62 protein-coding genes and 3 pseudogenes are annotated in these 105,044 nt (G+C 71.7%); 24 read left to right on the top strand and 41 right to left on the bottom strand.

What is annotated here, in order from left to right:
• Positions 1-482: 482 nt before the first annotated feature.
• The 4 genes from ABD52_RS02570 to ABD52_RS02555 are packed head-to-tail and all read left to right on the top strand — an operon-like array spanning position 483 to position 4,723.
• The gene (locus ABD52_RS02570) at positions 483-1,187 is read left to right on the top strand and encodes a tryptophan 2,3-dioxygenase family protein (protein WP_030274719.1); all 705 of its coding nucleotides are present in this window, start codon (positions 483-485) and stop codon (positions 1,185-1,187) included.
• 57 nt (positions 1,188-1,244) lie between these two features.
• The gene (locus ABD52_RS02565; protein ID WP_047890636.1) at positions 1,245-2,516 is read left to right on the top strand and encodes a tryptophan 2,3-dioxygenase family protein; all 1,272 of its coding nucleotides are present in this window, start codon (positions 1,245-1,247) and stop codon (positions 2,514-2,516) included.
• Positions 2,517-3,695 carry an aminotransferase class V-fold PLP-dependent enzyme gene (locus ABD52_RS02560; protein WP_047890635.1) on the top strand — a complete coding sequence of 393 codons (1,179 nt, stop codon included), beginning with the start codon at positions 2,517-2,519 and terminating at the stop codon, positions 3,693-3,695.
• Positions 3,692-4,723 (top strand): methyltransferase, encoded by a 1,032-nt coding sequence (locus ABD52_RS02555; RefSeq protein ID WP_030274725.1) that lies wholly within the window; start codon positions 3,692-3,694, stop codon positions 4,721-4,723. Before ABD52_RS02560 ends, ABD52_RS02555 begins: the two co-directional genes overlap by 4 nt.
• A 214-nt stretch (positions 4,724-4,937) precedes the next feature.
• Here the strand turns inward: ABD52_RS02555 and ABD52_RS02550 are convergent, their stop codons facing one another.
• A complete protein-coding gene (locus tag ABD52_RS02550) occupies positions 4,938-5,468 on the bottom strand; it encodes a hypothetical protein (RefSeq protein WP_047890634.1) in 531 nt (176 codons plus the stop codon).
• 358 nt (positions 5,469-5,826) lie between these two features.
• On the opposite strand from ABD52_RS02550, the gene ABD52_RS02545 reads away from it, so the two are divergent.
• Positions 5,827-7,365: a ricin-type beta-trefoil lectin domain protein gene (locus ABD52_RS02545; RefSeq protein WP_047890633.1), complete on the top strand. Its 1,539-nt coding sequence runs from the start codon at positions 5,827-5,829 to the stop codon at positions 7,363-7,365.
• 127 nt (positions 7,366-7,492) lie between these two features.
• Positions 7,493-7,843 carry a hypothetical protein gene (locus ABD52_RS02540; protein WP_047890632.1) on the top strand — a complete coding sequence of 117 codons (351 nt, stop codon included), beginning with the start codon at positions 7,493-7,495 and terminating at the stop codon, positions 7,841-7,843.
• Between the two features lie 44 nt (positions 7,844-7,887).
• Here the strand turns inward: ABD52_RS02540 and ABD52_RS02535 are convergent, their stop codons facing one another.
• The 5 genes from ABD52_RS02535 to ABD52_RS02515 form a co-directional block, all read right to left on the bottom strand.
• A complete protein-coding gene (locus ABD52_RS02535; protein WP_152748173.1) occupies positions 7,888-8,940 on the bottom strand; it encodes a glycoside hydrolase family 43 protein in 1,053 nt (350 codons plus the stop codon).
• Between the two features lie 196 nt (positions 8,941-9,136).
• Entirely contained in the window at positions 9,137-10,288 is a 1,152-nt protein-coding gene (locus tag ABD52_RS02530) for an RICIN domain-containing protein (RefSeq protein WP_047890630.1), read from the bottom strand.
• A gap of 399 nt (positions 10,289-10,687) precedes the next feature.
• On the bottom strand, positions 10,688-11,917 hold the full coding sequence (locus ABD52_RS02525; protein ID WP_047890653.1) for a serine protease: 1,230 nt from the start codon (positions 11,915-11,917) through the stop codon (positions 10,688-10,690).
• A 139-nt stretch (positions 11,918-12,056) separates the two neighbouring features.
• Positions 12,057-13,040, bottom strand: coding sequence for a DMT family transporter (locus tag ABD52_RS02520; RefSeq protein WP_082171180.1), 984 nt, complete (start codon positions 13,038-13,040; stop codon positions 12,057-12,059).
• Positions 13,037-13,843, bottom strand: coding sequence for an SDR family oxidoreductase (locus ABD52_RS02515; protein ID WP_047890629.1), 807 nt, complete (start codon positions 13,841-13,843; stop codon positions 13,037-13,039). The genes ABD52_RS02520 and ABD52_RS02515 overlap by 4 nt, the downstream gene beginning before the upstream one ends.
• Positions 13,844-14,032: 189 nt before the next feature.
• On the opposite strand from ABD52_RS02515, the gene ABD52_RS02510 reads away from it, so the two are divergent.
• Together ABD52_RS02510 and ABD52_RS02505 are read left to right on the top strand one after the other, a co-directional pair.
• A complete protein-coding gene (locus ABD52_RS02510) occupies positions 14,033-14,560 on the top strand; it encodes a TetR/AcrR family transcriptional regulator (RefSeq protein WP_200905153.1) in 528 nt (175 codons plus the stop codon).
• Positions 14,561-14,656: 96 nt separating this feature from the next.
• The gene (locus tag ABD52_RS02505; protein ID WP_047890627.1) at positions 14,657-15,112 is read left to right on the top strand and encodes a MerR family transcriptional regulator; all 456 of its coding nucleotides are present in this window, start codon (positions 14,657-14,659) and stop codon (positions 15,110-15,112) included.
• A 264-nt stretch (positions 15,113-15,376) separates the two neighbouring features.
• On the opposite strand, the gene ABD52_RS40055 is transcribed toward ABD52_RS02505, so the two are convergent.
• Positions 15,377-15,571, bottom strand: coding sequence for a hypothetical protein (locus ABD52_RS40055; protein WP_047890626.1), 195 nt, complete (start codon positions 15,569-15,571; stop codon positions 15,377-15,379).
• A 410-nt stretch (positions 15,572-15,981) separates the two neighbouring features.
• Here ABD52_RS40055 and ABD52_RS02495 point away from each other — a divergent pair, with 410 nt between their 5' ends.
• The 4 genes from ABD52_RS02495 to ABD52_RS02480 all read left to right on the top strand — a co-directional run bounded on the left by ABD52_RS02495 (position 15,982) and on the right by ABD52_RS02480 (position 21,810).
• Positions 15,982-16,809 carry a peptidoglycan-binding protein gene (locus ABD52_RS02495; protein ID WP_047890625.1) on the top strand — a complete coding sequence of 276 codons (828 nt, stop codon included), beginning with the start codon at positions 15,982-15,984 and terminating at the stop codon, positions 16,807-16,809.
• 78 nt (positions 16,810-16,887) lie between these two features.
• Positions 16,888-17,844 carry a hypothetical protein gene (locus ABD52_RS02490; RefSeq protein ID WP_047890624.1) on the top strand — a complete coding sequence of 319 codons (957 nt, stop codon included), beginning with the start codon at positions 16,888-16,890 and terminating at the stop codon, positions 17,842-17,844.
• Positions 17,845-18,219: 375 nt separating this feature from the next.
• On the top strand, positions 18,220-20,556 hold the full coding sequence (locus ABD52_RS37330) for a low temperature requirement protein A (RefSeq protein ID WP_053065277.1): 2,337 nt from the start codon (positions 18,220-18,222) through the stop codon (positions 20,554-20,556).
• Positions 20,557-20,649: 93 nt separating this feature from the next.
• On the top strand, positions 20,650-21,810 hold the full coding sequence (locus tag ABD52_RS02480) for an FUSC family protein (RefSeq protein ID WP_053065276.1): 1,161 nt from the start codon (positions 20,650-20,652) through the stop codon (positions 21,808-21,810).
• A 308-nt stretch (positions 21,811-22,118) separates the two neighbouring features.
• Here the strand turns inward: ABD52_RS02480 and ABD52_RS37325 are convergent, their stop codons facing one another.
• The 4 genes from ABD52_RS37325 to ABD52_RS02470 all read right to left on the bottom strand — a co-directional run bounded on the left by ABD52_RS37325 (position 22,119) and on the right by ABD52_RS02470 (position 31,087).
• The gene (locus tag ABD52_RS37325) at positions 22,119-25,022 is read right to left on the bottom strand and encodes a PA domain-containing protein (protein WP_053065275.1); all 2,904 of its coding nucleotides are present in this window, start codon (positions 25,020-25,022) and stop codon (positions 22,119-22,121) included.
• A gap of 60 nt (positions 25,023-25,082) precedes the next feature.
• Positions 25,083-27,812: a S8 family serine peptidase gene (locus tag ABD52_RS02475; RefSeq protein WP_053065274.1), complete on the bottom strand. Its 2,730-nt coding sequence runs from the start codon at positions 27,810-27,812 to the stop codon at positions 25,083-25,085.
• An 80-nt stretch (positions 27,813-27,892) separates the two neighbouring features.
• On the bottom strand, positions 27,893-28,039 hold the full coding sequence (locus ABD52_RS39670; protein WP_161801598.1) for a hypothetical protein: 147 nt from the start codon (positions 28,037-28,039) through the stop codon (positions 27,893-27,895).
• Positions 28,040-28,114: 75 nt separating this feature from the next.
• Positions 28,115-31,087: a helix-turn-helix transcriptional regulator gene (locus tag ABD52_RS02470; protein ID WP_161801597.1), complete on the bottom strand. Its 2,973-nt coding sequence runs from the start codon at positions 31,085-31,087 to the stop codon at positions 28,115-28,117.
• Between the two features lie 232 nt (positions 31,088-31,319).
• On the opposite strand from ABD52_RS02470, the gene ABD52_RS41550 reads away from it, so the two are divergent.
• Positions 31,320-32,126, top strand: a complete 807-nt coding sequence (locus ABD52_RS41550) for a M23 family metallopeptidase (RefSeq protein WP_053065272.1) — start codon at positions 31,320-31,322, stop codon at positions 32,124-32,126.
• Between the two features lie 118 nt (positions 32,127-32,244).
• Entirely contained in the window at positions 32,245-32,925 is a 681-nt protein-coding gene (locus tag ABD52_RS02460) for a hemerythrin domain-containing protein (RefSeq protein ID WP_047890623.1), read from the top strand.
• A 26-nt stretch (positions 32,926-32,951) separates the two neighbouring features.
• On the opposite strand, the gene ABD52_RS02455 is transcribed toward ABD52_RS02460, so the two are convergent.
• The gene (locus ABD52_RS02455) at positions 32,952-36,374 is read right to left on the bottom strand and encodes a BTAD domain-containing putative transcriptional regulator (RefSeq protein ID WP_047890622.1); all 3,423 of its coding nucleotides are present in this window, start codon (positions 36,372-36,374) and stop codon (positions 32,952-32,954) included.
• A gap of 208 nt (positions 36,375-36,582) precedes the next feature.
• Between ABD52_RS02455 and ABD52_RS02450 the strand changes: the two genes are divergently transcribed.
• A complete protein-coding gene (locus ABD52_RS02450; RefSeq protein ID WP_152748171.1) occupies positions 36,583-39,720 on the top strand; it encodes a hypothetical protein in 3,138 nt (1,045 codons plus the stop codon).
• A 122-nt stretch (positions 39,721-39,842) separates the two neighbouring features.
• On the opposite strand, the gene ABD52_RS02445 is transcribed toward ABD52_RS02450, so the two are convergent.
• The 4 genes from ABD52_RS02445 to ABD52_RS02430 all read right to left on the bottom strand — a co-directional run bounded on the left by ABD52_RS02445 (position 39,843) and on the right by ABD52_RS02430 (position 43,797).
• Positions 39,843-40,022 carry a hypothetical protein gene (locus ABD52_RS02445; protein ID WP_047890620.1) on the bottom strand — a complete coding sequence of 60 codons (180 nt, stop codon included), beginning with the start codon at positions 40,020-40,022 and terminating at the stop codon, positions 39,843-39,845.
• 259 nt (positions 40,023-40,281) lie between these two features.
• Entirely contained in the window at positions 40,282-41,181 is a 900-nt protein-coding gene (locus ABD52_RS02440) for a 2-hydroxyacid dehydrogenase (protein ID WP_235437308.1), read from the bottom strand.
• Positions 41,182-41,314: 133 nt separating this feature from the next.
• Positions 41,315-42,874 carry an ABC transporter permease gene (locus tag ABD52_RS02435; protein WP_047890618.1) on the bottom strand — a complete coding sequence of 520 codons (1,560 nt, stop codon included), beginning with the start codon at positions 42,872-42,874 and terminating at the stop codon, positions 41,315-41,317.
• Positions 42,871-43,797: an ABC transporter ATP-binding protein gene (locus ABD52_RS02430; RefSeq protein ID WP_047890617.1), complete on the bottom strand. Its 927-nt coding sequence runs from the start codon at positions 43,795-43,797 to the stop codon at positions 42,871-42,873. The genes ABD52_RS02435 and ABD52_RS02430 overlap by 4 nt, the downstream gene beginning before the upstream one ends.
• 90 nt (positions 43,798-43,887) lie before the next feature.
• Here ABD52_RS02430 and ABD52_RS02425 point away from each other — a divergent pair, with 90 nt between their 5' ends.
• Positions 43,888-44,475 carry a TetR/AcrR family transcriptional regulator gene (locus ABD52_RS02425; protein WP_047890616.1) on the top strand — a complete coding sequence of 196 codons (588 nt, stop codon included), beginning with the start codon at positions 43,888-43,890 and terminating at the stop codon, positions 44,473-44,475.
• Positions 44,476-44,526: 51 nt separating this feature from the next.
• On the opposite strand, the gene ABD52_RS02420 is transcribed toward ABD52_RS02425, so the two are convergent.
• Genes ABD52_RS02420 through ABD52_RS37315 form a run of 8 tightly spaced genes read right to left on the bottom strand, consistent with a single transcriptional unit; the run spans position 44,527 to position 73,573 of the window.
• Positions 44,527-45,276 carry a thioesterase II family protein gene (locus ABD52_RS02420; RefSeq protein ID WP_047890615.1) on the bottom strand — a complete coding sequence of 250 codons (750 nt, stop codon included), beginning with the start codon at positions 45,274-45,276 and terminating at the stop codon, positions 44,527-44,529.
• Positions 45,273-50,945 (bottom strand): non-ribosomal peptide synthetase, encoded by a 5,673-nt coding sequence (locus ABD52_RS02415; protein WP_053065270.1) that lies wholly within the window; start codon positions 50,943-50,945, stop codon positions 45,273-45,275. The genes ABD52_RS02420 and ABD52_RS02415 overlap by 4 nt, the downstream gene beginning before the upstream one ends.
• Positions 50,942-56,407: a type I polyketide synthase gene (locus ABD52_RS02410; RefSeq protein WP_047890614.1), complete on the bottom strand. Its 5,466-nt coding sequence runs from the start codon at positions 56,405-56,407 to the stop codon at positions 50,942-50,944. Before ABD52_RS02410 ends, ABD52_RS02415 begins: the two co-directional genes overlap by 4 nt.
• Positions 56,408-56,409: 2 nt before the next feature.
• On the bottom strand, positions 56,410-62,841 hold the full coding sequence (locus tag ABD52_RS02405) for a non-ribosomal peptide synthetase (RefSeq protein WP_053065269.1): 6,432 nt from the start codon (positions 62,839-62,841) through the stop codon (positions 56,410-56,412).
• The gene (locus ABD52_RS02400; protein WP_053065268.1) at positions 62,838-65,831 is read right to left on the bottom strand and encodes a type I polyketide synthase; all 2,994 of its coding nucleotides are present in this window, start codon (positions 65,829-65,831) and stop codon (positions 62,838-62,840) included. The genes ABD52_RS02405 and ABD52_RS02400 overlap by 4 nt, the downstream gene beginning before the upstream one ends.
• Position 65,832: 1 nt before the next feature.
• The gene (locus tag ABD52_RS02395) at positions 65,833-72,570 is read right to left on the bottom strand and encodes a type I polyketide synthase (protein ID WP_053065267.1); all 6,738 of its coding nucleotides are present in this window, start codon (positions 72,568-72,570) and stop codon (positions 65,833-65,835) included.
• 41 nt (positions 72,571-72,611) lie between these two features.
• Positions 72,612-73,088: a flavodoxin domain-containing protein gene (locus ABD52_RS02390; RefSeq protein ID WP_047890613.1), complete on the bottom strand. Its 477-nt coding sequence runs from the start codon at positions 73,086-73,088 to the stop codon at positions 72,612-72,614.
• On the bottom strand, positions 73,085-73,573 hold the full coding sequence (locus tag ABD52_RS37315; protein ID WP_053065266.1) for a hypothetical protein: 489 nt from the start codon (positions 73,571-73,573) through the stop codon (positions 73,085-73,087). Before ABD52_RS37315 ends, ABD52_RS02390 begins: the two co-directional genes overlap by 4 nt.
• Positions 73,574-74,175: 602 nt before the next feature.
• On the opposite strand from ABD52_RS37315, the gene ABD52_RS02380 reads away from it, so the two are divergent.
• Complete coding sequence (locus tag ABD52_RS02380) at positions 74,176-74,421, top strand: hypothetical protein (protein WP_152748170.1); 246 nt, start codon at positions 74,176-74,178, stop codon at positions 74,419-74,421.
• A 116-nt stretch (positions 74,422-74,537) separates the two neighbouring features.
• Here ABD52_RS02380 and ABD52_RS02375 read toward each other — a convergent pair whose 3' ends face one another.
• The 7 genes from ABD52_RS02375 to ABD52_RS02345 form a co-directional block, all read right to left on the bottom strand.
• Positions 74,538-76,775 carry an MMPL family transporter gene (locus ABD52_RS02375; protein ID WP_053065264.1) on the bottom strand — a complete coding sequence of 746 codons (2,238 nt, stop codon included), beginning with the start codon at positions 76,773-76,775 and terminating at the stop codon, positions 74,538-74,540.
• Positions 76,776-76,839: 64 nt separating this feature from the next.
• A complete protein-coding gene (locus ABD52_RS02370) occupies positions 76,840-77,610 on the bottom strand; it encodes a hypothetical protein (RefSeq protein WP_053065263.1) in 771 nt (256 codons plus the stop codon).
• Between the two features lie 41 nt (positions 77,611-77,651).
• Complete coding sequence (locus ABD52_RS02365; RefSeq protein WP_047890612.1) at positions 77,652-79,268, bottom strand: class I adenylate-forming enzyme family protein; 1,617 nt, start codon at positions 79,266-79,268, stop codon at positions 77,652-77,654.
• A gap of 46 nt (positions 79,269-79,314) precedes the next feature.
• Positions 79,315-80,268: a UbiA family prenyltransferase gene (locus ABD52_RS02360; protein WP_082171176.1), complete on the bottom strand. Its 954-nt coding sequence runs from the start codon at positions 80,266-80,268 to the stop codon at positions 79,315-79,317.
• A complete protein-coding gene (locus ABD52_RS02355) occupies positions 80,258-81,364 on the bottom strand; it encodes a 3-dehydroquinate synthase II (RefSeq protein WP_053065262.1) in 1,107 nt (368 codons plus the stop codon). Before ABD52_RS02355 ends, ABD52_RS02360 begins: the two co-directional genes overlap by 11 nt.
• 34 nt (positions 81,365-81,398) lie before the next feature.
• Positions 81,399-82,175, bottom strand: coding sequence for a class I fructose-bisphosphate aldolase (locus ABD52_RS02350; RefSeq protein ID WP_047890610.1), 777 nt, complete (start codon positions 82,173-82,175; stop codon positions 81,399-81,401).
• Between the two features lie 109 nt (positions 82,176-82,284).
• The gene (locus tag ABD52_RS02345) at positions 82,285-83,280 is read right to left on the bottom strand and encodes a polyprenyl synthetase family protein (RefSeq protein ID WP_200905152.1); all 996 of its coding nucleotides are present in this window, start codon (positions 83,278-83,280) and stop codon (positions 82,285-82,287) included.
• Positions 83,281-83,881: 601 nt separating this feature from the next.
• Here ABD52_RS02345 and ABD52_RS02340 point away from each other — a divergent pair.
• Positions 83,882-84,901, top strand: coding sequence for an NAD(P)-binding domain-containing protein (locus tag ABD52_RS02340; protein WP_047890608.1), 1,020 nt, complete (start codon positions 83,882-83,884; stop codon positions 84,899-84,901).
• Between the two features lie 1,029 nt (positions 84,902-85,930).
• On the opposite strand, the gene ABD52_RS02335 is transcribed toward ABD52_RS02340, so the two are convergent.
• The 5 genes from ABD52_RS02335 to ABD52_RS02315 all read right to left on the bottom strand — a co-directional run bounded on the left by ABD52_RS02335 (position 85,931) and on the right by ABD52_RS02315 (position 93,344).
• Positions 85,931-86,494, bottom strand: a complete 564-nt coding sequence (locus tag ABD52_RS02335; RefSeq protein ID WP_047890607.1) for a dihydrofolate reductase family protein — start codon at positions 86,492-86,494, stop codon at positions 85,931-85,933.
• A gap of 655 nt (positions 86,495-87,149) precedes the next feature.
• Positions 87,150-88,748 carry a hypothetical protein gene (locus ABD52_RS02330; RefSeq protein WP_047890606.1) on the bottom strand — a complete coding sequence of 533 codons (1,599 nt, stop codon included), beginning with the start codon at positions 88,746-88,748 and terminating at the stop codon, positions 87,150-87,152.
• Positions 88,745-89,506, bottom strand: a complete 762-nt coding sequence (locus tag ABD52_RS02325; RefSeq protein ID WP_047890605.1) for an ABC transporter ATP-binding protein — start codon at positions 89,504-89,506, stop codon at positions 88,745-88,747. The genes ABD52_RS02330 and ABD52_RS02325 overlap by 4 nt, the downstream gene beginning before the upstream one ends.
• 256 nt (positions 89,507-89,762) lie before the next feature.
• Positions 89,763-90,641 (bottom strand): alpha/beta fold hydrolase, encoded by an 879-nt coding sequence (locus tag ABD52_RS02320; protein ID WP_047890604.1) that lies wholly within the window; start codon positions 90,639-90,641, stop codon positions 89,763-89,765.
• A 3-nt stretch (positions 90,642-90,644) separates the two neighbouring features.
• Positions 90,645-93,344 carry a LuxR C-terminal-related transcriptional regulator gene (locus ABD52_RS02315; protein WP_047890603.1) on the bottom strand — a complete coding sequence of 900 codons (2,700 nt, stop codon included), beginning with the start codon at positions 93,342-93,344 and terminating at the stop codon, positions 90,645-90,647.
• A gap of 673 nt (positions 93,345-94,017) precedes the next feature.
• Here ABD52_RS02315 and ABD52_RS02310 point away from each other — a divergent pair.
• The gene (locus ABD52_RS02310) at positions 94,018-95,193 is read left to right on the top strand and encodes a histidine kinase (RefSeq protein ID WP_053065261.1); all 1,176 of its coding nucleotides are present in this window, start codon (positions 94,018-94,020) and stop codon (positions 95,191-95,193) included.
• Entirely contained in the window at positions 95,181-95,840 is a 660-nt protein-coding gene (locus tag ABD52_RS02305; RefSeq protein WP_047890601.1) for a response regulator transcription factor, read from the top strand. Before ABD52_RS02310 ends, ABD52_RS02305 begins: the two co-directional genes overlap by 13 nt.
• 50 nt (positions 95,841-95,890) lie before the next feature.
• Here the strand turns inward: ABD52_RS02305 and ABD52_RS02300 are convergent, their stop codons facing one another.
• From ABD52_RS02300 to ABD52_RS02290, 3 genes are all read right to left on the bottom strand, one after another.
• Positions 95,891-98,500: an ABC transporter permease gene (locus tag ABD52_RS02300; protein WP_047890600.1), complete on the bottom strand. Its 2,610-nt coding sequence runs from the start codon at positions 98,498-98,500 to the stop codon at positions 95,891-95,893.
• Positions 98,494-99,240, bottom strand: a complete 747-nt coding sequence (locus ABD52_RS02295; protein ID WP_047890599.1) for an ABC transporter ATP-binding protein — start codon at positions 99,238-99,240, stop codon at positions 98,494-98,496. Before ABD52_RS02295 ends, ABD52_RS02300 begins: the two co-directional genes overlap by 7 nt.
• Before the next feature lie 261 nt (positions 99,241-99,501).
• The gene (locus ABD52_RS02290) at positions 99,502-100,572 is read right to left on the bottom strand and encodes a YcaO-like family protein (protein ID WP_255352828.1); all 1,071 of its coding nucleotides are present in this window, start codon (positions 100,570-100,572) and stop codon (positions 99,502-99,504) included.
• On the opposite strand from ABD52_RS02290, the pseudogene ABD52_RS40050 reads away from it, so the two are divergent.
• Positions 100,525-100,662, top strand: a pseudogene (locus ABD52_RS40050) (IS5/IS1182 family transposase); the annotation flags it as partial. The gene ABD52_RS02290 and the pseudogene ABD52_RS40050 overlap by 48 nt on opposite strands.
• 795 nt (positions 100,663-101,457) lie before the next feature.
• Here ABD52_RS40050 and ABD52_RS02285 read toward each other — a convergent pair.
• Complete coding sequence (locus tag ABD52_RS02285) at positions 101,458-102,447, bottom strand: zinc-binding dehydrogenase (RefSeq protein ID WP_235437307.1); 990 nt, start codon at positions 102,445-102,447, stop codon at positions 101,458-101,460.
• An 18-nt stretch (positions 102,448-102,465) separates the two neighbouring features.
• Here ABD52_RS02285 and ABD52_RS02280 point away from each other — a divergent pair, with 18 nt between their 5' ends.
• A complete protein-coding gene (locus ABD52_RS02280) occupies positions 102,466-102,909 on the top strand; it encodes a MarR family winged helix-turn-helix transcriptional regulator (protein ID WP_047890598.1) in 444 nt (147 codons plus the stop codon).
• 60 nt (positions 102,910-102,969) lie between these two features.
• Here ABD52_RS02280 and ABD52_RS40525 read toward each other — a convergent pair.
• A pseudogene (locus ABD52_RS40525) lies at positions 102,970-103,152 on the bottom strand (IS5/IS1182 family transposase); the annotation flags it as partial.
• Positions 103,153-103,615: 463 nt separating this feature from the next.
• On the opposite strand from ABD52_RS40525, the gene ABD52_RS02275 reads away from it, so the two are divergent.
• Entirely contained in the window at positions 103,616-104,086 is a 471-nt protein-coding gene (locus ABD52_RS02275; protein WP_047890597.1) for a hypothetical protein, read from the top strand.
• 244 nt (positions 104,087-104,330) lie between these two features.
• A pseudogene (locus tag ABD52_RS37980) lies at positions 104,331-104,717 on the top strand (MFS transporter); the annotation flags it as partial.
• Between the last annotated feature and the right edge of the window lie 327 nt (positions 104,718-105,044).

Raw genomic sequence — 105,044 nt, 5'->3', positions numbered from 1 at the left:
CCTCGCCCACCGTCTGCGCTGGTCAGACTGGCGGCGCCAGCATCAAGCCCGAGCCCGCCAAGCCCACTACACCCGACGCCTCAACCTCGAACTCCAGCCATGATCCCGAACGGCGGCTGCCGTACTAACCTCGACGAGCACCAGCGCCCGAAGGCCCGGTGAGCACCTGGCCCAGCCAGAGCAGGTCCACCTCGCGGCCGATCAGCAGGGGCGCCGCCACCCCGCCCGCGCCCGGGCCGGCCACATCGCAGCCATTCCCCGGCTGCATCGGTGGACGGCCTGCCGACCCACCGCACACGTACGGCCAAATCTCGCCCTGCCCAGCCTGACCGTTTCCAAGGGCGGAAAGGAGGTTTTACGCTCTCAGATCGATCGGGTTGAGATATAGCACATTGTCGTTTGCCGTTGCATAATGTCCGCTGCACGCATGGTCGCACCATCGGTTTCCGATGCAGCGACGTCGACCGAAGGGAACCGATTCCGTGAAGCAGGACCACTCACCTGTGCTGCCCGGCGACGGCGCCACGGACTATGCGCGCTACATGCGACTGAACACGCTGCTCGCCCTGCAACGACGGCCGGACGAGATGATGCACCGCGACGAGTTGCTCTTCCAGGTGGTGCACCAGTCCACCGAGTTGTGGCTGAAGCTCATCGCCGCCGAGTTGGCCGAGGCGGTCACCCGGCTGCGCGTCGGCGAGCTGGCGGTGACCGAGTCGCTGCTGACCCGGGCGACGTTGGGGATCCGACTGGTCACCGACCAGCTGGAGATGTTCCGGCACCTGTCCCCGGCCGACTTCCAGGCCATGCAACCGGCGCTGGGTAAGGGATCCGGGGCCGAGTCACCCGGATGGCGGCAGGTCCACGCTATGAGCCGGCAGCTCGGCCGGGCGTTCGCCGAGCACCTCGAAGTCCGAGGAATTGAACCGGCCGCACTGGGTCGGCCGGATCCCGCCGACCCCGTCCAGCGGCTCGCCGAGGCGCTCATCGAGTGGGACGAGCGGGTGTCGCTGTGGCGTATGCGGCACTACCGGGTCGCTCTGCGCGTCGGGGGCCACGATCCCGGCGGCGCCGAGGCGACGATGCTCGCCAAGCTCGTCGGGCACCGGTTCTTCCCTGCACTGTGGCGGGCCCGCCTGAAGCCCTCCGACGGATCCGCTAACGAATCACAGGCCGACCAACGTTGACAATCCTCGTTCACCAGTAATTGTCAATTTTCCTCACCCACCTGCGTAGCGACCGAAATGTCGAGGTGCGGTTTCGTGCGTGAACTGACGAGTTGGCTGTCCGGCGGCGGTCAGACCTGCCGTTTTCCGTACTCCGCCGTGCTGGCGGAGTTTCACCGGGTCGGTAAACACTTCGTCGAAAAGGAAGTGCTGGCTCTGCTCGACCAGGCCCGTACGCAGCTGACGGTGCCGGCGACCACGCGGGAGCCGCAGGCCCGGCTGCTGGGTGACTTCCTCGACGTCGCACTCGATAAGTGGGACGGCCGGTACGACTACCGCAGCTATCTTGCGCTGCGACTGCTCCGGCTGCCCGGCGGGGACGACGTCGCCGGCCCGTTCGGTGCGCGACGGGACCGGGACCGGCTCCTCGTTCGCCTGGTCGCCGACGTGCTGGCCTTCGAGTTGACCGCCGCCTCCGGTGCCACCGACCTGCTGCCCGAGCGGCGCCCGAGCCGGGACGTGGTGTCCAAGCGCTACCGGCTCGGCGTGCGGGCCGTGTCACCCGCTCTCGCCCGGCTGGGCATCGCCGGGATGGTCCCCGGCCGGGAAGCTGTGGCGACCCCGGACGAGCTGCGGGCCGTCGCCGCCGACGCCGATCCCGCCGGCGAGTTGGCCCTGCGGCTGACCATGCTGCCGGTCCATGTGTCGCACGACGAGTACCTGTTCATCCGGGTGCTCCAGTCGTACGAATGCCTCTTCGCGGGGGTCGCCGAGGAGCTGCGCGCCACCATCGCCGCCCTGACCGCCGGCCAGGCGGGGCGGGCGACCGAACGGCTGGCGTACGCCCGACAGCAGCTCACCGCCGCCGGGCCGCTGTTCGCGCTGCTGGCGACGATGCAGCCGGAGGCGTTCCGGACGTTCCGGGAGTACACCGCGGGGGCCAGCGCCATCCAGTCCCGCTCCTACAAGCTCATGGAGTCGCTGTGCCGCACACCCGAGGGGTCGCGATTGGACTCGGCCGCGTACCACCAGGTCCCGGAGGTACGCGAGCTGGTGCACGCCGGCCAGCCGTCGATCGACGACGCGTTCCGGGCGGCGGTGCGTGACGGCCTGCTCGCCGCGCCCGAAGGCGGGCGGGTCGAGGAGGAGATGCGGTCGTTCGCCGCCGCGGTATTCCAGTGGCGGCGCACGCACCACCGGCTCGCGACCCGGATGCTCGGCCCGCGGGCCGGCACCGGCTACACGGAGGGCACGCCCTATCTGGCCGCCGCCCGATCCATCCCGGTCTTCACCTCCGTCGCCTGCGAGCCCCGACCCGTCCCCCATCGCGCCGACCAGAGGCAGCCCTGAGTGAGCCCACCGCACCGGAACTCCGACCTCGATACGCCCGAGTGCCTCGACGCCAGCGCGCACGCCGCACTGCGCGCCGAGTTCCCCCTGCTGAGCACCGGCGTCTACCTGAACAACAACTCGACGGGCGCGGTGCCGCGAGGCGCGGAACAGGTGCTCACCGGCTACTGGCGGACGCTGCGGAACTGGCGGGACGAGGTCTGGCAGGACTGGCACGCCGGCCTCGACCGGTACGCCGACTCCGTCGCCGCGTTCATCGGCGCACCGCCGGGCAGCGTGGTCACCGACGCGAACCTGAGCACGCTGCTCGCCCGGGTAGCGTCCTGTTTCGACTATCGTCCGCCGCGGAACCGGATCGTCACCACCGATCTGGAGTATCCGACGGTGCCGTTCATCTGGAACGCGTTCCGTCGGTACGGCGCCCGGCTCGACGTGGTCGGCTCGGGCGGCCCGCGGTTCGACGAGGACGCCGTCGAGGCACGGATCGACGAACGCACGCTGCTGGTGTGCATCCCGCACGCCAGCTTCTCCTCGGGGGCCACCGTCGACCTGCCCCGGCTGGTGCGGCGCGCCCACGACGTCGGCGCGCTGGTGGTCGTTGATGCCTTCCAGAGCGTAGGGGTCATGCCCATGGACGTGACGGCGCTCGGCGTCGACGTGGTTCTCGGCGGCGCGCACAAGTGGCTCTGCGGAGTCGGCACTGCCTTCCTCTACGTGCGCCCGGGTCTGGTGCCGCAGCTGGAGCCAGCGGCGACCGGCTGGCAGGCCGGTGACCGGGCCTTCACATTCCAGCCGTCGACAGGCTGGGCCGGTGGGGCCCGACGGTTCGCCGGCGGGACGCCGTTCCCCCTGACCTCGTTGATCTCCCAGGTCGGCCTGGATCTGCTGGCCGGGGTAGGTGCCGGCCCGATTCGACGGCACTCGCTCGCCTGCACCCAACGGATCCTGGAGCGGGCCGCGGTGGCTGGCATCGACGTGGTCAGCCCGACCGAGCCGCACCGGCGCGGTGGCGTCGTGTGCCTGGACGTCGCCGACGGCGAGGCGGTCAAGCGGCGGTTGGTCGCTCGCGACATGGTCTGCAGCTGGCGGGGCTACCTGCGGGTCGGCCCGCACGTCTACAACACCCTCGACGAGATCGACACGTTCATGGACGCCCTGGAAGAGGAGCTGAAACGGTGAAGGTCACGCTGTCCCCACGCGCGCTGATGAGTCTGCTCGCCAACGGGCCGAAGGCCATGGACGTGCTGGAGACCGCGCTCGGCACGGGTCTGCTCGACGCCTTGGAGCCCGGGCCGGCGAGCCTCGGTGAGCTGGCCGCCCGCTTCGACGTGCGGCCCCTGCGGCTCTACAAGTTCCTCGACTGCTTGGAAAGCCTCGGTGTCGTTGAGCGCAGCGAGCCAGGTGACGACATCGCGATGGCAACGTACCGTGCGGTACCCGGCCTCCGGGATGCCGTCATGGCGGTCGTCGGCCCCGGTGCTGTCGAACGTGACCGGGACCGTTACCCCTGGCGGTTGCTGCACGGCCGGCTGGCCGAGAGCCTGCGCGGCGAGGTGAGCATGAGCGACGACGACTTCGCCTGGCCCCCGAAGACCGACGAACAGACCGCCGACTTCGAGCGCAGCATGGCCGTCGGTCTCGGTCCGGTGATCGAGACGATGCATCGCAACGCCAGCCGGCTGTGGTCGGACCGGCGCCGTCTGCTGGACATCGGCGGGGGTGACGGCACGCTCGCCGCGCACATCCTCGACGACGCGCCTGGGCTACGGGTCGACGTGTACAACCTGCCGGCCGTGGCTCCGCTGGTGGAGGCGACCCGGACCCGCACCGGGCATGTCGACAGGCTGGGTTTCGTCGGCGGCGACTTCTTCGCCGAGCCGCTGCCCTCGGGCTACGACGCCATGGCATTCGTCCGGGTGCTGCACGACTGGCCGAACGACGTCGCCCGCCGGCTGGTCGAGAAGGCGTACGCGGCCCTCGAACCGGGCGGGCTGCTGGTGATCTGCGAGGAGTTCCGCACCCCAGACCGCCTGGCGATGCAGTTCTTCTGGAGCTACTTCCTCATCGGGGTCGACAGTTGCGTCAGTCGGCTGCGGGAGGTGGAGTTCTACACCAGTCTGCTCAAGGAGGTCGGCTTCGACCGGGTGGCCGTGCTGCCCGGCGGCTGGGAGCTGGCCTGCGGGCACAAACCGGTGGCCGAAGCGTGACCCGCCCAGCCGGCGTGACGGTGCGGGCGTAGCCGCACCCGCCGCAAGTCGTCCCGGGCTCACCGTTGCCGGCCGGCGCGCCCGTCCCTGCGGCCGTGACGGCCGATCCGTCCGGCGCATCGGCGCGGAGCTCGGCGTCGCGCACCGCCCACCGTGTCGCCGTCGGTCAGACACGTCCCAGCGCTGTGCGGCACCAGCGACTCCGGCAATACACCTAGGTGAGCGCGTGCACCAGTGCGGTCGCCGCTCCGGCCAGGAGGGCCACACCCGTGCCGGCACCGACGACGGCGCTGGGGGTGAAGTCGCACCGTCGGGCGACAGGGACGCTGACGAGCGCGACCAGGGTGACGAGCGCGGCCCAGATCGCGAGGGCCGGATACCCCAGAAGCGGCGCCAGGGGGAAGAAGTGCAGGCCGACGATCAGGGCGATCCAAACCGGAACCAGGGAGGTGCGGCCGGCGCGCCGGAGCCAGATCGCGCCGACGGCACAGAGGACCACCTCGATCAGGACGATCACCCCGAAGACCGGCCCCGTCCTCTCGTCCACGGAACTGCCCTTGTCCCAGGTGCGTGCGGTGACGATGCCGCCGATGATCGCTGCGACCAGAGACAACACCGAACCGATGCCGAGCCACGGACGCCACGCCTTGGGCGGTGCCTCCTGCGCCCAGCCGAACCAGACGATCCCGAAGACCCCGAAAATCGCGGCGGTGGCCGCGGCGTTGGCCGCGAATTCAGCATCCATCGGCGCAGTCTAGGTGCAGATGACCACCGCTCCGAGCGGTGCCCGCACAGGCGCCACGACGCAATGTCGCCTAGGAAACACGACCAGGACGGCCCGCACCAGTGCGTCACGGTGGACGGCACCCCCGGTCGGCCATATGGGACTCCGGCAACCGCCAGTCCGACCAGACGTGGAGCTTCCGCTGACGTCCGGGTGGTGACCGGCTCTCGTCCCGTCGATCCGCCGAGACGGGCGCGACGGCCGCTCAACTGGGGGATGAATCGAGTTCAATCTATTGACAAGGATTGTTTACGGTTTCAGGCTGAGAGCGCTCTCCCGCGCCGCCTCCGGTGCGTCACGAACAACCGGAAGGAGTTCGATGATCAAGACAACTGCGCTGCTCACCGCTGCGATGCTCGGCCTGTCTGTCCCGGCCGTCCCCGCGGCGGCTCACATCGCCCACCAGTCCGAAGCACGGCCGGCCGTGGCGGGCCTGCCGCTCGGCATGGCCGCCGCGATGCGCCGCGACCTGCACCTGACCGACGATCAACTCACCGCCCGCCTCGCGGCCGAGGCCGCCGCGGCGGTGGTCGACCGACGGCTGCGCGGGCGCCTCGGCACCGGGTACGCCGGCTCGTGGCTGGAGACGGACGGCCCGCTCACGGTCGCCGTCACCGACGCCTCCGCGGCCGACGCGGTGCGGGCCGAGGGAGCCCGGCCCAGGCTCGTCCCTCGGACGCTCACGAGCCTGACATCGGCGCGTACCGCCCTGGACCGGAGCGCCGCCGGTCAACCGCCCGGGGCCGCCGTCCGCGGCTGGTACGTGGACGTCGCCGCCAACCAGGTGGTGGTGCGGGTGGCACCGGGACAGGAACGCACCGGCCGAGCGTTCGTGCGCGGCGCCGGCCTCGCCGACGCGCTCGTTCGCTACGCGCCTGCGCCCGACGCGCCGCGCCCGATGTACGACATCCGCGGCGGCGACCAGTTCGTCATCAACGGCAACGTACTCTGCTCCGTCGGCTTCGCCGTGGTCGGCGGGTTCGTCACCGCAGGGCACTGCGGAGCCGCCGGCAGCCCCACCCGCGGCTTCAATAACGCAGCCCAGGGCACCTTCGCCGGCTCGTCGTTCCCGGGCAACGACTACGCCTGGGTCCGCACCAACGCCGACTGGACGCCGCGGCCCTGGGTGAACAACTACGCCGGCGGCAATGCTCCCGTCGCCGGGTCCCGGGACGCGGTGATCGGCAGTTCCGTGTGCCGGTCGGGACGCACGACCGGCTGGCGGTGCGGCGTACTGCTGGGCCGGGAGGAGACGGTCAACTACGCGCAGGGCGCGGTCTACGGGCTCAGCCGCAGCAACGCCTGCGCCGAGGGCGGCGACTCCGGCGGCGCCTGGCTCTCCGGCGACCAGGCCCAGGGAGTCACCTCCGGCGGATCCGGCAACTGCACCACCGGCGGCACCATGTGGTTCCAGCCGGTCAACGAGATCCTCGGTGTCTACGGACTCAGCCTGGTCACCACCGGCGGGGGCGGCTCCGGCACCCGGATCATCAGCAACTGGAACAACAAGTGCGTCGACGTGCCGAACTCGAACTTCTCCGACGGAGTCCCGCTGCAGGCGTGGAACTGCAACGGCACGGCCGCGCAGGGGTGGACGTTCACCGGCGGCAGCCTGCGCACGCAGAACAACAAGTGCATGGATGTCGCCTGGGGCTCCCGGGACAACGGGGCGGTCATCCAGATCGCCACCTGCAGCGGCAACGCGGCCCAGCAGTTCGTGCTGTCCGCCGCCGGTGACCTGGTCAACCCGCAGGCCAACAAGTGCGTCGACATCAAGGACTGGAACGGCAGCGACGGTGCCCGGTTGCAACTCTGGGAGTGCGCCGGCACCGCCAACCAGAAGTGGCGCACCGGCTGATCCGAGGCGTGACACGGCGTCCCGTCCGGGCCGGTCCGAGGTGGGCCGACGGCGTCCCGCCGTCGGCCCACCTCGGCGGCCACCTCGGCAGGCATGGCGGATCGTTCGCCGGGGAATACTGCCGGGCATGGCCTCGTACTCGGTGAATCAGGCGGCTGTCGTCCGCGCCCGGCGGCTCATCGAAGCGCGCCAGTACGTCCTCGACAGCGACTGGGGCGTCGTCCAGCCCCGGGCCACCGACGAGAACAGCTACCTCGACAAGCACTCGTGGCACGAGTACGGCGAATGGTTCCTCGGCCGTACCGAGGGTGCGAACGAGGAGACGAAGGCCCGGTACGCCTTCGTCTACGGCGACTTCCGCCGCGTCCACCGGTCCGGTCTCGTCGCGTGCGTCCACCGCGCCTCGGAGTGGCGGCACAAGGACGTCGAACTGGCCGCGCATGACCTGCTGCAACTGCTCGACCAGATCGCCGGCTGACCCTGCGCACGGGGGTGGACCGGACACACGCGGGACGCCGGCCGCTACTCGAAGAACTTCAGGCTCCAGCCGGTGTCGGTGTTCGGCCCGGGGACGTTGGCCCGCCGGTAGGTGGTGTTGCCCCACCAGCAGAACGTGCCGGTGTACCAGAACCTGTTGCTCCAGGTGTAGGGCGTTCCCTTCGGCACCGCGTGGAACATCAGCGGGAATCGCGGCCCGGCCGGCGGGCTGGTGGCGATGTCGCCACGCAGCAGCACGAAGGTGTGATGCCCGGGGCCGTTGACGTAGAGGGTCGGATCCCAGCCGGACATCATGGTGGACCGGTTCGAGCCGAACAGGCAGCCGTTGGACTTGTACCAGTCCCACACGTACGTCGGGTCGCCGCCGGCCCGCAGTCGCAGGTCCGCGAGACAGTACTGGTCGCTCCAACTGCCGTTGGCGGAGTAGACGATGTGCAACTGGCCGTTCGGGTCCCGGATCGGCTCCGGCCCCTCGTTGATGAACGGGTTGCCGACCACCCGCTCCCACGGCTCCCGCGGCTGGGAGATGACGTAGCGCGCCCCGACCGGCGTGGTCGGGCTGCTCATCCTGGCGAGATAGATGTTCTGCTCGACGTTGGTGTCACCGGCCCATCCGGACCAGACGAACCAGCGCTGTCCGTTGAACGTGAACAACGACCCGTCGATCGCCCACTTGTCGTCCGGCAGGGCCAGTTTCTGCTCGGCGCTGTACCCGCTGTCCGGCGATGTCGAGCTGATCACGAACGTGCGGCGGCTGCTGCCCGCACCCAGCGCGAAGTAGATGTAGTAGCGTCCACCGTCGAGGACGATCTCCGGTGCCCAGACGCCGCCGCGGCCCCGCGTGTCCGTCCACACCTGACGCTGGGCCGCCCCGCCCAACTGGTCGGGTGACGAGGCTTGGCGAACGGCGATGCCGTCGCCGACCGACTGGGCGGAGATGTAGGTGCCGCCGACCCGGATGACGCTGGGATCCGCCGCACGGATGCTCTGCGCGGCTTCGGCCGGCGAGTCGACGAACCCCACCTGCCACAAGCCGGCTGCGGCGAGCAGAGCGGCGACGAGGAGCGTGCTGAGCATCCGCTGTCGTCTCATGGCATCGTCCGGTTCCCGTTGGAGTCGAGAGGCGGCTGACCTCCCGGCGCACGAGAGCGCTCGCCCAGACTGACCAATCGACGCTCGTCGTGTCAACCGTCGATCCGGATCGAGCGCGGGTGGGAGCAACGGGCCGATCGCCACCCGGTGCGCGACCCGGAGGGTCGCGGCTGCGGATCGGCTAGTTCTGGAAGCGCCAGGTCTGGTTGGACTGGTCCACGCCGCAGTGCCAGATGATCAACTGGATGCCGTTGGCGGTGCCCCAGGCGTCCGCGTCGAGACACTTGCCCGACTGCGGGTTGCGCAGATTGCCGTTGACGAACTGCCACTGCTGGCCGCCTGCGGTGTTGCAGGTCCACTGCTGGACCCGGGTGCCCTCGACGGTGCCGTTGCCGGTGACGTCCAGGCACTTGCCGGTGCGCGAGTTGACCAGTTGCTGCCCGCGCCACGTCCACCGCACCTCGGGGCCACCGTGGCAGTCCCACAACTGGATCTTCGCGCCGTCGTCCGAACGGCCGCCGGAGACGTCGACACAACGGTTGGAACCGGCGCCGATGATCATCTGACCGGCGGCCGGGGGTGGCGTCGGATCGACCGGTTCCAGGGCGGTCCCCCGGTAGATGCGGTCGAGCAGGGCGAACAGCGCGGTGTCGTACCGGGACAGTTCGGCGCGGGTGTTGATGTTGTTGTGCATGCCGTCGCCGCCGGGCGGGCCCTCGCGGTTGAGATCGAAGTAGGACTGCACACCCTCCGCCCAGTACTCGCCGACGTTGCTCCCCGCGTAGGTGTTGTTCCAGAGCCCGGTGGAGCGGGCGCGGTTGTAGGCGGAGTCGAGTTCGGGTCCGAACCTCGGGTCGACGAACCGCAGCGACCATCCGTCGACGGTGTGCCCGAACTCGTGGATGTAGACGTTCTCCGCACCCTGGTTGTCGATCAGGTTGGCCTCGGTGCCGACGGTCAGCGGCCCGCCCATGCCGGCCCAGTACCGTTCGTCCCACGACGTGCCGTGGTCCCGGAAGATCTCCGGGATGGAGCTGATCTGCTCACTGCGCGCGATCATGACGATCCGCACGTCCCGCCGGTACATCTCGGCGACCGCCTGCGGATTCGAGGACACGATGGTGCTCGCCTGGCGTGCGGCCTTCAGCAGGGTCGAATCCGCGATCGCCGCCGAACCCAGGATGGGCACGGAGTATCCCGTCACCGGATCCCTCGGGCCCTCCACGTACTTGGCGTACCAGCGCGTGTCGAGCCGGAACCGGTTGACGACGGCCTGCGGCACCGGCCGCTGCACCACCGCGTTCGCCACCACGCCGGCGGCGGCACCCGGCATGCTCGCGGTCGGAGGGCCCGGAGCCGGGGCGCTCCCTGCCTCGGACGCGCCCGCCGGCACCGCCCCGCCGCTCGCGACGGCTGCGGAACTGGGCCCGCCCACTGCCACCGCCACGGGGGCACACAGCACGAGCGCCCCCAGCAGAATCATCCGTCGAGCCATGCCCGATCCGAATGTCGACCCGGTTGGTGACGTCATCGCGGCAGCCCCTTCCCGAACTGTCACGGGTCCGAACGGACCGCGCCTGCTGGGCAGTCTAGGAAGCGGATAATGACGTCCGTGCATGTTTTCGAAACGTTTTCGGGCCGGCCGGCACGTACGATGCGACAGGCGCGGCGACCGCGACGTGCCGGTGGCCCGCCCGCAGGGTGCGGTCGGCGAGCCACCGGTAAGCGCCCGTCAGCCGTTGTCGATCAGGCCGGCGATCTCGTTGTAGATCAGGTGTGCCTTCGCCCCCTGGTTGGACGGGCACCCACCGAGGTGGTGCAGGGCGATGACGCGGTGGTTGGCGTCGAGTACCGGGGAGCCCGAGTTGCCGCCCGAGGTATCGCAGCTGTAACTGATGTTCCAGGCGTTGTAGTTCGCGTTGCGCACCGTGCAGACGCCGCCGTTCTGCGTGTCCTCGTAGATCGACAGCCGCTTCGGGCTGCCATCACCGTGCCCGGGCACGTACATCCGCGTACCGGTGCTGGTCGCGGTCGTCCTCAGGTAGAGCGTGCCGAACCCCTGGATCGCGGCGAAATTGTTCACCGAGTAGAGCGCGTAGTCCAATTCACCCGAGCCACCGCTGCTCACCCGGTAGAGGGTCGCACCGCTCACCTTCGTGCCCGGGCCGGGGTTGCTGCCACCACAGGTGGCGCACTGGTAGTTGAACTGCGCCTCGCTGGCGCTGACCGCGGACTGGGTCGAGAAGCAGTGCTTGTTGGTCAGCATCCGGTTGGTGTTCCCGACTCGCCAGGTGGTGCACAGTCCGCCGCCACCGATGAGCAACCGTGCCACCGCCCGCCCACGGGCGTACTCGGTGGGGTGGGTGCTCTGGTAGCAGACCACGTCCCGGCGGGCGTCGGTGCTACAGACCGACGTGGTCGAGAAGTTGTGCTGGGCGATCTCGGCCTGGTCGTACCCTCGCCAGAACCGGTCGATGTCGACAACCGCGCGAGCGGGCCGCGCGCTGTGCAGCGTCACCACGGCGGTGTCCCCTGTCACGGACATCGCCCAGAAGCCCGGCCCGCCGTCGGTGGTGTAGTCCGAGCCGGTCGCCCGGTCGAGGCTCCGGTCGTACCGGTAGGTCTCCCGGCCATCCGGGCTGGACACCGTGACATAGTCCCCATCGTTCAGCCGCAGGGCGCTGAAGTGGACCTTGACGTACGCGGCGCCGGGATGCCGGATGAGCTGACGCGCACCCGGCCGGTCGGCGGTGCGGGCGGTGTCGAGTGTGCGCAGTTCACCCACAGTGGTGACGCCCTCGGCGGAGAACTGTGCCGCCTCCGGCGCCCGGACCGACGCCGGAGCCACCAGCCGGGTCGGATCCGCCCCGGCCGCGGACGCCGGCAGCATGCTCACCCCGAGCGCCCACACGCCGAGCACCACCGCCGCGTATCGCGCACCTCGCCGCAACATGCCTCTCATCCGCATTCCTTTCCGAGGAACGGCGAATGCCGTCCCGATGGGCTCCCTCGCACGAACATTTATAGAAGGATATCGATTGATGGCGAGATGCGGTACCGCGGATCGGTGGCCGGCCCGGCAGCGACGTCGGTTCGTGTGGCTAGCTCGCCGGGACGGGCCGTCGTTCGGCATCCGCCTGCCGTGGCGGGCGAGCGCGTCGCGGTTGTCCACCTGTCGTCTGCTTGCCGATGGCACGCTGGGACCGGTGTGGTTCCCGGCTGTCGTGCCGGGGCTGCCGCAGGCCGAGGGCGACGCCTGCGGCGACGAGCAGGGCTCCGGCGATGTCGGCCGGGCCTGCCTCGCCGATGCCGAGGCCGACGGTGGTGAGCAGTGCGCCTACCGGGACGAGACCGGCGAACAGGCCGGCGCGGTCGGCGCCGAGGTGGCGCAGCGCGTCGTACCAGAGGAAGAAGGCGGCTGCGGTGACGATCGCGCCGAGGTAGCCGAAGGCCGCCGCCTGGCCGGGTGTGGGCAGCCGCAGGGAGGCCGTACCGTCCAGGGCAAGGCCTGCGGCGAGCAGCATGGGCACGGACAGGGCGGCCGGATAGGCGGCGACCCGGAGTGGGCCGAGTTTGGGCAACAGGGGAACGGCGAGCAGGGAGAAGGCCACCTCGCCGGCGAGCGCGCCCAGCGACAGGAGCAGGCCGCGCAGGCTGCCCGAGCCGAGGCCGGCGGCGACGGCCGCGCCGAGCGCAACCACGAGCGCGGCGCCGACGGTACGGGCAGCCGGGCGCTGGCGTTCCATCATGGGGCCGGCGAGGGCGAGGACGAGGGGAACGGCTCCGATCACGGTGCCGATCATGGCGGGGCCGGCATGCCGGGTGGCTTCCACAAGGAAGAGGTTGAATCCGGCCAGGCCGGTACCCGCCAGTGCGATCAGGAGCAGGGCGTCGCGGGGGGTCAGGCGGACGCGGGGCGGGCGCCGGTGACGCACCACCGCGAGCAGGATCGCTGCGGCGAGCGCGTAGCGCATGGCCTGTCCGGTGAAGACCGGGTAGTCGGCGATGGTGGCGGAGACCGCAGCCGAGGTGCCGACGAGCAGCATCGCCGAGGCCGCGGCGAGGGGAACGGCAGCGGATCTCATGCGGCGCGCTCCGGCCCTGCGGTGGTGGCCAGGACCTTGCGGGTGATGCGTTCGGCGATGGCGGCGACCAGGGTTCGAGGGCGGCGCGGTGTCAGGTGGGCGGTGAGGGCGTTGCCGAGTCCGGGGGCGACGTAGCCGCGGTCGCGTTCCAGTGCGCGCAGGGCGGCGCGAACCACCGGTTCCGGTGTGGTCATGGAGCCGGTGACGGCTGCCCGCCGGGTGCCGATGGTCTCGAAGAACGCGGTCTCGACCGGGCCGGGGCACAGGGTGAGCACCCGGATGCCGCGGCCCCGGTATTCCTGGCGCAGGGCCAGGCCGAAGTTCAGCACGAAGGTCTTGGCCGCGCTGTAGACGGCGAAGTACGGCGACGGCTGGAAGGCGGCGTTGGACGCGACGTTGATGACCGATCGGTGGCCGCGCTCCAGCATGCCGGGGACGAGGTGATGGGTGAGGTCGACGAGCGCGACGACGTTGACCATCAACTGGTCGTGGTCGCGAGCCGCCGATATCTGTTCGAAGCGGCCGCAGGTGCCGAAGCCGGCGTTGTTGACCAGCAGGTCGACGTCCACTCCTTGGGCGGCCAGCCGATCGGCGACGCGGCGGGCCGCGTCCGGTTCGGCGAGGTTCTGGACCAACACGTGGGCCTGGACGCCGTGCGCGGTGGTCAGGCGCTCGGCGAGGGCGGCAAGCCGGTCGCCGGAGCGCGCCACCAGAACCACATCGCGCCCCTGGGCGGCGAGCTGCGTGGCGAACTCCGCGCCGAGGCCGGACGACGCTCCGGTGATCAGGGCAGTGCTGGGCATCAGTTTCTCCCTCTAGGCGTTCTCAACTGAGAGCAGACGGTACCAGTAATCGCATGAACCGCAACACTACAGATGCGGTTTGTTGTTCTACTGCATCAGTGATGTATTGTTCATGCGAACAGTGGTCGTGAGGGAGACGCAATGGGTGAGACAGCGAGACGATCGTTGAGGGCGGACGCGGAGCGCAGCGTGCGCGCGATCCTGGAGGCCGCCGAGCAGATACTCGCCGACGAGCCCGGCGCCTCGTTGGAGCGGATCGCCGCGGCCGCCGGCGTAGCTCGCACGACGATCCACCGGCGGTTCGCCAACCGGCAGGCGCTGATCGACGCGCTGGCCCTCTCCGCAGCCCGCCAGCTCGCCCAAGCGATCGAAGACGGCCGGCCGGACACCGCACCGCCATTGGTGGCGATGCACCGGATCACCGTCAATGTGCTCCAGGTCAAGGGTGCCTGGACGTTCGCCCTGGAGCTGCCGGCAGAACCGGATAGCGAAGCCGCCGCCCTCCACCAGGACATCGACCGCCGCTGCGTCACCGTGCTGAAGCGGGCCCAGGACGACAAGCTCATCGACGAGACCGCCGACCTCGACTGGGTACGCCGGGTCTACTACGCGCTGCTCGGGGAGTCCCTGCACAGCAACGGTGACGAGGCCGATCCGGACACCCTCGCCGTCCGCATCATCGACACCCTGCTGCACGGCGCGGGCCCACGCGCCTGAGCCGGGAAGGCAGTGCAACCTCGAATGGCTACCTTGACTGCCCGCCAAACTCTGCAAGTTAATATCAACATTAAGTCAAGTGCGGCTACGGAATCCATGTCCATCGGTGAGCTCGCGGATCGATTCGGCCTGGCCACGCACGTGCTCAGACACTGGGAAGCGATGGGCCTGTTGTCCCCGGCCGAACGGATCAACGGGCGGCGTCGCTACACCACGGCTCACATCGCCCGGGTCGCGGTGATCGTGCGAGGCAAGGCCGGCGGGTTCAGCCTGGAACAGCTGCGCGAGGTGCTCGACGCGCCCGACCGGCCCCGTCGCCGGATGCTGCTGCGCGAGCAGCACGCTGAGCTGGAACGGCGCATCGAGGAGATCGAGGCGTCCAAGACGTTGATCGAGCATGCCTTGGACTGCGAGGTGGCGGATTTCACTCGATGCCCGGGCTTCCGCCGGCTGGTGGAGCGGCTGACCGATACCGCCGACGTCGTGCCGCTGGCGCCGGCAGAGCAGGCTCCGCCCGGACACGCGGGTGTCGGGCCGTCGTGCAGGTCCTGAAGGCTTCCGCACGAGCGGTGGCGGCTTCGCAGCTGGCGACCTCCGGCGGCGCAGACGAAACCAGCGCCCATCGGCAGGGCACACGTCGACGGCGGCCACCGCCGAGCCGAGGCCGTTCCGGCGACTCACCGGCGGGTGCCGATGCCGTTTCGCCACCCGGCCTGCGACGTTCTTCTGACCGCAGGCAGATGTTCACTCCACGCGGCTCGTGAACTCCTACGTGGTTGCCGTCACCGGATCGGGCCACCCGTCATCCAGACCGGTTCAGGCCGGCGGGTCGGGGTGCTTCCCGTCCGTGCCGACATCCTCCGTGGCGCCGTCGGCGTCGACGTAACGCGAGGGCAGGTGCTCGTCCGGCTGGCCGGCCTGCGCCACCGTGTGGTGCGGGTCGCCGTCGGGCGAGAACAGCACCTGATCGGTCTTGGCGCTCTTCTCCTGCTCTTCCTCCGGTGCGGTCACGAGTATCTCCTCCAATGCGCGGGTTGGCACCTCCCGAGCCTAGGCAACCCGCGACGGCAGAACAGACGATCCCGCAAGGCGCTGCGGTGCCGCCCGCCGGGCGGGCCGACCAGTCCCCGTTCACCGCGGCCTGCCGGAGGCGGAGCGCGGACCCCGGCTGGATCACCCTTGCCCGGCCCGGAAAACACAACCTCGTGCGTGACACGCCGGACGAGTCGGCGGAGATCCGCTCGACGTCGTCACCGGCCGTGGTCCCAACGGCGACCGCGCACATTCCGCGTACATTCTCCGCCCATCCGCGGCCAGTGTCTTGACTTCGTTTTCACGCGCCCAGATAGTCGAGCGACGGCGACATGGGATTCGCCTGAATGAATGGTTTGTGGCAATCCCCCACCCCACACGGAGGGCATGTGATCTCGAGAAGGAACCTGCTCCTCGCCGCCGGCGCAGCAGTGGCCAGCGCCGGGCCCCTGGCCCGTCCGGCCGTGGCCGCGTTGCCTCAGGTCGACATGGAGGCGCTGATCAAGGCGGCACAGATCGACCCGCGCCGGGCCGGCACCGCGCTCACCGAGGGAGCCCGGGACAGCGTCCTCGAGGTCGAGCGCGCCCTCCAGGCCAGAGGGCTGCTGTCGGCCACATACGTCGACGGGCACTTCGGCACCAGCACGATCGCGGCGTACGCGGCGTACCAACGGTCGCTCGGCTACTCCGGCCTCGACGCCACCGGCCTGCCCGGCCCGACGTCGCTGCGGCTGCTCGGTGAGGGGCGCTACACGGTGGTCAGGGCGATCTCACCCGGCAGCGTGGTGACGTTGCGAGGCGTGCTGGTCAACACCCGGACCAGATCGATGCTGTTCGAGGCCGAACGCCTCCTCGGCCGTCAGCTCGGCATCACGCAGGGCTCGTACAACACCGGAGTGGGCACGTCCGCTGGCACGCACGACGGCGGGGGCGCCCTCGACCTGTCGGTCAGCGGGCTCTCCTCGGCCACCCGGACGGACGCGCTGCGCCGGCTGCGCACGGTGGGTTTCGCCGCCTGGCTGCGCACTCCGGACCAGGGTGACTGGGGCTATCACGTCCACGCCGTCGCGCTCGCCGACACCGACCAGTCGACGGGTGCGCAGAACCAGGCCGGCGACTACTACCTCGGCCGCAACGGCCTGGCCAACCGTGGCGCGGACGACGGCCCGGCGGTCAGCCCCAAGCGGACCTGGGAGGAATACCAGCGAACGCTCTGACTACGGACCGGAGCGATTCGCGACCAGTGCCGCCCTCTTCTCTCCTATTGATGCCTACAATTCCGGAGGAAATTGCCCATGCGTAGCAGCCGCATCCTGCGTGGCGTCGTGGCCGTGCTGACCACGGCCCTCACGACCGCCGCGGTCGGGGCCGTCAGCGCCACCGCCGCCTCGGCCGCCGTCAACACGTCCCCCGCCTTCCTGGTGGTCTACAACAACAACATCGAGAACTGGCTGCCCAGCTCCTGCGCCGACGGCAAGATCTGGGACCGGCTCATCACCTACATCAAGGGGCGGCCACTGAGCCCCGACATCTTCACTGTGCAGCAGGTCTCGAACCAGACACAGCTCAACGCGCTGACGCAGCGGCTCTCCGACGAGCTGCCCGGCACGTACGCCGGCCAGATCGCGATCGCGAGCCCGGGATCGATGGGCTACACCAGCACCTGCGGCAAGATGAAGAACCAGCAGACCAACGCGGTGATCTACCGCTCGGACCGGTTCACCTACGAGGCCGCCACCCGTTGGCGCTCGGACGCGCCCGAGAACTACGACGCGGGCACCGGCGGGTGCCAGAACCTGGAGCCCACCAGGAGCAGCCAGGACCGCGTCCACAACATTGCCGTCCGCCTGCACGACCGGGTGGCCGGCCAGGACGTCTCGGTGGCCTCGATCCACTGGCCGACAAACACCTGGCACGGCCCCAAGTGCGCGGACGAGAACATCAAGGAGTCCGACGAGGCGATGGGCCGGCTCGGCGGCGACCTGAAGATCGTCGCGGGCGATGCCAACGCCGAACCCGACGCCGCAGGCTGGTGGAACGACGCCAGGACCTACGGGTACCGCGACCCGATCGCCGAGAAGTGCGGCAGCCGCAACTGCTCCTCGGCGTACGACACCAACGGCAGCCGACGGATCGACTTCCTGCTGGTCAAGAGCGGAAACGGCTTCAACAACGCCGGCACCATCGACACGTCGCTGACCGGCGGCGCGTACTCGGATCACCTCGCCGTCGCCGCCTACGTCAACTACTGACAGCCGACCCGGCGGCACCGCACCGCCCGCCGACCGCGCCCGGAGCCGGTCGGCGGGCGGTCGCTACTGTCGGGCGGTCGCTACCTTGACCGAACGTCTAGGCTCACCACGTCCGTAGGCGGACAACGATCGAGGGGTCGTGGGGGTTCGCGGTTATGACGCTCGGATTCGGCCTGCTGGGGCCGGTCACCCTGTGCGTCGACGGCATCCCCGCCGCACTGCCGAGCGGCCGTCCGCATCCTGAGACCGTTCATCGTCGATTCGCCTGTCCTCGCCGAGAAGGGCTGGAACAGTGGGCGGGTGGGCAGCGACGGGGATGCGACCACATCCGGGACGACCGGCTCGGTCCAGGCTCAGGGCGCCAAACACGGTGGCGTGACCCTCCCGGAACTGTTCCTCGATCTGGTCTTCGTCTACGCCTTCATCAACGTCACCGATGTCATGGCGAAGGGCTCAACCATTGGCGCCCTCCTCCAGGGCGGAGTGATGGTCCTGCTGCTGTGGCGGAGCTGGGCCGGATGGGCCTGGGTGGGGAACCTGGTCCGGCTCGACTCCGGGCGCCTCCCCGTCGCCGTGTTCGCGGCGGCGACCGCGATCCTGCTCGTCGCCATCACCATCCCGAAGGTCTTCGTCGACCGTTCCGGCGGGCTCTTCGGTCCCCTGGTCTTCGCCCTCGGCTTCCTGGCCGCCCGGACCGGGTCGCTGCTGGTCATCTCCCGGGCAGAGCGGGGCTTCGGCAGCTCGCCCACCGCGGTCCGGCGTGCCTGGCTGCCATTGGCCGGCAGCGCCCCGGTCCTGCTGTGCGCGGCCCTGCTTCCCTACCGGCTCCCGGACACCACTCGGGCCGAAGACCTCCAACTCGCACTGTTCGCCGTCGCGATCGTCATTGACTACCTCGGCCTACGGGCAACGGGCACGGAACGGTGGCAGTTGACGTCGGCGAAGCACTGGGCCGAGCGCCACAACACGATCATGCTCATCGCGCTGGGCGAGACGATCATCTCGATCGGCACGAGCCGCGGCTTCTCCGGGGACCCTCCGATCACCTGGTCGGTGCTCGCCGGCTCCGGCCTCGGCCTCGTGGTCGTGGCGTTTCTCTGGTGGGTGTACTTCGACATCGCCGCGCCCGACGCCGAGCACGCCCTGGAGCACACGTCGAGCAACGCGCGGTCGCACTTCGCACGGGACGCCTACACGCTGTTGCACCTACCGATGATCGCCGGGCTCATCCTGATGGCCTTCGGTCTCAAGAAGGCACTGAGCGCCACCCCGCCTGAAGCCGCCGTACACTGGGCCGGCACCTACCACTCGGCGCTGTACTGCGGCGTCGCGCTGTACCTTCTCGGGTTCGTGGCGTTCGAATGGCGCACCGTCCGCCGGGCCGGGCGAGGACCCGTCCTCGCGCTGGTGCTCGTCGCGCTTCTCCTCCCGGTCACCCGGCACCTCACGGCCCTGGGGTCGCTCGCGGTGCTCGCCGGCGTCCTGGTCGGTGTGGTCCTCGTGCAGGTGACGCTGCTGGGCCGCCGTCACCGTCAACTACACTCCGTGGTCGCGGCGATCGCGGGCCGGGAGGTCGGCGCGAGTCCGGAGGAGCTTTTTCTCGATCTGGTCTTCGTGTACGGGTTCATCCAGGTCACAGTGCTGATGACAAGGCATCAGTCGCTGGTCGGAGTGCTTCAGGGAACGGCCGTGCTGGCGCTGCTGTGGGCGTCCTGGGTCAACTACACCTGGCTCACCACGATGATCCCTCGTGCGGGGACCGCGTTGCGCCTGGTCGTTCTCGCCGCGGTGGCCCTCACCCTGATGCTGAGCATCGCCACACCCCAGGCATTCAGCTACGTTCCCGGCGGGCTGCCCGCTCCCCTGATCGTCGTCACGTCCTACGTGGCGGTGCGTCTCCTGCACCTGGTGTCGCTCTGCCTGGCGATCCGACGCGACGACCTGCGCGCTGCGGTGCTCCGGGTCGCCATACCCGTCGGCCTCGCCACAGCGCTGCTCCTGTGCGCGATTCTCGCCGCCCCCACCAGCGGCGACCCGCTGACCCCACTCACCACCGTCTGCTGGCTGGCCGCCATCCTCGTCGATCTGGGCGGCGGATACCTCCTCGGCGTCCGTAGCTGGAAGGTGCGCTCCGTCAGCCGGTTGACGGGCCGCTACAACCTGATCATCCTCATCGCGCTCGGCCAGGCGATCATCGCCATCGGCACGACCATCGGCGAACTCCCCCTGTCGGTCGTCAACCTGCTCGCGGTCGTGCTCACCGCCGGACTGTTGTCCGCGCTCTGGTGGACCTACGTCGGCACCGACATCGCCCTGACCGAACGGCTCAGTGCGCTGCCCACCACCGGGCGATATGCCCTGGTCCGCGACGCGTACACATCGCTGCACCTGTTCCTGGTGGCCGGGCTCGTGCTGATGGCCTCCGGGCTGCGGACCGTGTTCCTGCAGCCCGGACACCCGGATGGCGCCGCCGGGACGTTCGGCCGGATCGCCCTGGTGTGCGGACTCGCGACCTACCTGCTGGCCAACCAGCTCGTCTGGTTCCGCTCGCGGTGCCCGGTCCGCCGGCGGCAGGCACTGAACCTGGCCGTCGCCCTGCTGGCCCCGGCGACCGTGCTGTTGCCGACGCTGTGGGCGCTTGTCGTACTCACGCTGGCGCTCGTCCTCACCCACGCGTTCGCGGGCAACGGCACCTTCCGCCGGTGGCGGTGACAAACCGACCTCGCAAGGGTCTCCGGGCGCGGGGCCCCCGGTCGTCGGGACAGCGCGGATTGGCCGGCGTTCTCCGAGGGGATACGGCCCTTCATGGGCAAGCTGGGTTGGCTACGGACGCGGTCGCCGGTGAAGCTGGCGGGTCCGCATGCCGAGCGGGTGCAGGGCCTGCTGGACAGGTGGCGCCAGCAGACACGGACCACGCAGCGGGATCGCAGGCGGCAGTTGGCCATCTACTCGGTGGTCGCCGTGCAGGCGGGGCTGGCTGCCGGCCTGGCGTGGATCGCGGCGCGCCAGATCGGCATCAGTATGCGTAATCCGGTCTTCGCACCGATCGCCGCAGTCGGCACCGTGGCAGCGGCGGTGGGACAACGCCTCCGTCGGGTCGTGGAGCTCATCGCCGGTGTCGGTCTCGGCATCGTGACAGCGGACGGGCTCTTGCTGCTCATCGGACGCGGCGCGGCACAAACCGCTCTGATCGTCACCGCCACCATTCTGATCGCGATCGCCCTGACCGGACGCGGCGGCCTCATCACGCAGGCCGGGGGAACCGCGGTGCTGGTCTCCTCGATCGAGCCGGCCGCGCCGGTGGCGCTGCCCCAGTTGGTCAACGCCGTGATCGGGCTGGTCGTGGTGATCGTTCTGTTTCCCCTCAATCCGCTGCGGCTCGTGCACAAAGCCGCCGCACCCGCGATGAGCCGGCTGTCGGACCAACTGTCAGAAGCGGGACGCGCGCTGGCCGACCGGGACGCCGCCCGTGCCCAGGCGGCGCTCGACCAGCTGCGGAACATGAGTGGCGATCTGGCGCGGCTGTCCGACGCGCTGCAGGGCGCCCGCGAGGTGGTGCGCTTCTCACCGCAGCAGCGACGATGGCGCAGCGCCCTCCAGCAGTACAGCGACGGCGCGGAGCATCTCAACCGGGGGATGCTGGCCAGCCGCGGCCTGGCCCGCCGGTCGGTAACCCTGATCGACGACGGGGAGCCGCTCCCACCAGCGCTCCCGGATGCCGTGACCAGCCTCGGTTCGGCCGTCGGGATTCTGGACCGGGACTTCATCGCGGGCCGCGAGCCCGATCAGTCGCGCCAGCACGCCCTGACCGCTGTCTGTCAGGCGAGTGAGGCATGCCGCAGTGGCCTCGGGTTGTCCGGCACAGTGGTCCTGGGACTGATTCGGACCATCGCCGGGGAGCTCCTGCAGGCGACGACGATCGAGCGCGCCGACGCCAACCGCATGGTCCGCCAGGCGGCGAGCTGACACGCCGATCCGCTGCCGGTGGCGGCTAACCGTGGTCCTGGGCGACGTTCGGGACGGAGGTGGCGGGTCAGGCTGGCCGGCTGCGCAGCCAGGTGCGGTACCGGCGGAGCGCGAGAGCCTGCAGCGCCGTCTCTCTGGCGAGGGCGAACGTGGGGTTGCCGCCGGGTCTCGTCCGCCGCCCCGCGCCGAGACGGCGTAGCTGGGTAGCCACGCCGGGAGCTGCGCCGCCAGAGGCAGCTACAGCGCCGATACCGGCACGGGCACCAGGCCGCCGGGCACATCCACGTGCCCGGCGGCCCGGCGTGGCGTCAGCGCCGGCCGGTGAGACGGAAGGCGTCGAGGACGGTCTGCTCGACCGTGTTGCCGCCCGCGTCCTCCGCCCGGGCCCTGATGCTGACCGTGCCGGTGGTGCCGGCCAGCCGGGGTACCTGGTAGCTCGCCGTGTGGTTCCCGCCGCCCGTGGCGGTCACCGGGAGCTTCTTCCAGGAGACCCCGCCGTCGGTGCTGATCGAGAGGTCGACGCGCTTCACCACCGGGGCACCGGGCACCTGGTGGTACGCGGTGACCCCGATCCGGTGCCGGCCGGGGGCGGTGACCGCGTCGCCGACGTCGGTACCGGCGTCGTACCGCAGGAACAGCAGGGGGTCGGCGCGGCACGGGCTGCCCGATCCCTCGGGGCACAGGAACCCCTTCGGCGGCTCGTCGCGGGCGACGGCGCCGGACGTGAAGGTCCACGCCGTCGTGGTCGTGCCGTTCTCGGCCGTCAGCCGGTAGCGCCGGGACTCGGCGGGGAGTTCGTAGGTGGCACCCCAGATCATCGAGTCGGCCTGGGGCAGTTCGCGGCCGTCGGCGTACAGGTGCAGGTTCTCAGGCTCAAACACGTACGCCCCGGTGGCGTGGTCCGGTTGCGCCCCGGAGACCAGGAACGTCAGCGGGTAGAACGTGTTGCCCTGCCGGCAGAAGCCGCAGACCTCGGTGGACCAGTCCCCCTCCCACTTGCCGGGCTGGGATCGGAAGACCTGCGGGGACAGCTCCGGCACGCCGGGCACGAGAGGCCGCGCGGTCCACCGCGCCGTGGCCGGCCCGGCCCGGTTCGTGACGTCGACGCTACGGGCACCCGGCTGTCCGCCGAAGGGCTCGTAGAACTGGTTCCGGACGAGGTCGGGTGAGACCGGGCCCCGGTAGGTGGTGAACCGGACGCTGTCGGTCAGGTAGCTGTACGGGACTCCGGCGACAGCGGTCTCGTTCGGCCGGAAGGCCGAGTAGATCAGGCTGGCCGGCTGCGCCCGGGTGCCGTGCAGCGCGGTGTCGGCCCGTACGAGCTGCCGGTCGGTGACCTGCGTGTGCAGGGAGGACGGGATCCGTCCCTCGTGGTAGACGTGCAGGGTGTAGACGTACGGGCTGACCGAGTCGTAGCCCGAGACGTCGATCTTCACGGGGCCCCGGCGCAGCAGGCCGCGCAGGTTCTCGGCCTCCCCCGGTGAGACGGAGGCGTACGGGATGTCGGCCGCCTCCTGGGACTCGTCGTACCACCAGTCCGGCTCAGTCGGCAGGAGACAGGTGGCGGTGGGCCAGGGCCCGCCGGTCGAGATCGGTTCGACGAGCACGCCGACCGCGCCCGCTGCCCGCGCCCGCATCAGCTGCGCGGGTCCGATCTGGCACTGCCCACCCGCGGGCTTGGCGGCGTCGATGCGCACCAGGACCAGCCTGCCCCGGGCGTCGACCCGGCTGAGGTCGGCGTCCCGCCCCAGCCCGGCATCGACCAGTTCGAGGGTGTGCCGGCCGCTGAACCGGGCCACCTCCCAGCCGGGGCGCCGGTACCACTCGGCCGGCAGCGTGGCCTTCAGCTCGACCCGCTTCGGCCGGGTGACCGCCATGGTCACCATCGGCTTGCCGAGCACCCAGTTGACCCCGAGGTGGAAGGTGCCGACAGTCACCGGGGCACTGGGGATGGCCCAGAACCGGGAGTTGCCGTACCCGGTGAAGCTGAGGGTGCCGCCGCCCCGGCCGTCACCGTAGGTGCGGAACGTGGTCCGGGAGCCGATGAACCTCTCGGTCGGCCGGGGCGTGCCGACGGTCAGCTCCCGGGCGGCGTCGGCGTCGCGCGTCAGGGTGGTGTCGCCGGTGACCGTGAACTCCGGCAGTTCCAGGTTGAGCTGCTGCTCCCGGCCGTCGAGCCGGAAGATCGCGTGGCCGCCGGCCTCGTAGGTGCCGGGCGGCACCTCGAAGGTCGCCTCGAACGTCGTGCACGGATCGCTGTCCAGGCACCGTGCGCTGACCGAGTCGTACGCGGACCCGGTCGCGGTGCCGGCGACCTGCACGAGCTGGAAGCCGAAGATGGGGCAGATGGTCATGAGGAGGGTGCCGCACTGGAACGGTTCGCCGTTCTTCCTCTTGTAGACCTGGGTGACCCGGTACTTCGGCTGTCCCGTGTCGGTCTGCGGTGCGGCCCTCTCGGACCGGAGCCCGGTGGGCCAGACCGCCACCGCGCCGCCGCCGAGCTTCGGGGTGACGCGGCCGAACAGGTAGTCGCTCAGCCCGCCTGCCGAGTTGGTGCCGCGGAGTGCGGCCCAGAACGCGGCGGCCCGGCCCGGTTCGACGCGCAGGTCGACGGTGCCCTGGTCCGGGTGCTTCGCGGCCGTGGTCGCGCCGGGCAGGCCCGACACCCGCTTGTCCAGCGCCGCCGCGTCCAGCCGGTCACCGAACTTGGCGGTGACGCCGAGCGGGGTGTTCTCGCCACGCTCCAGCCGGACGGCGAGCCAGCCCACGTCGAAGATCTTCCGGTCGACGACGCCGCTGGTGACCAGTGCCTGCGCGTCGCTCGGCAGCGCGTGCAGGCGAGCGTCGGTGCCGCCCGGTCCGGTGCTGACCGTGACGTCGATGGTCGGGTGGGTTCCGTCGGCCCGTGCCGCCGGGAACGCGGTGACTGTGTACCGGCCGCCGTCCCGGGTCAGGGTGACCTCGTCGCCGGTGATCAGGGTGACCCGGTAGGTCTGCCGGGTGAGCCCGGGAAGGGAGACCGCCCGCAGACCGTCCTGGGCCGCTCCGGCTCCCGCCGGGGCGGGGAGTGCCGGTGCGGGGCGTGCCGGCTCGTCGGGCCGCGCGGTCGCGGCGGTGGGCACGCTCATCAGGGTCACGATCGCCGTGGCGGCGGCGAGGAGACGTAGCCGATGTCTCCGCCGGAGGCGGCGGTCGGTGCGTGAGGTGTTCACGAATGGCTCCTTGAGGCAGGTGGGCTGGCGGAGTGGCGGTGCGCGGCGTCGTCCGGCACGTCAGCCGCCGGCCCGCACGAGTGACCAGTCCCGGGTCACGATCGCGTCCCTACGGACGAGGACCGTCGCGGTGGCGGTCCGGTAGCCGGTCGCGCTCGCGGTGAACGCGGTGCGGCCGACCGCTGAGGAGAACACCCAGTACAGGCCGTCGCCGACCGCCGGGTCCACGGGCGTGGTGACGCCGGTACCGGCCTCCTGGGGCTGTCCCGTGCGGGCGACTGTCGCGAAGACCGGGGCGCCGGTGTCGTGGTCACCGGCGAACCCGACGACCAGCCCACCCTCGACCGGCCGGCAGGCGCGGGAACCCACGAACACGTCGTCGACCGCCCACCACCAGGCGTCGTGACCCCGGTAGTGGAAGCGGATCCGGACGTCCCTGCGACCGGCCGCCCGCGGCAGCGGCAGGCTGACGGTGCCGAACGCGTGGTCGCCGGTCCGCTTCCACACGGTCGTCCAGGTCCGGCCGCCGTCGGTGCTCACGTCGACGTCGGCCCGCTGGCCGGCGCCGTCCGGGTAGTAGGAGGTGTCGAAGGTGAGCCGCGGCGCGGCGTCGCCGGAGAGGTCGAGCGGCGGCGAGGTGAGGCTGGTGTCGAACCGCTGTCCGGCGCCGAACGCCGAGTCGGCGACGGCGAACCGGCCGCCACCGCCGTCGGGCACCGGTCGATGGCCGGGGTTGTCGAACCGCCAGCCCGGCCGGCCCGAGGTCTGCCAGCCGCCCCTCGTGCCGGTGTCGGACCAGTCGTCGACGCTCACGCCGACGCCGCTGAAGCGGTAGCCCGGGGCGGTGCAGGCCGACGCGTCGACGGTCAGCGCCACGTCCTGGACGAGGTCCGCCTCCCCCAGCTCGATCGTCCGCCGGGCGGCCTGGTAACCGGGGTACTGGGCGGTGACCTGCACGGTGTACGACGAGGAGCGGGGCAGCCGGACGCGGTACCGGCCGGTCACCGGGTCGGTGAAGACGGGCCCGAGTGGATAGCCGCCGATGACGAGCTTGGCGTACAGCGGCCAGCCGTGTCCCGATCCGTCGGTGACGGTGCCGCTGACCGTGCTCATCGGCTGGGGCACGAGCCCGACGTCGGCGGTCGTGGTCGCGCCCTCGCGGACCTGCGCCTGCGTCCTGCCGGAGGCGTAGCCGTACCTGCGTGCCTCGATCGTGTAGCTGCCGAGCGGCAGGGCGCCCGACTGGTACACGCCGTCCGCGTCGGTGCTCACCTCGCGGCTGACCGGACCGGTGACGGTGACTGTGGCGCCGGGGACCGGCTTCGCGGTCGCGGCGTCGGTGACGGTGCCGCTCACCCTGCCCGTGGGACCTCTCGGCGCCTGCTTGATTAGTGCGAGCGCGTCCAGCCGGCCCTCGCCGAAGGCGTTGTTGTCGTCGTCGGTGCCGCCGCACTGGCCGTCCGGGTTGTCGACGGCGGTGCCGTCCAGCAGGGACCTGGTGGCGTCGAGGTCTCCCACCATGGCCCCGGCCGCCGACCAGACCAGGGCGACGGCGCCCGCGACGTGCGGTGCGGCCATCGAGGTGCCGTTGAGGTTGCCGTACGCACTGCCCGGCATGCTCGACCGGACGTTCACGCCCGGCGCCGCGATGTTCGGCTTGATCTCGCCGTCCTGCCCCTCTCCGCGGGACGAGAACGGCGCGAGGGCGTGCGCCGGGTCGTACGCGCCGACCGAGTAGTTGATCTTCCGGCTGCCCGGGGCGCCGCTGGTCCGGCAGCCCGGCCCGTTGTTGCCGTTGGCCCAGACACCGAAGATGCCCGACGCGGTCCACGCCAGGCTGATGTCCTCCAGGAACGGTTCGTTCGAGGGGCTGGTGGTGCCCCACGAGTTGTTGATGATGTGTGGCCGCTTGCCGGCATCCGGGTTCTGCCCGTTCAGGTCGGTCGGTTCGAGCAGCCACTGGCCGGAGCGGATCAGCGCGGCGTCGTCCGGGCAGCAGCCGTTGGCGGCGATCCAGCGGGCCTTCGGCGCCACCCCGATCCGGTTCCCGGCGCCGTCGTCGCCGACCATGGTGCCCATCGTGTGGGTGCCGTGCCCGTCGCCGTCGCAGGGCGCGGCGCCGCAGGTGCCGGCCGCGTCGAACCAGTTGTAGTTGTGGTCGAACACGCCGTCGCCCTTGTTGCCGCGGTACTGCCGCACCAGGGCCGGGTGGTCGAACTGGACGCCAGTGTCGATCGAGGCCACCGTGATGTCCTCGCCACGTACGCCGAACTGTTCCCAGACATCGTCGGCGTGGATGTTGGCGATCCCCCACTCGACCACGTCGGCCGCCTGCCGGCCGGTGCCCCTGGTGACCGGTGGCGGGGCCACTGTGAACGACGGCAGCAGCGAGCCGACCCCGCTCCTGGCGGCCAGCCGCTCGGCGAGCGCCTCGTCACCGGTCACCTTGATCGCGTTCGTCGCCCAGAAGCTCTGGTACCGGACGCCCGAGGCGGTGAGTTCCGTGCGTACGGCGCGCTGGCTCGTCTCGGCCGTGCGCTTCAGCGCCGCGGCCACCGCAGTGCCGCGCGCGTTCCAGTCCTTGATCGCACCGGCCTCGGCCAGGTCGGCCTTTCCGTCGAAGTAGACCCAGAAGTCCACCGAGGGCCTGCCGGTGCTCAGCTGGGCCTGCAACTGGGGACGGATCTTGGCCTTGATCGCGGCGGCCGGTCCCGGGTCCGGCGCGGCCGAGGGGATCGCGGTGGCGGCGCCGCTCAGGGTGAGCACGGTGGCGATGGTGGTCGCCACCACTGTCGTGAGTCTTCGTCGTGACGGATGGGCGGGGCGCATACGGGTTCCTTCCCTGAACGGGCTGTGCGGGTTGCGGCCGGTCACAACGGCAGGTAATGGTCGTCGTCCTCGGCGTCGGTGGTGTCGCCCGGTCCGGCTCCGGCCGGGGAGTCCCCAGGCGTGCCAGCGGGGCCGGTGGACTCCGGCGATGTCGTCTCGTCCTCGTCCGGGTCGTCTCGATGCGGCATGCCAGCATCGTGGTCAACCACGGGATGGTGCTGCGATCCCCCAGGTGAGGGAAACAACCCCGGGCAGCCGGGGGATCAGTCGCCCGCGGCGGTGCCGGACCCGGGGACCAGTCCCGCGGAGATCGCCCGCGCGGAGAGCGCCGCACGGGAGGACACCCCGACCTTGCGCATCGCCGACTTCAGCTGGCTGGCCACTGTGTGGTGTGAGCGGTGCAGGGCATCTGCTATCTCTCGGTTCGTCCGCCCCTGCGCCGCGAGGGCGACGGCTTCCAGCTCACGGGGCGACAGTTCGGATCCGTAGCCCTTCCGGCCACCACGCCAGACGCGCGGCACCACGCGACCGTGTGCGCGGAGGGCACGGGCGACCCGGTCGACGTCGAGACCCGCCGGCAGGGCCGACAGCCGGCCCAGGACGTCGGTGAGCAGGTCGAGTCCTTCCGGGACGGCCCCGGCCCGGATCAGGCACCGTGCCTGCCGTTCGGCGGAGAGCGCCGCGCTGTACGGCCGGGGAAGCGCCGCCCATGCCGCCGCGGCTCGCGCGAACAGGCCGGCCGCCGAGTCGTAGCCGCCCGCGGCCTCGGCGAGCAGGCCGCGGCAGTCGAGCAGCGCGGCTTGCGGCGCCGGCAGCGGCCCGTCCCGCAGTCCCTCGGCGAACGCGTCGACCAGGTCCCTGGCCTGTGCCGGGGCGCCGGTGGCGAGCAGGGCCTGGACCCGCGCCGGCACCACGTCCGTGCCCCAGAGCCACACCCCCTTCGCCAGGACGGCCTCGCAGGGGTCACGGGAGATCGCCACGGCCTCGTCGGGCCGTCCCTCGCGCAGCCGGATCTGTGCCAGCGTCGCCACCGCCTCCGCGACGGTGTCCCAGGCGCCGGCGTCCCGGGCGCCCGCCACGACGAGGTCGATGTCCCGGCCGGCCCGGACGAGGTCGCCGGCTGCCATGCGCAGGAGGCCGCCGACCATGATCGGCTCGACCCGGCTCACCGGGTGGAGGTCATCAGTGGTCGCCATCGCCGCCGCCCGCTCCGCGAGGCCGTCCCAGGCCCCCGTGAACCAGTCCAGGTGCAGCTTCGTGGAGTCGACGAGCTCGGTGATCCGGACCTGCTCGTACTCGACGGCGAGCCGGCGCCCGGCGGCGAGCCAGCGGCCGGCTTCCGCGTACCGCCCCCACCGCAGGGCCGCGTCACCGATGTTGAGATGAGCGACGGTGATGATCCGGCGGTCCCGGACGGCGTGCGCCACGGCGGGAATCTGCCCGGCCTCCACCCATCCTCGCCGGTCACCGAGTTGCAGCAGGGCGGCTGCCCGGCCGGCCGCGACCCGCAACCGGTCCGACGGCTCCAGGAAGCGCGCGAACTCCACCGCCCGGTCCAGCCAGGTCAGGTGCCGCGCCGCAGGTGAGCGGCCACGCGGCCAGCCGAGCACCATCATGGCGACCGCGGGCGAGGCGCGCTCCCGGTCGAGGTGCGGCAGCGCCCGTTCCAACTCCGCGTGCGCCCCGTCGAACTCCTCCATGTCGTTGAGGATCCGGGCGAGCTGGAATCGCAGGTTCGCCTCCACACCCGGATCGGGTACGCCCCGGCTGAGCACCCGGCGTACGGCGCCGACGAGATCCCGCAGACGGTCGGCGCCGGTGAAGGAGCCGAACGGCACCTTGTCCACCAGCGCGCACATCTGCTCGGCCGGCACGTCGCCGTTGGTCAGCACGTCATGGAGCAACGCGCCCGCTGTCGTCTCGTCGCCGGTCTCCAGCGCCACGTCGGCGGACAGTTGCGCATACCTGCTCCACCTCGCGCCGTCACCCGCGTGACGGAAGTGCCGCGCGAGCTGCGCCAGCGGTCGTGGGGTCACGCTTTCGAGCGCCCGTCCGACGCGCTCGTGCAACGTCCGGCGGTCCCGTTCGGCGATGGCGTCGTAGACGGCCCGGCCGGCCAGCACGTGGCGGAAGGACACCCGGAGGTGGTCCCGCTGGCGCAGCAGCCGATGCGCGACGGCTTCGGACAGTCCGTCGGCGAACTCCGCCGACGGCAGTTCGCTGACCTGCGACAGCACGTGTTCGGCGACCGGGTCGCCGACGACTGCGGCGGCGCGCAGCACCGCCTGGGTGGACGGGGCGAGGCGGCTGGCGTGCTCCAGCACGGTGTCCCGCACGGTCGGCGGCACCACGATCTCGTCCAGTGGCAGCCGCTTCCAGTCCTGGCCACGACGGATGAGGTCGCCGCGCCGGGCCATGAGCCGCACGCACTCCTCCACGGCGAGCGGCACCCCCTCGGTGTGTGCGTGCAGGTGCCGGGCGAACTCGTCGGAGACCTGCTGGTGGGCAAGCATCGAGGAGGCCAGGGCCGCGGTCTCGGACAGGTCGAGCGGGTGGAGGACGAGCCGGAGCCGCGCACGGTGCGGCCGGAGACGGCCCGACAGGCGCAGCAACCAGGGATCTCCCACCAGGTCCTCCGGACGGTAGGCCACCACCAGGCCGGGCCCCTGGCCGGACCGCTCGGCCAGGAACAGGAGGAACTCACGGGTCGCGTCGTCGGACCACTGCGCGTCGTCGACGACGAGCAGGGTCACCCCCAGCTTGTCGAGCAGTTCGGCGAGCGCCCGGAGCACACGGTGCCGGGCGGTGCTCGCATCTTCCGCCGGTTCCGGAGCCGGCGGCAGATGCTCGGCCCATTCGGGGAACAGCGGTCGCAGGGCTCCGGCCAGGCCGCTGAGGCTCAGACCGGCCACCGTCTCGACGTGAGTGGTGAGCAGCGCCTCGACGATCGGACCCAATGTGTACGGCTCACGAAGGGGCGGGCAGACCGCCGTCAGCGCCGTGTGCCGGGCGCCCGCGGGCGACGACAGGAACTCGTCCAGGAGCCGACTCTTGCCGACACCGGCCTCGCCCTCGATGAGGACCAGCGCCGAGGTGCCGCTGAGCACCTGACCCAGTCGGCGCAGGTCCGGCTCGCGGCCGATGAGCAGGGGTGCCGCCACCTCACCCGCATCCGGGTCGGCCGGCTGGACAGCGACCTCGTCGACCACCGCCGCCCCCTGCCGTCGCCTGCGCACGTCTCCACAGCTGTCTTTGATCATCGCGGTGGCGGTGGCGGGCGACAAGAGTCCCGGCCCGATCCTCGCTCGCGCCGGCCTGTCGTGACGCCGATCAGGATTCCGCTGGCCGGTCCGATCCGCCCGCCCGTCGGTTGCGGCACGCGCCCCGGACTTGACACGCACCGGCACGACCGTCCTAACATTCAGGATCTCGAATGTCACAGTGGTCGGGGCGTGAGCGAGGAGTCAGATGCGGACACTCGGTGAGTCACCCCCACGGGACGGCGCGGCACAGGCCGGCATCAACCGTCGTCACCTGCTCGGCCTGGTCACCACCGCGCTGACGGCCGGCGTCATTCCGGAGGCGTGGCTCGCGGAGGCCGCGTTCGGCGCGACGCCCCGATGGAACCGGCCGTTCGACAAGTGGGTTCCGGTCACGTCACCGTTCGGGCCGCGGACGGACCCCATCACCGGCGAGTCCAGGATGCACAACGGCACGGACTACAGCCATTCGGGAATCCTCGGCTACCCGGTCCGGTCGATCGCGGCAGGCACCGTGACCGGTGTGTCGTACAGTACGGGCGGCCTCGGTCACAACGCCACCATCACACATGCGGACGGCTGGCGGAGTGCCTACGGACACATGCGGGAAGCTCCCCGGGTCGGGACGGGCACACAGGTCGCAGCCGGGCACCACATCGGCAACGTCGGCTCCACCGGCCACTCCACCGGCCCGCACCTGCACCTCGAGATCTTCCAGCCGAACGGTCAACGAGTCGACCCCGAGTCGGTTCTCAGGGGCGCCCCGTACGCCGGGGCGCCCGGATCACCCCCCGAGATCGTCACCAAGGACGGACTGATGTACCTCATCTGGAGCACCGGCGGAACCGGCTACCTGGTCACCCCCAACCGCGTCATCGGACTGCGGTCGATGGCCCACTACAACCTGTTCAAACGGATCATCAACTCGAACCAGGCCGCCGACCAGCCCGAGGTCTTCAACGCGCTGGAGATCGACCAGATCAACGCCTACCTCAACGGCACAGTGCCCGCCTGATCCGGCGCTTCCCGGTGCCGCACCCCGGCCGTCAGGCGGGCACCAAGTGCACGCCAAGTGCAGTGCCGCAACGTCGAGTCCGACGACGAGCGGCCGCTGCGGGCGGCAGGGAGACGAGATGGACACCAGAACCGCACACACCACGCCGAACATGACCGGCTTCCAGGTCAACCACCGCACCATGCGGGCCGACACCCGGCGCCTGGCCGAGTTGCTGGCCCGGGTCGCCACCGGGCAGGTCGCGTACGACAGGCGCCGGGCGGTCGCGCTTCGGACGTACCTGCGACTGCTCTGCGATGGCATCCACCACCATCACCGGATGGAGGACGAGGTGCTCTGGCCCGTGCTGGAACGCTCGGCCGGGGCCGAGGTGGATCTCCGGGATCTGACCGAGGACCACGTGGCGCTCGACCCGGTACTGGACGAGATCCGGGCCGCCGCGCACGATCTCGTCAGGGCGTTCGCCGCCGCCGACCTGCCGGCGACCCGGCAGGTCGCGACGCGGCTCGCCGATGTGCTCGCCCGGCTGCGGGACCTCCTCGACGAGCACATCGAGGAGGAGGAACGGCTGATCTTCCCGGTGATCCGGCGCTACGTCGGCGTCGCCGACTGGAACACCGTCGAGACGGCTGTGCGCAAGGGCGGGGCGCTGCGCTTCGAGCTTCCCCGCATGGAACGGTACGCCCGGCCCGAGGAGCTGGCCGAACTCAAGGCCGTCGCGGGTCCGGCGTTGCGGATCATGTTGGCCGTGCTGCGACCGGGGTTCCGACGTCGGGAGGCGACGGTCTTCGTCGGGTGAACCGGCCGGCGGACACGGCCGTCATGTCAGCCGACACCGGCGTACGCCGACTCGTCCGCCCAGGGCATCGCGCCGACAGCACGGGCCAGCCTCAGCCCGGCGGCGCGGTGCGCCGCGGCGGCCGCCGGGTCGGCGAGGACGACGGCGAGCGCCGCCAGGGTCTGATCCACCGGGCCGAGCGAGATCGACCCGCACTCCAGCCCGGCGAAGTGCCCGGCCCACGGCAGCAGCTCCGCGTAGCAGCGACGAGCCACCTCCTGGTCGGCCAATCCGGCCGCCACCTGGCCGCGCAGCGTCATCCAGTAGAGCCACAGGTAGTCCGGGCGGATCGGCTGCCCGGGCCGCCACACCTCGCGGGCGCCCGCGACGTCACCGGCGGAGAGCAGCGCGTGGGCCAGCACGTCGTGGGTGTCCTCGGGAACCCGGCGGTGCACCCGCCGGAGCGGCTCGATCAACTCGTGCCCCCGGCCCGCCGTGGTCAAGACCGTGAACTGTCCCATCAGCCCCATCGCCGCGGCGTTGGGTCCACCGATACGACCCATTCGTTCACTGACCTCGGTGTACCGGTGCATCGCCGCATCGAGGTCACCGGCGAACAGGGCGGTGAGGCCCTCGAACCAGCCCATCACCGCGAGGATCAGCCCCAACTGTCCCGAGGCGGCCTGGGCCACGGCCTGGTCGACGTGGTGCCGCGCCTCGGTCAGGTCCGCCCGCAGCAGAGCCGCCTGATATAGGATGTGGTGGGCCTCGCACTGGTACGCGGTGAGCCCGGCCGCCTCGCCGACCGCGAGCAGTTCGGCGCCGATCTCGGCCAGCTCCGCGCGGAACGGCGGGGCGATCGCCACGAAGTAGCGGGCGTTCAGGGCCCGGCACAACAGCTCGGGATCCCCTGCGGATCGGGCCAGCGCCACCGCCTCCCGGGTGATCGTGTCCGCTCGTCCGAGGTCGGTGCCCTCGATCTCGAACGCGAGCGTGGCGAGCAGCCGGCTGCGCAGCCCGGCCCGATCCGGCCCGACCCGCCGCAACGCCTGCTCCAGCCGCCGCACCAACGGCTCGTCGACGATCCGGTCCGGCCGGATCGTCCAGGTGACCGGCGCGTCGAAGCAGGTCAGTGCGGTGTGCAGCGCGTCCGGCTCGCCGCCGTCCGCGGCCAGCCGGATCGCCCGGTCGCGGGCGTCGCGGGCCGCCAGCACGTCGCCCGCGAGCGCGCTCTGCCCGGCCAGCCCGCAGAGCAGTCCCAGCCGTACGTCCGCGGCGACGTCGTCGGGCGCGAGGTCGGCGGCGCGTAACGCCCCGGCCCACAGCGTCGCCGCCTCCCGGGGCGCCCCCAGCGCGGCGGCGTGGCGCGCGGCGCCGGCGGCGTGGCGTACCGCCTCCGGTGCGCTCGCCGGGGTCAGCGCGGCGAGCGCGTGACGGCCCAGTGCCGCGACGTCGTCCGGTCGCTGCTCGCGCAGCACCGCCAGGACACGGCTGTGCATGCGGGTGCGGCGCAGCAGCGGCACGGCGCCGTAGAGGGCGTCGTGCATCAGCGCGTGGGCGAACCGGACCCGGCCCGGTGCGGGTTCGACCAGCAGACCCGCTGTGATACCGGCCTCCAGGCCGTCCAGCACCGTGTCCTCCACGCCGCCGTCCACCGCCACCAGCACGTCGACCTCCGACTCCGGTCCGAGGACGGCGGCCTGCCGCAGCACGGTCTGGGCCGCCGCCGGCAGCCGGGCTAGCCGCCGGTGCAGGACGTGACTCAGCCCGGCCGGCACACCGTCCAGTGCGGACTCCCGGCCCTCGGCGGCGATCAGCTTCGCCAGCTCCACGACGAAGAGTGGATTCCCGCCCGAGCGTTCGCGGACGGCGTGCAGCACCTCCGCGTCGGCTCCCGGTACACCGTGCCGGTGCAACAGGTCGACGACGGCACGGTCGGGCAGGCCGCCGAGGCTCAGCTCGACCGCCGGAGCGCCGGCCAGCGCCGCGCGGGCCGCGCGCAGCTCGTCGGTGACCTCGGTGGGGCGGTACGTGACGACGACCAGCACGGCGGTGGAGCCGATCGTCGTGGTGATGTGGCGCAGGATGCGCAGGGTCTCACCGTCGGCCCGGTGGACGTCCTCCACCACCACGAGCAGCGGCCGGTCGGTCGCCGTGCGACGGAGGTAGTCGGCGAGGCTGCGCCGCAGGTGGAACTCGGCGTGGCGGCCACCCGGCCCGTCACCGGCGGCGTCGGGCGTGCCCGGACCGGCCGGGACGTCGGAGCCGTCCGGGACGTCGGAGCCCGGACCGGCCGGCCCGTCCCGCCCCAGCAGCAGCCGCAGGCCGCGCTGCTCGGCCGCGCCGAGCGGAACCTGGGCGTCGAGTCGCTCGACGATCTCGTGCCACGCCCAGCCGGGCGGCGCGCCCGCCACGTCGGGGCACGTGCCGGCGGCGGCTGCCCAGCCGGCGGCGGTGAGTTCGTCGACGAGGTGGCGGACCAGCGTGGACTTGCCGACGCCGGGATCGCCGTGCAACCAGCACAGCGTCGCACCGGCGGCCCGGGCACGGTCGGCGGCCCCGCGCAGCCGGGCCAGTTCGCCGTCCCGGCCCAGGGGTTCGTCGGCGCGGCCGGGGCCGAGCGAGCGGTCCGGACGGACGGCCGCGGCGGGCAGGCGTACCGTCCGGGCCGGTGCCGCGACGGGCGCGGGACGCGACGGCGCGACGCGCAGCCGGGGGTGATGCTGCAGCAGGTCGACCTCCAGTGCCCGCAGCGCCGGGGTGGGGTCGACGCCGAGCTGCTCGGCGAGGGCCGCACGGGTCGCGCGCAGGACCGCCAGCGCGTCCGCCTGCCGGTCTACCCGGTAGAGCGCCGTGGCGAGCAGGCAGGCCGCTGCCTCGCGAAGCGGATGTTCACGGACGTGCGTGTCCAGGTCGAGGATCACCCGATCCGGCCGGTTCAGCGCGAGCAACGCCTCGGCCCGTCGCTCGAACGCGGTCGACCGCATCCCGGCGAGCCGGTCGCTCTCCCGGTCGGCCCACGGTTCGCCGGCGAACTCGGCGTAGGCGGCGGGGCCGGACCAGCAGGCCAGGGCGGCATCGACGGCGGCGAGCATGTCGGCCGGGTCCGCGTCGCCCGTGATCGCCGAGCGGCGCAACGTAGCCTCGAAGCGCCACGCGTCCACCGCGTCGGCCGGCAGCCGCAGCGCGTAGCCAGGGGCGGCGGTCACCAGCAGCCGGGCGGGCACGCGTGGTGGCCGGCCCGGCTCGAGCACCCGGCGCAGGTTGGAGACGTAGACCTGCAGGGCCGCCTGCGCGCGGGGCGGTGGATCGGCGGACCACAGGTCGTCCACCAGCCGGTCGACCGAGACGACCTGCCCGTCGGCAGCGACGAGCCGGGCCAGCACCGCGCGTTGCCGCGGAGGGCCGAGGTCGATCGCCGTGCCGTCTCGGCCGGCCCGAATCGATCCCAGCACACCGATCGTCGTCACGCGAGAAACCGTAGTGGTCCGCGATCCGCCCGCACGATCCCCTTTCTGACTCGTGGCATCCGGCCGGCGCCGATCAGGGGCGCGCGGACCGGCCACGCACCACAGTGGCAATCGGAGGCCAAGGCGCCGTTAAGTGCCGGCCAAACGACGAGGTGCTCCATGGGTGTCACAGCGCACCCCTCCGGGTGCGGCCGGAAAGAGGACATCCATGAGAAGACAGCAACGCCACCGCCGCGGAAGCCGGCGGTGGCTCGCCGCGGTGACCGGCGTGAGCCTGGCCGTGTCGCTGACCGGACCGGCGATCGCGGCCGACCCGGTGCAGTACGACGAGCAGGAGGTGAACCACGCCCTGTTCGCCGCGGTCGTGCAGGTGCGCGACGGGGGCACGCAGGGCCTGGTGGACGCGGTGATCGCCGCCGAGCTGAGCGACTGGCGCGCGGTGCATCCGAATGCCGACGCCGCCACCGTCCGGGGCCACCTGAACACCGTCACCGGGCTGGTCACCGCCGCGGTCCCACCCGGCGACGAGTCGCCCGCGCGACTGTATCTGCTTGGCGCGGCGATGGAGCGCCTGGCCGGCAGCGACGCGGCGCACCTCGGCGGGCCCACCGTGCGAGGTCTGCTGCGGAGCACCACCGGTGAGGAGCTGAAGGGGATCGTCCCGCCGATCGAGCAGATCCGCAGCGGCACCCAGGACTACATGTGGGAGATCGTTTCCCGGGACGCCCTCGGCACGGTGTGGGGCACGCTGCACCAGCAGGCCGCCGACGACCCGGTCCTCACGCAGGTGTGGAACGCCGCCGTCGGCTCCCGCATCGGCCTCGACCTGGACACCCCGCCCGCCGAGTTGGCGCAGTCGTCGGATCTCGCCGGGCACCTCGACCTGACCGCGATCACGGCGCGACTCGGCGACAGGACCGCGTACCGGGCGGAGGTGCAGAACCAACTGGACGTGGCGATCGCGGCGTTGCGGCAGCGGACCGTGCAGGCGGTGACCGACGCCGTCGCCCAGTCCGACCGGTTCCCGATCGACGGCCCGAACAAGCCGACCAGCGCGGACGAGGCGGCGGCGAAGGCCAAGGCGGAGTCGGACCGCAAGCTCAACGAGCAGCTCGGCCAGGCCGTCACAGTGCTCGGAAAGCTCGCCGGCATGGTCGACAAGCAGTTCGGCAAGCAGATCGAGACCATCGCGAAGGCGGTCGTCGGTGCGATCACCGCGATCACCACGTACACCGCCGCCATGTCCGCCGCCGGCCTCACCTTCGCGGCGGCGGCCATGTCGACGTTCACACTGGTCGGAGCACTGGTCGGCGTTGCGATGACGCTGCTTCCGCTGTTCACCTCCGGCGGCGGTGCGGACGACGGCACCGGCGGCCAGATCGCGGCCCTGCGCGACCAGATCAACCGGCTGGCCGTCGGGATGGATCGCCGGTTCGACCGGATCGAGAAGATGCTCGGGGTCATGTACGACGGGCTCACCGCGCAGCTCGACGCGCTCGCCCGGGATCTGGCGGAGGTCCGCGTCCAGCTCGCGGTCATCGCCGGTCAGCTCATCGTGCTCGACCAGCGGGTGGACGCGCTCGCCCTGGCCAGCCAGGCGGCCTTCGAGCAGATCGCCGGTGCGCCGCTGCGCACCAGCGTGGACCTGTACGTGCACCGCGAGGCCCGGGGTGTGCCGGCCATCGACTCGTACGCCACCTACTTCGACAAGGCGGACTCGCCCACGCGCACCTTCGCCGCGGACGCGGCCCGGCAGGCGCCCTTCGTGGTCCCCACCGGCACCTCACTCGCCGACCCGGTCTCCACCGTGGGTCTCTCCCTGCCGTCCGGGGCGATCGACTACCTGGCGCAGTGGGCCGGCGCGCGGGGGATCGCGCTCACGCCCGCCCCCGGTGACGGCCCGGCTTCGGGAGTGGCCAATCCCTCCGCCTGGCTGCTCGGCGCCCGCGCCAACCTCATCCTGCAACTCCAGAACCCGCAGTACGCGGCCCAGCTGTCCGCGGCGGAGACGCAGACCACGGTCGCCGCGGGCGAGGCGGTCAACCGCCGGGTCCGGCAGTTCAGCGCCCCGGCCGCCAACGGCGGCACGAACGCGCTGTTCGAACGGCTGCTCGCCGACTACCGCACCGCGACGACCGGCTGGTCCACCGCCCTGGAGGACGTGGGCCGGGGCGTACGGTGGGTCGAAGGGGAGCGCTCGTACGACATCTGGGGCAGCCCCGACCAGGAGATCCCCGCGGCCGGCCGGATCGCGGACGTGGCCGGCATGCCCTACTGCGGCACCACCTTCTCGCAGTTCGCCACCCCGGCACCGGTCAACCGGTCCGCGCTGCCGAACGTCTACCACCTGGGCAACTACGGCATGGCTCCGGCGTACCGGCCGCAACTGCGCTCGTGCGTGGAGGCCGAGTTCGTCAACCTCGAGGTGATCGACGGGCCCCGTAGCCAGCGGACCAACGGTGACCTGCAGGTGATCGTCCACCAGCAGGCACAGTGGAACGGCGGCCAGTGGCAGGACGTACGCACCGTCACCTGGAAGACCAGGCTGCTCGACATCTGCCTGTGGGATCAGCGCGCCAACCCGCCGTCCGGCTACTGCCGCGATCCGCACTACTACATGGCGGACAAGTGGGCGACCACGTACCGGGCCGCGGTGGAGGCGCACGGAACTGTGGTGGACAATCCCGCGGCGCTGGCCGAGGCTCGGACCAAGGTGCGGGCAATGCTGACGGGCAAGCAGCGCTACTTCTACCGGGTCGCGGCGCTCGGCACCGGTGTGGACCGTCCGCCGGCGGGAAGCTGGGGACTCTCCCAGCAGCTCTGGGACGCCGGCAAGAAGGTCTCCGACGCGGTACGGCTGTTGCAGATCTTCAGCGAGCTGGGGTGGTCATCGGCACTCGAACGCGACGACGTCCTGCACGGGCGGCTCTTCGGCGATCGGGCGCTGCCCGCCGACTTCCGGTTGCCCCGCAGCCAGAGCAGCTACAACACCGGCTCCCTGCACCTGCAGAACGCCTACCAGAAGGCGTCGACGAACTACGCCGGGTGCACCCAGCAGGTGGACTGGGATCCGTGCCGGGGTGACGTCTCGGGGCTGAGCCCGCTGGCCGGGCAGGAGCAGTTCGGCACCGGCTGCGCGCCCGCGACGGGAGCGAACGCACCGCGTGATCCGCTCGCCTCCTGCATCGTCCAGGCGGCAGCGACGCGCAGCGACGAGCTGTCGCAGCGGTACGCGTACTGGTCCGGCCGGATCGCGGCCGGAAGCCACCGGGAAGGGCTGGCGTCGGTGCGCAGCGTGGTGGGGCTGCTGCGGGCCACCAGCGCGGCCCTGCACCCGGCCGCCTGACCGAGCTGCACGGGTGGCCGGGGCGGGGCGGACCACCGTCCCGCCCCGGCCACCCGGACGACCACTGTCCCCTCCGGTGCCGATGGCGGCCCCGGAGGTCGTCCCGGGACCGCCATCGGCTGTCAGTCGTTCACGGTGTGCGTCCTGCGGCGCTTTCCGACCAGCAGCAGGGCCGTGCCGGTGAGCATCGTGGCGACGGTGCCGGCGATGACTCCGGTCAGCTTGAGGCCGGTGACCGGCAGGTGTCCGCGTAGCCGGTTGTCGAACGTGCAGGTGATGGTCTGTCCGAGATCGCTGGACATACCGTCAGCGGGACAGCTCTCCCAGAAAGGGGTCAGCTTCGGCTTGTGAGCATGGAGTGACCCCTCAGACCCTATCCTTTCGTCGAAGGTCGGGGCGGACCTACTCGGCGGGCCGCCCGGCTTCCGCTTCTGGCCGATGAGAGTGCGCAGGCTTGGTCTTGAGAATCGGGCAAGCGCAGTTGGCATCGTTGAGCGTGTCGTGGATCAGCTCGGCCATCCGGGCAACGACCGTTGGTCGGATCGCGGGCGGGACCGGAGGTTACGGCCCGATAACGATGTTAGTGAGTGGCTCTCCCGCCGCGTACCGCCTGACCTGGTCGACTAGCAGTCGACGGGCCCGAGGTGCTAACGCGGCTGTCAGGCCGCCGACGTGCGGGCTGATTAGGACATTCGGCGCGGACCACAGCGGATGCCCGGCGGGCAGCGGTTCGGGTTCGGTGACGTCCAGGGCAGCGTGCAGGCGGCCCGTGTTGAGCTCGGCGAGCAGTGCCTCGGTGTCCACGACCCGGCCCCGCGATACGTTCACGAGCAGGGCACCATCTGCCATCGTGGCGAGGAAGTCCTTGTTCACCAGGCCCTCGGTCTCCGGGGTCAGCGGCGCGGACAGGATGACAACATCTGCCTGGGGCAACATGTCCGCAATTTCGGAAACCGGCTGTACTCCAGGGCGGGCGCTCCGGGCCACCCGGCTGATCTCCACTTCGAACCCGGCGAGCCGGCGCTCGATCGCGGCGCCGATCGAGCCGTACCCGACGATCAGCACCCGGGCGTCAGCCAGCCCGGTCGACCAGCCCGAGGCCCAGCGGCCCTCGCCCCCCGCCCGGACGAAGTCCGGCAGGCCGCGCCGGGCCGCCAGGGTGAGCGCCACGGCCAGTTCGGCGGTGGCCGCATCGTGCACGCCCCGGCCGTTGGCCAGAATCAGGCCGGGCCGCAGGAACGGCAGAACGTGGTCGTAGCCAGCAGTCACGGTCTGCACCACTTTGAGCCGGGGCATCCGGGCGATCGGCTCGCAGAGGCGTGGATCAATAGTCCCGTACGGCACCGCATAAAACTCGACACCGTCCAGGTTCTCGGGCATGGGCTGAGTGCCGTCGTACAGGGCGACGTCAAGATCGCCAAGATCGGGAACTGCGTCGGGGTGAGAGATCAGGTAGCGCACGGCGACAATCATGCCTGGTGAGTGCGCTCAGCGCGGCAGCGGTGTCGTAAGAGACTCCTCACCGTCGTCGAGCGACTGTAGCTCGATCAGCCAACCGGTCGCGGCCGTGTAGGCGCAATCCACCGGCGGCGTGTCACCCCGCTTCGAGGTCCCGCCAGCGGTAGCGCACCGTCGACACCACGACGAGAACGACGGCGGCAACGGCCATGGTCAGGGCCGCCGGCCGGTGCAAGGCGTCGCGGGGCACCGCGCCGATCCAGTGCACCGGGGAGAGCTGACGCGACCACGACGGGAGTTCGAGCAGGTCGGCGCGAAGGCAGACAACGAGTCCCCAGCCGACCGGGAGCCACGCGACCGGGACCGCTCTGGGGCTCAGCGAGTGCACGACCACGGCCACGCCGGTCAGCAGCACGACCGCTGCGGCGTAGGAGAGAGTGGCGGTCAGTCCCTTGCCGAAGTAGTGGCCTTCGTCGAAGCCCGCTTCGAGGCCGAGACCGGTGGCGAGGCCACCGCAGAGCAGGACCAGCATCGACCACGTCGTCGCCAGCAGCGTGGTGGACGTCCACCACCGCCACCGACTCACCGGGGTGGACAGGCTGTAGCCCACCCGGCCGGCTGTCTCCTCGGCAGCCAGCCACTGCACGATCTGGATCCCGGCGGCGGCGGCGAGCAGCGCGTTGAGCTGGACGAAGATCGTGAGAGTGGCGTTCACTGTGGCACCCTGCTCGGCATTCGTGGCGGCGTCGAGGTGATTGATCTGGGGGGCCAGGTATCCGAAGGCGAAGGCGAACAACATGCTCGCCCCGGCCCAGCCGGCACCGAGACCGCCGGTGAGCCGTGCGAGGAGGGTGAAGGGGGAACGGACCCAGGCCGGCGCGGTGGCCGGGCCCGGTCGTGGAGCGATGATGCCGGCTCCCTGGTCACGCCGGAGGGCGACCGCGGCGGTGGCGGCGAACAAGCCGACGGCCAGCAGGCCGGAGGCGATCCAGGGCCACCACGGGGGGTTCGCGGCGAAGGGCTTGATCTCGGCCAGCCACGACTGCGGATTCCAGCCGGTCGCGGCCCACTGCTGCGCGTCCACCGCCGCGCGGGCCAGGTAGCTGATCAGCCAGGCTCCCGCCGCGAGCAGGTAGGCGGTGCGGGCGGTCCGGCAGCACTGGGCGATCAGGGTGCCGACGCCGGTGAAGACGAGCATGAACATCGCGAGTCCGCCGGCGTAGAGCCATGACCCGCCGAGGGGGTAGTCCAGTGCCGTCAGCCCGACCGCGGTGATCACCGCGGTGATGGCCGCCGTGACCGCCGCGGCGGTCACCCCGGCCGCGGCCGGCGCCAGCCGGTGGACCGGGTAGGACGTCAGGATGTCGAGGCGTCCGGTGTCCTCGACGCTGCGGGTGAACCGGATCGCGAGGTGCACGCCGATCAGGGGGATCATGATCAGGGTCAGGTAACCCATCTCGTTGACCAGGATGCCGCCCAGGGTGTGCAGGTCGTACCCGCGGCCCTGCAGCGCCGCGCTGCCGCTCAGCAGTTCGTACGCCCCGGCGTACCGGTCGCGGCTGGCCTGGTCGGAGTAGGTGCCGTTGATGGTGCCCGCGCTCGCGAGCACGAGGGCAGCCACCAGCAGCGGCCAGCCGAGCACCTGGGTGTAGCCGGTGCGCAGGCTCAGCGACAGACAGCGCCAGTATCCGGTCATCGCACCGCACTCCCGGCCACGGCGTTCGGGACGTCACTGCGGTAGTTGGTGAGGAACAGCTCGTCGAGGCTCGGTGGCTGCACCGTCAGCGAGGCCGGTTCGGCGGCGGCGACGTAGCCGACCGCCGCGGCCAGCGCCGCCGAGCCGGCGCGGAAGCTGACGTGGGTGCCGTCCGGCCGGGTGGTCACGACGAGGTCGACGAGGTCGTCGTGCCGGTCCAGGTCGGGCAGCGGGCGCCTCGTCACCGCGGTGACCCGGGTGAGGGTGTGGCTGCGCAGGTCGGTGAGTGTGCCGGAGCGGATCACCGCACCGCGTCTGATGATGCTGACGCGGTCACACAGGACCTCCACCTCGGAGAGGATGTGGCTGCTCAGCAGGACGGTGCGACCGTTGTCCTTCAGCTCCCGGACGCACTGTTGGAAGACCTCCTCCATCAGCGGATCCAGACCCGAGGTCGGCTCGTCGAACAGGAAGAGGTCGGCGTTCGTGGCGAGCGCCGCGATCAGCGCGACCTTCTGCCGGTTGCCCTTCGAGTAGGTGCGCGTCCGCTTGGTCGGGTCGAGCTCGAACCGGTCGATGAGCTCCCGCCGGCGGCGCGGGTCCGCCCCGCCGTGCAGCCGGCCGAGGACGTCGATGCTGGCGCCGCCGGTCAGACCCGGCCACAGCGCCACATCGCCCGGCACGTACGCCAGGCGCCGGTGGGCCGCCACCGACTGGCTCCAGCAGTCCAGACCAAAGATCTTCGCCTCGCCGGCGTCCACCCGGAGCTGGCCGAGCAGGGCCCGGATGGTGGTGCTCTTTCCCGCGCCGTTCGGCCCGAGGAAGCCGTGCACCTCCCCCGCGGTGACCGTCAGGTCCAGGTCGTCCAGCGCGACGGTGCCGCCGAACACCTTGCGTACACCTCGCACCGCGATCGCATCCATGCCCACATCCTAGCAAATTCTGACAGCTACTATCACCTTGATAGTTGGTAGCTCACTGAGTAAGAATTTCACATCGCTACACTCGATGACATGCCGCTCAGCCTGCGTCAACGCAATCGCATGGCCGCGATCCGGGCGATCCAGGACACGGCCATGGAGCTCTTCGACTCTCGCGGGTTCCACAACGTCACCATCGACGACATCGCGCGGGAAGCGGCGGTGTCACCGTCCACCTTCTACCGCTACTTCGGCTCCAAGGAGGGGCTGTTCACAGTCGACCCGTTCGCCGCCGTCGGGGCGGACGGCTTCGACGAGGTTCTCGACCTCGACGATCTACCCGGCACGATGACCCGCCTCGCGGCCAGTGCCGGAGGCGGAGGACCGTGGCGCGGCATGCGTTACGTGCTCGAGGAGCCGACCATCCGAGCAGCCGTCTACGCCACCATGGACGCCATGGTGGACCGCCTCGCCGCGGCCCTGGCCGACCGCGGGCACGGGCCGACCGCTGCGCGGGTCCTGGCGCGCACCTACACCTTCGGTGTCTACTTCAGCGCCCTCGAACAGTGGCACGACGACGGCCGCACCCGGCCCATCGGCGAGTACGTGCGTGAAGCGATGGAGGCCATCCCCGCCGAGCACCGGACGTCCGGGCCGGGCGCCGGCGACCCCCACACGTGACACTCCCGGCGGCGGCCGGTGGTCACGTGCCGGCGCGGGCCCGGCGGTCCGCTACCGGACCTGATCACAGACCGGGCTGACCTCGGCGGTGATCAGGCGGATCAGCTCCGGCGCCAGCTCGTCAACGAAGAAGTGGCCACCGGGCAGCATCCGGAAGCGCACGGTCGTCGCGTGATCACGCCATCCGGCCAGGTCAGCCGGCTTCACGGCGCGGTCGTGGATGCCGCCGAACACGGTGAGCGGGATGTCGAGCGGCGGCTCCGCCACCAACTCGTAGGTCTCCAGCACGGCGAAGTCGGCGCGGATGACCGGCAACGCCAGCGCCATGAGCTCTTCGTCGTCGAGCACCTCCGGCGGCGTGCCGTTGAACGAGCGCAGACGCGCCTTCAGCTCGGCGTCCGTGGCGTCGTGCACGGTGGGCTCCCGGGGCCGGCCCGGAGCCGGTGCGGCGGACACGAACAGGTGCGCGGGCTCGGGACGGCCGCGGCGGCGCAGCAGCCGGGCGAGTTCGAAGGCGAGCAGGCCACCCATGCTGTGCCCGAACAGCGTGCAGGGCCGGTCGAGCAGCGGTTCGAGCGCGTCGGCCAGTGCCCCAACCAGCGGGGTGAGCCGGCGGTACGGCTCCTCCCCCATCCGCACGCCGCGGCCGGGAAGCTCGACCGGGCACACCTCGACGTGACCCGGCGCCAGGTGCTCCCACGCCCGGTAGGCCGCCGCCGCTCCGCCGGCGTACGGAAGACACACCACCCGGCTCGACGCGGCCGGGCGCGGGCGGCGGGCCCAGAACCACTGCTCACTCATGCCGGCTGCCCCGCGCCGTCCGCGCGGAGGAGCCGCCCCAACTCCTCGATCCGCAGGCCGGGGTCGGCCTCCACCATCTCCAGGAGCTGACCCCACTGGCGTCGCAGGCGGCCCACCAGGCGCGCGTCGACGCGGTCCGGGGCGTGCAGCCACAGCCCCCGGAGCACGCCGGCGTCCTCCATGACGATCAGACCGAGATCGACCTCCGCCGGTCGCAGGCCGGGAGGCACGTGTACGAACACCCAGCCGTCGTCGGGAGACACCGGCTCGAGGCGTACGCCGCGCAGCACGGTCGGCGGCAGCGGCGCGTTGAGCAGGTTGAACCCCAGGCGCACCCGGTCCCGGGCAGCCGGCATGCCGCGCCGCAGCGGCTGCATCGGGACGGCGTGGTGGGCGTGCGCCTCCAGCGTCCGTTCCCGCACCCGCGCGATCAGCTCCCGGAAGCTCGGGTCGCCGCCGAGGTCGGTGCGCACCACCAGGGAGTTGACGAGGTAGCCGATCAGATTCTCCGCCTCCGGCCGGTCCCGCCCGGCCGTCGGGAAGCCGACCGCCAGGTCACGGCTGTCGGTGTACGCCGCGAGCAGCGCGTCGTACGCGGCCAGCAGCACCATGAACAGCGTGGCGTTCTCCCGGTTGGCCAGCGCCCGAAGGCCCGCGGTGAGCTCCGCGCCGAGCACGAAGTCGTCGCGCGACCCGGGCGCCGCCTCGTCGTCCCGCAGATCCTTCACGACGAACGACGGTGCCGGTGGCAGGTCGGCCAGCCGGTCCCGCCAGTACCGGGTATGCCGGTCCCACGTCCCGGACTCGTACTCCCGGCGCTGCCAGGCGGCGAAGTCGACGAACTGGACGGGCAGCGGCGGCAGACCGGGCTCGCGCCCGCCGGCGAACGCGTCGTACGCCACCGCCAGCTCACCCAGCAGCACCCCGTACGACCAGTTGTCGGTGACGGCGTGGTGGATGGCGAGCACGAGGACCCGGTCCCGGTCGTCCACAGTGATCAGCCGGGCCCGGACCAGAGGGCCGTCGGCCAGCGGAAACGGCCGGACCGCCTCCTCGTCCAGCACGCGGCGGATCGCCGGCAGCGGGTCCGCGGCGTCGACCGCGTCGAGCTGTGACCGGGTCAGGGGCCACACCCCTTCCTCATCGATCACCTGCACCAACCCAGCGGGCCGGGTGACCAGGCGGGTGCGCAGCGTCTCGTGCCGCCGCACCAGGTGATCGAGCGCCCGGCCCAGGGCCTCCTCGTCCAGCGCTCCGCGCAGGCGGGCGGCGGTCACCACCGTGTGGTAGGCGTCCTGCGGCGGGATCGGGAAGTCGACGCAGAGCTGCTCCTGGGCGAACGACAGCGGCAGCTCCCCGCCCCGGGGCACCGGTTCGACGGCGGTGGGCACGGCGGCCGGTACGGGACCACGCGCGGTCAACCACCCGGCCAGCGTCGCGACGGTCGGATGCTCGAACAGGTCGCGCAGCGACACGTCGACGGCGAGGCGGGCCCGCATCCGCGAGATGGCCTGGGTGGCCAGCAGCGAGTGGCCGCCCAGTTCGAAGAAGTCGTCGTGGACGCTGAGTCCGTCCACCCGGAGCAGCTCGGCCCAGATCTCGGCGAGCGCGCGCTGCAGGTCGTCGCGGGGCGGCTCGTACGGCCTGCGCGGATCCGGGCGCAGCAGGTCGGGGGCGGGCAACGCCCTGCGGTCGACCTTGTCGTTGGGCGTGCGCGGCAACTCGTCCAGGAACACGTACGCCGATGGGATCATGTACTCCGGGAGCCGTTCGGCGAGCGCGGCGCGCAGTCGCGGTTGCAGCTTCCGGGCACGGCGGGCGGAGGTGCCGTTGACATATGCCGACAGCGGCAGGTCCGCGGGCGGTGGCTCCGCCGCGGCGACCGGGTGGTCCGCCGCGCCGGGCCGGCGCAGCACAAGGTGGTAGGCGCCGTCCGGGCCGTGGTCCGACCAGTCCAGTTCGGCCCGGTAGCCGGCCGCCTCGGCGAACCGGACCAGGTCCTCCGGGTCGACGCCACCACTCGGCAGCACCCGGGCGTTCGGCACGTCACGCACGGCGAGGACGTCGTCGCCGAGCTGCGCGCGCAACGCCTCCGTCGACGTCCACTCCTGCCAGGGGTGGGGCGCCGGACGAGCCGGCCGGCCGGCGGTGAGGACGACGTCGTACCGGAAGCGGGTGAGCTCGTTGTCGAACCGGCCGCGCTTGGGCCGCACGCGGACGTCGGCGATGCCGGGGAGCCGGTTCCGCAGGGCCCGGAAGTAGCGCGGGTCTATGACCAGCTCCTCCTCCTCCGCCACCCGGCGGCGTACCCGCGCGGCGAGCGTCCCCTCGGTGTCGCCGGCCTCGGCCCGGTAGCGCTCCACCGACGTGTGGAAGGCCTCCAGCAACGGGAGGCTGCGGACGTCGCCGATCACCACGGCACCGCCCGGGGCGAGCCGGCGCAGTGCTCCTTCGATCACCCGTGCCAGGTACTCCCCGTCCGGGAAGTACTGCACGACCGAGTTCAGCAGGACGACGTCGAAGAGCTGGTCCGGCAGCCGGTCGAGCTGGTCGGCGGCGCACTCGTGCAGCTGGACGTCGCCGGGGTACCGGGCCGAGTGGCGCAGCCGGTCCAGGGCGACGGTGGAGAAGTCGGTGCCCCAGTAGCGCTGGCAGTGCGGCGCCACGGCGTGCAGGATCAGGCCGGTGCCGCAGCCCACGTCGAGCACCCCCCGTGGGGCGCGCTCCAGCACCAGCTCGGCGGTCCGGTCCACCCAGTCACGCATCTCCGCCGCCGGGATGGGCTCACCGGTGTAGCTGCTGTTCCAGCCGCTGATGTCGAACGTCGGGTCGACCTCCGGCGCCGCTTCGTCGTACGCGGAGTCCCAGATGCTGCGCCACTGGTCCAGCTCGTCCGGCTGAGCCGGCAGCTCGTCGGTCACGACGTACGCCACCAGGCGCTGGTCCCCCGGGGTGTCCTCGCGTACCAGGACGACCGCCTGCCGGACCGCCGGCTGGTGCGCCAGCAGCGTCTCGATCTCACCCAGCTCGATCCGGAACCCCCGCAGTTTCACCTGGTGGTCCATCCGGCCGAGGAACTCCAGGCCGCCGTCGGCGCGGCGCCGCACCAGGTCTCCGGTGCGGTAGAGCCGGTCACCCAGTCCGATCGGAAAGGGGTGCGCGACGAACCGCTCGGCGGTGAGTTCGAGCCGGCCGAGATAGCCGCGGGCCAGGCCGGCGCCGCCGATGTGCAGTTCGCCGGGTACGCCGGGCGGCACCAGCCGGCCGTGCGCGTCGAGGACGTGCAGTTCGGTGTTGGCGATCGGCTCGCCCAGCCGGATCTCGCCCGTCACCCGCGACACCGCCGACCAGATCGTGGTCTCGGTGGGCCCGTACATGTTCCACAGCTCCGCGCCGGAGCCCGTCAGCCGCCGGGCCAGGTCCTCGGGGAGCGCCTCACCGCCGCAGAGCATCCGGAACCCGGCCGGTGGCGCCCATCCGGCGTCCAGCAGCAGCCGCCACGTCGAGGGCGTGGCCTGCATCAGGGTGGCCCCCGAGGCGGCCAGCGCCGCCGCGAGCCGGGTGCCGTCGGCGGCCACCTCCCGGCTGACCAGATGCACCCGCGCGCCGGTGGTGAGCGGCAGGAGCAGCTCCAGCATCGAGATGTCGAAACTGAGCGTGGTGACGGCGAGCAGGGTGTCCGCCGGGGTGATCCCCGGCAGCTCGCGCATCGAACGCAGGAAGTTGGCCAGTGCCCGGTGCGGAATCTGCACGCCCTTGGGTCGCCCCGTCGAACCGGAGGTGTAGATCACGTAGGCCAGGTCGTCCCCGGCGACCTCGGCCTCCGGTGGCGCCGTGTCCTCGGCCGCGAGCACGTCCGCGTCCCGGTCGAGGCGGACGATCACGGCCGGTGGCTCCGGCAGCCGGTCGGCGAGGTCGCCCTCGGTGAGCAGGGTCTTGAGCCCCGAGTCGGCCATCATGAACGCGAGGCGCTCGGCCGGGTACGCCGGGTCGAGCGGGACGTAGGCACACCCGGCCTTGAGCGTGCCGAGCATCGCCACCAGCATCTCCGGGCTGCGCTCGGTGCAGATCCCTACCAGGTCGCCCTGCCCGGCGCCGAGCCGGTGCAGGTGATGCGCGAGCTGGTTGGCCCGGCGGTCGAGGTCGGCGTAGGTCAGGGACCGGTCGCCGCAGCGCAGCGCCTCGGCCTCGGGGTCGGCCTGCGCGCGGGTGGCGACCTCGAGGTGCGCCCAGGACAGGTCGGCCCACTCGCGGCGGGTGTCGTTGGGTTCGCGCGCCAGCCGGTGGTGTTCCTCCTCGGTCAGCAGGTCGAGCTGGGCGATCGGGCGGTCCGGCGCCTCGGTGACGTGCTCGACCAGCCGGTGCAGTGCCTTCGACATGTGCTCGACGGTGGTGCCGTCGAACAGGTCGGCGTTGTACTCGAACCAGCCACCCAGCCCGTCCGGCCGGTCGAAGACCTGCAACTCCAGGTCGAAGCGCGCGGTCGTGCTGGGGACGGTGTACGGGGTGACCCGGAGCCCGCCGAGGTCCAGCTCCGGCACCTCGATGTTCTGGAACACGAAGGACACCTGGAACAGCGGTGACCGGGACAGGTCCCGCTGCGGGTGCAGTTCCTCGACGAGCCGCTCGAACGGCAGGTCCTGATGCGCGTACGCGCCGAGGCACGCGGCCCGGACCCGGGACAGCAGCTCGCGGAAGGTGGGGTTGCCGGTGAGGTCCGTGCGCAGCGCCAGCGTGTTGACGAAGAAGCCGACGAGTCCGTCGACCTCCGGCCGGGTCCGGTTGGCGATCGGCGCACCGACCACGATGTCGTCCTGACCGCTGTAGCGCCACAGCAGCACGGCGAACGCGGCGAGCACAGTCATGAACGGCGTCGCGCCCTCCTGGCGGCTCACCGCGCGCAGGCGTTCGGTCAGCGGACCGGGCAGCCGGAACGCCGTGGAGCCGCCCCGCGAGGTCTGCACCGGCGGCCGCGGCCGGTCGGTGGGAAGGTCGAGCACCGGCGGCGCACCGTCCAGAGCCGCCGTCCAGTACGTGAGGTCCTTGGCGAGACCGGGGCCTTCGAGCTGACGGCGCTGCCAGGCGGCGAAGTCGACGTACTCGATGGGCAGGTCCGGCAGTGGCGACGGGCGGCCGTCCCGCAGCGCCGGATAGAGGGTGACCAGCTCACGTACGACCACCGCGACCGACCAGAGGTCGGCGACGATGTGGTGCACGGTGAGCACCAGGACGTGCTCCCACGGTGCCACCCGGAAGAACCGCACCCGCAGCAACGGGCCGGTGCCGAGGTCGAACGGCCGGCGTACCTCCTCCTGGACCAGCCGCTGAACGTCGTCACCGCCGCAGTCGACCACGGCGAGGTCGGCCCGCCCGGTGGCGGCGACCCGTTGCACCGGCTGCCCCTCCACCTCGGCCAGCGTGGTACGCAAGGCGGCGTGCCGGCGCACGATCTCGTCGCAGCAGCGCCGCCACACCTCCAGGTCCAGCGGCCCGTCGAGCCGCACCGCGATCGGCACGTTGTACGCGGCGCCGTCCGGCACGAGCTGCTCCAGGAACCAGAGCCGCTGCTGGGGGAAGGAGAGCGGGAACTCGCGTCGCGCGCGCAGCCGCTCGGCCAGCAGGCGCCGCTTCTCGGCCACGGACAGGCCGTCCAGATCGGGCATGGTCATGCCTCGCTTCCCCCTTCGGCCGCCAGCAGCTCGCGCAGCATGGCGTCCACCTCGTCGTCGGAGAGCTCGTCCACGCCGTCGGCGATGGGCTCGATCGGCGCCGGTGCCGGCACGTCCGCGGCGCCGGCCATGAGCCGGGCCGTGTTCGCCACGGTGGGCTGGTCGAAGAAGTCGCGCAGGGTCAGCTCCACCCCGAACCGGGCGCGCAGCTTCGTGCCGATCTGGACCGCGGCCAGGGAGTGGCCGCCCAGCGCGAAGAAGTCGTCGTTGCGGCCGATCCGGTCGATGCCGAGCACGTCCCGCCAGATGGCGACGATGTCCGTCTCGGCGCCCGGGGCGGGCTCCTCGTAGGGCACGTCGAGGTCGGGGCGGGGGTGCAGGACGGACGGCGCGACCGCCTCGGCCAGCTCGGCGGCGAGCCGGGCCGGGTCGATCGCCGCGGCGGCCCGTTGCGCCGCGGCCAGGTCGCGGGTCGAGACGACCAACTGGGCGCAGAACGGGTCGGCCGCCAGGATCCGGTCGAACAGGTCGGTGCCCTCGGCCACCGTCAACCCGCCGGCCGGGTCCGTCAGGGCCGCCAGGCCGGTCGGCGCGGGCACCGGCGGGACGGACGCGGCGCGCTCCACCTCGTCACGCATCGCCGCTGGTTCGTGGATGCGCTTCATGATGAAGTCGCGCATCTGCACGAGCAGCCGGCCCCGCTCGTCGTGGACGTCGGCGTCGCAGGTGAGCGTCTCGCCGGACGAGTGGTCGCTCTCCTTGACCCGGATGTGGCACACCATCCGGCTGGTCAGGCCCCGGACGAACCGCAGGCTGCCGTACCAGAACGGCAGGTAGTAGCCCTCGGCGGCGTACACCCGCGACGCGCCGCCGACCACGTCGAGCAGGGCCGGGTGCAGCAGGTAGGTGTCCAGATCCCCGGCGTACCGCTCGGGCAGTTCGAGGTCGGCGACCATGCCCGTGGTGCCCACGTGGACGCGGCTGAGGCTGCGCCACCGGCCGTGCACGGCGAACCGGATGAGCCCGCCGTCGGCGGCGAAGTCGAGGCGCAACCGGTGCCGGAGCGCGGCCTCCCCCTCGATCACCTCCTGGACGTCGCAGGCGGCGAGCAGGTCGCCGGCCGTCCTTGGTGACCGTCGCACCGGGTCGTGCAGCACGACCGTGCCGGCGCAGTGCTCCTGCCGTCCCGCGGCCCCCCGGCTGTACACGCGGAACCTCAGCACACCGTCGTCGCCGCGCTCGACGGTGGTGAGCATCTCGCGCTCCTGGTCGTCGGGGACGATCACCGGAGAGGTGAAGAGCACCTCGCGGAACTCGATCTCCCGGCCGTCGGCGTGCCGTGCCACCGCGGCCCGGACCATCTCCAGGTAGGTGGTGCCCGGGACCAGCCCGTGCCCCTGCATCCGGTGCTCGTCGACGATCCAGCTGTCGGCCGTGGTGATGGTGGTGCGGAAGGTCTCGACGGTCGGGGTGCTTCGCAGGCGGCGTTGCAGCAGCGGATGGCCGACGTCGACCCCGCCGGCCGGGTCGGCCGCCATCCCGGTGTCGCGCCAGGTGTCCCACGCGACGGCCGTCACCCCGTCCCGACCGGCGGCGAACGTGTCCAGGAAGGCGTTGGCGGCGCAGTAGTCGAGCTGGCCCGGCCCGCCGAGGATCGCGGTACGCGAGGAACACAGCAGGAAGAAGTCGAGCGGATCCCGGCCGCACACCGAGTCCAGGACCAGGGTGCCGCGTGTCTTGGCGGCGAGGACGGCGTCGGCGTCGGCCCGCGACTTCCCGGCGAGCAGACCGCTCGCCGGCAGCCCGGCCGCGTGGACGACGCCGGACAGCGCGCCGAAGCGGGCCCGCAGCTCGTCGACCGCGCGGGAGGTCTGCGCGAGGTCCGTCACGTCGGCGTGCAGCGCCACCACACGGGCACCCAGCCGGCGAAGCTCCTCGATGCGCCGGATCCGGATGCTGGTGGCGTCGTCGGCGTCGTGCTCGGCCAACCACAGCGGCCAGGTCTCCTCGGGTGGGACGGGGGTGCGCCCGAGGAGACCGATCGCCGGGGCCCGCACGGAACGGGCCAGGTGTTCGGCGAGCGCCAGGCCGATACCGCCCAGACCACCGGTGATGAGATAGACGCCGTGGTCGCGCAGCCGGCCGGTGGCCGGGCCGGGGTCGAGGTCGACGGCGTCGAAGCTCCGGGCCCACCAGTGACTGCCCCGCCTGGCCAGCACCGGCTCGTCCGGCGCCGACCGCACGGCGTCGGCCAGCGACTCGACGCCCGTCCCGGTGACGTCGAGGAGCCGGCAGGTGACACCGGGAACCTCCTGCGGGACGACGGTGCACGGGCCGATCACCGTGGCGTTCTCCGGTTGCAGGCACTCGTCGCCGGTCACGCTGAACACGCCCCGGGTCAGCACCTCGATGGTGAGCGCCGGATGCTCCGCCCGGTCGGCGAGCGCTTGCGCTAACGCCAGGAGGCTGTGGAACCCGACGGCCTCGGCACGGTCCAGGTCGGTGCCGGGTTCCACGGCCAGGCTCCACAGGTGCACGACCCGGGCCGGCGGGCGATCGCCGAGCGCGTCGAGGAGCCGCCGGTAGTCGTCCCGGTCGGCCGGGTCGACGGTGAACGCGTCCGGGCCGCCCTGCGCGAACCCGGCTCCCGCGTGGACACGTACGACGGAGGGCAGCGACTCGGCGAGGGCCCGGCCCTCGGGCAGATCCGCACCGAGCACGAGCCAGGGGCCCGCTTCGGCGCGGGGGCGGACCGGTTGCAGCCGTCGCCAGCTCGGGCGGTAGGTCGACGACGAGGCAGGCGGCGAGGCCGGGCCGGACGTCTCCGGGCGCTCGGGCTCCACCCAGTAGCGGCGGCGCTGGAACGGGTACGAGGGAAGGCGTACCCGCCGTCGGCGGTCGGCCTCGCACAGACCGGTCCAGTCGAGTGTGGCGCCTGCGGCCCAGATCGCGCCCAGCCCCTCCAGCAGGGCCTGCCGGTCGGCCCGCTTCTCACCGGGCCGGCGCATGGTGCCGGCCACGACGCGGTCCGCGGTCCACAGGTGATGCCGCCGCGCGAAGGTGGTCAGCGAGTCACCGGGGCCGACTTCGAGCAGGATCAGGTCGGGATCGGCGAGCAGGGTGCCCAGGTTGTCGGCGAAGCGCACGGTGGAGCGCAGGTGCGCGCCCCAGTACTCCGGGTCGGTGGCCTGGCCGCCCTCCAGCCACGTCCCGGTGCGGTTGGAGCAGATCGGGATCGTCGGCGGATGCAGGGCGATCCCGCGGACCTCCTCGACGAACGGTCGCACCGCGCCCTCGACGAGCGCCGAGTGGAAGGCGTGCGAGGTGTGCAGCCGTCGGCAGCCGACGCCCCGGGCCTTGAGCTGCTGTTCCAGGTCGTCAACCGCGTCGGCCGGGCCGGAGGCGACGCACAGCGCGGCGCCGTTGACGGCGGCGAGGCTGAGCCGGTCGGACAGCAGCTCCACGGTCTCGTCCTCGGGCAGGAAGACGGCCAGCATCGCGCCGTGCGGCGTGGCCTGCATAAGCCGGCCACGCGCGGTGACCAGGACGGCGGCGTCCTCCAGGCGGAACACACCGGCGAGGCAGGCGGCGACGTACTCGCCGATGCTGTGGCCGGCCAGCGCGTGCGGTTCGACGCCCGCCGCGATGAGGGTGCGGGCCAGGGCGTACTCGACAGCGAACAGGGCGGGCTGGGTGAGCTCGGTCTCCGTCAGGCCGGCCAGCGACTCGCCGGCCGGGAACAGCGCCGCGCGTACCGCCGGGGGGAACAGGTCGAGGCAGCGGTCCAGCTCGGCCCGGAAGACCGGGTCCTCGTCGTACAGGTCGCGGGCCATGCCGGCGTACTGGGTGCCCTGTCCCGGAAAGAGGAAGGCCACCTTCACCGGCCGGCCGGTGGTGCCCGGCGCCCTGTCCTCGGCGGCCTGGCGCAGCCGTCGCACCGCGTCGGCCCGGTCGACGGCCACCACCGGCCGCCGCAGCTCGAAGGCCCGGCGGCGGGTGGCCAGGGTGAAGGCCACGTCGGCGAGTTCTTCGTCCGGATGCGCCTCGATGTGGTCGGCGAGCCGCCCGGCGGCCTGCGCGAGGGCGGCCCCGGTGCGCGCCGACAGCGGCAGCAGCTGCCAGGGACGGCCGGGCTCCGCCGGTACGTCCACGGGCCCCTCCTCCAGCACCACGTGGGCGTTGGTCCCGCCGATGCCGAACGAACTCACCCCGGCCCGCCGCGGCTCGTCGGTGCGGGGCCACGGCCGGTGCACGGCGTTCACGTAGAACGGGCTCGCCTCCAGCGCCAGTTCCGGATTGGGCCGGTCGTAGTGCAGGCTGGCCGGGATGGCCTCGTGCTTGAGGGCGAGTGTCGCCTTGATCAGGGCGGCCGTGCCGGCGGCCGCGTCCAGGTGGCCGATGTTGCCCTTCACCGAGCCGATCGCGCAGAAGCCGCTCGCCGCGGTGCCCTGCCGGAAGGCGCGGGTGAGGCCGGCGATCTCGATCGGGTCGCCGAGCGCCGTGCCGGTGCCGTGGGTCTCCACGTAGCCGACCGTCTCGGGGGCGACGCCGGCGACGCCGAGCGCCTCGGCGATCACCTCGGCCTGGCCCTCCGCGGCGGGCGCGGTGTAGCCCACCTTGAGCGCGCCGTCGTTGTTCACCGCGGAGCCGCGGATCACCGCGTCGACGATGTCGCCGTGCTCGCGCGCGTCCGCGAGCCGGCGCAGCACCACCAGGGCGACACCGTTGCCGATGACGGTGCCACCGGCCGCGGCGTCGAACGGCCGGCAGTGCCCGTCCGCGGACAGGATGCCGCCCGGCTCGTACTGGTATCCGCTGCGCAGCGGGACGTTCACCGACACCCCGCCGGCCAGCACGATGTCGGACTCACCGGACAGCAGGCTCTGGCAGGCCAGGTGGACCGCCACCAGCGAGGTGGAACAGGCGGTCTGCACGGTGATGGCGGGCCCGCGCAGCCCGAGCTTGTACGCGGCACGGGTGGCCAGGAAGTCCTTGTCGTTGGCGAGCTGGGTCTGGTACGGGCCGAGCGCCTCGACGACGCTGCGGTTGGCGAGCAGGTTGTAGAGGAGGTAGGTGTTCAGGCTGGCGCCGGCGAAGACTCCGATCCGGCCGGGGAACGCCTGCGGGTCGTAGCCGGCCGACTCCAGCGCCTCCCAGGCGCATTCCAGCAGAACCCGGTGCTGGGGATCCATCAGCTCCGCCTCGCGGGGGCTGTATCCGAAGAAGCCGGCGTCGAACGTGTCCGCGCCGTCGAGTACGCCCTTGGCGCGGACGTAACCGGGCCGGCTCACCAGCGCGGGATCGACCCCGGCCGCGCGTAGTTCGTCCGCCGAGAAGGAGGAGATGCCCTCCCGCTCGGCCACCAGGTTCGCCCAGAAGGCGTTCACGTCGGGGGCCTGCGGGAAGCGTCCCGCCATGCCGATGACGGCCACCTGGGACAGGTCGTCGGTCGAGTCGCTCACTGTCACTCCCCTGGGGATTCGGTACGGATCTCCGCCCGGCGCGCGGCGAGCCGGCGGCGTTCCGCCAGCGCCGCACGCCGGCCGGTCACCCGCTCGCGGGTGGCGGCCAGCGGATCGGCGGCAGAGCCGGCGGCCAGGTGCTCGGCCAGTGCGCGCACGGTCGGGTACTGGAACAGCTCGACGAGCGTGAGGGGTCGGCCGAGGGCGTCCCGCAGGACGCCGCGCAGTTCCGCCATCAGCAGTGAGTGGCCGCCCAGCTCGAAGAAGTTGTCGTGCACACCCACCTGCTCGATGCCGAGCAGCCGGGTCCAGGCCGCCGCGACGGTCCGCTCCAGCTCGTCGCGCGGCGCCTCGTACGCACTGGCCAGGTCGGGCCGCGACAGCTCCGGTTCGGGCAGTGCCCCGCGGTCCACCTTGCCGTTCGGCAGCAACGGGAACGACGGCAGCGGGACGAAGACGGCCGGCACCATGTAGTCGGGCAGCCGCTGCCGCAGGTGGGCGATGAGCGTGCCCGCTGTGGGCGGTTCGTCGCCGGACAGGTAGGCCACCAGCCGCTGGTCAACCCCGTACGGCCGAGCGGTGACGATGGCCTCGCGGACGGCCGGATGGGCGGTGAGCGTCTGCTCGATCTCGCCCAGCTCGATCCGGTGACCGCGGAGCTTCACCTGATGGCCGAGCCGGCCCAGATACTCGACCGCGCCGTCGTCGCGGAACCGCGCCAGGTCGCCCGTGCGGTAGAGCCGTGGGCCGAGCGCCGGGTCGAACGAGTGCTCGACGAACCGCTCCGCGGTCAGGTCCGGCCGGTTGAGGTAGCCCCGGGCCAGGTTCCGGCCGGCGATGCAGAGTTCACCGGCGACGCCGGCCGGTACCGGCTGCAACAGGTGGTCGAGGACGTGGATCCGGGTGTTGGCGATGGCGTGGCCGATCGGCACGGGCCTCGGGTCGCCGTCGCGGCGGCACGCCCAGGCGGTGACGTCGACGGCCGCCTCGGTCGGGCCGTACAGGTTGTGCAGCTCGGCCGCCGCGACCGCGAAGAACCGCTCCTGCAGCTCACGCGGCAGGGCCTCGCCGCTGCAGAGCACCCTGCGCAGGCTGGGACAGTCCGCCGCACCGTCCTCGGTCAGGAAGACCCGGAGCATCGACGGGACGAAGTGCACAGTGGTGATGCGCTCCCGGCGGATGGTCTCCACCAGGTAGCGCGCGTCGCGGTGCCCGTCCGGCACGGCGACCACCAGACACGCGCCGGTCATCAGCGGCCAGAAGAACTCCCAGACCGACACGTCGAAGGAGAACGGCGTCTTCTGCAGCACCCGGTCGGTGGCGTCGAGCCGGTACTCGTCCTGCATCCACAACAGCCGGTTACGGATACCGGCGTGGACGTTCATGACCCCCTTGGGCCGCCCGGTGGAGCCGGAGGTGTAGATCACGTAGGCCAGGGCCTCGCCGTCCACCCGCACGCCGGGCGACGACGCCGGTTCACCGGCGAGGTCGGCGGCCACGTCGTCCAGGCAGAGCACGTGCGCGTCGAGCGCGGGCAGCGAAGGCGCCAGGCGGCTGTGGGTGAGCAGCACCGGCGCCCGGGCGTCGTCGAGCATGAACACCGTTCGGGACTGCGGGAGAGCGGGGTCCAGCGGCAGGTAGGCGCCGCCGGCCTTGAGCGTCGCGAGCAGCGACACCACCATCTCGACGGAGCGCTCCAGGCACACGCCCACCAGCACGTCCCGGCCCACGCCGAGCCGGCGCAGGCGGTGCGCGAGCTGGTTGGCGCGGCGGTCCAGTTCGGCGTAGCTGAGCCGCTCGTCCCGGAAGCGCACCGCCTCGGCGTCCGGAGTCGCCCTGGCCTGAGCCTCGAACTGCTCGTGGATCAGGCCGGCACCGGGCCACTCGCGGTGACCGCCGTCGCCCAGCGCCAGAACCTCCCGCCGCTCGGCCTCGTCGAGCAGCGGCAGCCGGCCGATCGACCGGTCCGGATCGGCGGCGATCGCGGCCAGCACCACCTGGAGGTAGTGGACGATGCGTCCGGCGGTCGCCTCGTCGAAGAGGTCGAGGCTGTACTCGAGACGGCCGTGGACGGTGTCGCCGTCCTCAGTGAGCAGGAGTTCCAGGTCGAACTTCGCCGCGCCGGCGTGCACCGGCAGCGACTCGGCCCGCAGGCCGCCGCCGCTCCACCCCGGGAAGGGGACGTTCTGCAGCGCGAACCCGACCTGGAACAGCGGCGTACGGGCCAGGCTGCGCTCCGGCCGCAGCGCCTCCACGAGCCGCTCGAACGCGACGTCCTGATGCTCGTACGCGTTCAGGCAGACCTGCCGGACCCGGCGCAGCAGCTCCCTGAAGGTGGGGTCGCCGGAGAGGTCGGTACGCAGCACGAGGGTGTTGACGAAGAGGCCGATCAGCGGTTCCAGCTCGGGCAGCCGCCGGTTGGCCACCGGCGTGCCGACGATTACGTCCTCGGTGCCGCCGAGCCGGCCGAGAAGGACCTGGAAGGCGCCGGCCAGCGCCATGAAGAGGGTGGCCCCCTCGGCGCGGCCGAGAGCGCGCAGGTCACGTACCACCTCGGCGGGTACGGTCAGGTGCAGCGCGCCGCCCCGATAGGTCTTCGCCGGTGGCCGGGGCCGGGCCAGGGACAGGTTCAGCTCGGCGGGCGCCCCGCGCAGTTGCCCGACCCAGTAGTCGAGGCCGGCCGGGTCGGTGGGCTCGTCCTGCTGCCAGCGGGCGACGTCCGGGTACTGGATCTCCAGGGCGGGCAGCGGGCTCGGCGCGCCGGCGGCGTACGCGGCGTACAGCGCCAGGACCTCGCCCAGCAGCACGCCCAGCGACCACTGGTCGGAGACGATGTGGTGCATCGCGAGCAGTACCACGGCCTCGTCGTCGGTGCGCCGCAGCACCTCCCAGCGCAGCAGGGGCCCCTCGGCGAGGACGATCGGCCGGTCGAAGAACCGCTCGGTGAGCTCGGCCTCCGCACCCTCGGTACGGTCGTGTACCACCAGCTCGGCCGGCATCTCCGGGCGCACCACCAGCCAGGGCCTGCCGTCGATCTCGGGGAACACCGCGCGCAGCACCTCGTGCCGCCGCATCACCTCGTCGCAGGCGCGGCGGAAGGCGGCGACGTCCAGGCGGCCGCGCACCAGCAGGGCGGCCGGCAGCAGATAGGCACGGTTGCCCGGGGCGAGCTGCTCCAGCAGCCACAGTCGCCGCTGGGCGGTCGCCGGGGGCACCGGCGCGGCCGGGTCGGCGCGGCGCGGCACGACCGCTGCGCCGGCCACCGGGCCGGTCGCCGGCCGCGCGCCGCGGTCGCGCAACTGGGCGGCGAGGGCGGCGACGGTCGGGTGCTCGAAGATCACCCGCAGCGGCAGCTCCATGCCGACCACCGGTCGGAGCCGGGTCGCCACCCGGGTGGCCAGGAGGGAATGGCCGCCCAGCGCGAAGAAGTCGTCGTCCAGACCAAGCCGCTCGATGCCGAGCAGCTGGGCGAAGACCTCGGCGACCAGGTGCTCCAGCGGATCGCGCGGGGCCCGGTAGGGAGTCTCCGGGCCGGAGCGTCCGTACTCCGGCTCGGGCAGCGCGGCCCGGTCGATCTTGCCGTTCGGGGTGAGCGGGAACGCCGGCAGGTGGACGAAGGCCGAGGGCACCATGTATTCCGGCAGCCGCTCGCGCAGGAACGCCACGATCTGGGCAGCGGGCACGTCGGCCGCGGCCAGGTAGGCCACCAGCCGGGTGTCGCCGGTGTGCTCGCGGGCGGTCACCACCGCCGCGCCGACCGCCGGATGGGCGGCCAGCACCTCCTCGATCTCGCCGAGCTCGATGCGGAATCCGCGGACCTTCACCTGGTGGTCGATCCGGCCCAGGAACTCCAGGCCGCCGTCGGCGCGGCGGCGCACCAGGTCGCCAGTGCGGTAGAACCGGCCGGCCGGGACGGTCAGCTCGACGAACCGATCCGCCGTGAGGTCGGGGCGGTTCAGATACCCGCGTGCCAGCCCGGCGCCGCCGATGTGCAGCTCGCCGGGGACGCCTGGCGGAACCAGCTGCCCGTGCCGGTCGAGGACGTGCAGGCCGGTGTTGGCGACCGGCTCGCCGAGCAGGATCGGACCGGGGCCGACCCGCCAGACCGCGGACCAGACGGTGGTCTCGGTCGGGCCGTACATGTTCCACAGCTCCGCCCCGCGCGGGCGCAGCGCGGCGGCGAGCCCCGGCGGCAGCGCCTCGCCGCCGCACAGCATGCGCAGCCGCGGCGAGCCCGACCAGCCGGACTCGACGAGCATCCGCCAGGTCGACGGCGTGGCCTGCATGATCGTGACGTCGGCCCGGTCCAGCACCCGCGCCAGCTCCCGGCCGTCGGCGGCCACCGTGCGCGGCACCAGCACCAGCCGGGCGCCGGTCGTCAGTGGCAGCAGCAGTTCGAGCACCGAGATGTCGAAGGAGAGACTGGTCACGGCGAGCAGCACGTCGTCGCGGTCGATCCCCGGCCGATCCCGCATCGACCGCAGGAAGTTGTCCAGCGCGCGGTGCGGGATCTGCACGCCCTTGGGCCGGCCGGTCGACCCGGACGTGTAGATCACGTACGCGAGATCCTCGTCGGCGACGTCGACGGCCGGCGGATGCACCGGCTGCCCGGTCAGCTCGTCCTCGATCGCGTCCAGGCACGCCACGACGGCGGCCCCGGCCGGAACCCGGTCGCGCACCGCGGACCCGGTGAGCACCAACGGTGTCCGCGAGTCGTCGAGCATGAACGTCAACCGCGCCCGCGGGTAGTCCGGGTCGAGCGGCAGGTACGCACCGCCGGCCCGATGCACCGCCAGGATGGCGATCACCGTCTCCGGCGAACGCTCCAGGCAGAGGCCGACCAGCACGTCCCGCCCGACGCCCCGCCCGCGCAGCCAGTGCGCGAGCTGGTTGGCGCGGCGGTCCACCTCGGCGTAGGTGAGGGTGCGGTCCTCGAACCGGATCGCCTCGGCCTCGGGCGTCTCCCGCGCCCGGCGGGCGATCCGCCGGTGCGCCAGGTCGCCGGCCGGCCAGTCGCGCCGGCTGTCCGCGCCCAGCGCCAGCAGCGCGGCCCGTTCCTCGTCGCCGAGCAGCGGGAGCGCGCCGACCGGCGCGTCCGGGTCGGCCGCCACCGCGGTGGCGAGCCGGCTCAGGTGCCCGGCCATCCGCGCGATGCTCGTGGCGTCGAACAGGTCGCTGTTGTACTCGATCAGCGCGTTCACGCCGTGCTCGGCGTCGTCGACGAGTTGCAGTTCCAGATCGAATCGCGCCGCGCGGCTGCGCAGCGGAAGCCGGGTGATCTTCAGCCCGGCCACCTCGACGGCCGGCACCGGCTGGGTCTGGTAGGCGAAGCTGACCTGGACGAGCGGGGGGCGGCTGAGGTCGCGGGCCGGCTTCATCTCCTCCACCAGCCGGTCGAAGGGAACCTGCTGGTGGGCGTACGCCTCCAGGCAGGTGTCCCGGACCCGGTCGAGCAGTTCGGTGAAGCTCGGGTCGCCGGCGAGGTCGGTGCGGATCGGCAGGGTGTTGAGGAAGAACCCGATCAGTCCGTCCAGCCCGGCCCGGTCCCGGTTGGCGACCGGCACGCCGACGACCACGTCGTCCTGCCCGGTGTAGCGGTACAGGAGAACCTGGAACAGAGCGAACAGCACCATGAACGGCGTGGCGTCGCGGACCCGCCCGACGGCGACGAGATCCCGGACCGGGCCGGCCGGGAGGTCGAAGTGCCAGGAGTCGCCGTGCGACGACGCGACCGGCGGGCGCGGGTGGTCCAGCGGCAGTTCGAGCACCTGTGGCGCACCGGCAAGCCGATCGGCCCAGTAACGCAGGTCGTCGTCGACGTCGGTCGGTTCGAGCTGCACGGCCTCGCCGTACTGGAGCGGCAGTGGTGGCAGCGCGGCCGGCCGGCCCTCGCGGTACCCGGCGTAGAGCGCGGCGAACTCCGCGAACAGCACGCTCACCGACCACCCGTCGGCCAGGATGTGGTGCAGGACCACGATCAGGCGGTGCTCCTCGTCGGCGACCCGCAACAGCCGCAACCGCATCAGCGGCCCGGTCGCCAGGTCGAACGGGGCGGTGACGGCCGCGGTCACCCGGTCCTCGACGACGTCGTCGGACGCCGCCCGCAGATCCTCCTCACCGATGTCGATCGTCACGCTCGGCGTCACCACCTGGACCGGTTCGCCGTCCCGTTCGACCACAGTGGTGCGCAGCGACTCGTGCCGGGCGACCAGGTCCGCCACGGCGGCGCTCAGCATCGTCCGATCGAGCGGGCCGCACAGCCGGACGGCCGCCGGCACCAGGTAGGCGGTGGTGCCGGGGTTGAGCCGCTCGAGGAACCAGAGGCGACGTTGCATGGCCGAGAGCGGATAGGTCCGCTCCCGGTCGGCGAGACGCCTCGCGAGGCGTGCGCGCTGTTCCGGCGAGAGGCCGGCCAGCCGTTGGCGCAGGCTCACCGGTCGTTCCCCTCGGCGAGCAGGGCCTGCCGCTCGTCGGCGGGCAGACGTTCCAGCTCGGCGAGCAGCGCGTCCGTCGGGTCGTCGGCGGCCGGAGCGTCGGTGGCTGGGCCGTCGGCGGCCGGGGCGTCGGCGGCTGGGCCGTCGGCGGCCGGCGGGGGGTCCGTCTCGTCGAGCAGGGCCAGGATCCGGTCCGCCAGCCGGCGGACCGACGCCCCCTGCAGCAGGCCGGCGATGGGCAGCGTGACGCCGAACCGGGTCCGGATCTGGTTCCGCAGCCCCATCGCCATCAGCGAGTCCATGCCCAGCTCCAGGAACGGCTGGTCGAGTCCGACCTGGACGGCTGCGCCGGCCGCCTTGCGGCGCGCGGCGGAGCCGGAGCTCAGCGCCGCCCCGACACCGCGGGCCAGGTGATCGGCGAGGACGTCGAAGCGCTCGGCTGGTGGCAGCGCCAGCAGCGCCTCCCGGGTGAGCAGCGGTTCCCCGGCCGATGCCGGGGCGGCCGCCGACCCGGGCCCCGGCGCGGGCAGGTCGGTCTCCGACGCCGACTCGTACCAGTGCCGGGTCCGGACGAACGGGGTGGTCGGCACCGGCACCCGGGTACGCCGGTAGCCGCGGTCGAACCCGAGCCAGTCCACGTCGGTGCCCTGCCGGTACAGCTCGGCGAGCGCGCCCAGCATGGTCTCCCAGTCGTCCGTGCCGGGCCGCAGGCTGGGCAGGCGCAGCAGGTCGCCGTCGAGATCGTCGAGCATGGTGGTGTCCGGGCCGATCCCGAGGAACCGGTGGTGCCCGAGACCGCGCAGCTCCGCCACACCCTCGGCGAACCGCTCCGGACCACCGGCCAGCCCACTCCAGTGCTCGGCCCCCGGCGCGCGGTCCCAGGGCTGCAACTCCCCGGTCAGGCTGGACACGAACGGGATGCGCGGCGGCGCCTGGCCGATCTCGGCCACCGCCCGGTGGAAGGCGTCGAGCCCGGCGGCGCCCGCCTCGGCCAGCCGCGCCCGCTCGGTCACCAGTCGCAGCGCTCCCTCCAGTTTGAGCACTCCGGCGGTGCAGGCGGCCGCCACCTCTCCGACGCCGCGACCGAGCACCGCGGCCGGTTCCACCCCCCACGAGCGCCAGAGCTGGGCGAGCGCGTACTCCACCGCGAACAGCGCCGGCTGCGACCGGGCCGGACGGCGGAGGTCCGCCGCGTCCGGTCGCGCCGGGAACAGCACCGGCAGCAGCGGATCGGGCAGCAGCTCGTCGCACCGCTCGATCGCCTCCCGGAACACCGGGGAGGTCTCGTACAGGGTGCGCGCCATGCCGGGGCTCCCGGCACCGTCGCCACTGAACAGGAACGTGACCTCGGGGTCGCGGGCCGCGGCGGGTGCGGGCTGTTCCGTCGCGGCGGCGAGGGCCGCGTCCACCTCCTCCGCGGTACCCGCCACCACCGCGAGCCGGTGGGCGAAGTGCATACGTCCCGTGTTGGCGGACCAGCAGTGGTCCGCCAGCCGGGCCGGCGCGGCGGCGAGCACCTCGCGGTGCCGGCTGACGAGCGCGCGCAGGCCCTCCTCGCTGCGGGCGGACAGGGCGAGAACGGACAGCGGCCGGCGGTCGTCCGCCTCCACCGGCTGCCGCTGCGGTCCCTCCTCCACGAGCAGGTGGACGTTGGTGCCGCTCAGCCCGAAGCTGCTCACGCCGGCGATCCGGCGGCCGTCCCGGGGCGCCCATTCGGTGAGCCGGGTCGGCACGGTGAACGGCGGACGATCCAGGCCGATGAGCGGGCTCAGCCGCTCGAAGTGCAGGTGGGCGGGGATCGCCCGATGACGCAGCGCCAGGATCACCTTGATCAGGCCGGCCACCCCCGCCGCCGCCTCCAGATGGCCGAAGTTCGTCTTCACCGAGCCGAGGTGCCACTCCGCGCCCGGTTCCGCCGGGTAGACCTCCGCCAGCGCCTCCGCCTCGATGGGGTCGCCCAGGGTCGTCGCCGTGCCGTGCGCCTCGACGTAGGAGACCTGCTCGGGCCGGACACCGGCCGCGTCCAGGGCGCGGCGCAGCAGGTCACGCTGGGACATCACGTTGGGAGCGGTGAGGCCGGTGCTGCGGCCGTCCTGGTTCATCGCCCCGCCGCGGATCACGGCCAGCACGTCGTCGTCGGCGGCGAGCGCGTCGGAGAGGCGCTTGAGCACCACCATGCCGCAGCCCTCGCCGCGTACGAAACCGTTCGCCGCCGCGTCGAACGTCCGGCACCGGCCGTCCGGCGCCATCATCCCGAACTGCGAGAAGCCGATCGTGGGAAGCGGGGAGAGCATCACGTTGACCCCACCGGCCAGGGCCGTGTCGCACTCACCGGACCGGAGGCTCTGGCAGGCCAGGTGCACCGAGACCAGCGAGGAGGAACACGCGGTGTCGACCGACACCGCGGGGCCGCGCAGGTCGAGGAGGTAGGCGAGCCGGCCGGAGACGATGCTGTGCGCGTTGCCGGTCAGCACGTACGGCGTGACCTCGTCCGGCCGGCGGAAGTTGCGGAGCGCGTAGTCGCTGCCGAGCACGCCGACGAACACTCCGGTGCGGCTGCCGGCCATCCGGGCGTGACCGGCGTGCTCCAGCGCCTCCCAGGCCACTTCCAGGACCAGCCGCTGGTTGGGATCCATCGCTTCGGCCTCGAGTGGCGAGATGCCGAAGAACGCCGCGTCGAACTCGTCGATCCGGTCCAGGAAGCCACCCCAGCGGGTGGTCATCGTCCCGGGGTGGCCCACCTCGCTCTGGTAGAACGCGTCGACGTTCCAGCGGTCCGGCGGTATGTCCTGGATCGCGTCCACGCCGTCCGCGAGCAGACGCCAGTACGAGTCCGCATCCACCACGCCGCCCGGAAAGCGGCAGCCGAGGCCCACCACGGCGATCGGCTCGGCCCGCTGGTCGCGGGCCGCGGCCAGGTCGCGTTGCAGCTGGTCGATCGCCGCGAGGGCGCGCTTCAATGTCGCGGCAGAGGTGTCCGGAGCGGTCATCTCAGGCTCTTTCGTCTGCGGTTTCATTGCGGGTCCCCTCGATGGACTGGAGGCGTTCCAGGAGTAGCGCCTCGACGTCGCTGTCGCTCAGCGCCTCGACGTCGAGGACCGGCTCGGACGCCGCGGGTGGCACGGGTGGCACGGTGTCGTCGGCGGGCGCCGCGTCCAGGGGTATCCCCATCTGCTCTGCGAGGAACGGCGCGAACGCGTCCACTGTGGGGTACCGCCAGGCGAGCGTGGCCGGCAGCGTGGCGCCGACCAGCTCCTCCAGTCGCCTGCGCAACTCCAGCGAGAGCAGTGAGTCGAAGCCCATGTGGGCGAGGGGGACGGTGGTGTCCACCCGGTGCGGGGCCTGCTTCAGCACGTGGCCGACCTCCTCCCGGCAGCGGCGGAGGAGCACGTCGCGACGGCGCCTGCCCGGCTCCACCGCGAGCAGCGCCCGGCGCAGGTCGTCGCGGCGCTCCCCGGCCGAAGCCGGCGGCGACTCGGCCGGCTGCAGGGCCTGCTGCGCCTCGGGCAGTTCGCGCAGCAGGGGCCGGGGCCGGGCGATGGCGTAGGCCGGGGTGAACAGGGACCAGTCCACGTCGGCCACCACAGTCGTGGGCCGGTCCGCGCCGAGCGACCGGTCCAGCTCGGCCAGGGCCGGCTCGACCGGCATCAGCCGCAGGCCGCGGCGCGCCAGTTCGTCCTCGTGCGCGTCATGGGCCTGACCGGCCGCCCACGGGCCCCACTGCACCGACAGCGCCGGCAGTCCCCGGGCGTGGCGGTGTTCGGCGAGCGCGTCCAGGTAGGCGTTCGCAGCCGAGTAGGCGCTCTGGTATCCGCTGCCCCACACCGCGGTGATCGAGGAGAACAGGACGAAGGCGTCGAGCGGGCCGGTCAGCAGTTCGTGCAGGTGCAGTGCGCCGGCGTCCTTGCCCGCGACGACGCGCTCCAGGTCGGCGGCGGTGGTGTCGGTGAGTGGTTTCACCAGCGAGACGTCGCCCGCGACGTGGAACACGGAGCGGACCGGGTCGCCGGCGGCGGACAGCCGGTCGAGCAGCGTGGCGAGTTGGGCCCGGTCGGCCACGTCGCAGGCGGCCACTGTGACCCGGGCGCCGAGCGCGATCAGCTCGGTCTCGAGGTCGGCGGCGCCCGGCGCGGCCGGACCGCGCCGGCTGGTGAGCACCAGGTGCTCGGCGCCGGCGCGAGCGAGCCGGCGGGCCAGCTCGGCGCCCAGCGTGCCGGTACCACCGGTGAGGAGCACCGTCCCGCGGGGCCGGTAGGCCGGCGAGGCCGGCTCGTCGACGGGCGAACGCACCAGTCGGCGGACGAACAGCCCGGCCGGCCGCACCGCCATCTGGTCCTCGTCGGCCGGACCTCCCAGTGCCACGGCGAGTCGTTCCACAGCGGTCCCGTCGAGAGGGCCGGCGACGTCGATCAGCCCGCCCCACCGTTGCGGGTGCTCCAGGCCGATCACCCGACCCAGTCCCCAGGCGAGCGCCTGGGCCGGATGCTCGACCGGGTCGGCCGGACCGGTCGACACGGCACCCTGCGTGATCAGCCACAGTGGAGCGTTCGTCGCCGTGTCGGCCATGGCCTGTGCCAGGGCGAGGGTCGGGGCGGCGCCGCCGGGCGGCGGCGCGTCGGAGACGGCGAGCAGAGACACCACGCCGCTCGGCGGCTCAGGCGACCGCCGCAGGGCCGCGGCGAGCGACGCCCGGTCCGTGGCGACGACCGGCACGTCGACGACTGTCGCGCTCTGGCCGGCGAGTGCCGCGCGGACCGCGGCGGCGAGGTGGGCGCCGCCCGGGGTAGCCGGAGTCACCAGCAGCCAGGTGCCGGACAGCGGCGTGGCCCGGGCGTCCGGCAGGGGCGCCCACGTGACGCGGTAGCGCCAGGACTCGGCGGCGTCGCGGCCGTGGGCCGACCGGCGCCAGGCGGCCAGGGCGGGCAGCACGGTGGCGAGGGCGGCGCGCTGGGCCGTGCCGGCGAGTCCCAGCACGCCGTGCAACGCGTCCAGGTCACCGCTCTCCACCGCCTGCCAGAGCGCACGGTCGGCCGGCGGGACCTCGTCGTCCTGGTCCACCCAGCAGCGTTCCCGCTGCCACGGGTAGGACGGCAGCGGCATCACCGGCGGGACCGCGCCGTACAGCCGGGCCCAGTCGACCGGCAGACCGGCGCAGTAGAGCGCGGTCAGCTCGCCGAGCAGCGCGGCGCGGCCGGGCCGGTCGCGGTGCAGGGAGCCGACCACCGTGCCGGGCTGGTCGCGCAGGTCGAGCTTCTCGGCGAGGGCGCCGACGAGCATGGGGTGGCCGGAAATCTCGACGAACGTGTCGTGCCCGGTCGCGAGCAGGTGGTCCACGGCACGATCGAGCAGCACCGGCTGACGCAGGTTCGTCGCCCAGTACCCGGCGTCCACGGCGGACCCCTCGATCGGCTCGCCGGTGACGGTGGAGACCAGGGTACGGGCGGCCGGCCCCGGCGTGAGGCCGTCCAGCGCGTCGCGCAGCACGGGCTGGAGCGGCTCCATCTGCGGGCTGTGCGAGGCGTAGTCGACGGATTCCAGGATCCGGCAGAAGACGTCCTCGGCGTCCAGGAGGCCGGCCAACCGCTCCACCGCCGTGGTCTCACCGGAGATGACAGTCGAGGTGGGGCCGTTCTCGGCGGCCGCGGAAACGAGGCCGTCGCCGAGCCGGGCCAGGATCTTCCGGGTCTCGTCGTAGGACGCGCCGACGACGGCCATCTTGCCCCGCCCGATCACCGTGCGGATCACCCGGCCGCGGTGCAGGGCGACCCGGAGGGCGTCGTCCAGGTCGAGGGCGCCGGCGACGTGCGCGGCGGCGATCTCGCCGACGCTGTGTCCGACCACAGCGGCCGGCTCGACGCCCCAGGACCGCCACAGGTTGGCGAGTGCGATCTGCAGCGCGCAGGTGGCCGGCTGCACCACGCCCGGGTCGGCGAGCCGGGACCGCTCCGGCGCCATGGTGAGCTGCTCGACGAGTGACCAGTCGACGTGCTGGCGCAGCGCGGCGTCGCACCGGTACAGCGAGTCCCGGAAGACCGGTTCGCTGTCCAGCAGCTCGGCGGCCAGCGGCCACCAGCGGGGGCCCTGCCCGGCGAAGACGAACACCGGCCGGGGCCGGAGGCCGGTCCGCCGGAGGCCGGTGACCAGACCTGGGTGGTCGACCCCGCGGGCGTGGGCGGCGAGCGCCTCGCCCAGCTCGGCCGCCGATCCGCCCACGGCGGCCAGTCGCCGCGCGTGATGGGTACGCCGGACCGCCGCGGCCGCGCAGTACGCCGCCACCGTGGATTCGGCTCCGGGCTCCGCGAGCCGGGCCGCGTGCCGGGCGGCCAGCTCACGCACCGCCGCGTCGGTGGCCGCCGACACGGTGAGCACCAGGGTGCGGCCGGGGACCGTCCGTTCGGCCGGCACCGTCGGCGGCGCCTCCTGGAGCACCAGGTGACAGTTGGTGCCGCCGAAGCCGAACGAGCTGACACCGGCCAGCGCCGGGCCGTCACCGGCCGGCCACGGCTGCGCGGCGTCCGCGACCCGCAACCGCAGTTGTTCGAAGGGGACGTGCGGGTTCGGCTCGCGGTAGTGCAGGCTCGCCGGGACGCGGCGATGGCGCAGCATCAGGGCGACCTTGATCAGACCGGCGATGCCGGCGGCGGCCTCCAGGTGACCGATGTTCGACTTCACCGACCCGATCAGGCAGGGTCGCGCGGGGTCACGGCGCGCGGAGACCACGGCGGCGAGCGCCTTCGCCTCGATCGGATCGCCGAGCAGCGTGCCGGTACCGTGCGTCTCGACGTAGTGCACGTCGCCGGGCGCGACACCGGCCCGGAGGTACGCGGCCCGGACGACCGATTCCTGGGCGTGCGGGTTAGGTGCCATCAGCCCGTTGGTCCGGCCGTCCTGGTTGACCGCGCTGCCACGGATGACCGCGTAGATCGCGTCGCCGTCGCGCACCGCCTGGGAGAGCGGCTTCAGGACCACCACACCGGCGCCCTCGGCTCGGACGTAGCCGTCGGCGCGCGAGTCGAACGGCTTGCACCGCCCGTCGGCGGCCATCGCGCCGGCCCGGGTGAAGTTGATCGCCAGCGCCGGGGACAGGATGAGGTTCACCCCACCGGCGAGGGCGAGGGTGCAGTCACCCTGCGCGATACTGGCGCAGGCCTGCTGCACCGCGACCAGCGAGGACGAACAGGCCGTGTCCACGGCGAGGCTCGGCCCGCGCAGGTCGAAGAGGTAGGAGAGGCGGTTCGCGGCGATGCTGAGGGCGTTGCCCGTCCCGGTGTGCGCATCGATCCGGTCGAGCCGCCGCGACTGCAGGTGTGCGTAGTCGTTGGTGGCGATGCCGATGAAGACCCCGGTGGGCGAGCCGGCGAGGTGCTCCGGCACGATGCCCGCGTCCTCCAGCGCCTCCCAGGCGACCTCGGCGAGCAGCCGCTGCTGCGGATCCATCCGGGCGGCTTCGCGCGGGGAGATGCCGAAGAAGGCGGGGTCGAAGCCCTGGACGCCACCGGTCAGGAATCCGCCCCACCGGCTGGCGTCGAAGTCCGCGGCCCGCCAGCGGTCGCCGGGTACCTCGGTCACGGCGTCGCGGCCCTCGGCGAGCAGCCGCCAGTACTCCTGCGGCCCGTCGGCACCGCCGGGGAAGCGGCAGCCGATCCCGATCACCGCGACGGGTTCCGGACCCTCCGTACGCGGTGGTGCGGACGCCGGCCCCGCGGCAGCCGCGGTCCCGTCGCCGTCGCCGGCCAGGAACCCGGCCAGGGCTTCGACCGTCGGATACTCCCAGGCGAGCGTGGCCGGCAGCGCGCGGCCGGACCACTGCTCCAGTTCGCCGATCAGGCCGAGAAGGTCCACCGACTGAAGGCCGTAGGTCGCTGTCGGGCGTTTCGGGTCGACCGACCCGGGGTCGAGGTGCAGGCGGGTCGCGAGTTCCCGCAGGATCCGCTCCTCCCACTGTTGCCGGGTCAGGCGTTCGGCCGGCGCGGGTTCCCGAGCGGGGCCGGCGGCCGCCGCGGACGACCGCGCCACCACGGTCAGCGAGCCGGCCAGGTAGGCCTGCTTGCCGGCGAACCGCTGGAGCTTGCCGCTCGACGTCTTCGGGATGCCGCCCGCCCTGACCAGCACGATGTCGTGGACCTGAAGGCCGTGATCCGCGGCGACCGCGGCGCGTACGGCGGCGAAGACCTCACCGGTGTCGAGGTGGGCGGCACTCCCGTTGATCGCTTGGAGCACGACGAGCCGCTCCTCGTCGCCGGCATCCACCGAGAAGGCGATCCCGGCGCTGCGGCGCAGCGCCGGGTGGGCCTCCTCCACGGTGCGCTCGATGTCCTGCGGGTAGTGGTTCCGGCCCGCGATGATCACGAGGTCCTTGATCCGGCCGGTCACGTAGAGCTGGTCGCCGTCGAGAAAGCCGAGGTCACCGGTACGCAGGAACGGGCCGGTACCGTCGGCGAGCTGGGCGCCGAGCCGTTCGGCCGTCTCCTCCGGGCGGCCCCAGAAGCCGCGCGCCACACTCGGTCCGGCCACCCAGATCTCGCCGACGTGGCGCTCCGGCAACGGCGTCCGCTCGTCCGGGGCGGCGACCACGAGCTGGTGCCCGCTGATGACCGGGCCGCAGCCGACCAGGGTGCGGGCGGCGTCGCCGGGCTCGGCCGGTTCGACGCGGTCGCGTTGCAGCGTGTCGGCCCGCACCCGCAGCAGCGACGGCTCGGACGCCCGCGTGCCACCGGCGATCAGCAGCGACGCCTCGGCCATCCCGTAGCAGGGGTAGAGCGCGGTGCGGCGGAAACCGCTGATCGCGAACGCGTCGGCGAACCGGTCGAGCGTCGCGGCCCGGACCGGCTCGGCACCGGAGAAGGCGACCTGCCAGTTGCTGAGGTCGAGCTCGGCGCGCTCGGACTCGGGGATCTTCGCGACGCACAGGTCGAAGGCGAAGTTGGGTCCGCCGGCGTGGGTGGCCCGCTGGTCGGCGACGGCGCGCAGCCACCGGACGGGCCGCTTCAGGAAGGCCAGGGGCGACATGAAGGTCACCGGATACCCGCGGTAGGCCGGCTCCAGCAGCCCGCCGATGAGACCCATGTCGTGGTAGGGCGGCAGCCAGATCACGCAGCTCGGATCCGGCTCGTCGGGGTCGAAGAACCGGTCGTCGATGGCGGCCAGGTTGGCGAGCAGGTTGGCGTGGCTGAGCATCACGCCCTTGGGGCTTCCGGTGGAACCGGACGTGTACTGCAGCAGGGCCAGGTCGTCGCCCCGCACCCCGGGACGCCGCCACTCCCCCGCCGTCGCGTCGTCCACGTCGTCCACCGCGATCCACGGCAGCGCGCCGGCCTCCGGGGCGAGGGCCGCGAGGTGCCCGGCGAGCCCGGCGTCCGCGGCCGGGGCGAGAACGACCGCCGGAGCGGCGTCCCGGAGCACACCGGCCAGACGGGGCAGCATCCGGGCGAGCAGGCCCGGGTCCGGCGGGTAGGCCGGGACCGGCACCACGCCCGCGTAGAGGCAGCCGAAGAACGCCACCACGTAGTCGAGCCCGGGCGGGCAGAGGATCAGCGCCCGGTCCCCCTCCGCCGTACGCTGGCGCAACGCGACCGCGGTGGCGCGGGCGCGGCGGTCGAGGGCGGCGCCGGTGAGGATCTGCGCCGGACCCTCGCCGTCGACGAGGAACCGGTAGCAGGGCACGTCCGAACGGCGCTGCAGGACGGTATGGAAGCGGTCGACGAGGGTCTCGTCCGCGGATGCTGCCATCACACACTCCAGTTCTCGCAGGGTCTACCGGGCCGCCCCGGTCAGGCCAGGCCGGCGCCCCACAGGCGGGCTCGGTCCAGTTCGCCGTCGGCCAGCGGGCCCTCGGTCGCCGTGACGACGAAGCTCGCCCGGGCGACCACGTCCACCCGCTGCCGGCGGAGCCGCTTCTGGATGCCCTTGGCGGCGGAGCCGGAGAAGAATCCGGTCCCGGTGACGGTGTCGAAGGTGGCGGCGCGGCCGGCGAACCCGGTGGGCAGCCGGTCCAGCCACTCCGTCACGCCGGTGGCGGCCGGGCTGCCGCCCTTCATCGCGGCCTGCCGGCGCGACGCCGGCCCGGGGAGACCCATGTTGTGCGTGGGCGCGCCGACCAGCAGCAGGTCCACGCCGTCGAGCGCGGGCGCGGCGGCGGCCTCCGCGACGGTGACCTCGGCCCCCGTGGACCGCAGGCCGGCGGCCACCGCGTCGGCGACCCGGGACGTGTTGCCGAAGCACGACTCGGTGACGATCAGGACGTTCATCTCGACTCCTGGCTGGGTGACATCGGTTGCGGGACGCGCGGCGGACGCCGCTCGATCAGTGCGGCGGCGCCGACGGCGGCGAGAACGCCCAGGACGATCAGGGGCAGGCGTGCCGGCTGCGGCGCGACCAGTGCCGTCGCGGCCGCGAGCACGGCCGGCCAGGCCCGGCCGGGCCGTCGGCGCAGCCGGATCGCGGCGGTGGCCGACACGGCCGCCGCCACCCCGAGGCCGGCGTGCCAGCCGGCCTTCGCGCCGTCGCCGGCGAAGAACTCGTCACCGGTGGCGGTCAGCAGCAGCCCGAGCGCGACGCCCAGGACGACCTGCAGGTGCACGGCGCCCACGAACGCGCCGAGCATCCGGCTCCCCCGGCGCGTGCCGCGCCGGGCCGACACGATCAGCCCGCCCAGGGCGGCGCAGCCGGTGACCAGGACGAGCCAGCTGTTCCAGACGTGGGCGTGCCGGAGCACCTCATCGAGCGCGTCCATCGCACCTTCTGCCAGCGAGGGGGTGAGCAGCGACGGGAGCGACGGCAGCCGCTCACGGTCGACGACCGTGAGTCCGGGACACCTCAACCCCGTGGTCCACAGTGGACCGGCGTCCTCGGATGCCAGTTGCATCCCCGGTGGTGTGACTGTCGGACGCCCGAAAGGCGGTGTCAACGCAGCCGGATCGCCGCCGGGGTCGCTACGGCAGGTAGCGAGTCGAGTGCTCATCGTTCATCCGCGCTGCTCGTACGCATTGTCATCGGAGCACCACGAATCGCGTGCGCAACGTGCACAACAAGGTCATCTCTCACCGGAATCCGCCCGCTCAGCGGATATCGTCCTGACCGAGAAGACGATCTGCGTCACCCCAACGTCCGAGGCCCGCCGACCGTGACGGATGATCCGGCCACGCGGAACGGCCATTGCCTTCCGGCATGCCGGTACCACCTGCCGAAAGACCCTCGACAGTGGACCGATGGGCCCTGCGATGGCGCGGCACCGTGCGAAATCCTGGACGCGCAGCCATCGATCCGCGTCTTGAGGAAGGTCACCATGACACGCAATCGACCATGGTCGCCCGCCGCCAACGTCGGACGGCCGTGATGAAGGGCCCGCGCACACCGGCTCGGGAGAACGCCGCCGCCCTGGCGGCCGCCCGGCAGGCCGACTCGGTGCGCCGCCGGCAACGCGTCCTCGACGCACTCCGGCACGTCGCCGCCCACGGCGGTGACACCAGCATCAGCGGTGTCGCACGTATCGCCCGGGTGCACCGCACCTTCATCTACCGTCATCTCGACCTGCTGGCCCAGGTGCGGTCGCTGGAACGGGACGACCGCCCCGGCGGGTGACGGACGACCACCCGCCGGGGTCCCGCGGCCCCACCCGGCCCGCGGCACCCCGGCGGGTGGGGGCAGACCTCGGCACGCCAACGGCCGGCGTCTGCTCACGAACCTCGCCGGACGGCTCAGGTCTGCCCGGTCGCGGCCGCGGCCCCGCCCGACGTGGTGAGCGTCGGCGGCACGGGTCCGGGTGCCTCCCGCAGCCCGAACCGGTCGTGCAGACGCCGCAGCGGACCGGGAGCCCACCAGGTGGCCCGCCCGCCCAGGCGCATCAGGGCCGGCAGGAGCGCACCGCGGATCAGTGTCGCGTCCACGAGCACGGCCAGCGGCAGGCCCACGCCGTACGCCTTGATGTAGGTGATGCCGGAGACGGTGAACGCCAGGAAGACGATCGAGATGAGGACGGCCGCCGCCGTGACCATGCGCCCGATGCGTTCGAGCCCGATCGCCACCGCGGCGGTGCCGGAGCCGGTCCGCTCGTACTCCTCGCGGATGCGGGAGAGCATGAACACCTGGTAGTCCATGGCGAGCCCGTAGGACAGGGCGAACAGCATCACCGGGATCGTCGACGCGATGGTGCCGGTGACGGTGAAGCCACCGAGCAGCCCGGTCAGGTTGCCGTCCTGGAAGATCCAGACGAGTGCGCCGAACGTGGCCGTCAGGCTGAGCGCGCTGAGCAGCAGCGCGAGGAAGGGCAGCAGGACGCTGCCGGTCAGGAGGAACAGCAGCACCACCATGGCGACCGCGACCAGGCCCAGCACGTACGGCAACCGGGCGATGAGCACGTCGGTGGTGTCGACGCTCACCGCCGCCGTCCCGCCCACCAGGGTCGGGAACGGCGCGGGCGCACCCCGCACGTCGCGGACGAGACGCAGGGCGTCGTCCGGGTCCGCCGTCTCCGGCACCACCGACAGGTAGACGCCGTCGCCGAGGGCGAAGCGGCGGTGTGCCTCCTGCGCGGGCACCCGCAGCGCGCCGCCGACGTAGCTGCCGGTGCTGGTGTCGACGCGGCCGACGTCGGGCAGCCGGGACAACCGGGCGGCGTACGCGCCGAGTTCGGCCGGCGCCGGGTCGGCGCGGGGCGCGACGACCTGAAGGGCGTTCAGCTCGGCGCCGTCGAAGTTCTGCCTGATGAGGGTGGTCACCTGGCGTGCCTGCGACGACTCCGGCATGGAGCGCTCGTCCGGCATGCCCAGCCTGATGTTCAGAAACGGCGTACCGAGCAGGAGTAACAACACGACGACCACCGTCGCGACCGGGACCGGGCGGCGCATGACGAAGGTCGCCAGGCGGTGCCAGAATCCGGACTCGGGATCCGCATCGCGGGCCGGCCGCCGCCGGCGCAGCACCCGTCCGCGCTCGATGCGCGGGCCGAGGACGACCAGCAGGGCCGGCAGGGCGGTGAGCGAGCCGGCGGCGGACAACACGGCGGTGACCACGGCGCCGAGTGCCAGACTGCGTACGGCCGCCAGCGGGATGAGCAGCAGGCCCGACAGGACCAGCACGATCGTGACGGCGGAGAAGACGACCGTACGGCCGGCCGTCGTCATCGTCGTCCGCAGCGCTCCGGCCATGTCCCGGCCCAGGGCGAGTTCCTCCCGGTACCGGCTGACCATCAGCAGGCTGTAGTCGATGGCCAGTCCCAGACCCAGCAGCGTGACGACGCTGACCGCGAAGACGGAGACGTCGGTCGCCGAGGCGACCAGCCACAGCACGCCCATGCCGAGCAGCATGGTCAGGAACGCCACACTCAGCGGCACGAGTGCGGCCACGAGCGAACCGAACACGATCACCAGGACGACCATCACCACCGGGAACGCGATCGCCTCGCCCTTGGTGCCGTCCTTCTGGCTCTGCTCGGTCGTCTCCTTCCAGAACATCGCCGAGCCGCCCACCCGGACGTCGAGGCCGTCGTGCGATCCCTCGTACCGGGGCACCAGTTCGTCGAGAATCCGGTTCACTGTCGTCTCGTCTCCCGAGACGCTCGCGCCGATCAACGCCTTGTCGCCGTCGTGGCCGCGCAACTGCGGCGGCCGCCCGGCGGTCCAGTACGAGGTGACGTTCGTGACGTGCGGCTCGGCGGCCAGCCGGTTGCTGAGCGCGGTGCCGGCGCTGACCGCCGCGGCGCTGTCCACGCCCGACGGCGCGCTCACCACCAGCGTGAGGTTGGGCGGGCCCTGCCCGGCCGCCTCCAGCACCTGCGCCGCCCGTCCGGACTCGGCGCCCGGGTCGGCCAACCCGCCGGCGGTCAGCTTGTCGAACAGCGTCGCGCTCGCCACGCCGCCGACGACGGCCAGCACCACGAACAGCGCCAGGACCGTCCGGCTGCGCCGTAGCGTCAGTTGGGCCAGCTTCTCCAGCATGTGTCCACTCCTTCGACGGGACGGGTCGGACATCCGACGGGCTCACCGGGGCCGCGCCCCGGCATCAGGCGGCCACGGTCCGTTCGCGCGGCGCCGGCACCGGCGCGGCCGGCACGCCCACCGGCGGCCGGTTGAGGTTCCAGGGCGACTGCCCCTCGGCCCGGATCTGCCGGTAGAGCATGCGGACGTAGACGATGTCGAGCACCAACATCATGACGAACCAGGACAGCACCAGGTAACGGTCCGGGAAGAGGATCAGGACGTTCAGCCCGGCGAGCTGCGACCCCACCATCTTGCAGATCGCCGCGTACACCGACTGGCCGGCCGACGAGCGCCTCTTGACCAGCATCACGATGAAGGCCGCGCTCATGCCGACGTTGAGCGCACAGCCGCTGTACATGCCGAGGATGTCCCTGAACTCGCGCGCCATGAGGAAGAGCTGCACCGCGGCGATCGCCACCAGGCCGAAGAACAGCCGCCGGAACAGCCGCCGGGACAACCGGGGGAAGTCCCGGTGCCCGTACCTCACCACCTGCGTGACGATGACGATGTCGACGAAGAACCAGACGAAGTTGGCCGGTCGTTGCGCCGGCTCCTGGTCGATGACGAACGAGTGCACGAACTCCCAGGCGAAGTTGATCGCCACGATGACGACCGGGATGCCGACGGCCTTGTCGACGAAGGCACGCTGGATCGACAGGCCGTAGGCGAGTATCCAGAACACCGCGATTCCCGCCACGATCGCCCAGAACCATCCGTTGCGGAAGTCCGCCGGCGCGGACACGGACGGCGCCACGCGGGGCAGATCGACGAGAGCCGGGGGAAGCCAGTCCATCGGAACCTCCGTTCCTGAAAAGGGGGTCGAGAGTTGACGCCTCAGGTCCACCGGCCGGTGCCGGGCGTCCGGCTGGTGCCGAGGACCTGCTCCTGCAGTGCCAGCCGGCGGACCTTCCAGGTCGCCGTCCGTGGTACCTCGTCCCACGGCACCAGCCGGGGGGCGGCCATCTCGGGCAGGCCCCGGCCGGCCTCGCGCCACTCCCGCGCGTCGAGCCGGTCGTCCCGCATGCAGAGGACGGGCACCGGCGGGCCACCCGGAAGCGCCAGGACCGTCACGTCGGTGGCGTTCGGCAGCCGGTCCAGCAGGATGCTCTCCAGCTCCAGGCAGCTGTGACCGGGCAGCATGTCGACCTCGCGGTCGAGCAGGCGGATCCGTCCGAAGGCGACGCGCTCGGCGAGGTCCCCGGTGTTCCACCACCGGCCGTCCAGCTTGGCTCGGTACCTGTCGTCCTCACCCAGGTACGTCAGGCACCGGGCCCGGGTGGCGATCAGCAGCAGTCCCCGCCGGCCGCGGGGCTGCCGGCGACCGGTCACCGGGTCGACGACACGGATCCGGACGCCTGCGGCCGGCCAGCCGGTGGTGCTCCGGTCGGCAGGTGCGCCCGGGCGCACGGTACGGCGGGTGAAGAGGTTGACGGTGATGCCGGTGACCTCCGACTGGCCCAGTCCCCAGCCCCACACCGGGAACCGGCGCCCGGAGGCGTTGAGCATCATGCGCAGCGTCCGGGGATGCACCGCGTCGAAGGTGCTCACGAACAGGCGTACCCGGCCGAACAGCTCGGGGCGCCGCTCGGCCAGCACCTCCCACCGCTGGAACATGTTCGGCATGGCCTCCAGCGTGGTCGGCCGGTGCTCGGCGAGCATCCGCTCGACGACCGGCAGGCCCGGGTCGGAGATGGCCACCAGTCCGCGCGGGGCCATCTTGAGCTGGGAGGCCGTCCACGCCATCACCCGGATGTGCGCGAACGAGACGGCGGCCGCCGTCACGTCACTGTGCCGGGTGGTCAGGAACGGGATGAAGCACCGTTCCATCCGGGCGGGAAACCGGCCGATCGCCGTGTTCGCGCTGTGCAGCACCAGCTTCGGCACGCCCGTGGTGCCGGACGTGTGCGTCGAGATCATCGGCTCGTCGGCGCCCCCGATACGCACCGGGGCCGGAGCGCCGCCGCGCAGGTCGCCGAGCGTCAGCGTACCGGCGGGCAGGTCGCCGACCGGCGCGCCGACGGCGATGGTGCGGACCCCGGCAGGGACGAGCGCGACGCCCGCCTCCCCGGCGGACGCGAGCAGCCGGGTTCCGGCGACCAGCAGCGTGGGCTGGGCCCGGCCGATCAGGGCCCGCACCGTCTCCACCGACGCGATCGGCGCGATCATGACCGGCAGCGCACCGAGCCGGGCGGCGGCGGCGGCCAGCAGCGGCATGTCGAAGTGGTTGTCCTTGGCCACCACGACCCGGTCGCCGGCGCGCAGTCCGGCCGCGTACAGACAGTCGGCGAGCAGCGTGACCGTGCCGGCCAGCGCCGCGCCGTCGTAGACCGTGCCGCCGTCCGGGACGACGTCCAGCGGCCGGTCGAGGTGGACGACCGTCTGCCGGCGGCGTTCGGCGTGCCAGTGGAACAGACGCCCGATGTGATAGGGCGAGGGTCGGAGCAGTGCCATGTCGGTGGTCCTTCGACGGCGGGCGGGGAACGGCGGGGCCGGGGGGTCAACGCGCGAGCAGGTCCACCGCCACCAGTCCGAGGAAGCCGAGGTCGTACGCCACGAACGCGGCGACCCGTGCGCTCTGCCAGCGGTCGTGCACCGCGAAGTGGATCTGCGCGACGTGCAGCGCCGTGGCCGGCGCGAGCGCCGCTGCCGCCCACCACGGCTCCGTGCTGACCAGGGCGAACATCCCGATGACGAGCACGGACGACATGAGGTACGCGACAAGCGCGAGCTTCACCGTCGACATGGCGGCGACGACGGGAAGGGTGCGCCGGCCCACCCGGGCGTCGCCGTCGCGATCGCCCACGTTGGAGCACGAGACGAGCATGACGAGCCACAGGCCCATGAGCGCGCCCTGGAGTGCCGCGTGCCACGTCCAGCGGCCCTCGATCGCGAGGTACGGGAACAGCAGACCACCGAGCGTCCCGACGCCCAGCAGCAGTTCCGCTCCCCCGAGGTGGTAGCTGAACCGCAGCCCGCCGGAGTACTGCGGCCCGAGCACTGTCACGAGGGCGAACACGACCACCGCCGACAGCGGCACGTCCCAGTGCAGGACGGCGAAGCCGGCGATGCCGGTGACCACCGCGAACGCCTCCGCCAGCACCGCGAAGACGACCGCCTGGCGCGTCGTGACCGCTCCGCTGAGCAGCGGTTTGCGGCGGATGTCCCGCCGGAAGCCCGGCCGGGTGTAGTTCGCCGCGTCGCTGCCGTTGCGGTACCCCACGATGTCGTCCACTGTCGCGGTCGCCGCGACGAGACCGGCCGACGCCAGCAGGAACAGCACCAACGCCGGGATCGCGCCCGGGCGGTCCAGCGCCGCCGGGCTGAGCGACAGGGCGGCCAGCGCCCACGGGAAGAAGTGCAGGTAGACCGAGATCTTGGAGATCCGGGCCAGCCCCACGGCGACCTGCCACGGCGACCGGACCCGCCCGGGCACCGACAGGTCAGAACTCATCGATCTGTTCCTCGACCTTGATGCCGACGTGGCGCCCCGGCCGGCAGACCGTTCCCAGCAGCTGCGTGCCGGGCCGGACCTCGGTGAGGTTGAGCGGCCGGCCCTCCGCGCCCATCACCCGCACGTGCCAGTCGTCCTGGAGCAGCACGTTGACGACGGTGTCCCCGTGCCGGGCCTCGATGAGCCGCAAGGGTCGCAGTTCCACCTTCACCCGGCCGACCAGGACCTCGCGGAACCGGCCGTCGGCCGACACCGCGTACGCCGGCTCACCGGCCCGCAGGTCCGTGATGTACGCGGTCTCGTCGGCGCCGAAGACGTACGAGTGCACCGCACCGGCGTTGACGCGGAACGGCCGCAGGTTCATGTACGGCAGGTGGTGGACCTCGGCACACACCAGCACGCCGCCCGACGAGGTGGAGCCGACCACCATGCCTTCGTCCTCGCCGAACAGCGTCGCGGTGTCGATGCAGCCGCGGTGCCCCATGCCCACGGGATCGGCCCGGATCACCTCGAGTGCGACCATGTCGCGGCGTGTCTCCCGCCGTGCCCGCAGCACCTCGCCGACCCGGTCGAGATCGCCGAGCTGGTCTCCCCGGACCACGATGCCGGCCGGGCCGCTCTCCAGCACCCCCACCACGGTGGCGGCCTCCGCGCTGCTGACCAGTTCCTTCAGCACCCGGGTACGCGTGCCCTGCGCCCGGGCCAGGAGCAGTTCGAGCGGGATGTTGGTGTCGTCGACGAACGCGGCGACGAGAACGTCCACGGAACCGCACAGCGCGGCCGCGGCGTCCATGCCGGCGCCGTCGGCGATCTCGCACCGCACTCCCAGCCGGCGGCCGCCGACGGTCGGCCGCAACGCCTGCAGGATCTCCGGTGTGCCGGCCACCACCAGGTCGACCGGGCTGTCACCGAGGTCCAGCTCATCGGGCCGCAGCGCCAGGCAGGCGAGCGTCGTCCGTTCCACCGGCTTCCAGTCGGCGAGCTGGTCGAGCCGGGCCAGCACCGTCGTCACCGCCGACGTGCGTACGTGGGCCAGGGCAGCCGGCGTGGCGCCCGCGCTCAGTCGGCTGACGTCCGCCCACAGTTCGGCTTCCATCAGATGCGTCCTCCCCGTCGAAACGACATTCCCGTCATGCCTCGGCGCCGGTCGGCGCCTGCTCCTCGCCGTGCACGACCGCCTGCAACTCGGCTACCGCGCGCGCCGGGTCGGTGCTGCCGAAGACCCACCGGCCCACGCACAGGCCGGCCAGCCCGACCCCCATCGCGTTCTTCGCCGAGTGGAGGAAGTCGTCCCAGGTACCCGCCGCCTCGCCACCGGCGACCACGACGGGCACCGGGATCGAGCCGGCCAGGTCGCTGACGTGCTCCGCGCCCGGGTGGGCCGTCTTGACCAGGTCGGCACCGAGATCGGCGGCGACCCGGGCGGCGTGGACGACGGCCCGGCCGTGCCGGTCCGGCGTCGTCCGCACGTACGTCATCACCATCAGCGGAAGTCCGAGCCGGTCGCAGGACGAGGCGAGATCGCCGAGGTTCGCCAGTGCCGCCCGGTCCTCCGGGCTGCCGCAGCCGAGCGTCACGTGGGCGGACACCGCGTCGGCCCCGAGCGCCAGGGCGGCCTCCGGCTCACACACGCGGGTCTTGACCTCGGATCCGGGGCTCAGGTCGGTGTTGCCGGAGAGGTGGACGATCAGGGCCGTACCCCGCTGCACCGGCATCTCGTGCGCGGCGGTGCCCCGGTGGGTGACGACGCCGTCCGCGCCGCCGGCGACGACGGCCCGGAGCACCCTCCCCATGTCCGACAGACCGCCCACGGTCCCCATCGTCACTGTGTGATCGACGGCGACCAGGAGTGTTCTGCCGTCGTCTCCGAGCAGGCGGGCCAAGCGACGCTGCTTACCGCTCACCATCTCTGTTCTCCCTTCGCAGGTGTTGTCTCGGGTCGGTCGAGCGGACGGCCACCCCCTGGCGGGGCGCCGGCGCCCCGTCAGGGGGCCGGCACCGCAGGCGGGCAGCCGGTCAGCGTTCCCGGTAGGCGACGAGGTGGGCCATCTCGGTGAGCTCCTCGCGCCAGCCGTCGGCGAGCGGGGCGTCGGCGATGGCGCGGCAGCCCTGCTCGACGAGCCGGTCGATCTCCTCCTCCATCCGGGCGCGTACCCCGGTCTCCGCCAGCCGGCGGAGCAGCCGGCAGGCGTCGCCGGGATCCGCGGTGAGCAGATCGCGGATGCCCGGGTCGCGCTCCACGGCCAGGGCGATCAGGAGCGTCATCTTGTGCTGTTCCAAGTCCAGTCCGTGCGGCTTGCCGGTCACCGAGGAGTCGCCGAAGACGTCCATGAGGTCGTCACGGAGCTGGAACGCCTCACCGACGGCGGTCCCGTAGGCCGCGAACGCCGCGGCGAGGTCCGGCCGGCCGGCGATCACGGCGCCCATTTCGAGCGGCCGGTGGATCGTGTAACGGCCGGACTTCGCCACGGCGATGGACCGGGCCAGGTCGAGATCGACGGCGAACTCGGCGCCCGCGACGATGTCGGCGAACTGACCCACGATCAGCTCGGACCTGAGCTGTGCCCACAGCGGGCCGACGACCGGCGACGCCGGGGCGATGAACTGGTCGGCGTAGACCAGGGCCAGGTCGCCGGCCAGGATGGCGACGTTCTCGCCGTACCGGTGCGCGTCACCCGTCCAGCCGAGCCGCCGGTGCACGTCGGCGTGCCGGTGATGGACGGTGGGACTCCCGCGACGGCGCGTCGCCCCGTCCATGATGTCGTCGTGGATCAGGGCGCAGGCGTGCAGCAGTTCCAGTGCACCGGCCGCGGCGAGCACGCGCTCGTCGCCGGGCTCGCCTCCGGCGGCCAGATGTCCGCTGACGCAGAACGCGGGCCGGATCCGCTTGCCGCCGGCAGCCACCATGTGGGCCACGACGTCCACCAGTTCCGCGCTCCGGGGAGTCTCCGGCGAGCATCGTCCCCGCTCGGCGCGGAGGAACGCGTACAACTGCTCATCCACCAGCTTCACCAACTCCTCGCGGAGCTGTCGCGGAGAGGCGGCCGTGGCGCCCGGAGCGGGTCCGGCATTCGTCGTCGTCACATCTTCCCCCCGTGGCACGGCAACCGTTCGACCGGTTCGTACGTTCAGGACCCGTTCGGGAGCCGAGCGGCGACATCGGCGACGGAACTGAGCCGGCTCAACTTTTTCGATGCCCGTCGGCAGTGTCAACCATCGATCCCCGGCGGCTGCCCGGTCGCGGAGCGCAGGTGTGCGACTACGGGGCGCTCATCTTCCCTGTGCATCGCGGTACGCACACACGGTCATCGATTCAGTGCGCAACGTGCACGACATGATCCAGAACGGGACGAGAAAGTCCGTTCGGGGGAGCGCTTCCTGACCGATGGTCCCCCGCCGCCGACGGCTTTTCGTCGCACCGTCGCCGGCGCGCAGCGGCGGGGCGCGACGGCAGCGGCGTGGTCCCGGGCGGCGACTGCCGATCGATGCCGGGGCGGCAAGGAGGCCAACGGCCCGAATAGTCACATCCAGGGGCCCTTGGCGCGGGGGCCGATCATCGAAATGGTTGAACCGTCGCATGTGGACTACAGTTCCCGGAAGGAAGTTCGATCGCATGGCAACGGACAGCATCTGCGCCGTCATCGGAAGCGGCCTCTTCGGCATCCTGGCCGTCCGCGAGCTCACGCGCCGGGGAAACGTCGTGGACTGGTACTCGTCGGACCCCGAACCGGGTGGGATCTGGCAGCCCATGCCGTGGGGCAAGACCCGCGAGAGCACCGAGCTGGTCAATCCGGGATGGTGCATCGCCCCCGAGTTCAGGACGAAACCGAGCGTGACGGTCCAGGAGTTCCGCGATCTCCTGAAGTCCTGGTCCGACGAACGCGCCGACCTCCAGCGGCGGCTTTTCCGCACCCGGGTCGGCCAGGTCGTGGAGCATGACTCACACGTGGATGTGACCAGCCCGCACGGCGAGACGCCGTACGCGTTCGTCGTCGTCGCGACGGGCCACTACGGCACGCCGCGCCTCCCCACCAACTGGACGGGGGACAACTGCTACCACGCCTCCACCCTCCAGGACCTGTCGCGCATTCGGCCACACCAGTCGGCACTCGTCATCGGCGGTGGCCAGAGCGGTGTCGAGGTCTGCGAGGAGATCATCGAGCAGCGGCCCGACGTGCGGCTGTCGTGGTGTACCGGGCGCAGGGTGCGGCTGATCTCCCGGCTCTCTCCCCTCGCCATGCTGGGGACGTGCGTCCGCTACTCGACGAGAGGGGACGCTCCTCGCGGGTTCGTCATCACCAAGAGTCCCGCCACGGTCCCGACCCGCTGCACGATCATGCCGACCCGCGTCCTCCAGGTCGACGGGGAGCGAGTGGAGTTCTCCGACGGGAGCGTCGAGAAATACGACCACATCATCGCCGCGACCGGGTACGCGTCACCGGTCGGCCTCGACTTCCCCGCTCCGGGCCGGGGCAGGACCAAGGGCATGCGTCTCTCCCCACTCGGTCGCATCGTCGCCCTGAACTACGACGGCGACGGCTGTGGGGGCGCATCGATGAGTTGCGCCCGCAAACAGGCAGCCGCGTCCGCCCGGATCTTCACCGATCTGGGCAGGCAGAAGCCGACGGCGTGACCGGTGATCCGACAGCCGACGGGAAGAGGTGGCCGATGCTCCTTGTCAGGCCGGCCCGTCTCGAAATCGAGGCCACCGGACCGGCCTCTGTCAGTTCACAGGCTCGATCCGGGCCAATGTCCACGGTGATTCGCCAGGCTCCCGGTTCGGGGAGACGGATCAGCCCAAGAAAGAAGAGCGCGGCGTTCGGCACTTCCGCGGTCTCGAGCGGAGTTCTTTCGACGCGAACGACATCGCCTCGGCTGGACAGGGAGACAGCGATGATCGAGGCCGCCGCAGGCGGCTGCCGCCGGTCCGACGCGCCCCAGAACTTCGTACCCTGGCCCTGTCGCCAGAACGGACGATTCGACGCCAATGGTCCCGCCCTAACCAAGACCTGCTGGCCGTTCTCGGCGGCGCGTCCGTCCACGCAGTTCGTCGGCTCCGCGACGTCCTTCATAGCGTCGGGCGTGGCGGCGCTGGCGGCCGAGCCGGTGCCCGGGTCGGCGGCGGCCGGAGCGCTGCGGCCCGACGAACATCGGCGAGCAGGACAAATGAGGCAATCGCGAGCACCGGGGCGATCCCGTGCGACGGGAAGGAACGCATCCTGGACACCCCCTCACGCGGGCTCGGACGGGACGGCGACACACACCCTTCCGAGTTCCCCCCCCCGCTTTGATGGAACTCCATCAAAGCGGGGGTAGCTCACCCAGCCCGCCACCGCCGCCGCGAGCGCGAGGACCGGATGGTCCCGCCCCTGCGACGACCGGCCATCCGACACTCCGACCAGCAATTGAGCAGGTCATCACACGCCTGCTCGATCGATACACCAGCAACCGCCATCCCGGCGGCAGGCATGACACACTGCACCACGACGAAGCTCCGTGAAGAACAAGATCCCTGAGAAGACCTCGTTCTACGTGGTGTTGGACGCCTCCGCACACTGCGACGTGACGCGACCGGAGTTGTGATGGTCGACCTCATCCGGTCGGATCAGCCCCTCAGCGCTGCGCCGTCATGCAAGCGCTGGCGCTCGGACAGGGCCGTCGTTCACTGCCCGAGAGGGCGGTAGCGGAGGTGCACGACGCCGTTTCGGAATCGGCGCTCATCGAGGAGTTCAAGGTCGACGCGCATGCCGGTCGGCAGGCCCGGCTTACCCCCGCCGACGACCACGGGCCAGACGAACAGCTGACACTCGTCGACCAGCCCGGCCTCAAGAGCCTGCGCCGCGAGGTTTGCACCTCCAACGGTGAGATCGCTGCTGGCCGCGGCCTTCAGTTCGTGTACTTCGGCGGGGTCGAAGCGGCGTTCGAGTCGGGTGTCAGCGGTTGACACCGCGGCGAGCGTCGTGGAGTACACGACCTTTCTCGCTGCCTGCCAGGCGCTTGCGAAGTCGGCCATGAGGTCGGACTGCCCGGCCAGAGCGGCGTCGGTCTCCCAGACGGCCATCGCCTCGTACAGCCGCCGCCCGTAGAGGAACATGCCCACGGACCGCAGGAGATCGGTGTAGACAACGAATACCTCGTCGTCCATCGGCAACCAGGCGAACGCGCCGCGTTCGTCCTCCATGTAGCCGTCAAGGGAAACGTTATTCACATAAATCAGCTTTGCCATGCCCCCACCTCTCGATGATCAACCGCAACAGCCCGGACACTCATCAGCGTGGTCAACACCTGAGGCCGGGCCACCGGCTCCTCCGGCCAGCGAGCGCCCCGAGCCGGCACACAGAGCCCGGCCCGCGGTCGGCGCGCTGACCGCCGCCCAGGTGGCAACGTCGATCGGCCACCCGCACGTTGACGAAGACCGCGTGCATCACCTGCACCGGTACCAGCCCCAGCAGCACGGTCCGGCCCGCGAAGTAGCCGTCCCAGCCGCGTTCGGCACCTCGGAGAAGATCACGGCGGCAATGGGCAGACGAAATCGAACATCCAGCAGACCTTGACGCACGGATGCATCACCCATCACTTCCTGTGACCACGACAGCACCCTCGTACGCTGCCCCTTACAGTGACTACGAACACCCCTGCCCGAATCCGACACCTCCGGTCGACACCAACCCAGACAAGTTCAGCCGGCTCTCATGGCCGCGACCCGGGCGCCAGTTCACCTCCATCGATTACCCATCGTGAGTAGCAGACGTGAGTCTTCGGACCGACCGCCATCGCAGCGCCCCGAACGCTTCGCGCCCCGACCTCTTGCACAACTGGCGTACCCGACTCTGTACCCGGACCCGTACGCCGGCTCCGCCGCAGTAAGCTTCGCCTCGCCGTCAGGCAGGGCGGTGCAACAGGGCAGCGTCGCTGGAGACCATTACGTCGAGCAGGCTGGCGCCTCGCCGCTGCAGCAGACGCGCGGTGAGGGTGGGGGTCAGGGAGAGGCTGACCGCGGCTAGCAGGATGGCCCCGAGCACCGGCGTCCACAAGTGACCCCCGGTGGTGGCGCCGATGATGCCGGGGAGAATGGCGCCCAGCAGGACCACGGGGAAGATCGTCATTTGTCCACCGGTCGGATCGCCTGCTCGTTGTCCAGGGTAGCGGCGATCGCGGGCATCGGTGCCGACAGCCGGCATCAGGAGCGCGATCAGCGGTGCCACGGCGCAGGCCACTGCGGCTGCGGCGATGGCGCCGCTGATGGCGACGACGCCCAGCGGAGAGCGGGTCACGGCCCACAACACGGCCGCCAGCACGATCGACGGTACGCCGAATAACAAGAACCATGCCGCCATCCGGCCGCGTACGTCAGCCTGAAGGGCGCCCGGTGTGGTGAGCAGCTGCCACAGGGCCGTGCCGTCCAGGGCGTAGGTGTTGACCGCGACCATCGCGCCGAACACCGCCGCCGCGGAACCCACGAGAGGCAGCGCCCAACTCCAGTCGGAGACCCCGATGATGAGCGCCATCAACAGCGGGGTCAGCCAGGCACTACGCAGTTCCACACCGCGCGCGGGATCCCGCGACCAGGTGGCCAGCTCTCGCGAGACCACAGCGGACACCTGCGGCGTCGTGAACGGAAGCGACAGCCCATGACCCGGTGCGTGAGGGCGTCGCGGCGTCACGAGGCGAGGTGGGCGGCGTAGGGCCCGCGCTGTCAGCGTGGTCCACCCCATGTGCAGCAGTGGACCCAGGGTCAGGAGGGCCATCAGCGGCACGACGACCGCTTCCGTCCCGGCGTTGTCACGGGCGGCGATCGCGGCGCCGTATCCCCATCCCGTGGGCAGGAGGGCGAGCACGTCGATGATCGGCGCGGGTAGCTGCCCGAAGGTGGGGAGGACCAGGGTGGTGTCGCTCTGACCGAGGCGGGGCAGCAACCAGGCCGCGATCGGCACCCAGCCAGCGAACGACAGCGCGAGCATGACGGCGGTCTGGGTGGCGGCCAGCCTCATCCCGGCCCGGGTCTGCAACAGCCAGGCCGCGATCACCGCCACCGTCTTGCCCGCCCAGACCAGCAGGTACAGCTGTGCCACCATCGCCACCGCGCCGATCGTGGCCGCCCTCAGGCCGCCCGGTGCGGCAAGCACGACCAGGGACGACAGACAGGTCAGCGTGACCAGCGGGCCGACGCCCAGCAACTCGGTCCAGGACAGAGCCCGAGCCGCGCGCCATGGCCGCAGTGGATAGCCGCGCAACCAGTCGCGCGAGATGACCGACGGATCGTGGCGTGGCTGGGTCAGAGGGCCGAACAGCCACATGCCTCCCCATCCGGTGAGCGCCACGGCGATCCAGCCTTCGTGGAGCAGTCCGCGGTTGGCCACCGCTGCGCCGACGACCACCAACGCGGCCAGGGCCATACCGGTGACCAGGCTGAATCCGCGCTCGTTGTGCGGGCCGTTGCGGAACAGGCGCAGCTTCAGCGCGAACAGGGCGCGAGTCATGTCAGCCACCTCAACGGGCGGACCGGACCGGCGCCGACCAGCTCGACGAAACGTTCGTTGAGCGTCCCGTTCGCTGCCACCTCGTCCACCGGCCCCTCGACCACCACCCGGCCACCGGCCACCAACGCCACCCGGCGGCAGTTACGTTCGACGAAGTCCATGATGTGGCTCGACATGACCACCGTGCCACCGGCGGCGACGTACTGTGCGAGCACCTGTTCGATGGAGCGGGCCGAGACCGGGTCGATCGCCTCGAACGGTTCATCGAGGATCAGTACCCGGGGCCGGTGCAGCATCGCCAACGCAAAGTTGATCTTTTTGCGCATGCCGGTGGAATACTCCACGATCAGCGTGCGTGGAGTGGCGTCGAGTCCCAGGATCTCCAGCAGATCCTCGGCGCGGACCCGCCAACTGTCATCCAGCCCACGCAGCCCGGCGCTGTACCGCAGCACCTCGGTGGCGGTCAGCCGTTCGGGTAGCGACAGCCCGTCCATCATGATTCCGAGCTGGGCGAGCGCGGCTTGCCGATCGGTTCGCAGATCATGACCGGCGATCCTGATCGTGCCGGAGGTCGGCTCCCGCAACCCGCACATGGCCGTCAGCGTGGTGGTCTTGCCGGCCCCGTTCGGGCCGACGATGCCGTAGCACATTCCCGCTGGGATGCTCAAGCTGACCCGGTCGACGGCGAGTACAGCGCCGAAACGCTGGGTGAGGTCAGTTACCTCAACGGCTGGGACGGTGGAATCGAACACTTGCATCGTCTCTTTCCGGCAAGGAACGGCAGACCGGTCGATTCGGCCGCACTATTCGTCGATCAGGCCGCGGATCTCGTCCATGCGACAGGACGTCGAAGCGGGTTGCCGTGGCAGCGCGTACACAACGAAATGCGCTGGCCGCCGAGCGGCCATCCAAGTGACGCCACGCCAGCAGTCGCCCGCTGCTACAGCAGAGCGACGTTCGTCCGGCTCCGCCACCACACGATTAGTTCACCGTTCTGTGCAGTCGGATGAGCTATCACTCGGCGGTGTGCGTGAGGATGGCGACGGCCAGTTCCTCGTGCACCTCCGGCGGAAGCGTATGCCCCATTCCCGCCGTGATCATCAGCCGCGCTCCCGGGATCTGCTCGGCGATGATCGCGCCGTGACCCGGCTTGACCGGCTCGTGGCTGCCCTCGATGACCAGCGTGGGCGCCTTCAGTTGGTGCAGCACGCCCACCGGCTCGAAGTCCAGGCTGGCCGCAGCAGCCAGCCGGTGGTTGGCCACCGCCGTCAGGTCGCGGGCCCGGTCATAGATTCGTTCCTGTAGCCGGCGCGCCGCGTCCTCGTCGAACGGCAGCCCGGTGCCGTGCAGCACGCGCTGTTCGGCGATCATGCTGTTGATCTGGGTACGCCGGTCCTCGGGCGGTGCGGCGGTCATCAGCGCCCGGTAGAAGGCCACGAACTCCGGCGTCGGCTCGGGCAGGCTGTCCTCGGGCTGCGGCTGCCCCAACAGAGCCCGCAGGATCACCTGACCTTCGCCGCCGCCGAGCGGCGAGGAGGCGATGACGGTCAGTGAGCGCACCCGCTCCGGCTGCTCCACCGCGACGAACTGGCCGAGCAGCCCGCCGGCCGAGTGGCAGACCAGGTGGGCGCTCTCCAGGCCGTGGGCGTCCAGCACGCGGTACACGTCGTTCTTGATGTCGTTCCACGTGTACGGCTGTGCCGCGAAGTCGACCGTGCCCGACATGCCGGTGTCACGGTGGTCGTACCGGATCACCCGGCGACCTCCGGCGACAAGGCGGCCGACGAACTCGTCCGGCCACAGGACGCCCTGCGACATCGACCCCATGATCAACAGGATCGGCGCATCTGTGACGGCGCCGAACTCTTCACTCCAGATGTTCACCTCAGTCATGTCTCAGAGCATGTCCTCTTCCGCTGCGGGCGCCTTCTGTAGAACTACTAGTCGCGCCAGTTCCGTGCGGGAGCCGATGCCCAGCTTCGGATAGATCTTGTACAGGTGGTACTCGACCGTGCGGGGGCTCAGGAACAGCTGGGCGGCGATCTGCTTGCTCGACAACCCGTCGGCGACCAGGCCCGCGATGCGCAACTCCTGCGGGGTCAGCGCGTCCAGCACGGCCGAGACCGGGGCTTGCCCGCTCTCGCCCGCCGCCCGCAGCTCACCTTGTGCGCGTCTCGCCCACGGCTTCGCGCCTGCCCGCTCGAACGTCTCCCACGCCATCCGCAGATGCGCCCGCGCGTCGCCCGGCCGCTGCGCTCGGCGCAGACGCTCACCCAGCAGTAGAGCCGTCCTGGCCGCCTCGAACGGGTTGGTGTGCAGCCGCAACGCCTCGCCGAAGGCGTCCTCGGACGACTCGGCCAAGCCCCGGCAACGGGCCAGCAGGGCGCGCGACTCGGAGGTCGCGGCGTACGCCGACCATCGCTCGTACGCCTCGAGCGCCGCCCGCGCACCCGCCTCGTCGCCCGCGCCCAGGGCGGCCTCGACGCGATCCGGCGCCGTCCGCCACACCACTGTGGGATGCCCGACACCCGGTCCCGCCTCGGCGATGGCCGTGAAGCGGTCATGCGCCGTCGCGTAGCGTCCCAGGCACAGGTCGAGCAGCGCCAGCGCGTACGCGGCGACCCCTGCCCGCAGACCTACCCGGTGCGGTACGGCGATGGCCAGCGCCTCGCGAGCCTGCCGCTCACAAATCTCCTCCTCGCCTCGCAGCGCCGCCAGGACCGCCAGGTTGGCCAGGTGCGCGGCCACGGTGTTCTCATAGCCGGCCTCGCGGGCCAGTTCCAGGCCCTCCTCGGAGATGGCCTGGCTGCTTGCCAGCCGCCCGGCGATGCGTTCGGCCGTCGCCACGAACTCCAGCACGACCGGCAGCTGCCCGGTCATACCCGACACCCTGGCCACCCGTCCGGCCCGCTCGGCCATCTCGGTCGCCAGGTCCGACTCGCCCAGATGGCTGGCCGCGGCCGCCGCCCACAGGTACTCCGCCGCCTCCCCCAGCTCGCCGACCCGCGCCAGCGCCCGCCGCAGCAGACCCGGCCCGGCAGCGTCGCCATCCAGCGCCAGACCGATCCCGGCAACCGTGTCCCGCAAGAATCCCTCGCGGTGCCCTGCCGCCCTCCGCCCGAGCTCGATGATGGCCGCCGTGTCGCCGACGTACGAAGCGGCCTCCGCGGCATCGGCCAGCATCTCCAGGCTGTCGCCCGCCGCCAGGATCCGCACGGCCTCGGCGGCGTTGCCGGAGTTCAACTCAAACCTGCCCCTGAGCTGGGCGATCTCCACGGCGAGGCCGGCATCCGCGCCAGCCTGGTCACGGGCCTCGGCCAGCAGCGACTCCGCCTGCCCGGGGCGACCACCAAGCCAGGCCGCGACGGCGGCGTCCTTCAGGCGGGCAGCACGGGTGCGCGGCTCGGGGGTCAGCTCGGCGGCCCGGGCCAGGGCTGCGGCAGCGGTGCCGTACCCACCGCGGTCGCGCGCCAGCTCCGCGGCGGTCACCAACTCGGTGGCGGACCGCTCGTCCTGGCCCATGGCGGCTCCGGCCAGGTGCCAGGCGCGACGCTCACCCTCGGTGAGTTCCGCGAGTACGGCATGCACCCCGCGGATCCTGGCCGGGGTGTCCGCCTCGTGCACCGCCGACCGGATGAGCGGATGGCAGAAGCGCACGCGCGTACCCGAAAGCTCGGCCAGCCCGGACTCCTCCAGCTCGGCCAGCGCCATCCGCCCGGTCCACGCCCCCATGCACTCTCCGGGCAGTACCGTCCGCTCGGCGGACAACCGGTCGGTGGCGCGCAGGACCAGGCCGAGGTCAGCCTCCACGGCGGCAACCAGCGCGAGCAGCCGGGCGGAGGCGGACAACGCGGCCACCCGGTCGCCGAACAGTCGGGTCCCACCGGGCAGCGGGTCCGGCAGCGGTTCGCTGCCGGCGAGTTGCGCGGGTGTCAGGCGGGCGGCTATCTCGCCCAGCGCGAGCGGGTTCGCGCGGGTCAGCGTGACGAGTTCCCGCGCCACAGAGGGCTGCACACCGCAGCGGGACTCCAGCATCTCGGCTGCGGCGGCTCCGGGGAGGCCACGCACCTCCACCGTCAGAGGCACACCCTTGACCGGAGCGTCCCCGCGCACGGCGAACAGCATCGCGATCTTTTCGGTCTCCAGCCGCCTGGCGGCGAACAGCAGCGCGTCGGCCGAGGCCTGGTCGATCCACTGGAAGTCGTCAACCACACAGATCAGCCCGTCCGGCGCGGCGGCTTCGACCAGCAGCGAGAGCACGCCGGCGCCCAGCAGGTACCGGTCGCCAGCGGTGTCCGCGGCGAGCCCCAGCGCCGCGCACACAGCGTCGTGCTGCGGTTCGGGCAGCGCGTCGAGCATGCCGGTCACCGGCCACAGCACCTGGTGCAGCGCGGCGAACGCGAGGTCGGTCTCAGCCTCGACGCCGGTGGTCCGCAGCACACGCATCGCGCCGCCACGCGCGGCCACCGCGTCGAGCAGGGCCGTCTTGCCCCCGCCTGCCTCGCCCCGCAACACCACCGCACCACCAACGCCGTCGCGAGCCCGCGCGATCACCTCGTCGAGTGCGCTGACCTCCGCCGACCTGCCGTAGAGCACGGACAACCACTCTAGGAGACTTCCACGCCGTCCCATCCCCACAGAGTCACTTCTCACAAACGGTGACACGGCGTGAACGTGCAGATCATGACCGCCGCCACCGGCTGCCTCGTCCGGCTTCACCGAGATGCGGTCCACGACCCGACCGCAGCCCGCACACACGGCGTCATCGAGGCATTGACCAGGACAGAAGCGATGACTTTCACCGGCAAGGGGCCACCCAGGGAGCCCACGGCAGTGTGGCACCCCGATCAAGCGGGGCACCGCAGCCCGGCAGGTCGCAGCCGGCTCGGTTCCCGCGGCTGCTTCCGACCGAAGCTGTCAGACTCGCAGAAGGCCGTGAACCTGTGCACAGCGAAGGTCCGCGCAATCACAGATCGCGCATAAGCCGATCTTCAGGTCGAACCGACGCTGATGTTGGCATCGTGGCGCGCGTGTGCTCGTTTCGCTGGCTCTGTACCTTGAGCGCGGTGGATGATGCCGAACTGCTTGAGCTGTGATTGTCGTCACATCGCATACCGATCCGCTGCGTCGCTGGCTGGCCGCCGGCTGCCTGTCATGGTACGGGCGTCGGCCACCGGGCAGACTTGACGCCGTGTCGACAAGGCGAGCTGCCTCGGCGGGTACAGGGGAAGGACATCCTGTGACGTCGAGTCGACGATGGGGACGATGGGTGTGGGTGCGGCGTTGCGGGGTCTACCTGCTGGGCTCGCTACTCTCCGGGGTCGCCACGGTGCTCGCGCTGCCGCTGCTGTGTATCCCGGGGCCGTCCCTGCTGTGGGCGGACTGGCACCGTTACCGTGCCGGCCGGCTGCTCGGTGCGCCGGTTGCATCGCGTCCTGCTCTGCGCGCCACAGGACGCCGGGCACGGGCCGATTCGGCCACGGTCCGCACCTCCCGCGCCCTGCTGTGGCTGCCGGTGAACGCGCTGACCGGGGTGGTGTTTGGCCTGCCCGCGCTGCTATGCGCGGGCAACGTCGTCGTCGCCTTGATCGCCACACCGCTGTGGTGGACGTTCAGGCCGGAGGACCGGCCACGGCTGTTCATCGACGTTCCGGTGACCGGCTGGGCGACAGCCCTCACCCTCGGTCCACTGCAGATCCTCCTCCTCACCGGGCTGGCGTACGTGGGCTTCGCACCGATCGCTCGCGCACACGCCCGAATTTGCCTGGTGGTGCTGTCGCACTCGACGAACGACCAGCTCGCCGAACGGGTCGCCGTGTTGACCCGCACCCGAGCGGACGTGCTCGACGCGCACGGCGCGGAGCTGCGCCGGATCGAACGCGATCTGCACGACGGCACCCAGGCCCGGCTGGTGGCCATCGCGATGCGGCTGGCCGTGGCCCGGCAGGCGTTCTCCGACAATCCGCGGGACGAGAGGTTCGTGGAAGGACTTCTCCGGGAAGCACACGAAGGAACCGAAGAGGCGATGACCGAACTGCGCGAGGTGATCCGCTCCGTCTATCCGCCGATTCTCGCCGATCGGGGCCTCGACGGTGCCCTGACCGCCGTGGCCACCGGCTGCAGCGTGCCAACCCGGCTGGACATCGGCGACCTCGAACGGGTCCCGCCGGCTGTGGAGGCCGTCGTCTACTTCACCGTCGCCGAGGCACTCACCAACGTCACCAAACACAGCCAGGCGACCGCGGCCGGCGTACGGGTGAGCCGCACGGCGGACCGGTTGTCGGTGGTGATCACTGACAACGGTACCGGCGGTGCCGACGATCGGCGGGGCACCGGCATCGCCGGGATACGGCGCCGGGTACTCGCGCTCGACGGCACCGTCGAGGTCGACAGTCCGGCCGGCGGGCCGACGGCCATCACCGCGGAGCTGCCGTGCGGGTGGTGATCGCCGAAGACAACGTGCTGCTGTCCACCGGGCTGGAACTGCTGCTGGGCCGAGCGGGCTTCCAGATCGCCGCCATCGCCGAGGATGCGGCGGGTTTCCTCACTGCCGTGCGGGAGCACCGGCCCGACGTGGCAATCGTCGATGTCCGGCTGCCGCCGTCGTTTCGCGACGAAGGTATCCGTGCCGCCCTGCAGGCCCGCCGGGAGCATCCCGGCCTGCCGGTCCTGGTGTTGTCGCAGTATGTCGAGCAGCAGTACGCCGCCGAACTGCTCTCCACCACCGGAGGTGGCGTCGGCTATCTCCTGAAGGACCGGGTCAGCCGGGTGGACGGGTTCGTCGACGCGCTGCGCCGCGTCGCCGCCGGTGGTACCGCGATGGATGCCGAGGTCATCGCCCAGCTCGTCCAACGCGCCGGCGACCCGATCGCCGCCCTCACCCCACGCGAACGCGAGGTGCTCGCGTTAATGGCACAGGGTCACGACAACAACGCGATCGCAACGCAGCTGGTTATCACCGACAACGCTGTCCACAAGCACATCGGCAACATCTTCGCCAAGCTCGGCCTCGCCGTGACCGACAGCGGCCATCGCCGCGTCCTCGCCGTCCTCGCCTACCTCAACGCCGGGGGCCAGATGAGCGGTCGCTAACCTGACCCCCGTCTCCGTCGTCGATCACTCGCGAGCCGCCGCCGAGCGGCTCACTCGCGCCCGCCGATCGCGTCGACCGGCGCGGATCGCATCGCGTACCGGGTGGCCATACTGATCGCAACCCAGGAGAGTGCGATGGTGAGCGTCACGATCGCCATGAGCCCGGTGAGGGAAATCGTGGGAACGGACGACTTCGTCAATCCGAGGCTGATGCCGATCAGCGGTGGGATCGTTGCCAGCAAGCCGAACAGCAGCGCCGAAAAGACCACGATCCTGGCCTCGCCGTTCATCATCGCGCGGACCTGGCCTCGGCTGGCGCCGATGAGTCGCAGCATCGCGAACTCGCGAACTCGCGCCGCTGTGGCCATCACGAGTGTGTTCACCACGGCGACGGCGATGTAGCCCAGCAGCACCGTCTGGAACAGCAGGTTCAGCGCCCAGTCACCCGAGCCGCCGGATCCGGGCGCGGCCAGGAACGTCTGCCGGTCGCCGACCTGGACCGTGGGGTAGCGTGCGACGGCGCCACGCAGCGCGCCGGCGAGCGCCTCTGGGTCGGTCCCGTGCACCGATCTGATCAGTACTGCGGTGTCCACCCGCGCGGTGGTGTGGTCGATGACGAGGTCGTTGGGCAGGGTGACGTCCCCGAAGCCCAGGCCGTTCTCGTAGATCGCCACCACCCGTGGCTTAACCACCGTGCCGTCGCCGAGCCGGAGCTCGATCGTCCCGCCGACTTTCGCTCGGACGGTCTGCGCGACGACCCGGCTCAGCGCCACCGCGTCGCCCCGCAGGTCGGCGATGTCGCCCTGGTCCACCGCGAGGTCCATGGTTTCGGAGAGCCGTTCGGGTGCCACGCCCTGGGCGGCGAAGACCTTGGTGGCGGCGCTGTCCTCGGACGGGAATGTCAACAGCACCTGCGTCCGTGCCATCGGCGTCGCCACGGCGACGCCGGGCACGCCGCGCACGGCGTCTACGACCTCCGGGGACACACCGGCACCGGACGAGGCGGTCAGTACGTGGTCGGCCCGCAGGCCGTTCTCGAGTTGGTGCTGCGCCCCCGCGAGCGTCGTGGAGGCGCCGAACACCTGCACGGCGGCCAGGGTTACGCCCATGGCCAACGGTGTGGTGGCCGAGCTGAGCCGCTGCGAGTTGGCCCGCGCGTTGGCCTGGGCGAGGAAGCCGCCGGCCGTGGTCTGCCGGTTCAGGCGCGAGCCGAACAGCACGATGGCGCCGCGAAGCAGCAGGGGTCCAAGACACCCGAGCGCCACGACGAACAACAGGACCGCGCTCCCCGCGGTGTCGGCGGCCGAGTCGCCCGGCGACGCGACGTTGCCCAAGGTCAGCAGCAGCCCGAGCGGGATGAGTAGGACGCCGATGGTCAACCGGGCCCAGCCGAGTTTCTTGGGCTCGGCCGTGGCGTCTCCGATCGCCTCGACCGGGCTGACCTTGGCCACCCGGCGCGCGACCAGCCAGCCGGCGAGCCGGGCGCTGGTCATGCACAGCACCAGCGAGGCCAGGAGAGGTAACAACCCCACCCGCATCTGGAAGTCCGGAGGCATCGCGTCCGCGAGGACGAACACGCCGCGCATCACGAACGCGAGCGCCACACCGGGCATCGCGCCGACGACGGCGCCGACCGACGACACGAGGGTCATCTCGGCGCCGATCATCCGGTGGATCTGTTTTGGCGTCGCGCCGATGGCACGCAGCACGGCCAGTTCGCGTCTCCGCTGCCGCACCGACAGGGCGAGAGTGCTGGCCACCACGAACACCACGATCAGCACCATGGTGCCGCCGAACGACGCGGCCGACTCGACTACTAGGCTGCGGGCGTCGCCTACGTCCAGGAACTCCACGTCGCCGCGTCCCGCGCCGGTATGGGCCACCACGCCCGGCACGGCGGCCGTGATGCGTTCGGCCAACTGCTCCGGGGTCACACCGGGTGCGGCGAGCACGCCGATGGCGTCCACCCGGTCCGGACGGCCGGACAGCTTGGACGCCTGATCGTCGGTGACGAACACGGCGGACTGCCGGTCCAACCCATCCCCCGGCGCGGTGGCAATACCCACGACGTGGTAGGACGACGGGATCGAGCCGACCACGAGGCGAACCGTCGCGCCGAGCGACATGTCGCCGCGCGCGGCGAGGTCGGCGTCGAGCACGACTTCGTCGGGCGCGGCGGGTGCGCGGCCCTCGCGGACTCGGAACGGCGCGAGCGCCGCAGCGGACCAGCCGTGTCCGAACATCGGGAAGCCGTCCGGGCCGGCCACTGCGTCGCCGTTCGAGGTCAGCACGCTGACCTCGACGTTGACGTCTCCGATGGCCGACTGAACACCGGGCACCGCTGCGACGGCGGCGATCTTGTCGGCGGGCAGCGTGACGCGCTCGCTGTAGCGGACCTCGGCGGTCTCGTCCAGCCAGAACGACTGCTCAGCGCCGAGGACCACCGCTGCGCCCGAGTAGCGCTCGGGGGTCACGCCGGTGCCGAGGCCGGACACCAACAGTATCCCGCATGCGGTGATCACTGCCGAGCCCGCGGCGATCGCGAGGAAGGAGCCGACGAAACCGCCCTTGCGCCCCTTGATCGTGCTCCACGCCAGCGACAGATCTTTGCGGTACGGCACCACGAGGTGGACCAGCCGCCGGATGCGCCGGATCACCACTCGCCCAAGTGCGTCATGTGCGACGCAACCTGCTCCGGAGTGGGTCGGGTCAGCTCGCCCGCGATCCTGCCGTCGGCGAGAAACACGACCGAGTCGGCGAAGGAGGCGGCGACCGGGTCGTGGGTGACCATCAGCACGGTCTGCCCCATGTCGTCCACGACGTGTCGCAGCAGTTCCAGAACCTGCTTGCTGGACCGGGTATCCAGCGCGCCGGTCGGCTCGTCCGCGACCACCACGTCCGGGCGTGTGATCAGCGCGCGGGCGACCGCGACTCGCTGCTGCTGACCGCCGGAAAGTTCGCTCGGCCGCCGCGTGACATGCTCGCCGAGGCCGACCGCGGTGAGCACTTCTCGCAGGAACGCCTGGTCGGTCTTCCGGTCCGCCAGCCGCAGCGGCAGCGTGACGTTCTCCTCGACGGTCAGCGCCCCCAGCAGGTTGTACGCCTGGAAGATGAACCCGATCCGGTCGCGCCGCAGTTCGGTCAACTCGGCTTCAGACGTGCTGGACAGTTCCGTGTCGCCCAGCATGACCCGGCCCGACGTCGGCCGGTCCAGACCGGCCGCGCAGTTCAGAAATGTGCTCTTGCCCGACCCGGACGGGCCCATGACGGCGGTGAACGTACCCCGCAGGAAACCAGCTGTCACCGCGTCGAGAGCCCGTACCCTGTTCTTCCCAGACCCGTACTCCTTCGACACCGACTCCAGACGCACCGCGTACGACAATGAATCGGATGCCGACATTGTGCGCGTATGCAGCGAATCGGTTGCGGTGGTCTCCGCCTGCGGGACGTGCCGTCTCGACGGGCCCTTGGTTGATCTCATGTCGTCCGATGCTAGGAACGGCGACAGCCCGGGCCGATACCTTCTACTACCGAAACTGAGGTACAGCCAGCTGTAGCGTCGCCGCGATGTACAGCCGGGAATCGATGTTGTCACAATCCCGGCTCCGCCGCGTCGGTCCGTGCTGCCAGCCCCGTGACCCAGGTCGGCCCGGCGCGCCCGTCACGGGAACGGGTGCGGATACGGGTTGACCTCCTGCGGGCCCAGCGGCGTGTCCCGGTAGCCCAGGCGGACCGGAAGATCTCGCAGCTGGGGCAGGTCGACCCGGCGGTTGCGATGCCCGAACACCATCGGCACCAGTCCCGGCACGATCACCCGGACGGCGGTCAGGTCCACGGTGGCCTGCTCGACAGCGGTCTGGTCCACCACTACCACGTCGAGCCCCTCGCCTAGGTAGCGGTCGACCACCCTGGTCAGGTCGTCGAGCAGGTCTTCAGCCGGCCGGTAGCGTTCGGCGGCCGGGAAAGCCTGCTCCATCGACAGGATCTCGTCACCCTGGTAGAGGAAATCGAACCGGTGCCAGCTCTGCTGCGCGGCGGCCACCAGCATGTGGTCCTCCATCTGCACCACAAGGTCCGGGTCGGCGACCATGTCCGGCGCCGTGGTGTCACCGGCGACCACCTCCTTCGTCGCATCGGCGACGCTCGCCAGCTCGACCAGCCCGGCCCAGAGCGCCCGTTCCGGGTCCAGGTGGGCGCCGGCGCCGCAGAACGCCTTCGAATGTGACCGGTCCTCCTCGTCGACGAGCATCAACCACAGTGAGGGAATCCCCTCCGGCATGGTGATGTCGAAGACGTGCAACCGGCTGCCGGTCGTACGCTCCAGCCACCGCACCAGCAGGCGGGTCATCGGGTCGGCGGAGCTCATCGGGTCGACCCGGGGCACCGGTAGTCGGGCGTACCAGGTGGAGAGGAAGGCATCGCGCTCGGCGACCTCGAAGATGCCGTGCAGGATCGCCTCCTCCATCGTCCCGCCGAGGGCGCAGCCGTTCGAACTCTCCCCGCCGAACGTGGTCCGGTGGGAGCCGTAGTGGTCGGTGTCGGTGAACGCCTGCCGGCCGTGCAGGTAGCGGGAGTTGTCCACGACCAGGACGTCGCCGGCCTGCCAGGGCACCGTGACGGTGAACCGGTGCGCCACCTCCGCCGCGACCGACAACAGGTGCGCGGGGACCGGCGTGCCGGCTGCGGCTCGCTGCTGGCCCTGGCACCGGTGCGCCGCCGTCGGGTCGACCAGATCACGATCGTCGACGGCACACTGACCCCGACCAGGGATCACGGCTTGGCTGCCCCAAGCAAGAACTACCGCTCTGTGGATCTAATGGTGCTCCCGGCCTGACCTGCCGGGCGTTGTGTCTGGTGAGGAGGGTGCGGTGACGACCCGCGGTACTGAACGACCAGACCGGACGCAGGAAGCGGCCCGGGCCGTCGGCGGAGGTGACGGCTGCTGCCGAGTTGGTCCGGGCCGCGAAGGAACAAGGGCTGTCGGCGATCGGCCTGGGTGGGTTGCTCAGGCCGGGCGACGTGATCGAACCGGGCGGCAACGGGCCGCCGGAGCGTGCTGTCCAAGCTTCCACCGGCTCTGCCGCGCCTCACCGCAGGGCCCGCCCGCCGCAGCGGCGGGCGCCCAGGAGCGCCCGCCGGGCCGGCAGTTACCAGCACCACTCGATCCACAGCCGGCGTGCGCCGGACACCAGACGGAGTGCAGTCGTGCGACGGATGGTCATCGTCCTCATAGGAATCTCCGATGTGATCCACATCAGGGATAGGCCAGAGCGTAATGCCGGTCGACGGGAAAGGGGGCTCCCGCGATTCGCGACGGACGATCGCCCTCTGCTCCAGCCCAGGTGTTCGGGTACGTGATTGACAGTGAGCGCCGTGGCTGAGGCTGAGCAGCAATACATGAGCGCAGGTGCGAGGCCACGTCCGCCGACGACTGGCTCCTCGGTCGTGGGCATGAGGCCGGCGATGCAGACGTCGAAGACCTCGACGAGCGAGCACGGTGCTTACGGCTGACGGCCTTCTTGGTGGTGTGCGGCCAGCCTCTGGTGAAAGCGGGCGTTGCTTCTTTCTGCGGCTCGGTTCAGGTACGTCGTGGCTTTCGGGCGATTCGTCGGGCCCGTCAGGGGACGAGAACGATGCGGTCGCGGGTTTGCGTGGTCCATGCCTGGGCGACCTGAGCAAGGGGCATGGCGTGGGCCTGCACATCGATCGCCCCGTCGGTGATGGCCTTTGCCAGCGCCGGAAGTTCCGCGAGGATGTCGCGGGCGGGGACTGAGCCGATGCCGCTGCCGACGATGTCCAGGCGGGCCGAGCGAAGTGCGGCCGAAGGGATCGATGCCGTCTCTCCAGCGACGGATCCGATCTGGATCCATGTCAGCGGAGCGGAGCGGTCGGTGCGGGCGGTGAGCATCGGCACCATGGCGTGGGCGGCGGGGTCACCCCACACGTAGTCGATGACGACGTCAACGTCGGCGGCGCGGTCGATCTGGTCGAAGGTAATGGTCTCGTCGGCACCGAGCGCGCTGAGCGGCGTCAGGCGGGCCGAGCCTCGACCGGCGGCAATGACCTGGGCGGCACCGAACAGCTTCGCGATCTGGATCGCCATCCGTCCTGCGTTGCCGGTGGCGCCGAGGACAAGGACGCGCTGGCCCGCGGTGAAGTTGATGCGGCGCGTCAGCGCGATCCAGGATGACATCGCCGGGTTCATGGCGGCGGCGATCCGCACCGGGTCCACGCCGTTGGGCAGAACCACGCTGCGGCGAGGGTCGATCAGGGTACGTTCGGCGAAGGTTCCGAGGGGCGTATCGTCCAGGACCACGTAGCGGATGTCGCCCTTCTCGTCGCGTACCACGCCGTCCACGCCGGGGACGAGCGGGAAAATGTTGTTGCTGGTGTAGTGCGAGCCGGTCGCTCTGGACCGGGTCAGGTGGTGCAGGCCTGCCGCGAGCACCTCCGCGACCATCCCCTCCCCCACCGTCCGCACGGGCTCGGGGTGGTCGCGGTAAACGGGCGGGGCGTCGGGCGCGGTGATGACGGCAGCGTGCATGGCGACCTCCAAGAATGATTGGTAATACCAACTAGCGCCATGATGGTTGGTGATGCCAATCATGTCAACTAGGGTGACCTCATGCCTTCCGACGCAGTCGTGGACGCTCTGGTCCGAGCTTCCTTCCAGGTCATGGGGGTGCTCACCCGCATCGGCGCCGAGCATGACCTCTCCCTGACTCAGCTACGGGTACTCGGCATCCTCCGTGATCGCCGGGCCAGCATGACCGAGCTGGCCACCTTCCTTGGCCTGGACAGGTCGACGATGTCCGGATTGATCGACCGCGCCGAGCGGCGCGGACTGCTAGCGCGTGGCAAGAACCACGTTGACGGGCGGGTCGTCGATGTGTTCATGACCCCGGTCGGTCGGGAACTGGCCGAACGCATCGAGGCAGAGATCCGCCGCGCCCTGACGCCCGCGATCGAGCGCCTTGACCCACAGCGACGCGACCAGCTCGTTGACCTGCTCGAACCCGTCGCCACCTCACCCCTGACCCTGAGACAGCGCCCAGCTGCCAGGCACTGAACTCGGCACAGGCCCGCACAACGCAGCTGATACTCCGCAGCGGTTGGCCGTCGCTTCGCGTAGGAAGAGAACGGCCTGCACGGATTGGACTCGTTCGCCGTAGGCAGCAGGGCCGCTTGACCAGGTTCTTCCATGTCTGGAGGTGACACTCGCGCGTTCACCGTGGGAACGGAATCTCGCGCGGGCGCGGTTGACGGCCCTCCGCCGGAGCGACGACGTCGGGCGGAAGCGGCGCCGCTTGAAGGAGTGCGCGTATTACCGCCGGGCCTTGTGGTCCGAGCACGAGGGTCCGCCCCGCCGTCGATCACCCTGTCCAGCGCATAGTCGAACCTTCGAGACAACCCCAGCCATTCCGGCGCCGGCCCGCGGTGCCTGCCCGGCGCCTGCTTTGATTCACCTCACCCGCGAGGGCCGGGTCATGTTGCTCGGGCCGGCCGCGCGGGGACCGTCATACCCGTTCGGACTCCTGATGTCGTCGTTTCGAGTCTGGCATGTTCTGGGCATTGTCGGATACGCCAATAGGAATTTCTCTTCGGCAAGGTCCACGCGATTCGTCGGCCGTCGGCCAGGCAGGTGACGAGCCGGAACATCTGCTGCGGCACCGCTGCGGATGGCAGCGCTGGATGCACGCCTCGTTTGCGGCGAAGCGGTGTGGGTACGCGCCCCTGGCGGGTGACGAAATCCGTCAGCCTCGAAGGGATTCATCGTGATCGGCGCCGTACAGATCCTGGCCATCGGTTATAAGCAGGCGGAGTTGCCCAGTCGTATCGTGCGTCAGATCAATCTCCTCCGGTCGAGTGAGGCCGTCAGCCTTCTTGACGTCTACGCCGTCAAGAAGGCCAAGGACCGGACCCTCACCGAGGTTCCGATCGAAGAGATCGACGGCTGGGATGGGGAACTCATCAGGAGCCTGCTGAGGTCGGCAGGAGCGCGCCGGGTGTTCGACTCCTACGTGACGGACTCCTCTGGCTTCCTCGTGCAGGGCACTTCCATCCCCGACCTCAGAATCAGCCTCCCGGAGGGCACCACCGTCGTCATCCTGCTCATCGAGCACATCTGGGCCCGCACGCTCGAGGAGGCGATGCGAGACGGCTCCACGTTCCCACTGGCAGGCGGCTGGGCAGGCCGGGAAGCACTTGAGGAGGCAGGTCTCTCAATGGACGCTCCCGCCGACTGACCTGCGCGCTGCACCCCATTTCCAACGCCGATTCGGCGGTGTGGTTGGGCCTGTCGCTACAGTAACGGCACCTCTGTGTGTCAAGGCCTCGGCAGCAGAGAGATTTCCGTGTCTTTGATCATGGGTGGTAGACGACGTCGGACAGGCGCCGTTTCAGGCAGCGCATGGCCTCCTTGTGGGTCTTCCGGCGGCTCGTTTGCGCTGGTTAGTAGCCCCGCCTTGGTCGAGGGGTGCCGCGGCCGGGCGGTCCCGGGCGGTCGGCATCTGGGCGGCGACCAGTGCGCTGGGCTTCGCCGCCGGGCCGCCGATCGGCGGATTCGTCCTGGCTCACCTGCCCTGGGGTGCAATCTTTCTGGTGAACGTCCCGATCGTGGTGGTCTGCCTGCTCGCCGGCCGGCTACTGGTCCCGGAATCGCGGGATCCGGCCGGTGGACGCCTCGACCTGGGTGGGGTGATGCTGTCCACCGCCGGCCTGACCGCGATCGTCTGGGCGATCATCTCCGGTCCCGAGCGCGGATGGGCGTCGGCGCCGGTGCTCGGCGTGGGCACGGCAGGAGTGTTGCTGCTGGCGCTGTTCGTCGGCTGGGAGCGGCGGTGCGCCCACCCCATGCTGGATACGCACTTCTTCCGGGCACGAATCGCCCTCCGTGTTCACGTAGGTGAACTTCGGGGGGCGATTCCACGCCCGGCGTCAGCGACCGAGGCGCGCGTCCACAGCGGTCATCGTGTCCTGCCAGACGACCGAGGCCGGGTCGATGACGGCGAAGTGGTCCCCCGCCTGCTCGAGGTGCCGGCCACCCTCCGTCACCACCGAATGTGAGACAGGGCCCTTAGTACGGCAGCCGCCGTTCGGGATCATGGCTGGAGTTCGAGGTTGAGGCGTCGGGTGTAGTGGGCTTGGCGGGCTCGGGCTTGATGCTGGCGCCGCCAGTCTGACCAGCGCAGACGGTGGGCGAGG

It is taken from the genome of Micromonospora sp. RV43 (genome assembly GCF_001029515.1).
GTDB classification, from domain to species: Bacteria; Actinomycetota; Actinomycetes; order Mycobacteriales; family Micromonosporaceae; genus Micromonospora; species Micromonospora aurantiaca.
Note: the sequence above shows the minus strand (reverse complement) of the source record. Positions and strands in the feature narration are given on the sequence as shown.

What these genes read in the sequence shown, in the direction of transcription:
- ABD52_RS02565 (WP_047890636.1), top strand. Translation starts at nt 1,245, where the DNA reads ATGTCGAGGTGCGGTTTCGTGCGTGAACTGACGAGTTGGCTGTCCGGC.
- ABD52_RS02550 (WP_047890634.1), bottom strand. Translation starts at nt 5,468, where the DNA reads ATGGATGCTGAATTCGCGGCCAACGCCGCGGCCACCGCCGCGATTTTC.
- ABD52_RS02545 (WP_047890633.1), top strand. Translation starts at nt 5,827, where the DNA reads ATGATCAAGACAACTGCGCTGCTCACCGCTGCGATGCTCGGCCTGTCT.
- ABD52_RS02540 (WP_047890632.1), top strand. Translation starts at nt 7,493, where the DNA reads ATGGCCTCGTACTCGGTGAATCAGGCGGCTGTCGTCCGCGCCCGGCGG.
- ABD52_RS02535 (WP_152748173.1), bottom strand. Translation starts at nt 8,940, where the DNA reads ATGCTCAGCACGCTCCTCGTCGCCGCTCTGCTCGCCGCAGCCGGCTTG.
- ABD52_RS02530 (WP_047890630.1), bottom strand. Translation starts at nt 10,288, where the DNA reads ATGCCGGGTGCCGCCGCCGGCGTGGTGGCGAACGCGGTGGTGCAGCGG.
- ABD52_RS02525 (WP_047890653.1), bottom strand. Translation starts at nt 11,917, where the DNA reads ATGAGAGGCATGTTGCGGCGAGGTGCGCGATACGCGGCGGTGGTGCTC.
- ABD52_RS02520 (WP_082171180.1), bottom strand. Translation starts at nt 13,040, where the DNA reads ATGAGATCCGCTGCCGTTCCCCTCGCCGCGGCCTCGGCGATGCTGCTC.
- ABD52_RS02515 (WP_047890629.1), bottom strand. Translation starts at nt 13,843, where the DNA reads ATGCCCAGCACTGCCCTGATCACCGGAGCGTCGTCCGGCCTCGGCGCG.
- ABD52_RS02505 (WP_047890627.1), top strand. Translation starts at nt 14,657, where the DNA reads ATGTCCATCGGTGAGCTCGCGGATCGATTCGGCCTGGCCACGCACGTG.
- ABD52_RS02490 (WP_047890624.1), top strand. Translation starts at nt 16,888, where the DNA reads ATGCGTAGCAGCCGCATCCTGCGTGGCGTCGTGGCCGTGCTGACCACG.
- ABD52_RS02480 (WP_053065276.1), top strand. Translation starts at nt 20,650, where the DNA reads ATGGGCAAGCTGGGTTGGCTACGGACGCGGTCGCCGGTGAAGCTGGCG.
- ABD52_RS39670 (WP_161801598.1), bottom strand. Translation starts at nt 28,039, where the DNA reads ATGCCGCATCGAGACGACCCGGACGAGGACGAGACGACATCGCCGGAG.
- ABD52_RS41550 (WP_053065272.1), top strand. Translation starts at nt 31,320, where the DNA reads ATGCGGACACTCGGTGAGTCACCCCCACGGGACGGCGCGGCACAGGCC.
- ABD52_RS02460 (WP_047890623.1), top strand. Translation starts at nt 32,245, where the DNA reads ATGGACACCAGAACCGCACACACCACGCCGAACATGACCGGCTTCCAG.
- ABD52_RS02450 (WP_152748171.1), top strand. Translation starts at nt 36,583, where the DNA reads ATGAGAAGACAGCAACGCCACCGCCGCGGAAGCCGGCGGTGGCTCGCC.
- ABD52_RS02445 (WP_047890620.1), bottom strand. Translation starts at nt 40,022, where the DNA reads ATGTCCAGCGATCTCGGACAGACCATCACCTGCACGTTCGACAACCGG.
- ABD52_RS02435 (WP_047890618.1), bottom strand. Translation starts at nt 42,874, where the DNA reads ATGACCGGATACTGGCGCTGTCTGTCGCTGAGCCTGCGCACCGGCTAC.
- ABD52_RS02430 (WP_047890617.1), bottom strand. Translation starts at nt 43,797, where the DNA reads ATGGATGCGATCGCGGTGCGAGGTGTACGCAAGGTGTTCGGCGGCACC.
- ABD52_RS02425 (WP_047890616.1), top strand. Translation starts at nt 43,888, where the DNA reads ATGCCGCTCAGCCTGCGTCAACGCAATCGCATGGCCGCGATCCGGGCG.
- ABD52_RS02420 (WP_047890615.1), bottom strand. Translation starts at nt 45,276, where the DNA reads ATGAGTGAGCAGTGGTTCTGGGCCCGCCGCCCGCGCCCGGCCGCGTCG.
- ABD52_RS02415 (WP_053065270.1), bottom strand. Translation starts at nt 50,945, where the DNA reads ATGACCATGCCCGATCTGGACGGCCTGTCCGTGGCCGAGAAGCGGCGC.
- ABD52_RS02400 (WP_053065268.1), bottom strand. Translation starts at nt 65,831, where the DNA reads ATGACCGCTCCGGACACCTCTGCCGCGACATTGAAGCGCGCCCTCGCG.
- ABD52_RS02395 (WP_053065267.1), bottom strand. Translation starts at nt 72,570, where the DNA reads ATGGCAGCATCCGCGGACGAGACCCTCGTCGACCGCTTCCATACCGTC.
- ABD52_RS02390 (WP_047890613.1), bottom strand. Translation starts at nt 73,088, where the DNA reads ATGAACGTCCTGATCGTCACCGAGTCGTGCTTCGGCAACACGTCCCGG.
- ABD52_RS37315 (WP_053065266.1), bottom strand. Translation starts at nt 73,573, where the DNA reads ATGGACGCGCTCGATGAGGTGCTCCGGCACGCCCACGTCTGGAACAGC.
- ABD52_RS02380 (WP_152748170.1), top strand. Translation starts at nt 74,176, where the DNA reads ATGAAGGGCCCGCGCACACCGGCTCGGGAGAACGCCGCCGCCCTGGCG.
- ABD52_RS02375 (WP_053065264.1), bottom strand. Translation starts at nt 76,775, where the DNA reads ATGCTGGAGAAGCTGGCCCAACTGACGCTACGGCGCAGCCGGACGGTC.
- ABD52_RS02370 (WP_053065263.1), bottom strand. Translation starts at nt 77,610, where the DNA reads ATGGACTGGCTTCCCCCGGCTCTCGTCGATCTGCCCCGCGTGGCGCCG.
- ABD52_RS02365 (WP_047890612.1), bottom strand. Translation starts at nt 79,268, where the DNA reads ATGGCACTGCTCCGACCCTCGCCCTATCACATCGGGCGTCTGTTCCAC.
- ABD52_RS02360 (WP_082171176.1), bottom strand. Translation starts at nt 80,268, where the DNA reads ATGAGTTCTGACCTGTCGGTGCCCGGGCGGGTCCGGTCGCCGTGGCAG.
- ABD52_RS02355 (WP_053065262.1), bottom strand. Translation starts at nt 81,364, where the DNA reads ATGGAAGCCGAACTGTGGGCGGACGTCAGCCGACTGAGCGCGGGCGCC.
- ABD52_RS02350 (WP_047890610.1), bottom strand. Translation starts at nt 82,175, where the DNA reads ATGGTGAGCGGTAAGCAGCGTCGCTTGGCCCGCCTGCTCGGAGACGAC.
- ABD52_RS02340 (WP_047890608.1), top strand. Translation starts at nt 83,882, where the DNA reads ATGGCAACGGACAGCATCTGCGCCGTCATCGGAAGCGGCCTCTTCGGC.
- ABD52_RS02335 (WP_047890607.1), bottom strand. Translation starts at nt 86,494, where the DNA reads ATGGCAAAGCTGATTTATGTGAATAACGTTTCCCTTGACGGCTACATG.
- ABD52_RS02330 (WP_047890606.1), bottom strand. Translation starts at nt 88,748, where the DNA reads ATGACTCGCGCCCTGTTCGCGCTGAAGCTGCGCCTGTTCCGCAACGGC.
- ABD52_RS02325 (WP_047890605.1), bottom strand. Translation starts at nt 89,506, where the DNA reads ATGCAAGTGTTCGATTCCACCGTCCCAGCCGTTGAGGTAACTGACCTC.
- ABD52_RS02320 (WP_047890604.1), bottom strand. Translation starts at nt 90,641, where the DNA reads ATGACTGAGGTGAACATCTGGAGTGAAGAGTTCGGCGCCGTCACAGAT.
- ABD52_RS02295 (WP_047890599.1), bottom strand. Translation starts at nt 99,240, where the DNA reads ATGTCGGCATCCGATTCATTGTCGTACGCGGTGCGTCTGGAGTCGGTG.
- ABD52_RS02285 (WP_235437307.1), bottom strand. Translation starts at nt 102,447, where the DNA reads ATGATTGGCATCACCAACCATCATGGCGCTAGTTGGTATTACCAATCA.
- ABD52_RS02280 (WP_047890598.1), top strand. Translation starts at nt 102,466, where the DNA reads ATGCCTTCCGACGCAGTCGTGGACGCTCTGGTCCGAGCTTCCTTCCAG.